Annotated in this window: 75 protein-coding genes and 1 CRISPR repeat array (1 of these 76 only partly in view); of the genes, 7 read left to right on the top strand and 68 right to left on the bottom strand. The window is 49.4% G+C overall.

The window, feature by feature from the left end:
• Positions 1-388 precede the first annotated feature (388 nt).
• On the bottom strand, positions 389-1735 hold the full coding sequence (locus tag BMW41_RS01905) for an N-acetylmuramoyl-L-alanine amidase family protein (protein ID WP_074648363.1): 1347 nt from the start codon (positions 1733-1735) through the stop codon (positions 389-391).
• A gap of 94 nt (positions 1736-1829) precedes the next feature.
• Between BMW41_RS01905 and BMW41_RS14495 the strand changes: the two genes are divergently transcribed.
• Positions 1830-2144: a hypothetical protein gene (locus BMW41_RS14495; protein WP_074648361.1), complete on the top strand. Its 315-nt coding sequence runs from the start codon at positions 1830-1832 to the stop codon at positions 2142-2144.
• 249 nt (positions 2145-2393) lie between these two features.
• On the opposite strand, the gene BMW41_RS01890 is transcribed toward BMW41_RS14495, so the two are convergent.
• The 7 genes from BMW41_RS01890 to BMW41_RS01860 form a co-directional block, all read right to left on the bottom strand.
• The gene (locus BMW41_RS01890) at positions 2394-3674 is read right to left on the bottom strand and encodes an adenylosuccinate synthase (RefSeq protein ID WP_074648357.1); all 1281 of its coding nucleotides are present in this window, start codon (positions 3672-3674) and stop codon (positions 2394-2396) included.
• Between the two features lie 99 nt (positions 3675-3773).
• Positions 3774-5210 (bottom strand): adenylosuccinate lyase, encoded by a 1437-nt coding sequence (purB, locus tag BMW41_RS01885; RefSeq protein WP_074648381.1) that lies wholly within the window; start codon positions 5208-5210, stop codon positions 3774-3776.
• 152 nt (positions 5211-5362) lie between these two features.
• Positions 5363-6118 (bottom strand): 4-hydroxy-tetrahydrodipicolinate reductase, encoded by a 756-nt coding sequence (dapB, locus tag BMW41_RS01880; RefSeq protein WP_074648355.1) that lies wholly within the window; start codon positions 6116-6118, stop codon positions 5363-5365.
• Positions 6119-6239: 121 nt separating this feature from the next.
• Entirely contained in the window at positions 6240-7124 is an 885-nt protein-coding gene (dapA, locus tag BMW41_RS01875; RefSeq protein WP_074648353.1) for a 4-hydroxy-tetrahydrodipicolinate synthase, read from the bottom strand.
• A gap of 60 nt (positions 7125-7184) precedes the next feature.
• Positions 7185-7682 carry a cob(I)yrinic acid a,c-diamide adenosyltransferase gene (locus BMW41_RS01870; protein ID WP_074648351.1) on the bottom strand — a complete coding sequence of 166 codons (498 nt, stop codon included), beginning with the start codon at positions 7680-7682 and terminating at the stop codon, positions 7185-7187.
• Between the two features lie 30 nt (positions 7683-7712).
• Positions 7713-9566 carry a translational GTPase TypA gene (typA, locus tag BMW41_RS01865; RefSeq protein ID WP_074648349.1) on the bottom strand — a complete coding sequence of 618 codons (1854 nt, stop codon included), beginning with the start codon at positions 9564-9566 and terminating at the stop codon, positions 7713-7715.
• A gap of 159 nt (positions 9567-9725) precedes the next feature.
• Positions 9726-10388, bottom strand: a complete 663-nt coding sequence (locus BMW41_RS01860) for a YigZ family protein (protein ID WP_074648347.1) — start codon at positions 10386-10388, stop codon at positions 9726-9728.
• Positions 10389-10591: 203 nt separating this feature from the next.
• On the opposite strand from BMW41_RS01860, the gene BMW41_RS01855 reads away from it, so the two are divergent.
• Complete coding sequence (locus tag BMW41_RS01855) at positions 10592-13144, top strand: transglycosylase domain-containing protein (RefSeq protein WP_074648345.1); 2553 nt, start codon at positions 10592-10594, stop codon at positions 13142-13144.
• A 195-nt stretch (positions 13145-13339) separates the two neighbouring features.
• On the opposite strand, the gene BMW41_RS01850 is transcribed toward BMW41_RS01855, so the two are convergent.
• The 6 genes from BMW41_RS01850 to BMW41_RS01830 form a co-directional block, all read right to left on the bottom strand.
• On the bottom strand, positions 13340-14761 hold the full coding sequence (locus tag BMW41_RS01850; RefSeq protein ID WP_074648343.1) for a tetratricopeptide repeat protein: 1422 nt from the start codon (positions 14759-14761) through the stop codon (positions 13340-13342).
• 9 nt (positions 14762-14770) lie between these two features.
• Positions 14771-14932: a hypothetical protein gene (locus tag BMW41_RS14490; RefSeq protein ID WP_169738155.1), complete on the bottom strand. Its 162-nt coding sequence runs from the start codon at positions 14930-14932 to the stop codon at positions 14771-14773.
• A gap of 11 nt (positions 14933-14943) precedes the next feature.
• Positions 14944-16263 (bottom strand): bifunctional folylpolyglutamate synthase/dihydrofolate synthase, encoded by a 1320-nt coding sequence (locus tag BMW41_RS01845; protein WP_083378726.1) that lies wholly within the window; start codon positions 16261-16263, stop codon positions 14944-14946.
• A 450-nt stretch (positions 16264-16713) separates the two neighbouring features.
• Positions 16714-18912, bottom strand: a complete 2199-nt coding sequence (locus BMW41_RS01840) for an efflux RND transporter permease subunit (RefSeq protein WP_083378725.1) — start codon at positions 18910-18912, stop codon at positions 16714-16716.
• 48 nt (positions 18913-18960) lie between these two features.
• Positions 18961-21264, bottom strand: coding sequence for a hypothetical protein (locus BMW41_RS01835; RefSeq protein ID WP_074648342.1), 2304 nt, complete (start codon positions 21262-21264; stop codon positions 18961-18963).
• A gap of 192 nt (positions 21265-21456) precedes the next feature.
• Positions 21457-22287 carry an N-acetylmuramoyl-L-alanine amidase family protein gene (locus BMW41_RS01830; protein WP_074648340.1) on the bottom strand — a complete coding sequence of 277 codons (831 nt, stop codon included), beginning with the start codon at positions 22285-22287 and terminating at the stop codon, positions 21457-21459.
• Between the two features lie 302 nt (positions 22288-22589).
• Here BMW41_RS01830 and BMW41_RS01825 point away from each other — a divergent pair, with 302 nt between their 5' ends.
• On the top strand, positions 22590-23189 hold the full coding sequence (locus tag BMW41_RS01825; RefSeq protein ID WP_074648338.1) for a TetR/AcrR family transcriptional regulator: 600 nt from the start codon (positions 22590-22592) through the stop codon (positions 23187-23189).
• Positions 23190-23280: 91 nt separating this feature from the next.
• Here the strand turns inward: BMW41_RS01825 and BMW41_RS01820 are convergent, their stop codons facing one another.
• The 3 genes from BMW41_RS01820 to BMW41_RS01810 all read right to left on the bottom strand — a co-directional run bounded on the left by BMW41_RS01820 (position 23281) and on the right by BMW41_RS01810 (position 29104).
• Positions 23281-25920 carry a valine--tRNA ligase gene (locus BMW41_RS01820; protein ID WP_074648337.1) on the bottom strand — a complete coding sequence of 880 codons (2640 nt, stop codon included), beginning with the start codon at positions 25918-25920 and terminating at the stop codon, positions 23281-23283.
• 192 nt (positions 25921-26112) lie between these two features.
• On the bottom strand, positions 26113-27621 hold the full coding sequence (locus BMW41_RS01815) for a D-alanyl-D-alanine carboxypeptidase family protein (RefSeq protein ID WP_143050786.1): 1509 nt from the start codon (positions 27619-27621) through the stop codon (positions 26113-26115).
• Between the two features lie 115 nt (positions 27622-27736).
• Positions 27737-29104, bottom strand: coding sequence for a VanZ family protein (locus BMW41_RS01810; protein ID WP_074648334.1), 1368 nt, complete (start codon positions 29102-29104; stop codon positions 27737-27739).
• Positions 29105-29373: 269 nt separating this feature from the next.
• Here BMW41_RS01810 and gmd point away from each other — a divergent pair, with 269 nt between their 5' ends.
• From gmd to BMW41_RS01795, 3 genes are all read left to right on the top strand, one after another.
• Positions 29374-30462, top strand: coding sequence for a GDP-mannose 4,6-dehydratase (gmd, locus tag BMW41_RS01805; protein WP_074648332.1), 1089 nt, complete (start codon positions 29374-29376; stop codon positions 30460-30462).
• A gap of 4 nt (positions 30463-30466) precedes the next feature.
• Complete coding sequence (locus BMW41_RS01800; protein WP_334292491.1) at positions 30467-31408, top strand: GDP-L-fucose synthase family protein; 942 nt, start codon at positions 30467-30469, stop codon at positions 31406-31408.
• 94 nt (positions 31409-31502) lie between these two features.
• A complete protein-coding gene (locus BMW41_RS01795) occupies positions 31503-32852 on the top strand; it encodes a sugar phosphate nucleotidyltransferase (protein WP_074648328.1) in 1350 nt (449 codons plus the stop codon).
• Positions 32853-32892: 40 nt separating this feature from the next.
• Here the strand turns inward: BMW41_RS01795 and BMW41_RS15280 are convergent, their stop codons facing one another.
• From BMW41_RS15280 to BMW41_RS01625, 35 genes are all read right to left on the bottom strand, one after another.
• The gene (locus BMW41_RS15280) at positions 32893-33000 is read right to left on the bottom strand and encodes a helix-turn-helix domain-containing protein (RefSeq protein ID WP_242870274.1); all 108 of its coding nucleotides are present in this window, start codon (positions 32998-33000) and stop codon (positions 32893-32895) included.
• The gene (locus BMW41_RS01790) at positions 32988-33761 is read right to left on the bottom strand and encodes an AraC family ligand binding domain-containing protein (protein ID WP_242870273.1); all 774 of its coding nucleotides are present in this window, start codon (positions 33759-33761) and stop codon (positions 32988-32990) included. Before BMW41_RS01790 ends, BMW41_RS15280 begins: the two co-directional genes overlap by 13 nt.
• A 79-nt stretch (positions 33762-33840) precedes the next feature.
• Positions 33841-35235: a flippase gene (locus BMW41_RS01785; RefSeq protein WP_074648326.1), complete on the bottom strand. Its 1395-nt coding sequence runs from the start codon at positions 35233-35235 to the stop codon at positions 33841-33843.
• Between the two features lie 8 nt (positions 35236-35243).
• Entirely contained in the window at positions 35244-36224 is a 981-nt protein-coding gene (locus tag BMW41_RS01780) for a nitroreductase family protein (RefSeq protein ID WP_074648324.1), read from the bottom strand.
• Positions 36217-37281, bottom strand: a complete 1065-nt coding sequence (locus tag BMW41_RS01775; protein WP_074648322.1) for a polysaccharide pyruvyl transferase family protein — start codon at positions 37279-37281, stop codon at positions 36217-36219. Before BMW41_RS01775 ends, BMW41_RS01780 begins: the two co-directional genes overlap by 8 nt.
• A 1-nt stretch (position 37282) precedes the next feature.
• Complete coding sequence (locus tag BMW41_RS01770; RefSeq protein WP_074648320.1) at positions 37283-38452, bottom strand: hypothetical protein; 1170 nt, start codon at positions 38450-38452, stop codon at positions 37283-37285.
• Between the two features lie 17 nt (positions 38453-38469).
• Positions 38470-39567, bottom strand: coding sequence for a polysaccharide pyruvyl transferase family protein (locus BMW41_RS01765; RefSeq protein WP_074648318.1), 1098 nt, complete (start codon positions 39565-39567; stop codon positions 38470-38472).
• Positions 39568-39569: 2 nt separating this feature from the next.
• Complete coding sequence (locus BMW41_RS01760; protein WP_074648316.1) at positions 39570-40634, bottom strand: glycosyltransferase family 4 protein; 1065 nt, start codon at positions 40632-40634, stop codon at positions 39570-39572.
• On the bottom strand, positions 40634-41407 hold the full coding sequence (locus tag BMW41_RS01755) for a WecB/TagA/CpsF family glycosyltransferase (protein WP_074648314.1): 774 nt from the start codon (positions 41405-41407) through the stop codon (positions 40634-40636). Before BMW41_RS01755 ends, BMW41_RS01760 begins: the two co-directional genes overlap by 1 nt.
• A 310-nt stretch (positions 41408-41717) precedes the next feature.
• Positions 41718-42467 (bottom strand): CpsD/CapB family tyrosine-protein kinase, encoded by a 750-nt coding sequence (locus tag BMW41_RS01750; protein ID WP_074648376.1) that lies wholly within the window; start codon positions 42465-42467, stop codon positions 41718-41720.
• Positions 42468-42480: 13 nt separating this feature from the next.
• A complete protein-coding gene (locus BMW41_RS01745) occupies positions 42481-43278 on the bottom strand; it encodes a YveK family protein (RefSeq protein ID WP_083378723.1) in 798 nt (265 codons plus the stop codon).
• Positions 43279-43322: 44 nt separating this feature from the next.
• Positions 43323-44048, bottom strand: coding sequence for a CpsB/CapC family capsule biosynthesis tyrosine phosphatase (locus BMW41_RS01740; protein WP_074648312.1), 726 nt, complete (start codon positions 44046-44048; stop codon positions 43323-43325).
• Positions 44049-44353: 305 nt separating this feature from the next.
• Entirely contained in the window at positions 44354-44953 is a 600-nt protein-coding gene (locus BMW41_RS01735) for a hypothetical protein (protein ID WP_074648310.1), read from the bottom strand.
• Positions 44954-45133: 180 nt separating this feature from the next.
• On the bottom strand, positions 45134-46423 hold the full coding sequence (locus tag BMW41_RS01730) for an LCP family protein (protein WP_074648308.1): 1290 nt from the start codon (positions 46421-46423) through the stop codon (positions 45134-45136).
• Between the two features lie 117 nt (positions 46424-46540).
• Positions 46541-48094, bottom strand: coding sequence for a sugar transferase (locus BMW41_RS01725; protein ID WP_242870272.1), 1554 nt, complete (start codon positions 48092-48094; stop codon positions 46541-46543).
• A gap of 334 nt (positions 48095-48428) precedes the next feature.
• Positions 48429-49736: a type III-A CRISPR-associated CARF protein Csm6 gene (csm6, locus tag BMW41_RS01720; RefSeq protein WP_074648305.1), complete on the bottom strand. Its 1308-nt coding sequence runs from the start codon at positions 49734-49736 to the stop codon at positions 48429-48431.
• Positions 49737-49746: 10 nt separating this feature from the next.
• Positions 49747-50067, bottom strand: coding sequence for a CRISPR-associated endonuclease Cas2 (gene cas2 / locus BMW41_RS01715; protein WP_074648303.1), 321 nt, complete (start codon positions 50065-50067; stop codon positions 49747-49749).
• A 4-nt stretch (positions 50068-50071) separates the two neighbouring features.
• Complete coding sequence (gene cas1 / locus BMW41_RS01710) at positions 50072-51073, bottom strand: CRISPR-associated endonuclease Cas1 (protein ID WP_074648301.1); 1002 nt, start codon at positions 51071-51073, stop codon at positions 50072-50074.
• Between the two features lie 48 nt (positions 51074-51121).
• Positions 51122-52004: a CRISPR direct-repeat array (repeat unit 35 nt; unit sequence GTTTCCATCTCCTTTCGGAGAATCTATTCCTAAAT).
• A 140-nt stretch (positions 52005-52144) separates the two neighbouring features.
• Positions 52145-53245 (bottom strand): type III-A CRISPR-associated RAMP protein Csm5, encoded by a 1101-nt coding sequence (csm5, locus tag BMW41_RS01705; protein WP_074648299.1) that lies wholly within the window; start codon positions 53243-53245, stop codon positions 52145-52147.
• Between the two features lie 92 nt (positions 53246-53337).
• Positions 53338-54165 (bottom strand): type III-A CRISPR-associated RAMP protein Csm4, encoded by an 828-nt coding sequence (gene csm4 / locus BMW41_RS01700; RefSeq protein WP_083378720.1) that lies wholly within the window; start codon positions 54163-54165, stop codon positions 53338-53340.
• A gap of 15 nt (positions 54166-54180) precedes the next feature.
• On the bottom strand, positions 54181-54846 hold the full coding sequence (gene csm3 / locus BMW41_RS01695; protein ID WP_074648298.1) for a type III-A CRISPR-associated RAMP protein Csm3: 666 nt from the start codon (positions 54844-54846) through the stop codon (positions 54181-54183).
• Between the two features lie 11 nt (positions 54847-54857).
• Entirely contained in the window at positions 54858-55253 is a 396-nt protein-coding gene (csm2, locus tag BMW41_RS01690; protein WP_074648296.1) for a type III-A CRISPR-associated protein Csm2, read from the bottom strand.
• Entirely contained in the window at positions 55250-57604 is a 2355-nt protein-coding gene (gene cas10, locus BMW41_RS01685) for a type III-A CRISPR-associated protein Cas10/Csm1 (RefSeq protein ID WP_074648293.1), read from the bottom strand. The genes csm2 and cas10 overlap by 4 nt, the downstream gene beginning before the upstream one ends.
• A 1-nt stretch (position 57605) precedes the next feature.
• Positions 57606-58355, bottom strand: a complete 750-nt coding sequence (gene cas6 / locus BMW41_RS01680; protein ID WP_074648291.1) for a CRISPR-associated endoribonuclease Cas6 — start codon at positions 58353-58355, stop codon at positions 57606-57608.
• 252 nt (positions 58356-58607) lie between these two features.
• On the bottom strand, positions 58608-59462 hold the full coding sequence (locus tag BMW41_RS01675; RefSeq protein ID WP_143050783.1) for a PHP domain-containing protein: 855 nt from the start codon (positions 59460-59462) through the stop codon (positions 58608-58610).
• Positions 59463-59602: 140 nt separating this feature from the next.
• Entirely contained in the window at positions 59603-61471 is a 1869-nt protein-coding gene (locus tag BMW41_RS01670) for an ABC transporter ATP-binding protein (RefSeq protein ID WP_074648287.1), read from the bottom strand.
• Positions 61468-63207: an ABC transporter ATP-binding protein gene (locus BMW41_RS01665; RefSeq protein ID WP_074648285.1), complete on the bottom strand. Its 1740-nt coding sequence runs from the start codon at positions 63205-63207 to the stop codon at positions 61468-61470. The genes BMW41_RS01670 and BMW41_RS01665 overlap by 4 nt, the downstream gene beginning before the upstream one ends.
• A gap of 85 nt (positions 63208-63292) precedes the next feature.
• Positions 63293-65065: an arginine--tRNA ligase gene (gene argS, locus BMW41_RS01660; protein WP_074648283.1), complete on the bottom strand. Its 1773-nt coding sequence runs from the start codon at positions 65063-65065 to the stop codon at positions 63293-63295.
• Between the two features lie 125 nt (positions 65066-65190).
• Positions 65191-65811, bottom strand: a complete 621-nt coding sequence (locus BMW41_RS01655; RefSeq protein ID WP_330386901.1) for a peptidoglycan recognition protein family protein — start codon at positions 65809-65811, stop codon at positions 65191-65193.
• 217 nt (positions 65812-66028) lie between these two features.
• A complete protein-coding gene (gene efp / locus BMW41_RS01650) occupies positions 66029-66586 on the bottom strand; it encodes an elongation factor P (protein ID WP_074648279.1) in 558 nt (185 codons plus the stop codon).
• A 109-nt stretch (positions 66587-66695) separates the two neighbouring features.
• On the bottom strand, positions 66696-67226 hold the full coding sequence (locus tag BMW41_RS01645; RefSeq protein ID WP_074648277.1) for a YqeG family HAD IIIA-type phosphatase: 531 nt from the start codon (positions 67224-67226) through the stop codon (positions 66696-66698).
• A gap of 21 nt (positions 67227-67247) precedes the next feature.
• Entirely contained in the window at positions 67248-67715 is a 468-nt protein-coding gene (nrdR, locus tag BMW41_RS01640) for a transcriptional regulator NrdR (RefSeq protein ID WP_031472712.1), read from the bottom strand.
• A 75-nt stretch (positions 67716-67790) separates the two neighbouring features.
• A complete protein-coding gene (locus BMW41_RS01635) occupies positions 67791-68399 on the bottom strand; it encodes a zinc ribbon domain-containing protein (protein ID WP_074648275.1) in 609 nt (202 codons plus the stop codon).
• 81 nt (positions 68400-68480) lie between these two features.
• The gene (locus BMW41_RS01630; protein ID WP_074648273.1) at positions 68481-69896 is read right to left on the bottom strand and encodes a Sapep family Mn(2+)-dependent dipeptidase; all 1416 of its coding nucleotides are present in this window, start codon (positions 69894-69896) and stop codon (positions 68481-68483) included.
• A 195-nt stretch (positions 69897-70091) separates the two neighbouring features.
• Positions 70092-71678, bottom strand: coding sequence for a peptide chain release factor 3 (locus BMW41_RS01625; protein WP_330386902.1), 1587 nt, complete (start codon positions 71676-71678; stop codon positions 70092-70094).
• Between the two features lie 169 nt (positions 71679-71847).
• Here BMW41_RS01625 and BMW41_RS01620 point away from each other — a divergent pair, with 169 nt between their 5' ends.
• Entirely contained in the window at positions 71848-72621 is a 774-nt protein-coding gene (locus BMW41_RS01620; RefSeq protein ID WP_074648269.1) for a type III pantothenate kinase, read from the top strand.
• 145 nt (positions 72622-72766) lie between these two features.
• On the opposite strand, the gene BMW41_RS01615 is transcribed toward BMW41_RS01620, so the two are convergent.
• From BMW41_RS01615 to BMW41_RS01530, 16 genes are all read right to left on the bottom strand, one after another.
• Positions 72767-73561, bottom strand: coding sequence for an SseB family protein (locus BMW41_RS01615; RefSeq protein ID WP_074648267.1), 795 nt, complete (start codon positions 73559-73561; stop codon positions 72767-72769).
• 34 nt (positions 73562-73595) lie between these two features.
• Entirely contained in the window at positions 73596-74816 is a 1221-nt protein-coding gene (gene ftsZ, locus BMW41_RS01610; protein ID WP_074648266.1) for a cell division protein FtsZ, read from the bottom strand.
• A 124-nt stretch (positions 74817-74940) separates the two neighbouring features.
• Positions 74941-75726 (bottom strand): cell division protein FtsQ/DivIB, encoded by a 786-nt coding sequence (locus tag BMW41_RS01605; protein ID WP_242870271.1) that lies wholly within the window; start codon positions 75724-75726, stop codon positions 74941-74943.
• The gene (locus tag BMW41_RS01600) at positions 75719-76921 is read right to left on the bottom strand and encodes an FtsW/RodA/SpoVE family cell cycle protein (protein WP_074648265.1); all 1203 of its coding nucleotides are present in this window, start codon (positions 76919-76921) and stop codon (positions 75719-75721) included. The genes BMW41_RS01605 and BMW41_RS01600 overlap by 8 nt, the downstream gene beginning before the upstream one ends.
• Positions 76922-76957: 36 nt before the next feature.
• Positions 76958-78310 carry a UDP-N-acetylmuramoyl-L-alanine--D-glutamate ligase gene (murD, locus tag BMW41_RS01595; protein ID WP_177171132.1) on the bottom strand — a complete coding sequence of 451 codons (1353 nt, stop codon included), beginning with the start codon at positions 78308-78310 and terminating at the stop codon, positions 76958-76960.
• Between the two features lie 30 nt (positions 78311-78340).
• The gene (mraY, locus tag BMW41_RS01590) at positions 78341-79300 is read right to left on the bottom strand and encodes a phospho-N-acetylmuramoyl-pentapeptide-transferase (RefSeq protein WP_074648262.1); all 960 of its coding nucleotides are present in this window, start codon (positions 79298-79300) and stop codon (positions 78341-78343) included.
• 64 nt (positions 79301-79364) lie between these two features.
• Complete coding sequence (locus BMW41_RS01585) at positions 79365-80492, bottom strand: transglutaminase domain-containing protein (RefSeq protein WP_074648260.1); 1128 nt, start codon at positions 80490-80492, stop codon at positions 79365-79367.
• Between the two features lie 19 nt (positions 80493-80511).
• Entirely contained in the window at positions 80512-81996 is a 1485-nt protein-coding gene (locus BMW41_RS01580) for a DUF1846 domain-containing protein (RefSeq protein WP_074648258.1), read from the bottom strand.
• Positions 81989-82225 (bottom strand): hypothetical protein, encoded by a 237-nt coding sequence (locus BMW41_RS01575; RefSeq protein ID WP_074648256.1) that lies wholly within the window; start codon positions 82223-82225, stop codon positions 81989-81991. Before BMW41_RS01575 ends, BMW41_RS01580 begins: the two co-directional genes overlap by 8 nt.
• Positions 82226-82320: 95 nt before the next feature.
• Entirely contained in the window at positions 82321-83955 is a 1635-nt protein-coding gene (locus BMW41_RS01570) for a C40 family peptidase (RefSeq protein WP_074648254.1), read from the bottom strand.
• Positions 83956-84251: 296 nt separating this feature from the next.
• Positions 84252-85847 (bottom strand): C40 family peptidase, encoded by a 1596-nt coding sequence (locus BMW41_RS01565; RefSeq protein ID WP_074648252.1) that lies wholly within the window; start codon positions 85845-85847, stop codon positions 84252-84254.
• 13 nt (positions 85848-85860) lie between these two features.
• Complete coding sequence (locus BMW41_RS01560) at positions 85861-86658, bottom strand: ABC transporter ATP-binding protein (RefSeq protein ID WP_074648250.1); 798 nt, start codon at positions 86656-86658, stop codon at positions 85861-85863.
• The gene (locus tag BMW41_RS01555; RefSeq protein WP_074648248.1) at positions 86658-87575 is read right to left on the bottom strand and encodes an ABC transporter permease; all 918 of its coding nucleotides are present in this window, start codon (positions 87573-87575) and stop codon (positions 86658-86660) included. Before BMW41_RS01555 ends, BMW41_RS01560 begins: the two co-directional genes overlap by 1 nt.
• 37 nt (positions 87576-87612) lie before the next feature.
• Positions 87613-88653 (bottom strand): ABC transporter substrate binding protein, encoded by a 1041-nt coding sequence (locus BMW41_RS01550; protein ID WP_074648370.1) that lies wholly within the window; start codon positions 88651-88653, stop codon positions 87613-87615.
• Positions 88654-88907: 254 nt separating this feature from the next.
• Positions 88908-90566 (bottom strand): phospholipase D-like domain-containing protein, encoded by a 1659-nt coding sequence (locus BMW41_RS14100; protein ID WP_177171129.1) that lies wholly within the window; start codon positions 90564-90566, stop codon positions 88908-88910.
• Between the two features lie 224 nt (positions 90567-90790).
• On the bottom strand, positions 90791-92120 hold the 3' end of the coding sequence (locus tag BMW41_RS01530) for a PolC-type DNA polymerase III (protein WP_074648246.1). It continues 3311 nt past the right edge of the window; 1330 of the gene's 4641 nt are visible here — the last part of the coding sequence; its start codon lies off the right edge, out of view; the stop codon is at positions 90791-90793.

The raw sequence follows: 92120 nt of genomic DNA, 5'->3' as shown, positions 1-92120 counted from the left end.
AAAAGAATGATTTCTTTATAATCGGGAGCAACTTGAATTTCACCAAAAACACGGTCTTCTGTTCCAATCGTGGGTTCCATTGCACATAAAGTATAGTTTGTACTATGGACATCCATGCCGATTTTGATTATTCTATTCATTGGTGACCTCCTTTTGTATGCGGTAATCCCTGTTACCATTGATCTTTTCAATCATCAGTATACAGGTAAATCCACGGTGCTACAAATGTGGGGTCACTTCATATTATCTAAGCTCGAAAAGACCTCGCTAAGTGCTTCGCCAAGGAAGCTGTCACCTAATGGTGACCAGCGGCGGCGCGCAAAGTCCGCGGGGCTCCCCTCAGGACTGAGGGGATGGGGGAGCCGAAGTCCGCTTGCGGACTTTGTTCTCATGATGTCGAAGCAGAGGACGACTCTGCCCCGGTTTCGGCCTGCGCCCGGTCACCGGATTCACCCTCGGCAGCCGGACCCGTGGCCTTCGAGTCAACGCGTTCCGATGCGGGGCCGAAACCGCCGAATCCCATTCCGCCGTTTTCCGAAAGCTCATACTCTTCCGGCTTCCGGTCCGGCGTCACACGGAGAAGTTCCTCGATCGTTTCCGCGAGTTCCGGGGAATTCTCCCGCATTTCCTCACGGACCGCCGGATCAAAATATCCACAGAACATAACGGCAGCCATGGCGTTCTCATCGTCCGCAAAATATGACGGAAGCGAGGGGGCAATGGAAGAACCGGAGGCAAACTCATCGTATCCGACGACAGCCTCTTCCATCTTGTCCCGCTCTTTCACCGTCCGTCTGAGAACAGATGCAATGTATTCGCCGAACCCCATCCGGACAGCTTCCGGATCGGTAAACTTGATCTTTTTGTAATCGGTATCGGTCGTGTATTTCACATACCAGATCCCCCGGTCTGTCAGCGGAGCGGACAGGTAGATCTTATCGGTGTACCACATAAACTGCCATCCGTCCTCGCGGAAGCGGTTCACCCAATACGGCGGAATCTCGGAAAACTGCTCCGTCAGCTTGTCTTCCTCGGTCTTCGGCGGTTTCCGCTTTCCGTAGAGGATCATATCTCCCTCCGGATCGTGGATCCCGTCCAGATTATAGAACCTGGTACGGATAAAACTTCCCGCCGCCAGCCTTCCGTTTTCATGAAAGGTGTAGAGATGTCCGTCCGCCATATGACGGCCTCCCATATAGAGACGGCCCTTCGGGTCAAAGAGATACCAGTATCCGCCGGCATTGATCCAGCCGGTCGTCATACTCCCGTCCTCCCGGATCCGGTACCATCGGCCGTCCTCGCTGTCCAGAAGCCAACCGGTAATCATCGCTCCGTCCTCATCGAAATAATAGGGATGTCCGGCAAGTTTTACCCTGCCGTCGGTTTTAAGATAGCCGTCTGCATCCGCATAATACCATTTATCCTGATAATACAGCCACTGAGACGAGACATAGGTACCGTCCTTTTTGCGGTAACGCCATTCTTTTCCGACATATTCCCAGTTACCCGGTACCTCCCGGTTCTTTCCGTCCAGGCACACGACATCCGGTCCGGTAAAATCTCTTGACGCCGCGTAGGCCGGAGCGGTAAACAGAGAAATGTTTCCGGGGAAGATACCGGAAAAGGTCATTCCGAACGCCAGCATCGCCGCCGCGATCCGGCGAAATCTCCCGCCGGATGTGTGCGTTTTTTTCTGAGTCCGCGCTTCCGCAGGACTGTTCCGCCGCTGTTTCATCTCCGCCTCCGCCTCCTTTCTCGGGATTTTATGGAAAAATGGTTAAGAATCATATATAATATCGTCTGACAAACCTGTAAGGAAAGGAATCCCCATGAAGCTGAAAAGAATCCTGGCTGTTTCAGCCGTTATCCTCATTTTGGCACTCTATGCCGGCTCGGTGGTCTGCGCGCTTATCGGCAGTCCCCTCGCCCAGAGTCTTCTGATGACAAGTCTGTTTCTGACGGTCGTTGTGCCGGCGCTGCTCTACCTCTATACCATGTTTCTCCGCCTTTCCATAAAGAACAAACGGGAAGCAAACCGGGACGTCTTCGAAACGGCATCCGGAGCACCGGAAGGCGATGACAGTACTTTTTCCGCAAACGCAGCTTCCCCGGATTCAACACCGGAATCACATAACTGTCTTTGATTATAGCACAGATTCCCATGAAACTTTATTAACGTTTCTTTACTCCGGATCCGGGTTCTCCGTCTTCGGAATGGAGAGAAAAGGAACCGAAAAAAGAAACGAAGAAAAAATGCGCAGAGAAAAGACGCGCAGAGAAAAGACGCGCAGAGAAAACGCCGGCAGAACAGTCTGCCGGCGTTTTCTCTGCGTGATGGACATATTATCAGGTCCCGGCGGCACAAAAACCACGCCGCCGGTCTGCGTTCGATATTACTTGCGGAAAATAATCTCGTTTCTGCCCGGTCCGTTGGAAACCATCTTAATCGGGCACTCGATCTGACGCTCGATCTCCTCGATGTAATCACGGCACTCCTTCGGAAGCTTGTCGTACTCCTTGATTCCGCGAATGTCGCACTTCCAGCCCGGCATGGTCTTGTAAACCGGCTTTGCCTTTTCCAGTTTCCAGGTAACCGGGAAATCTTTGACGATCTCTCCGTCAATCTCGTATCCGACACAGAGATGAAGCTCATCCAGATATCCGAGAACATCCAGAACGGTCAGCGCAACCTGTGTTGCACCCTGTCTCTGGACACCGTAACGGGTTGCAACCGCATCGAACCAGCCGACTCTTCTCGGTCTTCCGGTGGTTGCGCCGTACTCGCCCTTATCACCGCCGCGCTTTCTCAGTTCCTCAGCCTCGTCGCCGAAGATCTCACTGACAAACGCACCGGCACCGACCGCGCTGGAATATGCCTTTACAACGGTGATGATGTCCTTGATCTCATACGGCGGGATGCCAGCACCGACCGCACCGTATGCTGCCAGGGTCGAGGAAGAGGTAACCATCGGATATATGCCGTGATCCGGATCCTTCAGTGTTCCGAGCTGGCCCTCAAGAAGGATGGTCTTGCCTGCCTTGATGGCGTCGTTCAGGAACTTGGCGGTATCCGCTACATACGGAGCAATCATCTCCTTGTACTTCATGAGCTGGCCGAAAACCTCGTCCACGCTGAGTTCCGGCTTGTTGTAGAGATACTTCAGTTCAATGTTCTTTTTCTCGACAACATTTGCCACGCGCGCGCGAAGTTCCTCTTCCGGCATGAACAGCTCATTGACCTGGAAGCCGACCTTTGCAAACTTGTCGGAGAAGAACGGAGCGATTCCGCTCTTAGTGGAACCGAAGGATCTGCCGGCCAGTCTCTCTTCCTCATAGGTATCAAAGAGAACATGGTACGGCATCAGAATCTGTGCCCGGTCGGAAACCAGGATCTTCGGTGTCGGAATGCCCTGTGCGAGAACGGACTCCAGCTCCTCGATGAATTTACCGATATCGAGGGCCACACCATTGCCCAGAATACAGGTGGTATTGTCGTTAAAAATACCCGACGGAAGAAGGTGCAGTGAAAAACGTCCGTAATCATTGATGATTGTGTGTCCGGCGTTATGCCCACCCTGGAAACGTACAACTACATCGGAGGTCTGAGCAAGCATATCTGTGATCTTGCCCTTACCTTCATCGCCCCAGTTAGCGCCTACAATTGCTCTTACCATTTTGTGTCCTCCTGAATTTTCTCAGCTGCTCAAATTTATTATCGCCCTGTCCGTACTGCCGTCTGACGGTCACGGCAGGGCACGCATCGGAATGTTTCCTTAAACGTTAATCTCTGCCTTGACGCCGAGATCCTCTTTATTCTCGTCCAGAATCGGGCGGATGACTTCCTCAAGGAACTCCTCCACCTGCTTCGGGGCACGGCCCACATACTTCTTCGGGTCCATGTTGCTCTTCAGCTGATCCAGCGTGACATGGAATGCCGGATCGGCGGCAATCAGTTCCAGAAGGTTGTTGTCGAGACCCTTCTCCTTGACATTTTTGCCGGCTTCCATGGAAAGCTCACGGATTCTCTCGTGAAGTTCCTGACGGTCTCCTCCGAGTTTCACACAGTCCATCATGATATTCTCGGTCGCCATAAACGGAAGCTCCGCCATCATGTGTTTTTCGATGACCTTCGGATATACCACCAGTCCGTCCACGACATTGAGATAGAGATCGAGGATGCCGTCGATTGCGAGAAAACCTTCCGGTACGGAGAGACGCTTGTTGGCAGAGTCGTCCAGTGTTCTCTCAAACCACTGTGTGGAGGCAACCAGCATCGGATTCATGAGATCCGACATCACATAATTCGCCAGAGAGGCCATTCTCTCGCTGCGCATCGGATTTCTCTTATACGCCATGGCGGAAGATCCGATCTGATTCTTCTCGAATGGCTCCTCCACTTCCTTCAGATGCTGCAGCAGGCGGATATCATTGGAGAATTTATGGGCACTCTGGGCAATGCCGGCCAGCACGGAAAGAACACGGCTGTCGTTCTTTCTGGAGTAAGTCTGTCCGGATACCGGATAACACCCCGGGAATCCCATCTTTTCCGCGATCATCTGATCAATCTTTCTGCACTTCTCGTGATCTCCGTTAAAGAGCTCCAGAAAACTTGCCTGTGTACCGGTAGTTCCCTTGGAGCCGAGAAGACGAAGGCTGCCGAGCACGTAATCCAGATCGTCGAGGTCCAGTTTCAGTTCCATCATCCAGAGCGTTGCCCTCTTTCCGACAGTGGTCGGCTGAGCCGGCTGGAAGTGGGTAAATGCAAGCGTCGGCTGATCTTTGTATCGGTCGGCAAATTTTGCAAGTTCATCGAGAACGCAGATCAGTTTTTTCCGGACAAGCTGAAGCGCTTCCGTCATAATGATGATGTCGGTGTTGTCTCCGACGTAGCAGCTGGTCGCGCCCAGATGAATGATTCCCTTCGCCTTCGGGCACTGAAGACCGTAGGCATATACATGGGACATGACATCATGTCTTACCACTTTTTCCCGCGCCCTGGCTTCCTCAAAATTGATGTCGTCTTTGTGCTCTTTCAGCTCATCGATCTGTTCCTGCGTGATCCCGAGTCCCAGTTCATGCTCTGCCTCCGCCAGCGCGATCCAGAGTCTTCTCCAGGTCCGGAATTTCTTCTCCGGAGAAAAAATGTACTGCATCTCTTTGCTTGCGTACCGCTCTGAAAGCGGGCTAACATATCTGTCGTAACTTGCCACTGTCTGTTCCCTCCATGCGGATGGCCTCCGCCCGTCTGCCGGGCAGCGGTCTCTTCGTGTTTCGCAAGCGGCAGTCCGAAATGCATACCGGATGATTCCCTGAACTGCCGCGGATAACGGTATTCCCGTTTCCATCAGTTTCTGCGGTGCCGTCAGCCGATGACATCCTCCATCGAGTACATGCCCGGCTTGCGGCCGGCCAGGAACTTCGCTGCCGCGATCGCCCCTTTGCCGAAAATTGCCCTGGAATAGGCGGTATGCTGAAGTGTGATGACCTCATCCTCACCGCAGAAAAGAACGTCATGCTCTCCGACGATGGTGCCGCCGCGGATCGCCTGAAGTCCGATCTCCTTCGGATCTCTCTTTTCCCGGAAGGAATGACGGTCATATTTGTAATGATATTCGCCGTTCATCTCATCGTTGATGGAATCCGCAATCGCAAGAGCCGTGCCGCTGGGCGCGTCCAGCTTGCGGTTGTGGTGCTTCTCAAGAATTTCAATGTCAAAGCCGTTGGGCGCAAGGCTTCTGGCTGCGTCCTTCACCAGCTTTAAGAGGAGATTGATTCCGAGAGACATGTTGGCGGAACGAAGTACCGCAGCGCTCTCCGACACCTTTTTCGTCTTCTGAAGCTGCTCCTCGCTCAGACCGGTTGTGCAGAAAACCACCGGCATATGATGCGCTTCGCACCAGTCCAGAAGTTCATCCGCGGCAGCCGCAACGGAAAAGTCAATCACAACATCCGCATCGACATTGCAGTCCGAACATCTGGTAAATACCGGATATCCCAGAGAATCGTCCGCATGAATGTCCATGCCGGCAACAATCTCGATCTCCGGATCATTTTTGCAGAGTTCCGAAACCACCCTGCCCATATGTCCGCCGCATCCGTGCATAATCGCTCGAATCATAGTTCCTCCTTCATAAAAACATTGAACCGTGTTCGTGTATTGCGTTTTTTACGCGCTTAGGATGCAGATCCGCCGGCGGCAAAGAAAAGCCGTCCGAATCTGCATCCCGCAAGTAACAATATCAGAGAAGTCCTGCGCCCTGCATTGCCTTCTTCAGCCGCTCAAGATTCTCCGGCTCCATATCCACAAGCGGTCTGCGGAACGGACCCACGTTTTTACCCATCAGGTTCATGGCCGTCTTGACCGGAATCGGATTGGTTTCACAGAAGAGCGCGTTCAAAAGCGGAATCGCCTCGATCTGTGTCTTCATTGCCCTGGCTGTATCTCCGTCAAAGAACGCACGGCACATATCGTGCACCGCAGTCGGAGCGACATTCGACCAGACGGAGATAACGCCCTTTGCGCCCAGCGCCATCATCGGAACTGTCTGGTCATCATTTCCGGACCAGATGTCAACGGTTCCGTCCGAAAGGTTGGCGATCTGTGCGATGGCGGAAAAATCACCGCTGGCTTCTTTTACGCCGACGATGTTCTCGACATTTCCGCAGAGCCAGGCGATGGTCTCCGGCTTGATGTTGACGCCGGTACGGCTCGGAACATTGTAAAGAATCGCCGGAATATGGATCTCGTCGGCAATGGCCTGATAGTGCTCCTTCAGACCCTTCTGGGTGGTCTTGTTGTAATACGGTGAAACAAGAAGAACGGCATCCGCGCCGTCTGCCTCGGCCTCTCTGGAAAGCTGGATCGCGGTTTCCGTACAGTTGGATCCGGTACCGGCTACCACCGGAATGCGCCCCTTGATGCGCTCACACGCAAAACGGATCACTTCGCTGTGTTCCTCTTCGGTGAGGGTGGCGGACTCGCCTGTGGTGCCGCAGATGACGATGGCATCCGTACCGCCCTTTACCTGCTCTTCCAGCAGCTCATCAAGCTTATCATAGTTGACGGTGCCATCGGCATGAAACGGGGTGACGAGTGCAACTCCGGCTCCGGTAAAAACTGACATGTCAAAACTCCTTTCCTGTCCCAACGGGCAGAAGACGCTGTTGTTCGTGTATTCGATGGATTAACGGTTGAGATCCATTTTTTCAATATCAATGATGCTGTCCGCATATTTTCTGAGTTTCTCCGAACAGTTCCGTCCGGTCAGAATCAGTGTGGCCGACGGATCCCTCGCTTCGATCAGAGACCTGAGCATTTCATCGCTCACGATCTTCTGATCAACCAGACCGAGGAACTCATCGAGGATCAGCATATCACACTCTCCGGTTGTGAGAACCTTTTTGGCAAAATGCAGTCCGTTCTGGATGTTCTGCACCTCTTCCGCTTTTTTCTGCTCATCCAGATCTTCAAAATATTCCCCGTTCTTCTCAAAGCGGAACAGGCGAAGACCCGGCTCCAGTTTCTTGTACCACTGTTCCGCCTCTCGGGGCATGGAACCCTTCAAATACTGAATCACGATAACCCTGCGGCCCCGGCTCACCTCGCGGATCGCCCGTCCCAGCGCGAGTTCGGATTTGCCGGTCCCATTGCCGCAGATGATCTGTATCGTACCTGCTTCCATAACGCACCTCCGATGCCGGTCAAATGCTCCTTACTCCTGAGCCGCTTTTTCCTTATCCTTTCGGCTGATTGCAGCTCTCTTTCTCAGAAGTGGATCCAGAATCTTTTTGCGGATACGAAGGCTGTTCGGAGTAACCTCCAGAAGTTCATCCGTATCGATAAAGTCAAGGCACTGCTCCAGACTCATGATCTTCGGCGGAACAAGACGAAGTGCCTCATCCGCGCTGGAAGAACGGGTGTTGGTAAGTTTCTTTGTCTTGCAGACATTGATCTCGATATCTTCGCTCTTTCCACTCTGTCCGACGATCATACCGGAATATACGTCCACACCGGCACCGATGAACAGAGTACCGCGGCTCTGTGCGTTGAACAGGCCGTAGGTGATGGAAGTTCCCTGCTCGAAAGCGATCAGCGATCCCTGCTTGCGGTAAGCAAGATCGCCCTTGTACGGAGCGTATCCGTCAAATGCGGTGTTCAGAATTCCGTTGCCCTTGGTGTCGGTCATGAACTCACCGCGGTATCCGATCAGTCCTCTGGACGGAATGGAGAACTGAAGTCTTGTGAAGTTTCCGCCGATCGGGCTCATACCCTGAAGTTCGCCCTTGCGTGCGGTCAGTTTCTGAATAACCGCTCCCGTAAACTCATCCGGAACATCGACGTACGCGATCTCCATCGGCTCGGTTCTCTTTCCGTTCTCATCCTTCTTATAGAGAACTTCTGCCTTGGAAACAGCAAACTCAAATCCCTCGCGGCGCATCTGCTCAATCAGAACCGACAGGTGAAGCTCGCCTCGGCCGGATACCTTGAAGTTATCCGGGGTGATCTCCTCCACGCGAAGGGAAACATCGGTGTTCAGCTCGCGGAACAGTCTGTCTCTCAGATGACGGGAAGTGACGAATTTACCTTCTTTTCCGGCAAACGGTGAATCATTTACCAGGAAGTTCATAGCGATGGTCGGCTCGGAAATCTTCTGGAACGGAATTGCCTCCGGTGCCTCCGGCGCACAGACAGTATCACCGATGTGAAGATCCTCGATACCGGACAGCGCAACGATGTCACCGACGGTTGCGGACTCCACTTCCACTCTTGACAGACCGTTATAAGTGTAGAGCTTACCGATCTTCACCTTCTTCTGCTTGTCCGGCTCGTGATGGTTTACGATCACGCACTCCTGGTTGACGCGGATGGTTCCGTTGCTGATCTTGCCGACACCGATACGTCCTACATACTCGTTGTAGTCAATGGTGGAGATCAGCATCTGGGCATTCGCCTCCTGATCGCCTTCCGGAGCCGGAATGTGCTCGATGATTGCGTCAAAGAGCGGCTTCATATCCTCGGAGTCGTCGTCCAGATCCTTCTTTGCAAATCCGGCCTTGGCGGACGCGAAGATGAACGGAGCATCCAGCTGCTCGTCGGATGCGTCCAGATCCATAAAAAGTTCCAGAACTTCATCCACAACTTCCTGCGGTCTTCCGTCCGGACGGTCAACCTTGTTGATGCAGACAACTGCCGGCAGATCCAGATCCAGCGCACGGCGCAAAACGAACTTGGTCTGCGGCATCGGTCCCTCGTAGGCGTCAACGACGAGAACAACACCGTCAACCATCTTCAGAACTCGCTCTACTTCGCCGCCGAAATCCGCATGTCCCGGGGTATCGACGATATTGATCTTGACGCCGTTGTACATAACTGCGGTATTCTTGGACAGAATCGTGATTCCTCTCTCTCGCTCGATATCACCGGAGTCCATGACACGATCCTCAACTTCCTGATTCTGACGGAATACACCGCTCTGCTTCAGGAGCTGATCGACAAGACTCGTCTTGCCGTGATCGACATGGGCGATAATGGCAACGTTTCTTACATCTTCACGTTTCGTCTTCATAAATTATCAATCTCTCTTTCCATGATGCGACTGGGCATCGACCAATAAAATATTTATCTATGTCATGTGCAGCTTATGGGCACACACAATCAGCGACTATATATTCTAACATCAAAGGCCGCAATGTTCAACAAAATTTAAGATTTGCTCCGGGATCGGTCAGCACAGGCCTCCTTCAAAGATGACCGGCTGTCCGCCGTCCATGCCGAAGCGGACCTCTCCACCGTCGGTCACGGAGATTCTGGCACTGGTGGCATTGACCAGCTTTTTGATCTCCCGCTCTGCCGTATCCGTCGGAAGAAGCACCGTGAGATCCACGCCCTCGGCATATTCGGTCTGTTCCGTGACAATACCGTCCTCCGAGAGAATATACTGAACTTTTCCGAGATCCGTGTAATCCATGTGAAGCCGAGTACGGGATGCCGGAATCACTTCCATCACCGTGCTGTTGGCGATTCCCTCTTTCGCCGCGGCGGTGTAAGCCCGGACAAGACCGCCGGTTCCCAGAAGCGTTCCGCCGAAATACCGGGTCACGATGATCAGGCAGTTGTGAAGACCGGAACCCGTCAGCACATCCAGAATCGGTCTTCCGGCCGTCCCGGACGGCTCCCCGTCATCGGAAAACCGCATCAGTTCATCCTTCGGTCCCGCGACATACGCAAAGCAATGATGGCGGGCATCCCAGTATTTCTTCCGCACTCCCTCGATAAATGCCAGTGCCTCTTCCTCCGAGGCAATCGGCGTTACATCCGCAATAAACCGCGATTTTTTCTCGACGATCTCTCCGGTCCCCCCGCGGTACAGAAGTCTGTAATCTCCCATGCTGTTTCTCCTTCACTGCTTTCTAACACATTTCTCTTATTGTATCCCATCCCTCTGCTGAATGGCAAACGGTTTGTGAATGTGATCGCGGATCGCCGGCAGCTTATCATAAAGCGGCGGTGAGGCTCCGCAGGATACGCACAAGTGCTCGCCCGGCCTGTGCTTTTCGTGGTATAATACGTTAGATTGAAAGGAGTCACTCCATGAATTTCAGCAAAAATTCCATCAACCGACGGATTTCCGAACTGAAATCCCCGAAGAAACGTCTCGGTCACCGGGCCGGCAGCATCACCCTCGGGACCATCGCCGGCATCACGGTATTCATTGCCGTCACCGGACTTTCCTTCGGTTACGGCGCCATCCGCGGCATCCTTGCGGAATCTCCCGTATACGATCCGTCGATGATGAAACCGACAGAATATTTTTCTTCTATATATAACAGTCACGGTGAGGTTGTCCAGCAGCTGATCGGGCCCGAGTCAAACCGGATCCGTGTCACATACGATGAACTCCCCGCCGATCTGGTCAACGCCTTCGTCGCCATCGAGGATTCCCGGTTCTGGCAGCACCGCGGCATCGACATCCGCTCGATTCTCCGTGCCGTCACCGGTGTTCTCAGCGACAACTACTCCGGCGGCGGCTCCACGATCACGCAGCAGCTGATCAAAAACACCGTTTTTAACGGTGGTGCGGAGAAAAATGCCGGCTCCCGCTTTGAGCGGAAAGTGCAGGAACAATACCTCGCGCTGAAACTGACCCATGACGTGGATCGAAAAACCATCCTCACCAACTATCTGAACACGATCAATCTCGGAAACGACACCCTTGGAGTTGAGGCGGCCTCCAGACGGTATTTCGGAAAAGACGTTTCCCAGCTCAACCTCTCCGAATGTGCGGTCATCGCCGGCATCACACAGAATCCTGCCAGGTACAATCCGATCACACATCCGCAGGATAACGCTTCCCGCCGCGAGATTGTCCTCTCGGAAATGTACCGTCAGGGTTACATCACGGCGCAGCAGCGCGACGAAGCGCTGGAGGATGATGTCTATGTCCGGATTCAGACCAATGACATCGCCTCCCGCTCGGAATCCCATCCCTATTCCTGGTACACCGACGAGCTGATTGAGCAGGTTACCGGCGACCTGAAGAAAAACTACGGATATACCGACACCCAGGCGTGGAATCTTCTCTACACCGGCGGTCTTCAGATTTATACGCCGCAGGATCCCGACATTCAGAAGATTGTCGACGAAGAGGTCAACGATCCGTCCAACTACAGCGCAGCCAAAATCTCGCTGGACTACCGGCTCTCTGTGTCGGAAACCGACGGCACCATAAAAAACTATACCCAGGATGATATCCGCACCTACATCCGGACCCAGAAGGAAAAGCCGGATTTTGACGGGCTGTTTGCCACGGAAGCGGAGGCCAATACCGCCCGGGACGAATTCCGCGCCCGGGCTCTGAGCGACGGCGGCACGATCCTGTCCGAGACCAGCGACACCGTCATCCAGCCCCAGGTATCCTTTGTCCTGATGGATCAGAATACCGGCGAGGTCAAAGCGCTTTCCGGCGGCCGCGGCGAAAAAAAAGCCAGCCGTATCCTGAACCGGGCGGCAGATTCCCTCCGTCAGCCCGGTTCGACCTTCAAAGTGCTCTCCGTATTCGCCCCGGCTCTGGATTCCGGTCAGGCGACACTGGCGACTACCTATTACGACGCGCCGCTTTCCAGTGACGGAAAGATTTTCCACAACTGGTGGGGAGACGACTACAAAGGCTATCACACCATCCGGGAAGCGATCACCTACTCCATGAACATCCCGGCGGTCCTTTGTCTGCGGGATACGGTAAAACCGCAGAACGGCGTGGAATTTGCACGAAACCTCGGCATCAGCACCCTGACGGCCACGGATAACAATCTCGCCACCGCGCTGGGAGGCATCACCAACGGCGTCTCCAACCTCGAGCTGACCAATGCGTTCGCATCCATCGCCGACGGCGGTGTCTACCGGAAACCGGTATTCTACACGAAGGTGACGGACCAGAACGGAAAAATTCTTCTGGACGGAACCCCGGAAGCCACCCGGGTCATGAAGGATTCCACCGCCTTCCTTCTCACGAATGCGATGACGGATGTCATGAAATCCAACACCCTTTATGACGGCGGAGGTTATCCGGTTCACTCTACCGGCACCACCGCAGCCTTCGACGGAATGACCATCGCAGGAAAGAGCGGAACCACCACCCGGAACAATGATGTCTGGTTTGTCGGATACACTCCGTATTACACCGCCGGCATCTGGGGCGGCTGTGACGGAAACCAGTCCCTCAGCAATTCAGAAACCGGGGTCAACAACGGCGGAACCTCCTTCCACAAGATCATCTGGCGCAAAATTATGCAGCGCGTTCATCAGGGAATGACGGATCCGGGGTTTGCGGTCCCCTCCGATATCGAGACGGCGGATGTATGCCGGAAATCCGGAAAACTGCCGATTACCGGCGTCTGTGAGAATGATCCCCGCGGCTCCTCGGTGTACACCGAATACTTTGCCGCCGGCACCGTTCCCACCGAGGTCTGCGATCATCATGTACGCATCACGGTCTGCGGCGCATCCGGCATGCGGCCCACATCGAGGTGCCCGGAATCCGGTCTGACGCAGAAAGTCATCATGACGGTTCCGGACGGCGGCGATGTCACCGACGATTCCGCCTTCGCCATGCCGGATTACTGCAGTATTCACAGTCCCGACTGAGCGAATGCACTCTCATTTATTACATCGCGGCGAAACAGACTTTGAGGGTATCCATCGTTCTCTCATAAGTCTCCAAAGTCATGGACAGGCACGGGCTTTGGAGATTTCACCGCACAAAACCAAAAGAAGGATCCCGGGATCTCAAAATCCCGGAATCCTTCTTTTTTATACTTATCTCCTGGTTTTTCCGTCGTCTTATTCATTGCCTTCCGCCGGCTGCGCTGCGGATTCAGAAGCCGCCTGTGCCTCTGCCGCTGCGGCCTTGCGGTTGGCATCCGCCTGGTTCGCCGCTGCCTGCGCCGCCTCCGGAGAGAGTTCCGCAAGCTGAGTTCTGGCGGTGGAGGCCTGCTCGGAATCCGTGAAGTTCGCAATGATCTGCGAATAATACTTGATGGCGTCCTCCTTGTTGTTCATCGCCTTGCTGATCGATGCCATGTAAAGGATTACCTTCGGGTTCGCCGGACGGATCTGAAGACAGGTGTTATAAAGATCCAGCGCGCTTGCAAAACGTCCCGCCGCCCACTCGGAATACGCGGTATCTTCCAGCGTCTGATAGCCGTTTGTCTCGATCTCATTTTTCAGTGCCGTGCCGATGCCCTTCACCGTCTCATCGGTAAAAGCGTCCGGCCGGAATTTCGGATAGAGGGCCGCCGCCGCGGACATATTGCCCTGACGGAGAAAATTCTCAATCTGAATCATGGTCGAATACTGCGCCAGTACGCTGTCGCTGTTGTTCATCAGATCATTGAGCTGATCGTCGCTGCTTTTTTTCGCGGTCTCCGCCTCAGAGAGACTGGTCTTCAGGCTCGCAATCTCCTCATTTTTCTGATTCAGCTGCTCGTTGAAACCGAAAATCTCCTGGGCGTGGTGGTTGTTCAGATACCGGGTTCTCGCCGGCATAATCAGGAAAAACACGGCCGCCGCTCCGAGAAGAAGTCCGGCACCGATGTTCAGAATCGACTGCCAGCCCGTATTTTCCTTGTAGCTGGTCGGGATAATGACGTCGTCGTCCGTCATTCTCCGGTGGGAAAGCGTGCTGCGGAACCGCTTGTGCTCCAGCTCCGCCTTTCCCGTCCTGGATTTTACGATCGCCATGTAGCGGTTGGCTTTCGGGTTCTCCCGATCGATTTTCAGAACCTTCAGCAGCGGTCTTCCCGCTTTCACGTAACTGCCCGTCTCAATACAGAGAAGGGCCAGGAGAAGCTGTGCCTTCACGAATCGGGGATAGTTCTCCACAACGCCGGAAAGCTGAAGAATCGCCAGGTCGGCGTTGCCGGACTGGGCCTGCATGAGTGCGGAATTGTATGCCCGAATCTGTTCTCCCGCCTCTTCCAGTTCTCTCTGATGCTCCTGAATCGTCTCAATATACGACGCCGCGCGGGTGTCCTTCGCATCCAGATTCGCTGCGATGACCCACTGGACCAGAGCCTCCGAAATCTCCCCCATCTCATAATAGATCAGCCCCAGAAGATCCCGGGCGTCGGAGTGGTTTTTGCAGATATTAAGACAATGCTTCAGGCAGTATGCCGCTCCCGTCAGATCGCGGCGTTTGGCACGGCGAAGTCCCTCATTGTACAGGCTGTTTGCCGCAGCCCGGATTTGTTTTGAATGGATCATGCTGCCCTCTCAATCCTTCGCCTGTTTCATCAGTTCCATCAGAATATCCGTCATGTCGGTCAGATCCTGCTTTACGATGGCGTCACCGACACCGCTGACATCCAGACTTGGCTGAAAGCTGCTCAGCTCCTCTTCAAAATCGATGAGTTTTTCGTCTCTGTTTCCTGCCATAGATTTACCTCTTATTTCAAAATTCCTTTAATTTCTCCCGCCAGATACAGGGATCCGCAGATGAAGAGCAGATCTCCCGGTTTCTTCTCACCGGCTGCGTGCCGGAGCGCCTCCGGAACCGACGGAAAGACTTCGTACGAAGAGAGCGTGTCCTCCGCAGCCTTTCGCAGCTCCTCTTCCGAGAGTGTGCGCATCGACTGCATCACGGTCAGATAAACCTTGTCCGGATGAAGCCGGTCACGGATGATTCCGAGCATCTTCCCGTATTCCTTGTCGGATGCAACCGCAAAGAGAACCCGAACCGCTCCGTTCCCGTTCTCCGTACCGTCCGGTCTGGACCGGGCAATCTCTTTTGCCGCACCGGCAAATGCGCGGATTCCGCCTTCATTGTGACCGCCGTCCAGATAAATCTCCGGGGCAATGCGCTCCATTCTGGCCGGCCACTTCATTCCGGCGATTCCCGCCGCAGCCGTCTCCGGACGGATTCCGTCCAGCTCCGCAATTCTCATCGCGATCATGGCATTCACTGCCTGATAGGGCGCCGCAAACGGCACCTTCAGATTCTGCCCGCCGCCGTCGATGAGTTTTGCCGTAATCCGGAGCATTCCCTCTTCGAAGTGTAGATCCCGGAAGGATCCGGTTCCCACCGGATATGCATCTGCATGACGCTCTCTGGCTGTCTTCGCCATCACCGCGGACGCTTCCGGATCCGTGTCGTCATAGACCACCGGAACTCCGTCGCAGATAATGCCGGCTTTCTCTCCCGCAATTTTTGCCACCGTATCACCGAGAAACTGCATGTGATCCAGACTGATGGACGTGATGGCGGTCAAATGCGGCTTTTCGAGACAGTTCGTCGCGTCCAGTCTTCCGCCGAGACCTGTCTCCAGAATGATGCGGTCGGTCGGGATCTCCCGGCACATCACACAAAACATCAAAAACAGATATTCAAAATAACTCGGAATCGTGCGGTATCTCTGACGGATCGGCTCCTCCGCCGCAAACACCTCCGCATAAGCGCGGAGAAACACGTCATCCGAGACCATTTTTCCGTTAAAGGAAAAGCGCTCGTTGATCTTTACCAGATGCGGTGATGTAAACACCGCTGTGCCAAGGCCCGCTTCCCGATAGATCGAGCCCAAAAACGCGCAGACCGATCCCTTTCCGTTGGTTCCGGCCACATGGATGACTTTTTCACCCTCCGGCTCTGCGTGGAGCATCAAAAGCATGCCCCGCAGTTCTTCCATGCTGTGTTTTTCTTTTGTAAAACGCGGAATGGAATTGATATGTTCCTCTGCTTCTGCCATAGTTACCTGATGATAATCGAACATAATCTGCCTCCCCGAACAAAGTCCGCAAGCGGACTTCGGCTCCCCATCCCCTCGGTCCTGAGGGGAGCCCTGCGTCTGCCGTTAAACGCCCGATACCCGCGGAGCGTGTTTCACATCATTGGTGGAGCACTCAGCGACACATATTTCACTTAGCGGCTTTGCCACTTAGTGAAATAGCGTGCTGCGGCTGGTCTTTTCGGGCCCGGTGCAGACCATGGAAATCCATCTGACAGCGCATATTTTCCCGGCGGCTGTGCCTTCTCGGGGAAATGCAGGCTGAGTCCGTTGCGATCGGACCAGGTGGATTTGTCCGCACACAGAGCCTATTATATATGATTTGCGCAAAGATGGGTACCGGTATTTTTACAGGCGCAGAATCGGCAGACCCCGGATTGCCTCCGAAATCTGCCGATTCTGATATATTTTCATTTTATCCGGATTCCTTTTCTCTTACCCCTGTTTTTTTCCACGGAACCGCTCGCCGAAACGCACCACCTTTTCTTTCAGAATCCGGTGCCTTGTCACCGCGTCCGTGGTGAGGAACATATCAAAGAGTTTCAGAAGAACCGGCATCGCACAGGTAACCGCAATCACCGCAAAAAACGCCCCTCTTCCGACCAGATGGCCTACTTCGCTGATGACCGGGATGGAGGACAGCTGATTGATGGAGTAACCGCATAGGGAAAGAATCATGCCCGACGTCAGAATGGACGGGAAACTCATCTGCGTCATTTTCTGCGCCGCTATCTTCTTGTCCGGCTCCGTCTTACGGATCAGCTCATAGTTTTCCATGGACGAGATCGCATAGTCAATACAGGATCCGAGCTGAATACAACTGACGACGGCGTATGCGATATAGATCATTTCCTCCCCCGCAATATACGGGAAGGACATATTCATATAGATTGCGATCATGATCGGAATCATCGTCACAATCGGGATCACCAGCGACTTATAGGTAATGGCCACAACCATGAAAATGCAGAAGATCGCCAGATTGTTTGCATTGGTATAATCCTCCGACAGAATCTGCTTCAGGTCAATGTTGGTCGGCGTCATGCCGGCGACAAAGCCCTCCTCCGGATAATATTTCCGTATGACCGCCTGCACCTCACTGCTGTCCTTAAACGCCAGCTCGCTCTCTTCCTTCGTCTTCAGATAGACCAGAATTCTCGTCCATCCGTCCTTGTGGAACAGCTCCGTGATTCTGACCGGCAGAATCTGCTCCGGCACACCGTCCGGAAGATAGGACGCCATGCCCATGACCTTTTTGCAGTCCGGCATCGCCTCAATCTCATCGATGATGGCCTTCTCCGCGGCGGGTGAATCGTTCGGAAAAATGCAGACGAACAGGTTCGATTTTCCGAACTTCTCCTCAATCTCCCTGGTTTCCTGATAGATCGCCGTCCGTTTTCCGGAGGCCAGCGCAGATACGCCGAACCGGAAGTCGTTCATGCTCTGGGCAAAATACGCCGGAAGCGCGAAGATCAGGAGCGCCGCAAGAATATACGGGCTAAACCGGTTCACGCGGATCGAAAACTTATGGAAATCCGGCAGAAACGGCCTGTGCTCCGTCCGGTCCAGACGGTCATTCCACTTCAGAAGAAGGGCAGGCATCAGGAAGATGACCATCAGCAGCGAACAGATGATACTCTTCGCGAGGACGATACCGAGATCGAATCCCATGTGGAACTTCATGGTAACCAGCGCGAGAAAGCCAAAAAAGGTGGTCATCGAGCTGGCGAGAACCGTGTTGATCGTGTTGCCGAGACCGATCTTGAGGGCAGTCTCATTGTCCAGGCCTTTTGCGCGCTCCCGCTCGTAGGCATTCAGCAGAAATACCGAATAGTCCATGGAGGTCGCCAGCTGCATGACATCCTGGATGTTGTTGGTGACAAAGGAGATCTCTCCCAGAATAATGTTGCTTCCCTTGTTCAGGATGATCGCACACAGCATGACCGTGAGAAACAGGAACGGCTGAAACCAGGAAGTGGTGGTGAACAGAAGAATCAGGAAAATGACGGCTCCCGCAAACAGAAGAATGAATTTCATCTGCTGCTGGACATTTTCCGATATCAGTTTCTGTGTGGGTGACGGACCGGTCACATAACCGCGGTCTCCCAGAATCTCCGTCAGACGGTTGATCGCCTGCTTGGTGGATTCGTCATTGTCACCCTTTTTAAAGGTGAGATCCATCACCGCGTTTCCGTCCTTATAGTATTCATCGATCTTGGTGTAGTCGATGAAGTCCGGTGATGAGTAGACCGGTGTGGTTATGTCGCACCACACGATCTGATCGACACCATCCACCTTCTCCATGAGGCTCTTGTACTGTTTTGCCTCATACAGAGTGACATCTTTAATCATGATGCGCGCGGTGCCGGGATATCCAAACGTTGCCTCCATCTTGTCGATCGCCTGCTTGGACTCGCTGGATTCCGGAAGGTACGACGTCAGATCATAGTTGATGCCGACAAACGGAATGCAGATCAGAAAGAAGATCACAAAGACGGCCACAATTCTGGAGATGACGTGGTTGTGGTCGACGATGAAATACGCCAGTGCGTTTTTCTTCGGCGCCTCCCCGCCGTCTGTTCCTTCCCCCGCCGCATCATGCTTTTTCAGATGCAGTTTTTCTAAAATACTCATGAAGCACTCTCTTCCGCAAAATACTGTAATGATCCGGGGCTTTTTCCGTTACTTTGAAAAGAAATCGCGGATCGCCTCAAAGATCTTTATGAAAATGTTGACGATACGGGTCCAGGCATTGCCCTTGTCCACGTCCGCATCGTTGTCGGTGATATCGGTCGGGACCGTTGTGTCATCAATCTCGTCCGTTCTCAGGATGATCTGCAGACTGTGAGGCGCCGGATTCTGCTCGGAGGTGAAGGATACCTTCTCCGCATCCGGATCGATGTTCAGGAAATTATTCTCATCTTCCAGCTTGTCCAGCTCCTGGTCCACCGTCTGCTTCATGAGGTCGGCCGCCTCCCGCACACCTTTCAGGTGATCGATGACATTCAGCGTCTGCGTGAGGGTGCCGCGAAGCGCCTTCAGTTCCTTCTGTGCTCCTGCATCCAGATTCGGTCCGGCGGATTTTGCCGTCTCATTGACCAGATTCAGGAGATTGTAAGATGCGCTCATCTCATCTGTCAGATCGTTCATGAGAGTCTCAGAATCCGAAAGTCCGTTCTGAAGTGACGGAACATAGGAATCCATGGTGTCAATCAGCGTCTCCACATTGCCGCAGAGATCGTTCAGCTCATCCATCACCCCTCGGAGATCCGTCACGCTGTCCGCGCTCTTATCCGCAATGCTGTCCATATCCGACAGCAGCTTATCCATGTTATTCAGAAGCTGGATGACAGAATCGTCCACACCGTCGGCCACGTCCAGCACATCCTCGGCATCCTGGAAGATCCTGCTGGCGGTGTTCGAGTAACCGTTCTTTGCGGTGCTGTCCGACGTTCTCCTGAGAATCTTCTCATACTCCTCCAGCTGTTTTCCGAGAACTTCGGCCTGATGCTCCGCCTCGGATTTCACCGCGGCATTCAGTGCCGGCGGGAGCTGGCCCGGGGAAGCCTCCGTGATCTGGTCTGCCGCATCACCGATCCGTGTCAGAGCTTCTCCCGCATATTTATTCTTCGCGGCGAGGTTCACGCTGTCCTCCAGCGACTTTTTGACTGCCGCCGCCAGATTCGGATTCTGCGCTGCGATCTGCGCCTGACGTTTTGCCTCGGCGTCGTTGATCTTGTCAATGTTGGTCAGACTGTCACCGATATTCGCCCTTGCCTGATCCAGATTCTGACGCTGTCTCGCATGAAGCTCAGAGAGTTTTTTCTTGATCTCCAGCGCTTTTTCCTTCGCTTTATCGCGCTCCGACGCGCTGCCGGAACCGGAGGCCGTGCGGAGTGCGCTTCTCAGAGACCGGAGAGAACCGTCCAGATCGTCAAGTTCTCCCTGCATTCCCTTGAGTGTCACATACATGGTGTCCACATCCTGATTGATGTCCGTGACTGCCTGCTGGGTGATTTGAATATAGGGGATCATCGCTGCAGTCTGATCGGTCAGCGTGCGAAGGCCGTTCACCGCCTCCGTGCTGAGATTTTCAATCTGCACGCGGTTCCCGCTGAAGCTGTTCTGCGCAGCCTGAAGATTGCCGATGCCGTCCCGGGAAAGCGCCACATCGCCTTTCATCGCCTCCATGGACTGAATCAGCTTTGTCATGCTGTCGTACATACGGTTACCGTTTTCCCGCCACGTGTTCTTCGCCTCATTCAGATCCTTGATTTTTCCGAGGTCGGACAGAGTTCCGGGAACCATGGCCATAATAATGCCGGTGTTGGTAAAGTTATCCGTTCCGAGACGGACGGTGAAATCACCTTCTTCGCCGGGGAGCGCCATAAACATGATGCCGGTGTAACTGCCGACGCTCTGGTTCTGGGAACCCGGTGCATCGACGCTGTAGCATTTATCCATATCCACCGGAACCGCAACGGTCAGAAGCATATTGTTCCGGTAATAGACATTTGCCCGGTCGTTCGGCGTCGCCTTGATGTGGATCTCGACGAGGCCCGATGCACCGTTCAGCTTCTCCGCCGCGGTGTCCACACCGTTCAGCTTGTAACTGATATCAAAATTCCAGGGAAGTTCCACCGTATTGGTGTCCATTTTCCCCTCATAGTAGAAACGGCTCGTGCCCTCCGGAACGGTCCAGCTGAGTTTTCCGTCCTCCTTCTCCGGCTCCGCCGTGTTGGTCATATTGATGACATCCGTATAATTTCCGTAATCGGTAAAGGTCGTCAGACCGTTCATTCCAACGCTTTTAACCACATTGGTCGACGTCGCTCTTCCGTAAAAGTCCGCATTGACATAGAGCGTCTCATCGACCTGGACCTGCGGTTCTGCGGCAAACGTCGGAAGAACCGTATTCCCGGCGATCATCAGCGCAGCGATCCCTGCGGCCAGCGTTCTTGTCACGATAGTCCGATTCCTGTTCATAGTTTTTGTCCTCCAGGCTCAGACAGACAAGCTTGCTTGTCTATTTGAGCCGTCAATCAAAGTTTGAAAGTTTACTTTCAAACTTGTCCTCCAGACCCAGACACTTCTTTCTCCGTCTGTCTGAGCCGCCAATCCATGTCTGAACACGGCCCTTCAGCGCAGCATTCAAACCTTGCTTTCTCCCCCGCATTCTTACCGGGACAGTTCAATCATAAAGTAGAGTCTGCCTTTTTTCTCGGCCACAGCGATGCCCGCTCTGGAATAATAGACAGCCCGGTCGACCCGTTTTTTCTTCGTCTCGCTGTGACGCGCCATCAGGCGGTCAAATGCCGTCGAGGCGTCATAGGTATTGCTGATGTATATTTCCATATGACGTTTGCTCTTCCATTTCGGAAGGTTCGCCGCATAATAGTCGTCAATGGTTCCCTCCCCGGTGACCGCACTGTTGAGATAACCGTTCGCAAGAGCCGCCTCCAGACGGTGCTCTGCCGTTCTCTGCAGAACCGCGTCGATCACAAAAGCCTTATCCTTATCATAGTCAAAAGGGGAATCATCGTCCCGGTCCGACGTCTTGTCCCGGTCTTCCCCGTCATCCTGTTTGGATTCATTTAAACTGTCGGCAAATTCCTGCTGTATCTCTGTGTAAAAGCCGATGGGAAAGCTCCCGCCGCCTTCATTTTTCTTCTTTGCAGCGCTGGTCAGGTCTCCGGCGTCGGAAAACTGATATTCTGTTTCCTCATCTTCCACGGTTCCGGTCATCATCGCGCCGGAACTGTCTAACAGATACCATTTGCCGTCATCCCGGATCCATCCGGTCTTCATCAGGCCGTTTTCATCCAGGTAATACCACTGACCGCCGTCCTGCTGCCAGCCGGTCAGGCGCTCTCCCGCCTCATTGACATACACCCAGCCGTTTCCGGTGTCTTCCCAAGCCGCCGCATAAGCGGAGGCAAACGGGAATGCCATACTGATCATCGATGCCATCAGCACCGTTCGAACCATGTTTTCAAGACCTGTTTTCATAATCTCCCCTCCGTTTCTCAGACTTCCATTTCATATTGTATCGGCACTGCGTCACAAAACATGCACAAAAATCCGTTCTATTTAACAATCGTACCATACCGGCCGGATCATAAAATCTCAACACGATTATTTTTTACCATCATTCAGCACGTTAATTGACATCTGTCAATTTATGAACTATAATGCATTATACAGATGATACCAGAGAATTGCAATAGACACTATCCATCATTAGTACGTTTACTCAACACATTGTTATTTATATGTCTATTGTTTATAAATTGTTTCGAAAGAGGACCAATATGGACGACAAAAATTTAGACCGAAGAATCCGCAAAACACGAAAGGCACTGCGGGAATGTCTCATTCAGCTGATGCGCACCAAAAGACTGCAGGACATCACCGTCCGCGAGATCTCCGAGATGGCGGATATCAACCGGGGCACCTTCTATCTTCATTATAAGGATGTCTACGATCTGGCAGAAAAAATCGAGGATGATTTTGCCGAAGAATTCGACCGAATTCTGGAACAGCACAGTGCACTGGAGCTGTCGGAAAAACCGTCCCTTCTCTTCAATGAGCTGTACCCGTTTATCAAACGCAACAGCGATCTCATCTCCGTCATGATCGGAAATAACGGCAACATCAATTTCGAGAACCGCATGAAGGACATCATCCGGGACCGGGCGCTCCGAAAATGGCTTTCCGACCGTTATTCCGCGGATTACACGGCAAACGGCATTCTGAAAGCATTTTCCTCCTACATTGTATCCGGCTGCATCGGTCTCGTCGAATACTGGATCAAGAACGGAATGCAGGAGACCCCGTCCGAGATGAGCAGTCTCACAGAGGAATTCATCACCAAGGGAATCCGGGTGCTTCAGAACCCCGGTGATCGCTGAATCCGGAGGAACAAAGAAACAGGCAGAACGGATTGTCCGTCTGCCTGTTTTTTTATGCCCCGGAAACGCAGCCGCGTTTTCGGGGACGGTGTTATTTCTTCAGCGATGCAAGACGCTCTTCTACCTGCGCCATCATCTGCTCATAGTTCGCAAGTTTTGCCCTTTCTTCGGCAACCTTCTCTTCCGGCGCCTTCGCCAGGAACTTCTCGTTGGAAAGCATCTTGGTCGAACGTGTCAGCTCTCCCTGAAGCTTCTTCTTTTCCGTCTCCAGACGCTCAATCTCTTTCTCGATATCCACCAGTTCCGCAAACGGAATGTACATCGTCGCCTGCGGTGTAACAGCGGACACGGCATCACTCTCGATTCCGTTCTTGTCCTTCTGGGTCACAACCTCCGATGCATATCCCAGAGAAGCGAAGAACGCACGGCTCCGGTCGAACACCTCCAGAACCTTCTCATCCTGCGACACAACGTAAACCTTTGCCTTGCGGCTCGGCGCTACATTCATGGATGTGCGGACGTTGCGGATGCTGCGGACCGCTTCCTTGATCATCTCGGTCGCATTTTCCTCTTCCTCGAAATGCCACTCCTCCTGATAAACCGGCCAGCTGGAAACCATGATGGTCTCCTCTTCTTCCTGAAGATTGTCGAAGATCTCCTCGGTGATGAACGGCATAAACGGATGAAGAAGTTTTAAGCCGTTGATCAGGACCGTCTTCAGCGTCCAGATTGCCGCCGCTTTGGTCTCGTCGCTGTCATCATAGAGACGCGGCTTCACCATCTCGATATACCAGTCGCAGAACTCTTCCCAGATGAAATCCTGAACCTTCTGCAGCGCGATGCCAAGCTCATACTTGTCCAGATTCTCGGTAACGTCCTTTGTCAGCGTGTTCATCTTGGAGAGGATCCAGCGGTCTGCCATTGTCAGGTCCGCCAGCGAAACTTCCTTCTCGCCGGCCTTCTCGATGTTCATCATGATGAAGCGGGACGCATTCCATACCTTGTTGGCAAAGTTGCGGCTCGCCTCCACTCTCTCCCAGTAGAAACGCATATCGTTGCCCGGCGCATTTCCGGTCATCAGCGTCATACGAAGCGCATCCGCGCCGTATTTCTCGATGACATCCAGCGGATCAATACCGTTGCCAAGAGATTTACTCATCTTCCGACCCTGACTGTCGCGGACGAGGCCGTGGATCAGAACGGTGTGGAACGGAACCTTTCCGGTCTGCTCGATGCCGGAGAATACCATTCGGATAACCCAGAAGAAAATAATATCGTAACCGGTTACCAGAACATCCGTCGGATAGAAGTATTCCAGTTCCTCGGTCTTCTGCGGCCAGCCCAGTGTGGAGAACGGCCAGAGCGCGGAGGAGAACCAGGTGTCCAGCGTATCCTCGTCCTGACGGAAATGGTTCTTTCCGCACTTCGGGCATACGGCCGGCATCTCTCTCGCCACAACCATCTCACCGCAGTCCTCGCAGTAATAAGCCGGAATCCGGTGTCCCCACCAGAGCTGACGGGAAATGCACCAGTCCTTGATGTTCTCCAGCCAATGGAGATAGGTCTTTCCATAACTCTCCGGAACAAAACGGAGCTTTCCGGTCTTGATCGCCTCGATCGCCGGCTTTGCCATCTCGTCCATCTTGACGAACCACTGCGGCTTTACCATCGGCTCTACGGTCGTATGGCAGCGGTCATGGGTTCCGACGTTGTGTGCGTGCGGAACAACCTTCACCAGAAGACCCATTTCCTTCAGGTCCTCGACCATGGCCTTTCTCGCCTCATAGCGGTCCATGCCGAAATATTTGCCCGGAACAGAGATCTTCGCGTCATCGGTCAGGATGCAGATCTCTGCGAGATTGTGGCGCTTTCCGACTTCGAAGTCGTTCGGATCGTGTGCCGGTGTGATCTTTACGCAGCCGGTACCGAATTCTTTGTCTACATAGCTGTCCGCAATCACCGGAATCTCACGGTCGGTCAGCGGAAGCTTCAGCATTTTGCCGATGATATCCTGATATCTCTCGTCCTCCGGGTTTACGGCAACCGCGGTATCGCCGAGAAGCGTCTCCGGACGGGTTGTCGCGATCTCAACGAATCTGCCTTCCTCGCCCACGATCGGATAATTGATGTGCCAGAAGAAGCCGTCCTGATCCTCGTGCTCTACCTCGGCATCGGAGATGGATGTCTGGCACACCGGGCACCAGTTGATGATGCGGGAGCCCTTGTAAATATATCCCTTCTCATAGAGGCGCAGGAATACTTCCTTTACCGCCTCGCTACAGCCCTCATCCATGGTGAAGCGCTCTCTGTCCCAGTCAGCGGAAGATCCGAGCTTGTGAAGCTGGGAAATGATGGTGGTACCGTACTCTTTTCTCCAGTCCCAGCATTTCTCCAGAAAGCCCTCGCGGCCCAGCGCCTGCTTGTCGATTCCCTCATCCTTAAGCTTGTTGGTAACCTTAACCTCGGTCGCGATGGCCGCGTGATCGGTTCCCGGCTGCCAGAGTGCGGAGTAACCCTGCATTCTCTTGTAACGGATCAGGATGTCCTGCATGGTGTTGTCCAGCGCATGGCCCATGTGAAGCTTGCCGGTGATGTTCGGCGGCGGCATCACGATGGAAAACGGTTTCTTTCTCTTGTCCACTTCCGCGTGGAAATATTTTCCTCTGAGCCATTTCTCGTAAAGGCGTTCCTCAATGTCCGCCGGATTATAGGTCTTCTCAAGCTCTTTCATTGCTTACTTTCTCCTTATGTTTGGTTCATCGGTCCGTACGCCCTCACCTAAGGGTTCCGGACCGGATTTTCTTACTATCTCGCGTTTGTTGTTTCACCGGGGCCGCTTCGGGCCATGCCGACAGACGGTCACGGCGCAGACCGATGCAAATCCCTGTAGGATACTTTGTCGGCTCCCATGATCATTTCCCGGTTACGGGACCCAGACGCCCTCCTCGTTCACAGTGTAGCCGTCCGGTGTCACAGTATTCGTCAGCATCACGCCGGTCTCCCCGACATAATACCATAAACCGCCCGACTGAATCCACACATTTGTGCGCATGGAGCCTTCCGACCGGTAATATCTCCAATATCCGTCCCCGTTCTGCCATCCGGTCACCATCCGGCCGTCAGCGGAGAAAGTGTAATAGTGATCTTTGATCCGAAGGGTCTCTGACGCGGCATAGGTTCCGTCCTTTTTCAGGAACTTCCATACCCCTGCCGTCTCCTCAACCCAGCGGCTTCCGATCACACTTCCGGCATTCGCGTCGGAGGATCCGCTTGCCCCCGGACCGGAGACCTGACCCGCGCCCGGCCCCTGTGAACCGCTCTCTCCCGACTGTGACGAATTCGCAGCGTTCTGTGCAGAACTCTGAACCGCCGCAAAGCCGTAGTCAAAGAGCTTTCTCGTGTCCGGGTAATGGGTACCGCTGCTCTTCAGAACGACGGCAACCAGACGGACTCCGTTCTGTTCTGCAACGGAAGTCAGCGTGTTGCCGGCTTTCGATGTATAGCCGGTCTTTCCGCCGATAAAGTTCTCATAGTAATACGCGCTGGCCGGATTCAGCATCTTGTGTCCCATGGTCAGATACTGGGATCCCTGAGTTCCCGTCGCCGGGAAGGTGTAATGCAGGGACGACGCCACCTTCTGAACCGTGGAATTCCGAAAGGCCTCGGCGGTGATCAGCGCATAGTCATGCGCCGTGGTGTAATGGTTTGAATCATTTAATCCGTTCGTGTTGGCAAAATGGGTTCCCGTGGCACCGATCTGCGCCGCCCTCGCGTTCATCTTCCCGACAAAGGAAGAGACGCTGCCGGAAACCGCCTCCGCCAGCACATTGGCCAGTTCATTCGCGCTCTTCAGCCACATGCCGTAGAGCACATCCCCCGCCCTGAAGGTGTCTCCCGCCTTGACATCCAGCGTCACCGCACCGGATTCGAGGTTGGAAACCGCAGCCTCGGAAACCGTGACGGTCTGATCGGGATTCAGGTTCTCCGCCGCCAACAGCGCGGTCATCACCTTGGTGATGGATGCCGGATAAAACCGTGTCCCGGAATTCTTTTCAAAGAGAAACTGCCCGTGGGTCACGTCATAGAGCGCAGCCGCCTCGGACGAGATCTCGGGCTTTGCGATCTCCGACGATACTGCTGCCGACGAAGCAGCCGTTCCTGTTCCGGTTCCTCCGCCCACGGTCGGTACCGCCTCTCCCGCATGAACGGTGCTCTCGATGGTCGGATAATCCTCCGTGACCGTCGGAAGCGGACCCTGACCGCTCTCCGCTCCCGGTCCGGCGATCCCCACCGAAACGGCAGACGCGGAGGACGAACTTCCTCCCGGACCGTCTGCAAGAGCGGAGAGCGGCGTGACGGCAGACATGGTCAAAACCGTCCACACCGCGGCAATACGCCAAAACGCCCGGGATCGATATTCCTTTTTTACCAATTTCTTTTCCTCGCAGTTCGTTCATTCTTTACTCTGCAAATTCTATTTCAGAATATTTGCATATACAAGGAAAAATTATATCACTCAAACCATTATTCGGTCAAAGGATTTACAATCATATCGTCCTCATATCGTCCTCTTTTATCGTGCTCTTATTTTTGCCAAATCTAAACCGACGAAAACTCCTCGCCAGCCCATATCCGATCACCGCGCCGATGCTGTTGCTCAGAATATCGTCGAACTCAAACAGGCCGATCCCGATTCCCAGCTGCACCAGCTCGATGGCCACGCTCAGCGCCACAGCCCAGATCCATAACCCCTTCCGTTCGAATCTGCCCAGTATCGCCCCGAACGGCACGAACAGCCATATATTGTTTAATATGTTCTGACGGGTCATGGCGGATGAGAAGAATGCTTTATATGACCGGAACAGTTCAAATTCCCCATGACTATCACCGGTTTCACGATATGCCATCGTCATGTAGAGGATGAAAAAAATGTAGATGATCAGAAAGACCGCTCTTCCCTTCCCCTTAACCGCCAAAGTCACAAACGTCAGCAGAATGCCAAAGATCAGAACCAGGTAGGGTTTTGTGTTCAGCACATTATCAAGACGCATCATCTGTTCCCCGTCTTCATTCAGGTAAACACTCTGACCATTCACCTGTTCGACCCCGAATTGATTCCGGCCAATGGTGACCGGTTTTTCATCGGCATCGTAATACTGTGTCTTCGCACCTTCCTTTTTCACAATCGCGTATCCGCGGTTCGTGTTATGAGTCTCCCCCTTCTCATCCAGGTACGTCGTAATCTGGACATTGTCCAAGGTTTCCGTCCGTTTTCCGTACTGGCCGAGATCCGAAGCAACCGGGTTAAGATTCTCGTCAAAATACATGTCGATGGTTGCCTCTCCGTCATAAGAACGATGTACGACGGCATAACCGGATGTGTTCCGGATCAAATTGCCAGCCTGGTCCAGATATCGAAGCTCACAGATATGATTGGATTCGTCATAGACACGCTGATACTGCCAGTATCCCTGCGTTCTTTTTGTCTGGGCGTTATCCGCCCAATAGGTATCTGTATCGGCTCTTCCTTTTTTATCATAGGTTCTTCGAATCGTATCATACCCGTTATTCATCACAACCGGCCGGTCGTTTTCGTCCAGATAAAAAATTTCCGTATTCTTCCCTCGATCGTCATATACTCTTTTTATCTGTGCGTATCCGGCAGGGAGAATGACAGGTTCTCCCTTCTCGTCCAAATATTGTTCCAGAACTAACTTCCCATCCTCATATTTCTTAACGACCGACGCATATCCCTTATCTGCCGCCAATCTGATTTTTCCGTTATCATCCACAAAGGAAGTGACATCACCCTCCGTTACCTGTTTCAGTTCTGAAGAGGAAACGGAGGGCGCGGAAGAATAGAGGGAAAGAAAAACAAGGATAAATAGTATCGGAATACAGAGGTATTTCTTCACTTTTGTTGTCTCCGGAATAGAAAATATAAAGTGAACGGGATCCTATCATTCATAGCTGTAGTATAGCAGATTTATCATCATATATTCGAAAATGCTTCTTTAATCGCGGAATCATTATAATCAAAAACCAATATGATGAATCAACTTTCTCCCTTCATCTCGCTAAACTACTTTTGTAGTTGCATGATTTATGGGGGAATAACTGTGTTGCAGCTGCCATCATTTAAAAGACGATTACCTGCAAAATAAATACGGAGGAATGTTTTTACATGAAGAAAGCATTGATTACCGGCGTCACCGGACAGGACGGTTCTTACTTATCTGAGTTTCTGTTAGAAAAAGGCTATGATGTGCATGGCATCATCCGCCGATCTTCTGTCGATTATCGTGAGCGTATCGCTCATTTGGAAGGAAACCCGAATTTCCATCTCCATTATGGGGATCTTTCAGATACCAGTTCTCTTGTGAAGGCCATTGCTACCGTTCGGCCAGATGAGATTTATAATCTCGCAGCGCAGAGCCATGTGCAGGTAAGTTTTGACTCGCCGGAGTTCACGGCTGATATTGATGCGACTGGTGTGTTGAGAGTATTAGAAGCGGTAAGAATCACTGGCTTAGCCAATCATACTCGCATCTATCAGGCATCAACCTCTGAACTATATGGCAAAGTTGAGGAAGTTCCGCAATCTGAAACTACCCCTTTTCACCCTTACTCCCCCTATGCAGTAGCCAAACTGTATGGTTTTTGGATCACAAAAGAGTATCGCGAAGCCTACAAGATGTTCTGCTGTTCCGGTATCCTGTTTAACCATGAATCCGAGCGACGTGGAGAGACCTTCGTTACCAGAAAAATCACTCTGGCGGCAGCCCGTATTTCCCAGGGCAAACAGGATAAGCTGCTCCTCGGCAACCTTGACTCGCTTCGTGACTGGGGATATGCCAAAGATTACGTTGAATGCATGTGGCTGATCCTACAACACAATACACCCGAAGACTTTGTGATTGCAACAGGCACGCAGCATTCTGTCCGTGATTTTGCGACACTCGCGTTCCACCACGCCGGAATCGAACTGGAGTGGAAAGGCACTGGCCTTGATGAAGTCGGCATCGACAAAGCAACCGGGAAAGAAGTTGTCGCCGTATCACCGGACTTTTACCGTCCTACTGATGTGATCAATCTATGTGGCGATCCGAGCAAGGCGAAACGTGAACTTGGCTGGAACCCGACAAAAACATCTTTTGAAGAGCTTGTGGCTCTCATGACAAAGCATGATATGGAAAAAGTCGCCGTCGAATGTGCCGAAGAACATGTAAAGATTAATCTCGCTGAATATCTTGAGAAAGGTGTCGTGAAATAAAATGATGGAAAAAAGCGCAAAAATATATGTGGCAGGCCATCGCGGAATGGTTGGTTCTGCTATCTGCCGTGAACTTGAGCGGCAAGGCTATTACAATATCATCACCCGAACACACAAAGAGTTGGATCTGAAGCGGCAGGACGCCGTAGAAGAATTTTTCAATACCGAAAAACCGGAATATGTCTTTCTGGCAGCAGCAAAGGTCGGCGGGATCGTAGCCAACGAGTCCGCCCTCGCCGATTTCATGTTTGACAACATGATGCTTGAGATGAACGTAATTCATTCTGCTTGGAAGAACGGCTGTAAGAAGCTGGAATTCCTTGGTTCTTCCTGTATCTATCCCCGCATGGCTCCTCAGCCGATGACGGAGAGTTGCCTGCTGACCGGCGAACTGGAGAAAACAAACGAAGCCTATGCTTTGGCGAAAATCAGCGGTCTAAAATACTGCGAATTCCTGAACCGGCAGTATGGTACGGACTATATCTCCGTGATGCCGACAAATCTGTACGGTCCAAATGATAACTATCATCCTACCCACAGCCACGTTCTCCCCGCTCTGATCCGGCGCTTTCATGAGGCGAAAATCGAAGAAAAGGCAAGCGTCACCTGCTGGGGCGATGGTTCTCCACTCCGCGAGTTTCTGTACGTGGACGATCTCGCCAATCTCTGCGTGTTCCTAATGAACAACTACAGCGGCAACGAGACCGTGAACGCGGGAACAGGAAAAGAACTGACAATCAAAGATCTGACGAAGCTCGTGGCAAAGGTTATCGGATATAACGGAAAAATCGAGTGGGATACCTCCAAGCCGAACGGAACTCCGAGAAAGCTTCTAGATGTATCGAAAGCCACTGCTCTCGGTTGGACTTTTAAAACCGAACTGGAAGACGGTATTCGCCTGTCCTACCAGGACTTCCTGAACAACCCGATGCGGGCCGAACGATAAAATAATCTGCATCTGTCACAAACTCCACGCTCTCCCAAAAAATCAATAGGTTGGCAAAACGAAAGGCAGATGCATATTTTAAGGAGATTCCCCAATGAACATAATCCTATTATCCGGCGGATCCGGCAAGCGTCTCTGGCCGCTGAGTAACGATATACGCTCCAAGCAGTTTATTGATATCTTCAAGAAACCCGGTCACACCGTCCCTATGGGAACCAAGTACACCGGCGAGTATGAATCTATGGTGCAGCGAATTTATCGCCAGATCAAGACTGTGGATCCGGATGCGACTGTAACAATTGCCACGAGCAAATCTCAAGTCTCCGCAATTCATAACAGACTTGGTACTGACGTCGGCATTTCCGTTGAGCCGTGCCGTCGCGACACCTTCGCCGCGATTGCTCTTGCAACCGCTTACCTCCACGATGTCAAAGGCGTTCCCAAAAACGAAGCTGTAGTAGTCTGCCCTGTTGATCCTTATGTGGAAGAATCCTATTTCAAGACGATCCAAGATATGTGCGCGGCTGCGCAGAATGTGAATAAGAATCTTGTGCTTATGGGCATCCAACCAACTTATCCGAGTGAGAAATATGGGTATATCAAGCCTGAACAGAATGCCGACGGTTCTTTTGGATTCTCTTTTACCGAGAAACCGACTGCCAAAAAAGCTCAGGAATACATAGACGCCGGAGCCCTTTGGAATGGCGGCGTGTTCGCCTACAAGCTTTCCTATGTCCTTGATAAAGCTAAGGAACTGCTCGGAACCTCCGACTATAACACAATTTACTCAAACTATAGTTCTTTAAAGAAAATCAGCTTTGACTATGCTGTAGTAGAAACCGAACCGAGTATCGAAGTCCTCCGCTACTCCGGAACCTGGAAGGATCTGGGCACCTGGAATACACTCACCGAAGCCATGGAAGAAACAGCTGTTGGTAACGTAATGATGAACGAGACATGTTCCAATGTCCACGCCATCAACGAGATGGGCGTTCCTATTCTGATTATGGGCGGTCACGATCTTGTTGTTGCCGCAAGCCCCGAAGGAATCCTGGTTTCTGATAAAGAGCAGAGTTCCTATATCAAACCGTTTGTGGACGCTATTGATCAACAGATCATGTTCGCCGAAAAGTCTTGGGGCAGTTACAGAGTGTTGGACGTAGAGAAGGAATCCCTGACCGTAAAAGTCACTCTGAATCCTACCCATCACATGAACTACCACAGCCATGCGAAACGTGATGAAATCTGGACCGTCCTGCGCGGATCGGGAAAAGCCATTATCGATGGCGTGGAACGACCTGTGAAGTCCGGCGATGTGATCACCATGGCTGCAGGATGCAAACACACGGTTATTGCGGGAGATAACGGTCTGCAGCTCATGGAGGTTCAGCTTGGTTCCGAGATCAGTGTATCGGACAAGAAGAAATATGAGATGCCGTTTTAAGGGCTTACACAGGATCTTCCAAAGCTTTCATGTAGAGAGTTTACCACTGCTCTCTATAAGTTTTTGGACTGACCCCTTCGACTTTTTTGAACACACGGCTAAAATACGCCGGATTGTCCAATCCAACTTCATATCCTATTTCTTCCACGGTTTTCTCTGAAAATCTGAGAAGTTGTTTGCTTTTGTTATCCTTCTACTCTGGATATAAGTTGATATTGAAAGGCCGAATTGGCTTTTAAAGGTCTTCGCCAGATAATATTTATCAATGAAAAACCTGCTGCTCAACTCATCAAGAACTATTTTCTCAGCATAATGCTGATCCAGATATTCTTTTACCTCGAACACACTTGTTCTCTTCGGCGCCGCTTTCTTATCTTCCGGATGCCAACTGTAGGTCATAATATGACGGATTAAAGACGAAAGTTGCTCGTTGATCAGCATATCTCGCATATAGTCGGAAGAGCGGGCTGTTGATAATAAGTCTGCGAGTGTAGAAATGAATGGATCTGTAGAATCAGGAATAAACGTGGGCCGTCCCCCTCGCTCGACATACTTGTCGTATACTCTCCCCATCGCCGGTCCATTGAAATGGCACCAGGAAATTGTCCATAAGTGTTTTTCTGTGCTATGAGAATAAGGATTTCTACAGTCGATGAATACACAGAATCCAGGCTTCAACTTATATTCCCTCCCACCGTAAGCCAGACTTCCTTCCCCGGAAACAACCGTAAAAAAGAGGTATGACGAAAGTTTTTCACGCGAACTTGTATGTGGTTTCAGGGCGGTCAGGGAACCACATTCCTGCAGATGAAGGAGACTGGATCGGGCGAAGGATGATGGTGTGTATAGAACTCGGTTGGAAGAAACTATGGAAGTTTTGCTGGTTAAGTAGTTATCATATTCTTTCATGCCCTGCTTTCACCTACCTTTTGCTATAAAGAGAACTGCGCAAAACGGATTCTATCGCAATAATCCCAAAGAGACTACGTCATTTTAAGACTTTCTTCATGTGGAAAATCGATATTCCTACATAAAAAACAACTCCAGTAATTATCTGAACTATCATTGTTAGGATGCCTGTAGAAAAGACTAATTCAACAAGTTTGCACATTGTACACATTATTATTCCAATTACAAAGAACAATACTATATTGGAGAGATATCTTCTATAGGGCAAATCGTTACAAAGCTTAATAAATTGATAAATTGGAACCAGTAGTTCAGCAACAATAGTTCCAATACATGCACCAACTGCTCCTAATTTGGGGATCAGCATCGCATTAATTAGTAAATTGCAAATAGCACCTATTGTAATCGATCCTATATAAATATTGTCCTTCTTATTTGGAATAACGTATTGAGTTCGAATTACATTCCCCCAAGCGATAAAGATAAGAGTTACAGAAAGTAAATTTAACAACGGAATGCTGCCAAGGAAACTATCTCCATATAGAATGGGTATTAAGCTATTTGAAACAGACAACAAACCAAAACACATTCCTGCTGAAAGAAACATTATGAATTCGATTGAACGTTCCATATACTTTTCGCTGGTATATTTATCTTTTTTTGCTGCCAGATTTGACATTCTTGGCATCATTACAGTCCCAAAAGACGAAATAAACGAGCACAAAGCATAAATCAATTTTTCAGCATATTCATATAAACCAGTTTCACTCATCGTACTCATGGACCCAAGCATAACTTTATCCATGGTTCTATATATGCTTAAAGCAATTACCGGAATCATCAGCAAAAGACACGGTTTAATATGTTTGATTACGTTTTCCCACTGGATTTCTTTCAAAGACAAATATCTACGGCATTTTAACCATAGATACAAATATCCTCCGGCATAACTAAACGCTGAAATCAAAGTATATTTCCAGATATCTCCCTTTGATTGGACAATCAAGAAAACAGAAACCGTTGAAATCAACTTTACAATACAACTTCTTACCGCTGCGGACCTGAAATCCTCTAATCCAAATAACAGCCAGTCAACATCAAAAGAAACACTAATTACCCAAATTCCGAACAACGCAGCAAGAAGCTTGTCTTTCGCAAAATTGCAGACAAAAACTAAATAGAAAATTGTTACAAAGATCGTCATGCAGATCTGCAAAACATATATCTCTGAAAAATCTTTCATCAGCTTCCTGCTATCATCACGAACACTCGCCAAATGTCTTGTTCCATAGTTTGTTAACCCCAATTTGGCAAAAAGAGCAAACCATTGCGCAATTGCAAAATAAAATGCATATGTCCCTACACCATCGGTACCGAGTATTCTGGCAAGGTATGGAGCAGTAATCAATGGCAGAATTACATTTAAAACGTTATATGCAGTATTGTATATATAATTCTTTGATACGCTCTTCATACCTTTCTTCACTCCACAATTTTATATACTTCCTTAATATCACGCCTGTCTGAGCACGGAATGAATGATTTTTCTTTATAGTAACCTGCGCCAAGCACTATGGCGATTCTTTCGCTTTTTCCCAGTTTCATCGCATTTCTTACAATTTCATCTTCGGAACGTTTATTCGCCCATTGCAAAAAACACGACCCGATCCCTCTCGAATGCAGACCATTCGCGAAGTTCATCGCAGCAAGTCCTGCATTGAGATATCCCTGATTCCTTTCTCCGAAAAAATCAAAAGCGGCAATATCGTACGTTATAATAAAGTAATGCATGGTACTCTTGTTAAACCCGGCCACACCAAGAACCGTATTATTCAAAAGATTAATGACAGATTGATTTTTAACCAAATAGACTTTGCACATCTGCCTATTACATGCTGTTGGTGCTTCTACAAACAGCTTAAGTGCATATTCAATGTCTTCTTCTGCAAGTTCACTATCTTCAAAATCCCTTACGGAATGCCTTGAAAGCATGATATCAGTAAAACTTCCATGTTCAAGTTCAGTGCGTGGGAATACATATTCTTTTCTTCCTGCTTTATAGACTATCGGTTTATCAGAAAGAAATTTTTCTACCACGGAAACACTATTATCTTTATCCCAGTTGTTGCTATCAAAAAAAACAACCCAGGCCGAAAGAGCAGATATGCCTAAATCGTATTCAAATTCCATCCCATTTTTTCGTCCATACTTTTCAAGGATATTTTTTAGTTGAAATGCTTTCTGCTGCCCATATGGTCTCAAACAAGGCATACACATTCCTTTTTCAAGACTGTGAACGAGCAGCATGATTCTATACTGAGGATTTCCTTCGTTTTCAGCCATTTCCAGATAATACTTGGAGTAGTCTTTTGCATCATGAAAGAACTCCTTGTATATCTTCAAACGTTTTACAAAGCGACGAAAAACATCATTAGCCTTAAAAAACTCCTTAATACTATTCATTAGCAAGCCCCTTATTAATATTAAGTAGCAAGTATTTTTTTGATCGCTGCCTTATCTCTGAGATTTTGCGATTTACATTAGTATAATCGATACGATCATTCATAATAGAAGTAATATCTTCCGCTTTTGTTGGCACTCTATGATCAAGATCCAGCTCTCCAAGCAATTCAGTGACTTTTTTCTTGTTATATCCGAGGAAAAGAAAGCTTTTTTCATAAAGGATAGAGAAAATTATTCCATGGAAGGTATTAGTTATAACATATTTCGAATTAGCTATATACGAAATAAAATTCTCGATAGATGGATCAACTGAAATATCACACCATGGTAGTACTTTTCCTATCGATATCAGTATTAGATCGTTCCTCTTTGCAAAGTCCTGTATTTTGAGCTTCTCTTCCTCTCCAATTTTCTCAAAAAGATAAACAGCGACATATTTCTCGTAATCAATACTTTTCATAAAGCATTGAAAACCATTTGAGCCCAATAAAATCGTCGGGTCGCAGACAAATTCTATAGGCTTATTCGTCATGTGGCGCATCACTGAAAATGTATAAGAATCTCGAGCACTTAATGCAAATATCTTATCCAAAGTCTGTCGGGGAAATGAAAGAGAGTTCATCTTTTGGACCGTCGAGTTGGCTACAGAAGGAGCGTAGGCTATTATTTTATCTCCTGGCAAATCTGTGGCCCAAAAAATATTGCTTGATTTCCGAAAATACTTCGAGTCAACATCCCATACAGTATCTGAACCAACGATAAACAGATCTATATTATTTAATACCTCTGGATTGAGTTGAACATGAGGAAAACACTTTAAAACTTTATCAAAGTATCTATACCTTTGTATGGCATATAGTGCATTTTTACACTGGCCGTGGAGTATTTGATTTCCAAAGCTGAATATCATCTTTTTAAATGAATGTGACGAATACTTATTACGCGTAGAAATGAAAACATTATCATACCCATTTTCATTCAAAAAGTGATGGAGAGCATAAGCCTGCAACACGCTACCAAAATTTTCACTGTAAAAAACTGTTATAATACCGATCATTTCAACCACCTTTTCTTCCGGGGCTGCTTATCTGACTAAAGTGTGTTTTATCTTGCATTGCACAAAACATATATAGAATCATCCATGCCGCCAAAACATCCACAAAGTGTGAGAATACCATTTCAATTGCAAAATAAAGCACAATAATATATCGTGTATAATCAATTCTGGAAATTCTAAACAGATTATAGAAATATATGGCAACTCCGAGTATTGTAGTCTCGAGAAAAATTTGAAGAACATCACAATGCATTTGCGTAATTCTAATAAAAAATCCATATGGATACTGATCTAAGTAGGCAGAAATTGACCCATAGCCATTATATTGGTCAATGTTGTTCATAACATAATTTATGATTGAAAATCTTCCAGACGAAAAAAGGTCCAAATCTATACCTAATGCGCTCGAAATTGAAATTAAATTTTGTGTAAGATAGTATACAACTAAAGGCGATATGATAAAAACAACGGTACTTACATCAATCAGAGTTTTATTTACTTCTTTTCTGGGGATCCATTTATAACATATTAAAATTATTGGAGTAAGGATAAAACACAATCTCTTAAAACAAAGCATACATAAAAGGCCGCAAATTATTGATAGTGTTTTTCTCTCATAATACAGAAAAATGATCATCAAAATGAAGAAACAGTGCGCATCAGAAGATTCAAAAGCAGATGATAACGAATCCCGGATCGTAATGGCACTAATTGCATTAATAGAAATATTCCCCGCATTATTAAGCAGAAAGTTCAAAATAAATCTGGCAAGAAAAACGTAAAAATATAAAAAGAGTTTTTCCTTTTTTACATTATTAACCCATACAAATGCAGCAATTAATGGTGTAACCAAATATAAGTAATATGTTATTAGAGATAATTCAATGCGAAAATGAATTATTTGAATGATAAAACTTATTATCGCAAAAGCCAGGAAACTGGTCATCATCAGTTTGGTTTCTTTCCAGAAACACATCTTTTTGCCGATTTTTCCTTTACTTTTTTTCAGAACCTCTCCACCATTAACGATGATAAAAATAGCAAGCAGCATCAGATTAACATATCTTGGAATATATCCTGCCATGTATAAAACAAATGCGAGGTTGTACAAAAAAAACAATATAAGTTTACTATCTATTACGTTTCTATGTAATCCTCGTTTTATCGCCATCGTTATCTACTTCCTGTCTAAAATGCTGTAATTATAAATTCTTGTAGTTTTTCTTTTTCAATTTCTATCAATCTTGACGCCTCTGAAAACTCAATCTTCTTTGAAGAGATATTTACAGCCTCTTCAACAGACCCAACACTTCGATCTGATAATTTTGTTTTTCTCAGAATTGTTTGGATCCTGTCATTAAACATTTTCCATTCTATTGATACAAATTGTTTTTTTAAGATAATAGAGAATGCTGTAGCATGAAATGAATCTGTAACGATAAGATCCGCATTAAATATATACGAAACAAATTCTTCCACTTTAGGGAAGAACACTGTCTTTCCGCCTCTAATTCTTTTTAATCTATCAGTACTGATTCGGATCACCTGCTTATTTAATCTTTTCCCAATTGCAATAGCAGCTTCTGATGCAATACTATCTTCATGAAGCTGGTAAACAAGTATATAACCTGTTTCAGGGATAGGTACGGCAAATTTGGTCCAGTCATCAAAAGATAGAAGAAATGTCGGATCTAACACACATTCTTTTATTGGGATTTGTACATCCTTTAGTATCTCCACCCCAGACTCCTCGCGAACTGATATGGCAGAATATCTATTCAATAATTTTTTTACAGGGAGCAGTTCATCTTGTGAAATATCATCCCTCCCAAAACTGGCAGCCAACGCAACTCTTTTACTTCCCTCAGGAGCAAAATTTAAAAAAAATGCCAAATCAAACTCCCCTTCTAAATAATCATTCCACACCTGATCACTACCTGTACAGTAGCAATCTGCGATTGGAACATTTGTTGTGAGTTCAGTATTTGTCTCATATTTCCTTGTCATATTAAAATGTGTAGAAGAAAAAGGAACGAACACTTTTTTTAGTTCTCTCATTGAAGGATATTTTGCAAAAGCAATTACCAAACATTTCCACTTTGAATGGAAGGGCAAGGCATCTCTGTATATTTGTTTAATAGTTCCATATTGACGCATTCTTTTGGGAAAATAGTTTATAACTTCAACTTCATGGCCCATCCTTTGTAAAGCTGTAATAGTAGCGTAAGTCTGTAAAGCGGAGCCATAGTTATATACTGCATGCATTGTAATCAACGATATTTTCATTATTACGAATCTCCACACAATAGTTGATACATCTTTTCCAGAGCAATAACATTAGCTCTCAAGTCAAACTTCACTCTTATTCTCTCTCTCCCGGCTTTTCCCAGAGCCATCCGCTTATCTTTATCCTTCAACACATCGATCAGCGCAGAACTAATCGCATCAATATCTCCAGCTTCAACCCTGATGCCGCTAACCCCCTGCTCGATAATCTGCGGAATGCCTCCAGCGTTTGTGCTGATCGTGGTGAGACCGTAGCTCATAGCTTCCAATACAGCCATCGGCATACCTTCGTGATATGAGGGAAGGATAAAGGTGTTGCAAGTTTTGAGGTATTTCTCTTTCACCTCATCTCGTACCCAGCCGAGGAACTTTACATGATCCGCCAACCCATTCTCTGCCACGATCTTCTTGCACTGCTCTACATCACCGTCCCCGCCAAAATAGAAGGTTGCATCTCCTATCTGTTCCAGTACCTTCGGTATAGCTTTCAGCAGATCATATGTGCCCTTCCGCTCGCCGAGCCTTCCCAGCATCAAAACATTATGGTCGCTATAGTCTTTCTTCTCATACTCCGGCATAACAACACCGTTGTAGAGAACCTCTATCTTTCCCTGGTCACACACATTCTTTCCGAAAAACTCAGCCCATTCCTCCGAAAGGACGATGACCTTATCTGCTAATCCGAATATTTCCTTAATCCTCGTGCGCTTCTTATCATCCACCTGTTCAAAGAAATATTTATCAAAATCTGCAGCGTGCTGGTGAATGATGATCTTCTTTCCAATCTTTTTCGCTCTTTTCACGAAAAGAGACTTTCGGTCAAAACTCGCCTGCGCCGCCATGTGGATATGAACAATGTCGTATTTTTTTACCAACCTCCCAAAGGCCATATACGCCTTCGCAGCAACTACCAATTTTTTAACCTTGCTGCCGTCCTCCATCGTGGGAAGGTAGTATAAGTCCACATCATTATCCAGACCGATAGCATAATAGTTATTGATCACAGTGGATACCCCCCCCATAACATCCCGTCCAGGGCCGATCATTATCACTTTAGGTTTGATCATCACTTATCCGTACCTTTTACCTTCGCTTCTGCTCTATAGTAAAGCCACTTAAATCCGCCCAGCACATACCGCTTCCAGAGGCGTTTCGGTTCTTTCGTCAATCTGTATAACCATTCCAACCCGGCTTCCTCCATCCACTCAGGCGACTTGTCCAGCGTCCCTGCGAAGAAGTTAAAAGCTGCCCCAACACCGAGCATAACCGTGCCATGAATCTTCTCTCTGTGGTTCCACATCCACATCTCCTGCTTGGGAGCGCCAATGCCGACCCAGAGGAAATCGGGGTGGAGAAAGTTAATCTCGGAGCATATCTTCTCATCTTCTTCATCTGTCAAAGGACGGAAGGGTGGTGAATACATCCCAACTATCTGAATCCCAGGGTAATCCCTTTCCAGATTAGTCCGGAGGCGGATTAGCACCTCATCGTCTTTTCCACCGTATAAATAATGCGTTTTCCCTTGCCTCACGCTCTCCTCAAACATCATGCCCATAATGTCAGGTCCCGAGCATCTCTCACAATTGAATCCCTTTTTTCTGGCAATCTTGACGATAGGCATACCGTCAATAGCCGCAAAAGAACTGGAGGCGTACATCTCCGCCACCTTTGGATCTGCCTTGGCACTGTTCACCCCTGGTACACCTATCAAATCTATCGTCCCACTCACAGGAGAAGTAGGCATGGAAAAAGCCTCCCTGACAAATTCAACTCTCGTTGTCGGGCAGAACCCCACACCACATATAGTAATATCACGTTTTCTCTGGTAGATGTTCTCCATGTCCGTCTCTCCATTTCTGTTTCGACTTCTCCACTTTTTCCTACGTGGCATTACTCACACCGTTGCTTTTCTTTTTGAGTTGAGCGGCGTGCGCATCCTCTCGGAGCGTTAGGGTGGAACATAGGAAAAATCGGATATCTATCCCATGAAATAAAAACACACTATCCCACTTTCAGGACAGTGTGTTTCAGATACGATTTTCAAGATGTTTGACGTCTTAGCTCCACGGAGCAAACAACGATGTCATATCCCCCAAAAACCAAGCGCCCCCTGCTTCAAGGCTTCTACCGGAATAATTCTGTCCCAAAAGTTATGCCTTCGGCTTGCTGTACTCCCCATAACCATATCCGTACTTTGAGTATTTCTTTCCGTACTTATGATAGCTGTAGTAACTGTTGTAATAACCGCTCTTTGTCATATTGACCTTGTTAAGAATAACTCCCAGAAATCGGACGCCCGTACGGTCAAGCTGTTCCTTCGATTTCCGGAAAAGACGTCTTGTGGTTACATCCGCTTCTACCACAAGCGCCGCTCCGTCCGCATAACGTGTAAGGATCGCTGCATCGATAACGGTTCCGATGGGGGCGGTATCCATGATCACAATGTCGTAGTTCAGTTCTTTAATGAACCGGAACAGTTTTTCGCACATCTCATCTTCAAAAAGCTCTGTGGGATTCGGTGAATAGGGGCCTGCAAAGATCATATCAAGATTCGGCATCTTGGGATCGTTATAAAACCCGTCTTCCAGCGCCACCTGTCCCGTAAGCATCTGGGATAGTCCCACAATCTCTCCCCTGACCCGGTGCACAGCAGCAAACTCTGATTTTCTGATATCGCAGTCAAGATACAGCGTATGTTTTCCCGACTCTGCGAAAACTCTGGCAAGCTCAAAGGATGTTGTGGATTTTCCTTCGTTTGGTGAAGTGGATGTAATAAGAATATTCTTAACCTTCGATCCGGAGAACAACAGGTTGGTTCTTAAAGTTCTCATGGCTTCACTGAATCGGAAATCGTCATCCGGAGCCAGTTTCAAATTTACCGTTTTTTTATTGATGGTCATTAACGAAAGATCCTTACTTTTGTTTTTTTCTGTAAGCATAATTATATTGTTCCGCCTTCCTGGCCGCCTCCGGGTCCCTTTCCGGGATTGCCGCAAGAACCGGAAGCTTGAAGTAATTCTCGATATCATCCTCCGTTCTTATGGTGTCATTTGTCATGGTTGAAATGACGATGAATCCGGCCGTGATCATGAAGAATACCGCCGCCATGATCACGGCATTTCTCCCATTCTGAGGGCCTGTCTTCTGGTGCGGAATCTCACCATATTCGATAATCTTCGGCGGATCCTGTTCCATGATGTCCGCGATATAGTCGGAAGCACATTCCGAAACCGCATCCGTAAGCTGCTTCGCTCTGGTTGGATCCGTATCCAGCACCGAGATATTTAAAACACGGGTATTCTGTGGATTTTCAAGAGTGATCTTACGCCTCAGATCAAGATAATCCATGTCCTCGATATTTAATTTCTTAATGGCATTTTCCATGACGGTTCTGGAGGTGACCAGAACCTTATAATCAGCGGTAAGCTGGGAACCGATCTGAAGGTCCGTCAGGGACGTAATGGTGGTTTCCTTGCTCATAACGTAGATAATGGAAGTGCTGGTATAAGTGGGCGTCAGCACGAACCTGGAAATCGAATATCCGATTCCGCCTCCCAGCGCCAGCGCCAGGATAAGAATCAGAACCCTTTTCTTCAGTTCAAAAAATATCTGACCGAAATCAATCTCATCATCTTGATCGTCGTCCAGAGTATTGATGGTAAATAAGTTGTCTGGTGGAAATAAATTGTTATTGTTATTAGTATCTGGCATAGGTTCCTCACAATTGTCAGGGTGTAAGGGGCATGAAAGATTGTCTATCGATCGATCTCGTTATCTTCCGTCATCTTCATGGCATTCCCGAAAAGGATCGCATTCGCATAATCCCTGTCAAGGTTATCGGAAATCCATTTCAGAGCATCCGTTATCACCGGAGGTCTCGTGTCCGCACGGTGCATATCCGTACCCAAAAAATGAACTTCTTTTCGTTTCAGGGCCTTCCGCACAAACCTGGTTTCTCCGTCAAAGACTGCGGAAAGTCCTTTTCTGCCGATGGGTTCGGTGGAAAGCTGTATGTATGCCCCGAGACCGATGATCTCGTCAAGACCGTTTTCTCTCAGCCCCCTGAATCTTTCTGCATGCGCTATGACGGGAAGGTATCCTGCGTTTCTTATGTTGCGAACACATTTCAGAATGGTTTTATAGCTTTCCATGGGATAAAACTCGATAAGGGTATATCTGCTGCCCGCAAGAGTAAGTATCTCCCCGTTTTTCAGGCGTTCCGCCATACTGTCAAAATACAGGACTTCATTACCGGCATATAATCTGACTGAAATCCCGGCCTTCTTTACTGCTTTCTCAATACTGGAAAGCTTTTCCTTTATTCGAACAGGATCGCCTGGACATTCAGGATAATAGTGGGGTGTCGCTATGATATCGGTCGCCCCCTGCCGGACGTCAGAACGGATAAGTTCTACCGATTCCTCCATATCCCGGGAGCCGTCATCGATATGGTAGATGATGTGGGAGTGTATGTCGAACATCTCGATTCTCCTTTTCTGTGATCCCGGCCCTGTATCTGACCAAAAGCAAAGATGCAGGTGTCTTCCGGATTATGTTTGGATACAGGTCTGCAGGCTCCGAAAACTGCATCAAAACATAATTTTGCAAGGGTTCCACCGGCGGCGGCGTTTCCTGATGCCTTACGCCGGAAAATCCCTTGCGCACATTATACTATTATGAAAGTACGAAAGGCAGTAGACCCGGTCTGCTGCCTTTCCGATCCATGATCTTGATAAAATTTGCGCGGTTATATGTAACCTCTTGAGCAGACGGTATTATGGAATTCTCAACCTACAATCACACCCTCGCTGTTGAATGTGACTGTCTTTCCGTCGATGACATGAGTTCCTGTGTAGAAGTAACCCTGTGCATTTACGTAGTGAAGAACAAGATTACCGTTTGCGTCGAAAGCCCAATAGGTTGCATCTGCACCTGTCGCTAACGGACCCTCTGTTTCCGGATTGACGAAGAATCCCTGAGAAACACCGTTCTCCGTGATAACGCAGATCGAATTCTTGCAGATAACTTCTCCGTTCGGTCCAACATTGGCTCCGCCCGTTGTGGTTCGAAGCATAACATGCTGTGTGCCGTTGCGGATGGACTCCGACTGATTAAGGGTTGTCCCGTCATTACCAATGACAGTTACTGTCACCTCTACGCCATTCTCTATGTACTTATTCTGTGTGACATTCTCCGAAAGTTTAAATGGTGTAGCTGTAATTACTTCTGTGTTTGTGGCGCTGGCAGGTGGATTGCCGGCGTCGTCGTCCGACGAGTTGTCCTCATAACCTCTGTTGTTTGTGCTAGATCCCGCAGCAAATGCAGCTGTGGAACTGCAGAGTGCGAGTCCTGCGATAAGTGCCATTACCATAAGTTTTTTTCTCATAGGTATATGCCTCCTTAAAATCATGCACCAAGGTACTTCCGCAGTACATATCCCTACTCACAGTACCCTTTATATTTAGTAATTTTACATCTTATCGCGTATTTTTACAATAATTATTGTGAAAATAACATTCTACTACACTATTTTTATATATTCGATGCCAAAAAATTGTCTTTCATGTCACATTTGTCTGAAGAAAGTATCCAATACCAGCTGATCCACCTGCTCATAATCCGGCCAGAATTCATCTTTTTCTTCTTCATGATTTACCAGATTCTCACCTTCCAAGGTGGAAAAATCCTTATCGCTTAAAGGTTCTCCGCTCAGCACGGCATCCATGGCGATCTTAAGATAGGTGCCTTTTTTCATGTTTGTCACGATATTGTCTTCTATGAGCGAAAACATTCCCGGGATTACATCGGAGTCTCTTTTCGCAAGCTTCGTAATCTTGTGATCAAAGGCCATGACATACTGACGATGTCTTGACATACGGGTCATGGCCGTAAAATCCACCGTGATATCTCTTCTTCTCACAAACTTTTCCGCCTGATCGCCCTTCAGAAGCACAGTGGCTCCCTTTACAAACGCGGGATCCGCAGCCTCCAGATCATCATCCTCGATGGTAACTTCCACGCCGCCCACGTAATTGTTAAGCTTATTGATGATATCAATGGACCCTGCCATGTAGCCATCGATCTTTAAGCCGCCCAGAACTCCGGAAACCGCATCCATAGCGTATTTTCCTGATTTTTCGTGGTTGTCCCCATACATCCATGCCCTGGTCAGATGGTCAACCGCCGTGCCAACGGGATCTGAATTTTTATCCGTCACGGTAATGGCGGTCATGGTATCACGGGGAATCTGGATGATATGTACCCGATTCTTCGCCGTATTCTCTGCCACCAGGAAGATTCCGTCAGAGAGACCGATTTCACTGATGTCTCTGTCGATCTGTAAGGAGCCCTTGTTATCTACGCCGAGGAACAGCCAGGCTTTCACCGCTGTATTTCTCTTGTAGTGCACTCCGTTATAAAAGAGTTCCTTCTCCCCGAAAAGCTTCGGTCTTTCCGAGGTCTCCTGTCCGTTCACCGTATAGATGAGGGCTCCATCCTCTGCCTTTTTACACTTTATATCCGGGACTCCTCCCCCGGTCAGCACTCCATCGGATCGCACCGTATTGATCAAGCGATCCATGTCAACGCCTTCAAGGCCTACATTTCCGTTTTCATCCACGGTCATCCCTGCCGCCTTCAGCCGATCGTTCATTTCCTCTGCCGGGATGTTCTCCGGGGTCCCGGCTGTGTACGCCGCATTCTTTTCATTCGCCGCTTCCACTGCTTTTCTCAGCTTGTATTCGTTATAAAACCATACGGAAGAAACCACCGCCGCAAGCACTATGATTCCCGCAAATATGGTTACGGGCTTACCGGGCCTGTGTTTTTTTCTGCCTTTACCGTGATCGTACTCCATTTCCTTACCTTTCCTTATCCTTTATTTGCCTATAACGCAAAAAAGCAGACACCCTGAACTCATTCCGGCGACGGAATGAAAAATCACAGGTGCCTGCTTTCACGGCGAGTCAGGAACTTACATTGCTCCCTTTCGTTCGATCACCACCCATATCGTCTTAAACAGTATTTTTATATCCAATCCCTGGCGCCAGTTCTCGATATACTGTTTGTCGAGAGCCACCACCTGATCAAAATCGGTTATCTTGGATCTGCCGCTTACCTGCCACAAGCCGGTTATGCCCGGTTTCGTAGACATTCTGGCGCGATGTTCGGGTTTATAACGTTTCCACTCATCAAGAGTCGGCGGTCTGGTTCCCACCAGTGACATTTCACCCTTTAATACATTGAAGAACTGAGGAAATTCATCGATCGACATGTCACGGATGAAATTCCCGATCCCCTTATGGATCCTGCCGTTTTCGTCCTTATAGCACCCTATGATTCGCGGGTCGTAATCAAGTTTGAACATATAACCATCCTTGATACGGTTCTGTGCCATAAGTTCCTTTTTCCGTTCCTCCGCATCCGGGTACATGGACCTGAATTTATACATATAGAACATTCGGCCATTCTTTCCTACGCGTTTTTGCTTGAAAAATATCGGACCGGGAGAATGGATGTATATGATGGGACCAACAATGACCGCAAGAAAAACGGTTATAACCGAACCCACAATTCCTCCGAAGATATCCATCACCCTTTTAAACATCAGTGCATACGCGGACGCGTCACCGATGCTGTTGGTGATAACATTATACTCTCCGATCCTCTCGATGGTCTGATGACGCCCTTTGATTTTAGTCATCTCGGGAACGCACACATGAACGGTGATGCCCATATCAATGATGGCATCCACGATATCCTCCTGCCTTTCAAGGGATTCCGGAATGTCCAGCAATATCTCATCCACCCAGTTTGTAAGCAGATATTCAATGAGCGAATCCTTATCTGCCACAACCTGAAGTCCTATTGCAAAACTTTTGCTCTCCGGCAGTACACTGCCGCCATTTTCTGTTATGGCATCGTAGACAGACTGTGTTTTGCCGGTTCCGTCAAATACCACAACGGCTGAAACAAAGCGGTTTCCATATTCGTTTCTGGCAACACGGTTAATGATCTCACTTACATTTTCAAGACCCGTAAGGATGACAAGGGAGCTGCTTCTTTGGGAAACCGGTTTATTTTTCAGTTTTTCTTTCCACAATAAGCGCACGCTGTATGCCAAAACAATATCGATCAGAATCATATAGAGAATGTTCAATCGGGAAATGATCGCTGCATGGTGTACCGCAAAAAGGTAAAATACCGTAACACCAAGAACAATACTGAGATGCTGCAGCATCTTGACAAATTCAGCATAGATACCTCTCTTTAACACATGATGAAATGAATTGAAAGAGGATGCTACGACAAGGTCTACCAATACCAGCACCAAACACATATTAATGTAGACTCTGTCCGATATTGTAAAGAATCTGCCGTGTCGGATGTAGTATCCCAATATAAAGGATAGATCCAGACATAGGATGTCAAGCACGATAAAATCCAGATGCTTAAGCCAGCCATTTACTTTTCGTCTATACATTATTTCCCACCCCCTTATATGGTCAGGTCTTAAAACTCCCCACACCGAAAAAGACGTGCAGAGTGTAAAAACCCAACCACCAAATGTTCTTTCCCATGATCATTCTATGCGTTTATTTTTCAAATAGCAACAGAAATAAATCATATCTTTGTTTTCTTCTGATAATTTTCGATCATTTTGAGAAAGAATACTGGCTATTTAGGGGGGGGGCAATGAATAATTCCGTCTCAATAACAGAGGCGATTACTATTCCAGAATATTTTGCATATACATAAAAAAGAATTATCGATCAAAGGCTTTACAAGCACATCATTTATGTGAATTCCTTACCGCTAAACATTCCCGAATATGCAGTTCTTTTATGTCATGCATTTTTTCTTTAAATTTTACTAATAATAAAATCATTCATATCATCATATGCATCCCAATATTCGGAACGAATATTCAAATTTGTATACTTGAACACTTCTTTCACAAGATTCATAACCTGTTGCGAGGAATATCCAGTCGTATCTTTAATCATTTTCTCTGTAACAGATACAACCTCATGTGCCGCTATATTTCTTACTTCCTGCTCAACTTGTCGAAGCGATTCTACAATATTTATTACTTTTTCATTATGACATTTGTTTTCAATAATCTTAAGAATATGAATGGATGACACTGCCTTATAATCAAAACTGCTAAACGAGCTGATCAGAATGCTTTCAACCTCCGTCCCACACAGCAGACTGGGGCTCCATCTTGGAACTCTGTTCTTTACTTCAACATATTTTCGGATATTTATCCCACATTCCTTATACAAAACCATTTCAAATAGATCTGCTAAAATAGGCGAAAGTGCTCGAACAAAATCCCCATATTCACCACGACGCCGCTTAATATCCAAAGCCAGTGCATATTCAAAATATTTTCTTGCATCATCGCCCTTAACAGGGAATCCACTCATTTGGTATTGATTTACCTGCGCATTCAAATCTCGATTATCCAATTGCAGTCTTGCACAAGCAATCTTTAACAATGCTAAGTAAGACTTTGTAGCTTCTTCCGGCAAAAGTTCCGCTGCGGACAAAGCAGCTTTATAATCATATTCACGGACTAATTGTTTAATTATTTCTGTTTGCTTTATATTTGAAAGGCTTGGGCAATAGACAATCTTACATCGATTCTCTGAATCGGGAAGATTATCCTCGTTCAATTCCCATAACATTTCTACATCATATTCTTTATGACTATGTTCGTTTAGACTCTTGGTCGGAGTTATAACCTGAACTGTCTTACAGTATAATTCTCCAAGTGTAATTAGAACCAAAAGTCCGCTCTTTATCGCAGGAGTCCCGGATGAAATATTTACCAATATCTCAGCATCCCCTGCATTTCTAATTATTTCTGACAAACACCCTTTAAAATCATCATAGAAATAATTAAAATCCTGGACATTAACCAATTCAGGGCGTTCGATTTCATGAATTATTATTTCTCTGTTTTGACTCTCTGCCAATTTATTAATACAATATCGATATCGATCATCCTGGTTTTGGAATTCCAGCATCTCCTTTGACATATAAAGATACACTTCATCCGGCTTATACCATCTGCAAATATGTAAAAGCGATCCATCATGCAAATTATTCAATGAAATCGGATCTGTACCGCCTACCGCCGAAAACAAGATTGTCTTTCCCATTCTCATTCTCCTATAATATGATTAAATCATCTTGGGTCTTGTTATCATCTTTTCCCCACTTATAAACGAGGTTCTGCCCTGAAATTCTATATACTCTTATTGTGTCCATTGAACCACAAAATTTTGGAATTTCATTCAAAAGATTTTCAAATTTTCGAGTCGATATTTTTACTTCAAATCCAGATTTTTGGATTCTGTTTCCATACCCCTCCAAAATTTTTGCAAACTTTGTTCTCTTTCGATTGTCTACAATATCGTAAATCACCAAAGCATAAATTTTTTTGGAATCTGATGTTTGTCCCTCTCCAAAGAAATAATCTTCTCGTTCCATTATTTCACCTGATTTGAATTGGATTATACAAGGAAGCGTCCACGCATTCGATTGAGCGAACAAGCGAAGAAATCTGATATGCGATTGCATTCCTAAAATTTACGGGGAAATCAACCTGATTAAGATATCTCGTTTTCGTTTTCATCTTTTCATCCAGTTTTCTAATATATTTTATCAAGCATTGTTTTGTCAAAAAACATCCCGCATTATCGTCCTCAAATATGAAATCGTCTTTGTGCAGTTCATGTCCGTTAATCAGACTCATCGCAAGAGAGTCAATCAAAACCGCCCGCCATTCTTCCATTAAATCACTCGCCAATGTTGGGTGATGCTCTGCATCACGATGTAAAAATCCAAAAAATGGGTTCAATCCATGGTTTTCAATCTCCGCATATAAATCATTCATCAAAATAGAATATCCTAAACTGATTAGAGAATTAAATTCATCCCTTGGCGGTCGCTTTGAACGTCCTTTAAATCTGAATTCTGATTCAATACAATAACTTAACCTCTCAAAATAGGATCTTGCCGCACTTCCTTCATATCCCATCATTTCAGATATTGTACTTACCTGCAAAACTTTTTTTCTACTATTTTGCATATTAAAGATTTCTTCGTCCACACAAATTGACCTACTCTTTGCATATCTTCTCAAAACAGTAATCTGATTTGCTATTTTTACATTAATAATTTTTCGACTCAAGTCTATGGCAAATTGTGATTCATATAATGCTGCCTGCTTCCGTTGCAATTCAGCTTTTACATGACCCGTAGACATTAGTCTTCCAAAATATCGTCCTCCCTTAGAGAAAAAGGATACATGTATTCCCTTTGTCATGCATGTTTCCATACACTGTGTAGATAGTTGCCCCTTTCCCAACAAGATAATGCACTCTACAGTTTCTACGGGCAACGATTCCAGCAAACCATTCTTATATTTTATATTGATACGATTATTCTCAGCAGTTAACATTGCACCATTTTCTGTAATATATACCTCACTCATATTATAACCTCAAATTATATGGGTCTACCATGATTTGCAATTTAAACAACGTCCATCTCCTCTCGGAGAATCTATTCCTAAATGAAGAACGGGCAGAGGTTGAGTTCTACTGCAAACACGTTTCCATCTCCTTTCGGAGAATCTATTCCTAAATTGGTGGGATGTCTACATGTATCTGAACGGAGCATTGTTTCCATCTCCTTTCGGAGAATCTATTCCTAAATTGTAACTACAGTAGCAACCGTGCTTTGCATGAATCTCGTTTCCATCTCCCTTCGGAGAATCTATTCCTAAATGCGCAGACAGCTTGCGGAGTGGCTGAAAGAATTAAAGTTTCCATCTCCTTTCGGAGAATCTATTCCTAAATCTGATGTGAAATCTGCAAAAGATAATAAGATCACAGCTGTTTCCATCTCCTTTCGGAGAATCTATTCCTAAATAGGAAATGAAAGAGTTCATGAGCACAAGCATCCCGCAGTTTCCATCTCCTTTCGGAGAATCTATTCCTAAATTGTGTTCGACTAAAAACGACTATAAACCGTGATGAAGTTTCCATCTCCTTTCGGAGAATCTATTCCTAAATAAATACTCGTAATGCTCATTAAGTTTTACAATATGCAGTTTCCATCTCCTTTCGGAGAATCTATTCCTAAATTCAGATAGAGAAAAGGGCAACAATGACAGTTAAAGTTTCCATCTCCTTTCGGAGAATCTATTCCTAAATCATTTTGGTTGTTGTGTTTATTTTTTATGCACTGGTTTCCATCTCCTTTCGGAGAATCTATTCCTAAATTAAAAAAAGTTGTTTCAATGGGTTGACAATATAGCGTTTCCATCTCCTTTCGGAGAATCTATTCCTAAATTCAGCACTTGAGTATGACTGTTTGGGCGAAAGTGTTTCCATCTCCTTTCGGAGAATCTATTCCTAAATCCCATCCTCTGATCCCCTGATAAAATCGTGGTTCAGATATCGATTTGCGTGGCAAAACTGCAAACAGCCTATAGAGATAAACGCCGGATGCCCAAAAATCGTTGTAAAGCCCGTATTTTTAGGCATCGCGGCAAAATCCATCAACAAAACCGCCATCTGCATTCGCCCATATGAAACATTTTTCCATAATAATATGTCATTTTAAGTATATGTGGTGAAACCCCGATCTGCCTATCCAAATTATGCTTATGGTTTCTTGGCACTTTTGTCGCACCGAAAACATTCACTGTCACATCAATCCCATTTTGCTTCCCAAACAACGGATATATCACTGTTTTTGATACAAAACCTGTTCCGCCTCCCAAATAAACAGAATCCGGTTTTCCTGGCGTGAACTTCGGAAAGACATTGCGAAACATCTCATTATAATTCTTGTTAAAAAACCTTATTGCGTTGATAATATCTTCTTTACCATACGGGCAAAGCAAAGAATCAATGGTCATTTTGAAATGAATTTTCGTGCCCGGTTTGATGCATTCTCTTAAAAGATTCAAATGTTTCTCTTCTCCATCCACATGATACTCCACCCGCTGACAAAGAACCAGGTCGTCAAGATTAAGCGGCTGCGAATCACTTATAACTAATCCAGACAGCACATCGTTGACAGAATCGTCTTTTTTTTCCTTATTTCTTCCTAGCTTATGAAACGCTGTCGCTTCAATATCTTTTGCTTCTTTCCTCAATAATGTGTTCCGATTGCCTCCTCGATAAAGAGAATCTCGAATTTTCTCTTTGTTGGTCACATATTGATTGTCATGTAAGGCAATCTCTGATGCCAAGAGAATCGTTCTGAGCATACCCTTTATGGAACTTCCGGGGATATAAGGAAGTCCATATGGATCCTTTACAAATTCCATTACTGCTGCCGGTTTTCCACGCTCCAGCGAAGTATCTGACTGCCTTATCCTATATTTTATACAATCAGACACATCATCTATACGAATGCTGTTTTCTCTTAAAAATCGAAAAAGATCTTTCCTAACATCATCCAAAAAGAACGATTCAAACCGGTTCCGAAGACCTTTTTTTTCAAAAAAAGAAAAAAGACGCGGGATGTCCATTATCTTAATTTCATCATTTCCAAACAAGTATTCTTTTTTATTCAGTTCGTATCCTGAGCCGATGAACAATGGTCCGATCGTTTCCAATTCTACATCATATTCTCTCAAGTACTCTTTCATGAACTATACTCCTATAAAGACCGGTTTCCCGTATTTATATACCGGATGCTTTCCTCCTGATGATACATCGAATACATCACCACAGAATTTTTTTAAAAAACCGACCCCGCAGCAAACATATACAAATCTCTTTTCCTCATATATTGATCGGAATAATCTGCAGAATCTACAAATCCGCTTCTCTTTTCCAATATATACGATGCATTCTCAATGCAGGAGTCCAATTCTGCATCCTTCGGCAAACCTATAGATAATGATACATATCTATCCGTTTTTCTTTCAAGTAACGTTCTTATGTCCTCAGGTATTTTGCCAAAAAAAATCTCAAATCTTCCCAAACCGGCCGACCGCTTTCCGCCCAACCCCGAGAATGATAATCGATCAAGTAATTTATAGAATAAATCTCTAATCTCTTTTTTTTCATAGCCAAAAAGAATATATAATCCTGCTTTATCCGAAAACCGGTAGGATCCTACTCTATAAGGCATTGCTTCTTCCAATCCCCGAATAGCCACGTGAGTATTCGACTCGTGATGCCCGATTTTCTTTTCAAGATTTAGTTCTTTTTCCGGATCGAGGTTTCCCCGAATAAAATCATCCCACATAGACATAGCTACATATTGTATTCTTTTGAACTGTTTCTTTTTCACCGAAGAACCGTCGTCATCCACGCGAAATTGAAGCATAGGTTTCGGAAGAAAAAACTCATTACTCACAAACGGAAACCCATCCGACATAAGAAGCTGACCATTTTTTACATACTCAAAAAATTCATCAAACAAATGGGCCGATTTCAGGGCCTCAATACACAGTGCTGAAAAAAGAGTGTCGGCGGAAAATGTCACATTTGACTTTTCCAATGACTTATCTCCAAAATGCACTCCATACGGAAACCTCAATTTAAAAATCTCATATTCCATATCGTCATCCTATCCTTAGGTAAGATTCTGAGTGAGAATCTCATTACATTTGGACATCAATGAATCTTCGACATTACCTACCACCACTTCAGCCGCAATGTCTGTAAATTTCACTTTTCCATATCCTCTGGATCCATTTCCGCCCAGATAATCATATTGAAGAAGTTTAAATCCTTCTGCAAGAGTCTCCATGTCTTCGATAAAATCATCTTCCTTTTCGTATTCGTACATAATATCCAATTCAAACTCAGAACCTCGTACAGCCCTTTCAATCTGCCGTGGATTAGCAACTGCAGTGGCACGATTGATTGTATTCTCAAATTTTACTTCGGTCATGCTCTGTAGTCCAAGCTTACGAAGTTCGGATTCATTCGCTAAAACCATATCAGAAAACAAAAGCCTGCTCTTTCTAACGTCACCTTTTTTTGCAGATCCAAAAAGCCTGGTGATTCTTTCATGATCGTCATCCGGTCTCACTGCAAACATTTCATTATATTCCTTGGCAAGAAGCGTCCTCATTTTTCCTTTAAGTGACGATCCCGGAATCATTGGCAATTTGGTCTGAACGTCCCTAAAAATAGGAGAATCTACCGCGCCGATAGCAGCAAAGGCAGAAGAACCGCCAATATGCATACCTGTCTCAACTCGCAAGCAACCTGTGATTTGAATTTTACTGTACATCTACTCGCCTCCTAATCGTTTCCGCCATAAAACTTATGAAATGCAACCAACGCTTCCATATAGTGATTAAACAAAATGTAATTCGACTTATTCCCGTCGATTTCCTTTAATACATCAAGTATTTTCGCTTCTAAAACAAAATTTTTAACGGTAGGCTCTCTGCCACATTCATATACAAATCTCATTCGTAGATATTCAATTCTTCCAGCCAGCTCTGAATTCAGCTTTTCGCTGTTAAGAATTAAAACATTATTATAAATATCAGCAGACATGGATAACAGATTTCGTATCTTCGATGTCTTCACCATAGGATCAGGACGTCCTGTTTTTGGATTGATCTTGTTTTTTAGTCTCTTTATCGCATTTTCCGCTTCATCGACATAATTTGTATCATTGATGATCTTCAATTTTCTTCCTCCCCTCTGTGCAGATAAACATATAACTCAATAGCTGTTTTTAACTCCCTTCGATCCATCTCATTGTTGATCCACTGCAACATATTCTTTGAAAACCGCGTGAACATTTCTTTCTGTTCATCATCAGTTTTGTCTCCATTTTTCTCCGGTTCAAGTCTGGTCAGCGTATAAACAAAACGGGCGAAATTAATCGGCTCGTCCTGTTTTCTCACAAGCTCAAGTATTCTGTAAAGCAGCGCATTTCCATGCTGGTTTTCTACAGAAGCAAGATACGTCGTTATCTCAGTCAGTTTTTCACCAATTACTTTTTCCTTGAACTCATTCCATTTATACGTTCCGTCACTGATCTTGTCGTGGAAACAGCCATCTTCTAAAAGAGTTACCGCATTCTTATTTGGAAGTTCTTTCGAATGATCAACCATATCTTCTACTTCAATCGCACTGACGCTGATCGGATACGTATCGTCATACAAACCGATGCCGGCAGAAAGACTTAACGTTCCTTCTGAGAACTTTTCAAATCCATCTCGCAAATCAATCGCAAACTCAATGATTTCATTCCACGCACCCACCACAAAAACGTCATCGCCACCTGAATAAACAATCGTGATATTTCGGTGATCTTTTTGGTTTCCTTCAAAAGAAAAGGAAGGATTTTGCAAAATTTTATTGATATGCAGTTTAAAAAACAATGATAGTTGCCTTGACAGTGTCGCCGTCCTTGAAATGGTCATATACTTATCATTATTTTCCGTATTTTTAAATCCCGAGACAAATGCATGACCAAGATTATCGACATCCGCTCTGAGAATTCCTACTCTCTTAATCCCCTTCGATGACTCCGCAAACTCTTCAAAAGTAGCTTTGGCCGTATAATTCCCAATCCATAGTTTTGTTGCCACGTGCTTACCGGTAAACGATTTATTTTTACTGTAAGTTCTGACATAATTGGGATCGTTCTGCATTCTTTTTTTCAAAGAATCCTCTGTATCGACTATCAAAGAATATCCCCCCGGCAAAGGAAGGCCACTCTCCATTTCACCGTATTCAACTGTATAGAAATCAGAATACAGAACTTTTGCTGAGAACTTTTGAAGAGCATTGCAAGTCGAACAGAGACCATCTTGATCAGTATGTGCTACCTTTTTGCATACTGAACATTCTCTTGTGTAATCATCATGTATCTGAGAATTAAGCATCCGGATTGTCTTAGCATCATATCGGTTCATTTTTCGATTTGAAATACTCTTCGACACATTACGAAATATCTGCTCATAGCTTCCGTGCGGATGATTCTTCAAATTGAAGGCAGAACATGCGCTAAACCCTCCCGCCATATATAAATCGGTCTGAAAGTTCTCAAGGAACCATTTATTTGTTTCCTCTAAATATTTTTCAAAAATATTTTTGCACTCATCTGTATTTGGAAGAATGAGATAACAATGACCGCCTCCAGCATAGAGCAAATTACATCTGGAAAGCCCCAATTCGATTAAAAGCTCATCGATAATATGTTCCATCGTAATTTCCAAATAGAACGATCTTGCACGAAGAGTTCTCAATGCATTTTTACTCTGTATAGTATAAATAAATTTCTGAATCCCTGAAATATCCAGACTTGCAATCAGAAAAGCATTTTTCTCCATAAATGCCTTCTCATTTTTTAAACAGGCTTCTTTAAATGAACTATTCTCTTCCAAATCCAGATATTTTACAATTGCATTCGCAATCGCCGCCGTTAGCTTTAAATGGTCAAAAAGAGAGATATCCGGCACTTCAGCAGCGGAGGTAGAAGAAGGCACGAACGATAGGTTGGCCTCCATAACCTCCAAAAGCGAATTCACATATTCAACTGATAACTCAATGCCCTTTAGGTTATCGGACAAATTATAAACAATATTCCGATACTGCTCTTTTGTGAAGCACTTCTTTTCATCAGTAGGATAGTTAATGTCTTTTTCTACATTGATGTGTGATGGGGAATAATACGCCTTACCATTGTTTTTGTTTAACAGATTAAAAACAGGCTGTAGCGGCGTGTGTAACTCAAATCCTTTCCCCTCCTCCATCTTTTCCCTTCGATCAACGGAAGAAGCAATGTTATCGGCAATATAAACCACATATGCCAAGGAGTTATCGTCAATTCTTGCTCCACTGAGTGCTCTGCCATGATGAAAGCGAACACAATTCAAGATTTCCATATCTTTAATCTTGATTTCATTTTTCAAAAAATCATATCCACTTTCGCTGTGAGTTCGTCCATCTGTCCCGTCTCGATAGATGACCTTTCCGATATCATGAAGAAGAGCACCGATTACCACTTGTAAATCCCTGTCTGTCACCTTAATCCTCCCCAATTATCTTTATTGCACCCATTCCAATCGCTGTTTTAATGCCAATTCCAGAATATTCGCCAAATTGAAGCAGCAAACGAACATAACGCATCATTGTATCAGAACCAAAAACTTTAATTCCCATCGTCCCCATGAATCCGGGAATTGTCCTTCCCTCGACTGGAAAAACTCCTGTTTTTAATCGATATCGGGAAATCACTGAATCCAATGTCAACTGCTCTAATGTTTCCTCGTCAGCCATTATTTCATTTCCTGAGACTGCACTATACTTCATCATTAAACTTTGAAAGAAAAGTCTTAAATCCGGTGTGATATTGTACCGTCCCCTTTGTTTAAATGAAGTATATGTTCTTACTTCCACTTCATAATCCCGATTAACCGGCTTATCGTAGAACTCCTCCATGAGATTCGAATACTTTTTCACAGTAAGGGTCTTATCTGTAACCGAAACACCAATGTTCCCATTGTGGATCTGAAACTGATTAAACTCATCCTTTAGCAATGGTTCTATTATATGAATGTATGCCTCCGAATTTAAAGCATGAATATACCAATAGCATCCTCCATTTTTAAAATATATATACTGACTATATGGATGAAGCTGTTGCCTATGAAGAAATTCTGCATACTCGTGATCAATCAGTGAAAACAATACCCCGTGAAAGTCTGATGCTTTTTTGTAATTAAGCCCCTCTGCATCTAATTTGAGTATTAATCTTGACAAAGTATTTTCGTTCATATCGGTAATTTGATTCTCTTATTATATGAATGTTTCAGTGCGCAATACAAATTATATCATATTTACCATAAAATACTTTCCTTTTTTATATTTTTTAGTATTTCTGACGTTTTTAGGAAATGGTGCACATAATAAACATCTCCAAATCAACCTTTAACTCAAAAAAACTGATGGTATATAGAGATATATCACCCAACCATTGTTTCTCAATTTGAAAGCGAAATCTCATAACCATCAGTTATTTTACAGTATTTATAGTTTTTCCAAAATCGTGAGAAGTGCCGGATCTGCCGGCATTTTGTCGGCCCGCTCCTCGCCGGGCGCGATATTTTTGTTCGTTCCGTGGCAATCACTTCCGCCGCTGACATAAAGTCCCCGCTCCTGTGCATTTTCAAGAAGGAAACGCTCCTCCGCCTCGGTATAACGGGAATAGAAACACTCCAGGCCTTTCAGCCCGAAGCGGCAAAGGGTTTCCAGCTGCTCATGGAACTCATCCTCCGCAAGGTGCCTTTCCCCTTCTCCTCCTAAGGGATGCGCCCACACAGGGATACCTCCGGCGGCAATAATTGCGGAAATCGCTGTTTCTGCCGATATTCTGGCATCTCCGCTGTCTTTGCCGCCATGATCGTCGATGAATTGTTCTATTGCCTCTTTGACCGAACCGGCAAGTCCTCTTTCCATCAGGATTCGAGCCAGATGGGGCTTCCCGACGGTGGTCAGTTCCGACAGTTTCCGCAGTTCTTCCTCGCTCAGCTCAATGTCATGCCACTCTTTCAGATGATTCAGCCGCTTTCGGAATTTTTCTTCGCGGAGATGTCTCCCCTCCTCGATAGCCGCAAGAAATTCCGGCGAGAAAGGATCATATCCATATCCTAAAATATGACATTTCCCTGCCGGTGAAACCGCGGAAAACTCGATTCCACGGATAAACCGCATGTCCTGCGGCACGATTTCTTCCATTCTGGCAATTCCGGCAATCGTGTCGTGGTCCGTCAGCGAGAACACGGTAATCCCGCGCTTTCGAAGTTCGGCCAGTAACTCCTCCTCTGTCCAGCTTCCGTCGGACCGGATGCTGTGCAGATGAAGATCCGCAATCCTTTTCTTCATATCTCTTCTCCAGCCCCGGATGTAAAACGGATTTTCCGTTTTGTATATCCGGGGTGCCAATACCATTTGAACGTATCCCGGTCAAACGTTTCCTTTATGTGCTGCCCTCGTCTGCCCGTTCCCCGTTTGCTTTCCAGTGTTTACTCGAGTTCCGTCGCACCGGTGTAGAGTTCATAGTAGCGTCCCTTCGCCGCCAGAAGATCCTCGTGGTCGCCGCGCTCGATAATTCTGCCGTGTTCCAGAACCATGATGGCGTTGGCGTTGCGGACCGTCGAGAGCCGGTGGGCAATCACAAGCGTTGTGCGGTCCGCCATCAGGCGGTCCATGCCCTCCTCGATATGGCGCTCCGTCATGGTATCCACCGAACTCGTCGCCTCATCGAGAATCAGGATCGGCGCCTTGGAGATCGCCGCGCGGGCAATGTTCAGAAGCTGCCGCTGACCCTGGGAGAGATTCGAGCCGTCCCCCTCAAGAAGAGTATCGTAACCGTTCGGGAGATGCCTAATAAAGGAGTGGGCGCTGGCCGTCTTTGCCGCCTCTTCCACTTCCTCATCCGTCGCGTCCGGACGGCCGTACCGAATGTTCTCACGCACCGTTCCGGTGAAGAGATGCGTGTCCTGAAGAACCATGGCAATATTTTTCCGAAGAACCGCTCGCGGAATCTTCCGGATGTCCACCCCGTCGATGGAAATGGTTCCGGACTGGATGTCATAAAACCGGTTGATCAGATTCGTGATCGTCGTTTTTCCCGCACCGGTGGAACCGACAAAAGCAATTTTCTGCCCCGGCTTCGCGTAAAGACTGATGTCATGAAGCACCGGCTTCTCCGGGTTATACCCGAATACCACATGATCTACCACCACATCGCCGCGGATCGGCTCCGGAATAAACGCATCCTCCGCATCCGGCTCCTCGGCCAGCTCATCCATCAGCTGGAACACGCGCTCCGCGCCGGCAAGCGCCGAGAATACATTGCTGATCTGCATGGAGAGCTCGTTGATCGGACGGGCAAACTGTCTGGAAAAATTCAGAAACACCGTCAGTCCGCCCACATCGAATCCCCGCAGAAGGCATAACAGACCGCCCACACAGGCGGTGAGTCCGTAGTTCATCTGGCTAAGATTTCCCATGACCGGTCCCATGATACCGCCGAAGAACTGGGCATAGATCTGCTTGTCCTTCAGGTCATCGTTCAGATATCCGAACTCCTCTTTGGCGATTTCTTCGTGCACAAACACTTTTACGACCTTCTGACCGTGAACCGTCTCCTCGATATAACCGTTCAGCGCGCCGAGGGCTGACTGCTGGGCCGAGAAATATTTCCGGCTCCTTGACGCAACCATCGCTCCGGCCTTCATCATGACCGGGATCATGACCAGTGTCACAACGCTGAGGGTAATGCTGGTGTACAGCATCAGGGCCAGTGTTCCCACAAGGCTCAGTACACCCGAAAACAGCTGCACCAGCGTGCTGGAAAGCATCATTCCGATTGTGTCCACGTCATTGGTAAACCGGCTCATCAGATCGCCCTTCGTGTGGGTGTCATGAAAGCGGAGCGGAAGCTCCAGCGTCTTTCCGAACAGGTCGTTGCGGATATTCCGCAGCGCCTTCTGCGCGATGTTCAGCATGATTTTGGCCTGCGCAAAATTCGCCAGAACACTGACAAGATAAACCGCTCCCATGAGGCACAGTGCCCGGGCAAGCCCCGCCGGGTCACCCTTGCCGCCGGCGATGGGGACAATATAGGTGTTGATGATGGGCCGGAGCATATAGGCGCCGCCGAGGTTCGTCACCGTACCGACAATGACGCACAAAAACGCGATGAGCATACCGGCCCGGTCGGCCTCAAGATATCCGAAGAGACGGCGGATTACTTCCCGCGTATCGCCGGGCCTTTTTGTTTTTTCCCGCACGGCTCCCGGCCCGTGCCGCCGGAATCCGGACGGGGCGGCCGCCTTCCTCTTTCCGTATCGGCGGCGCAGACTTTCCACTCTCTTTTCACTGATCATGCCTGCACCTCCTTTGCCTGTTTTCCGCTCTGTGTCTGCCAGATCTCCCGGTATTTTTCACAGCCGCGGATCAGCTCGTCATGGGTTCCCTCACCGATGATTTTTCCCTCATCCAGTACAAGAATCCGGTCTGCGTCCTCGATGGAGGACAGTCTCTGGGAGATGATGATCTTCGTGGTATCTTTCAGGGATGTATAGAAAGCCGCCCGGATCTTCTGCTCCGTCGCGGTATCCACCGCGCTTGTGGAATCGTCGAGAATCAGGATCTTGGGTTTGACCAGAAGAGCTCTGGCGATGCAGAGACGCTGCTTCTGTCCGCCGGAGACATTGACGCCGCCCTGGCCCATATCCGTGTCATATCCGTCCTCAAAACCGCGGACAAAGCCATCCGCCTGAGCCTGATCGGCCGCACGGACGATCTCCTCCTCCGTCGCCTCATCATCCCCCCACCGGAGATTTTCCGCGATGGTTCCCGAAAAGAGTTCATTTTTCTGAAGCACCATGCTGACACTTTTCCGGAGGTGATCCAGCGAATAATCGCGGACATCGATCCCGTCAATGCGGATCTCGCCGGCGGTCACGTCATAGAGCCGCGGAATCAGCTGGACAAGACTTGTCTTTCCGCTTCCCGTTGCTCCGGTAATCCCGATGGTCTCACCGGGACGGGCCGTAAAACTAATATCCGAAAGAACCGGCTCCGTGTCCATGGAGTAGGCGAAGGAGACATTCCGGAATTCAATTTCACCGCGGGTCACTTCCGCATCTTTTCTTGCCGCCGCATTGTCCGTCAGATCCACCTCCGTGTTCATGATCTCATTGATTCTCCGGAGGGAGGCCAGAGCCCTCGCCATCTGAATCAGAATCATGGACATGAACATAAGGGACATCAGAATCTGAACGATGTAAGTGGTAAATGCCGTCAGATCGCCCACCGGCATTTCACCGCCGATGATCATGTTGCCTCCGTACCAGACCACGGCGATGGTCGTCGCGTTCATCATAAACATCATCATCGGCATCATGGCAATGACAAGTTTCATGGCGTTCAGCGAACACTTCATCAGATCGGTACTGGCCTCAGAAAACCGCTCCGTCTCATGTTCTTCCCTCACAAACGACTTGATCACGCGGATGTTGGTCAGATTTTCCTGAACCAGATTGTTCAGTCCGTCCATCTTCTTCTGCATCAGCGTAAACCGCGGAAAAGACAGCCGGATGATCACAAAGATCAGCCCCCCAAGAACCGGGATGACGGACAGAACTACCAGCGCAAGGCGCGCATTCATCATAAATGCCATGATGAGGGCGCCGATCAGCATTCCCGGAGCCCGCAGAAGCATGCGCAGGCTCATCATCAGAACCTGCTGAAGCTGCTGTACGTCATTGGTCAGTCTGGTAACCAGAGATCCGGTGCTGAACTCGTCAATGTTGTGAAACGAGAACTGCTGAATCTTCGCAAAAAGATCGCGCCTGAGATCCGCGGTGAATCCGATGGATGCTTTCGCCGCAAACCAGGCGGCGAAAACACCGCTGGCTGCCATGACCACCGCAGTCAGAAACATCACGGCGCCCATCTTCAGGATGTAACCCGTATCATGGTCAGCCACGCCGACATTGATGATCATCGACATAAATTTCGGCATAAGGACGTCGCCGAGGACCTCAACGATCATCATCAGCGGGGCGAGTATAAATGCCCCGAGATACGGGGAAATGTATTTCCAGTATTTTTTCATCAGTTTCTCCGTAATAATGCGTAAAGGGCAGGAGTCTGCATTTTCTGCTTTCCCCTGCCAAAATTACTGCTTTATAAATTTCCGGTTACATGTGATCCGGCGCCTTCACTCCGATCAGATCCATACAGGTTTCCAGAACGCGGCTGGTCAGACGGATCAGCGCGATAAAGCCCTTCTGGCGGTTCTCATCGGTCTCGCCAAGAATATTGTTGTCCAGATAGAATGCGCTGAATGCATCGGACACTTCCGACATATACGCGCAGATTTTGTGCGGCGCAATCTCATTCCATGCGCTCTCCACAGCCTCGCCGAACTTCGCGAGAACCATCTGGAGCTTCTTTTCGGAATCGCTCTCCGCCGGGCGGATCACTGCGGCCTGTGCGGCAGCTGCACCCTTTTCTTCCGCATACCGGGTGAGAATGGACTTGATGCGTACATCCATATACTGAATGTGCGGGCCGGTATTTCCTTCAAAGGAAGTGAAGCGGTCCACGTCAAAGATGTAATCCTTTGTCGCCTGATTGCTCAGATCGCCGTACTTCAGCGCCGCAAGGCCGACTCTGCGGACGGTCTCCGCGATCTCATCCTCCGGAACTCTTCCCTTCTCACGGATCTTCTTCTCCACTTCCTCATTGATGTCATGGATCAGATACTCTAGCCGCATGACGCCGCCGTCTCTGGTCTTAAACGGACCGCCGTCCTTTCCGTTCATCGTGCCGAAGCCGAGAAAAGTGAGTTCCGTTTCCGGCTTGACATATCCCGCCTTCCGGGATACACGGAAAACCTGCGTGAAATGCAGTTCCTGACGCTTATCCACCACATAGATGTAACGGTCCGGATGGAAATCCTGCTCTCGCTGAATGATGGTGGCGAGATCACTGGTGGCGTAAAGCGCGGCACCGTCGGATTTACGGACAATGCACGGCGGATATTCCCGGGTGTCGCTCTCCTCGGCAATGTCCACCACCAGAGCCCCCTGGCTCTCCACCGCAAGTCCCTTCTTCACGAGATCATCGATCAGGCCCGGGATATACGGCTCCGCATCGCTCTCACCCTTCCAGAGATCAAAATGAACGTCCAGATTGTCATAATTTCTCTTCAGATCCTTTTTGGACACGTTCATGATGTGATTCCAGATCGCGGTGTACGGCGCAAATCCTTCCTGCAGGCGAAGGGTCGCCTGATGTGCTTTCTCGGCAAAGACCTCATCCACTTTGGATTTTTTGCTGGCTGCCGGATAGATTTCTTCCAATTCCGCGATGGTAAACGGCGCCTCAGCCGGGTATTCCCCCTTGAAATCCGGATCAAAATACGGAAGCTCCGGCTTTCTCTCCTGAAGTTCGGTGATAATCAGTCCCATCTGGAGGCCCCAGTCGCCCAGATGCACATCACTGATGACATGATTGCCCATGTACCGCGCCATTCTCTGAATGCTCTCGCCGATGACAGCCGAGCGGAGATGTCCGACATGAAGCGGTTTTGCGGCATTGGCTCCGCCGAAGTCAATGACAACGGTCTTCGGCTCGCTCTCCTCGTTGAGTCCGAGTTTTTCCTGCTGCGCCATCTTCTCCATGTGATCGGCAAGCCACTCATTGGAAATGCGAAGGTTGATAAATCCCGGCATCACCGCGTTTACTTCCGAAAACATACTGCAGTCCCTTGCCGCTTCCGCCACTTCCGTCGCAATATCGATGGGCTTTTTCTTATACTGTTTTGCTGCAGCCATGGCCCCGTTGCACTGATATTCGCAGAGGTCCGGACGGTTGCTGACCTTTACCATGGCAAATTTCTCGTCATATCCCCGCGCGGAAAAGAGCGGGCGAAGTTCATCCGCCATTATCTCTAAAATCGATTTCATTTTTTTCTCTCCTCGTATAATACTTCTCGTATCATATCCATGATGTGTTTAAAATCTCAAAGCCCGGATCGCTGAATATGTAACACGTCTGCTTCTCAGCCGTTTACATATTTATGGTTCCTCTTTTATCTTGCCTTCCGGACATCCTGAAGGAAACCGGTCCACGCGTCCTCGTGCTCGACATAATATTTCGGACAGAGTTTCCCGTTGACATCATAATGCCGGATGACATCGTTCTCCGTCAGATCCAGTTCGCCGCAAAGCCATGCGGTGAGTCTGATCAGACTCTGATAGGTCGCCTCACTGAACTTTCCGTCCTTATCCGGATGACAGCACTCGATGGCAATGGTGTCGGAGTTTCGGTTGTTGGAAGCGTACGCCTTCTCATCGATCGGAATGATCTGAATAATTTCCCCGTCCAGTCCGATGATGAAATGACAGCTTGCGGAAACGGTTCCGCTCCCCTTCTGATCCTTGAGTCCCTGGAAATAACTGCGGTTCTGTTCCGCGTCCGTTCCGGGGTTTGCGACATAGTGAACGACAATATCATTGATCCGGTTCAGTTTTGTTCCCGGTCTGGAATACCGGTTGACCGTGATAAAGTCCTGCCGGATCCAGTCCGGTGCCTTGATCGCGCTGAGATCCACATATCGTCTCATAAAGGGAAGTTCGTCGGTGTCCAGTTTTCCGGACCATCTTCCGGCTCCGAACCCTGCAAAAAATACCGCCGCCAGAAGCAGAATCAAAAAAAGTCTTCTGCCGGGCTGGGTGCGTTTTCTGGATGTCCTCTGGTTACGCGGCGCCTGCGTGCGCCGTTCACGACCGTCCCTGGAAGCACTGTTTCTGCTTCTCCTGCGGTCTGTTGAATTCTCGTGTTCCATTTGACCTCACGTAAAACAATACGGGGAACACCGGAACAATCTACCGGCATCCCCCGTAATCACAGCGGTTTCTTAAAACCGATTATGCTCTGGAAAGATATTCACCTGTACGTGTATCGATCTTCAGCTTGTCGCCGATGTTAACGAAAATCGGAACCATGATGGTTGCACCGGTCTCAAGAGTAGCCGGCTTGTTGGCTCCGGTCTGAGTGTTGCCCTTTACGCCCGGCTCAGTCTCGGTAACAACGAGCTCAACGAACAGCGGCGGCTCGATGGAGAATACCTTGCCCTTGTAGGAAAGGACCTTGCACATCTCCTCTTCCTTGACGAACTTCATAGCATCTGCGCACAGATCCTCGGAAAGAGCGACGTCCTCGTATGTCTCGGTATCCATGAAGTGATACATATCGCCGTCATTGTAGGTGTACTGCATCTCCTTGCGGTCAATGATCGCTGCCGGGAACTTCTCGGTCGGACGGAATGTCTTCTCGACTACACCGCCGTTGATAACGTCTCTGATCTTTGTTCTAACGAATGCAGCACCCTTTCCCGGCTTTACATGCTGGAACTCCATGATCTGATAGACAACGCCATCAATCTCCAATGTAATACCGTTTCTGAAATCGCCTGCTGATACCATAAGTGAAAATCCTCCTTGAAATGGTGCTGCAGCTTTGCACTGCATAACACATAGATTATCTGTTTTAGACTTATAACCTGTAATATTTTAAACGCAATTGATGCGTTTTTCAACTGTTTTTTTGTTTTTCCGTCGTTTCCTTCTCTTTTCGGAGCCGTTTCAGAATCCATTTTTCGGGAATCCGTTTCAAAACAATCTGTATCTCTTCCTTCGGATCGATCGGTGAGACCAGAATCGACCGGATTCCCGAAAACCGGGCGCAGAGAATATCCGTAAACAGCTGATCCCCGATCAGAACCGTACTGCGGGGTGCGGTTCCCATGGCGGTCATGGCCTCCCGGCAGGCTTTCGGCATCGGCTTGTGCGCAAGAAACCGGAAATCGGATCCGATTCGCTCGGCAAACGGCTCGACCCGGTGCCGTTTATTGTTTGACAGAAGGCAGGTGTGAAATCCCATCCGGTGCAAACGCTCGAAAAGCAGGACGGTCCGTTCCTCTGCCGGCGCACCGTGGGGGACCAGCGTGTTGTCCACATCATAGATCAGACCGCGGATTCCCTGCCGGTAAAGCGCCTCGTAGTCAATCGAATAGCTCGATACCGCATAGTCTGACGGGCGGAACAGTTCCAGAATTTTTCCCATATATCAATCCCCGGTTCCGCGTCAGCCTTTTTTCGCTTCGCTGCTCTCCAGAATCTTGCCGAGTTCCTCCATAAACGTGTGTACATCTTTGAACTGTCGGTAGACGGAGGCAAAACGGACGTATGCGACCTCATCCACTTCCTTCAGTCTGCTCATGACCAGTTCTCCGATCACCGGGCTTGGGATCTCTCTCTCCTCGCGGTTGAAGATATCGCTCTCGATCGCGTCCACCATCTGATCGATCTGCTTCGGAGACACCGGACGTTTGTGGCAGGAACGCACGATGCCGGCCTCAATCTTGGAGCGGTCATAGAGTTCCCTCGTGTTGTCCTTCTTGATCACCATCAGAGGGATTGTCTCGAGTTTCTCGTAGGTCGTGAAGCGTCTTCCGCATTTTTCACAGCTTCTTCTGCGCCGGATGCTGTTATCCTCCGCCGGTCTGGAATCGATTACTTTCGTGTCGTCTGCACCGCAAAACGGACATTTCATAACAATACTCTCCTCGTCTTATGCCATTACATTTCCATTCATTTGTTCTGCGCGTTCCCGCCTATGCCTTCCGGCTTACTCCTCGTCCTCTTCGGACAGGTCTGTTCCGCACCGGCGGCAGAATTTCGCCTCCATCGCGATGGTTTCTCCGCACTCCGGACAGCGCCTTTTGTTCACCCTGCCGATACCGGTCATGCGCTCATATTCTCTGCGGAGCCGTTCGCTCCGGTCATTATCCGCCGAACCGGAGATCAGATAGACAAACTTGATCAGCGCGTGTACCAGCCAGACGGGAACCAGAACCATTCCGATAAAGGTGGTCATCATCCCGAACAGGCTCTCCGCGAGTTTGGCGCCGCCAAAGAGGTTCGACGAAGCATACCGCAGAACGAACATGCAGATCAGCAGCACCGGCTCCAGGCCGAACACAAAGTTAAAACACGGAAGTGCCATAACAGCCATCAGAAGCGGAAGGATCAGAAACATCAGCAAAAGAATCTTGACCTCATCGCTGATCAGCGACAGAGCGGAAAAACAGGACACCGTTCCCCCGAACATGTCTCCCGCATTGCCGTTCAGTGCCGCAAAAGCGGACTTATCCGCAAGCGGAACAAAAAACAAAAGGGCCTGCGCAAGACAGAGAAACAGAAACAGCAGTTTAAAAAATGTCAGAGCTCTTTTCATGAATCCTTTTCCTCCCGGTCTCCGCCATGGCGGAACCTGAACTATCTATTATTTTAACATAGGTCAAACGGATTTCAATGCTCAGGCTCCGCAGATCTTTGCAATGGCAACCGCATAAATCTTCGCCGCGGCGATGAGTTCCTCGATGACAGCAAATTCATCCGCGCCGTGCATATGGTTGTCCGTGCCCGGCATCGTCGCGCCGAAGGCAACACCGTTTTTCAGATCGTGCACATATGTACCGCCGCCGATGGCGATGGGCTCTCCTTTCTTGCCGGTGATTTCCTCATAGGAGGCAAGAAGCGTCTTCACGAAATCCGAATCCGCATCGACCACATGAGCCGGAAGAAGTTCCGCTTTTTCCAGCGCAAAACCCTTCGCCTCCAGTTCCTTCCGGATCGGTTCGACCACATTGTCCACTGTTCCGCTGACCGGAACACGGGCATCAAACACGGCGTGAAGATCCTCTTTCGTCAGGGTGAGCATGGAAAATGCCAGCGTCAGTTTTCCGGATTCGTCACTCTGGGCAGCTCCGACGGATGCGCCCTCGGTATCCTCAAACGGGAAGAGCTGATGAAGCGCACGGACGGATTCGGTAACCGGATCCTGCTCAAAGGGCAGGCAGGAAAGAAGAGCGAGTAGCGCCGTCAGCGCATTCTTTCCCTCTTCCGGCGTGGAAGCATGGGCTGTCTCGCCGAAAGCGCAGACCCGCAGCCCTTCCGGTGCGCCGGCAATCTCAAAGCGGACACCGGTCTCTTTGGTAATGCGCTCCCCCGTCTCCCGGACCAGATCGTCATCCAGACCGCAGACGGATGCCTTCGCTGTGGACGGCACCACATTCGGACGGATCCCGCACTCGATGGAGAGAATCCGTGCCACGGTGTTTTCACGCTCCCCGAAATGCCGGACAATATGGCCCTGAAGCTGTCCTTTTTCGATGTTGATCACCGGAAAATCCGCGTCCGGTGAAAACGTCATCGGCGCTTCCTTCTCAATGCTGTAATAGTGGTCAATATCGCTGCCGCCCAGTTCCTCGTCGGTGCCGAGCAGAAGGCGGACGCTGCCCTTCAGCGGAATCCCCAGATCTTTTACGGCGCGCATCGCGTAGAGGGCGGCAACCGCCGGTCCCTTGTCATCCGCCGTGCCGCGGCCGTAGAGTCTTCCGTCCCGGATCACCGGATCAAACGGTTTGGTCACCGTCCATCCGTCGCCGGCGGGAACCACGTCCAGATGTGCCAGAATATCGAGGAGACGCGGGCCGCTTTCCAGATCCACCGCAGCGACATAGTTGTCGTAGTTCCGGATTGCGAAACCGTAGGACTCCGCCATGCTCATCGCCTGCTGAAGTGCTCTTGCGGCTCCGGCACCGAAGGGTTTTCCCTGCTCATAGGAAGCTTTCTCACTGTTGATCCGGCACAGGTCCATGATGTCATGAAGCATCTCATCCCTGTGAAGCTCAATATACGATTCGATCTCTTTTTTGTAGTCTGCAGCCATATTACTCCTTCCTGCTCCCGCTTCCCATCTCTTTTGCCTGCGCTCTCCGGGAACGGCTGACGGTTTCATCGGGTCATCCCTGCAGCGGCCTTCGCATCCTCGCGGATCGCTTTTGTTATGGAAAAACCGGAGAACCTTTCGTTTGATGCATCAAAGGCAGGTTCTGCCAAAGCAGAGCCTGCCTGTTTATCCGGATCAGGTATTGCGTCCGAACTCGGACAGTTTCAGGCCCTTGTTGCGGTCAAGAACCATGCCGACACTCCACTCGTGTGCAAACAGGAGAAGCGGACGGTCTTTCATATCGTGAATGGTCTTCATATCTGAAGTTCCTTCGATATTCTCCACATCGATCTCTTCCGGATTCTCGATCCAGCGGATATACTCGTACGGAAGCTGGTCCAGACCGACTTCAACATTGTATTCGCTCTTCAGGCGGAAGATCAGAACGTCAAACTGAAGGGTTCCGACCGCGCCGACGATGATCTCCTCCATGCCGGCATTCACCTCGCGGAAGATCTGAATTGCGCCTTCCTGAGCGATCTGGGTGATACCCTTGACAAACTGCTTGCGCTTCATGGTATCGATCTGACGCACTCTTGCAAAATGCTCCGGTGCGAAGGTCGGAATGCCTTCGAACTGCAGCGATGCGTCCTTTTCGCTGAGCGTGTCTCCGATGGAAAATACGCCCGGATCAAAGATACCGATGATATCGCCGGCATATGCCTCCTCGACGTTCTTTCTCTCATCCGCCATCATCTGCTGCGGCTGGGTCAGGCGCATCTTTCGTCCGCCCTGCACATGATTGACTTCCATTCCGGCGGTGAACTTTCCGGAGACAATGCGCATAAATGCAACACGGTCACGGTGCGCCGGATTCATGTTTGCCTGAATCTTAAAGACAAACGCGGAGAAGTTGTCTTCGAAGGGATCCACCATCTTCTCTCCCGCTTTTCTCGGCAGCGGGGAGGTTGTCATCTGAAGGAAATGCTCCAGGAATGTCTGAACACCGAAGTTCGTCAGCGCGGATCCGAAGAATACCGGTGTCAGCTCACCGGCACTGACCTTCGCCTGGTCGAACTCGGCACCCGCACCGTCGAGAAGTTCCAGATCGTCGTGAAGATGACTGAAGTTCGTGATTCCGATGGTCTCCTCAAGTTCCGGATCATCCAGTGAATAATCCTTCTCTTCTACGGCCTTCTGTCCTGCCATATTTGCCTTAAATGTCTCAATCTTCTGAGTCTGGCGGTTATATACGCCCTTGAAGTTCTTTCCGCTTCCGATGGGCCAGTTGATCGGGCAGGTGGAGATGCCGAGGATATCCTCGATCTCATCCATCAGCTCAAACGGATCTCTTGCCTCCCGGTCAAACTTATTGATAAAGGTGAAGATCGGAATATGTCTCATGACACAGACCTTAAAGAGCTTAATGGTCTGCGCCTCGACACCCTTCGAGCCGTCGATGACCATGACGGCGGAGTCAGCCGCCATCAGCGTGCGGTATGTATCCTCCGAGAAATCCTGATGTCCCGGCGTGTCGAGGATGTTAATGCAGAATCCGTCATAATTGAACTGGAGAACGGAGCTGGTTACCGAGATTCCTCTCTTCTTCTCGATCTCCATCCAGTCGGATACCGCATGCTTGGTCGCTTTTCTTCCTTTGACCGTTCCGGCCAGGTTGATCGCGCCTCCGTACAGAAGAAACTTCTCGGTCAACGTCGTCTTACCGGCATCCGGATGCGAGATGATCGCAAACGTGCGTCTTTTCTTGATTTCGTCGTTCATATTTCCCACGGGATAAACCTCCGATATATGGTATTGCTGTTATCTTCTCATAAACTTCTATATTGTATCTTGTGTATACCCGCAAGTCAACTGCTTTGCTTGTCTTCCGGCGGAAATCAGATTATACTGTAAACCAGAAAAAACACAAACGGATAAGGAGGGATTTCATTTGATCCTCGCTGTCGATATTGCGAACACAACGATCTCCATCGGATGCATTGACCACAAAAAAACCTATTTTTGGGAACGTCTCACAACCGTCATCGGCAAACCGAATCTGGAATACGCCATCGCGCTGAAGTCCATCCTGGAAATCTATCACATCAATCCGTCCGACATTCAGGGAGCGATGATCTGTTCCGTCGTGCCGCCGCTGAACCGAACCATCGCGGAGGCAATCCGGAAAATCACCGGCGTCCGTTCCCATTTTGTCGGAGCAGGAATCAAGACCGGGCTCAATATCCGGATGGACAATCCGAGAGCCGTCGGAAGCGATATGATCGTGAACACCGTGGGTTCGCTGGAGGAACATAAACCGCCCATCGTCATCGTCGACATGGGTACCGCCACCACCATCTCGGTGGTCGATAAAAACAGCAACTTTATCGGCGGCTGCATTCTGCCGGGTCTGCGGCTCTCACTCGACGCCCTGACCAACGGGACGGCACAGCTTCCGAAAATCAGTCTGGAGACGCCGCGCCGCGCCATCGGCCGCAATACTGTCGAGAGTATGCAGAGCGGCATCATTTACGGGCACGCATCCATGATCGACGGAATGCTGAGCCGCGTCATGGCGGAACTGGATTTCTCCGACGAAGCCAGCATCGTCGCGACCGGAGGCCTCGTAAAACTCCTTCTGCCGCACATGAAGCACCGCATCATCTATGATCCGACGCTGATGCTGAAGGGGCTTCTGGCGCTCTACGAAAAAAACGCACAATGAGCATGCAGTCGCAAGCCGGCCTTTTGCTACAAAAAGCTGTGGAACCTCAAAAAAGGTTTCACAGCTTTTTTCGGGTTTTGTTTCGTAAAAACCCGTTGCATTATTCCATTAATCCAAGAACACACGTTAAACAACGTATTCTTTATTACTTGATCACCTTCAGACCGGAACCGAAATTCACGATTCTGCCGATCTTCTCATTGTCGCAGATCAGCTCCACGCCAACCGGGTTAATCACGATGCCGTCATATGCCTTCGCGAGATCACGAAGTTCACGCATGGTTGCCGGCTTCACCTGGAACTTATGCTTGTTGTCAAAGCGGATCATCTCCATCGGGTCGGTGAAGACAACGAGATACTTCTCACCCTTGTCATTGGAGATCAGCGGGTGATTCTTCTCATCGTTCTCCGCGCACGGAAGGATCAGCTTTGCGGTGGACAGAAGATCTACCGCAATATTCTGCATATCCTCGCTTGCAGTGTGCTCGGAAATAGCCTGCTCAAACTGGTTCAGGCTTCTCACCAGATGCGGATTCATGATGACGCCCTCTACCTCTTCCGGTTTCTTTACAACAGCAAACAGCGGAATGGTCAGCGCCTCGTGGCCGCTGTTGATGGTAACGGCCGTGAATCCGGAGCGTGCCAGATCACCGAAGAATCCGAGTCTCTCCGCCGGAGTAATCTCACGGATGCGGAAATTTCTTCCCGGTGCAATCGCGGCTACCTCCTTCGCCATCTCTACCGCCCAGTCACGGTCGGTAAAAATGTATGCGCTCGGATGACCGGCCTCAGCGCCGAGATAATAGTTTCTCGTCTCGCTGATCAGGAAGGAAAACATCCCCTCTTCCGTCTTGAGAAGCTCGATGATGTGATCCATATCCGGTCTCTTTCTGCCGTTGGAGTTAACCACTTCGGTGATGATATTCTGAAGTTCTTTCATGTTTCAATCGATTCCTTTCAGGATTTTTATCCCATTAATTCTTCTTTCTGTTCAGGAAATCCGGGATATTCAGCGTCTGCTCTCTGCGCTGCGGACGAACCGGCGCGCTCAGATCGCTCTGTACCGGGGTAACCGGCTGAATCGGAACAGACGGAGCGGTATACACCGGCGTGCTGTCGTAATTCGGATTAGACGGAGCAACACGTACCGGCTGCGGAGCCGGAGCGGCCTCCTCACGCGGGGCAGTCTCCTTCGGGCGGAAGGAAGCAACATCCTCCATGTGCTTTACAGCTCCTGCGGACTGCTGCTCGTCCAGACCGGTTGCAATAACCGTAATCGTGCAGTCATCCTGCGCATTCTCATCATACATTGCACCGAAGATGATGTTCGCATCCTCGCCGGCAAGTTCCTGAACATAGGTGGCTGCCTCATTCGCCTCGATGAGGGAAATGTCGCCGGTGATATTGATGATGACATCGGTTGCGCCGTCGATGGAGGTCTCCAGCAGCGGGCTGGATACTGCCTGCTTCACTGCCTCGGTTGCCTTATCATCGCCCTTTGCGTGACCGATACCGATGTGGGCAACACCCTTATCCTTCATAACCGTCTGAACATCCGCAAAGTCGAGGTTGATCAGACCTGCGCTGCTGATCAGATCGGTGATTCCCTGAACGGCCTGCTGGAGAACCGCATCCGCCTTCTTCAGTGCCTCCGGAATGGAGGTATGACGGTCCACGATCTCCAGAAGCTTGTCATTCGGGATCACAATCAGAGTATCTACATTGCTCTTCAGCTTTTCGATGCCGCCGAGCGCATTGTTCATTCTCTTCTTACCCTCAAAGCGGAACGGCTTTGTCACAACGCCGACCGTAAGGATGCCCATATCCTTTGCAATCTTCGCGATAACCGGAGCCGCACCGGTACCGGTACCGCCGCCCATACCGCAGGTGACAAAGACCATGTCCGCCCCCTTAAGGCTGGACTGAATCTCGTCCTGACTCTCTTCCGCAGCCTTCTCGCCGATCTCCGGTTTTGCGCCTGCGCCGAGACCCTTGGTCAGTTTTTCACCGATCTGCATCGGTGTGGAAGCCTTACAGCCCTGAAGTGCCTGTTTATCTGTGTTTACTCCGATAAACTCCACTCCTGCCGTGTTCTCGTCGATCATACGGTTGACCGCATTGTTGCCGGCACCGCCGACACCCACTACAATAATTCTGGCGGAGTTCTCTGACTCACTCATCTTAACCTCTAACAAGATGCTTCCTCCTCTTCGCTTTTCCGTTTTTTATCCATGATTAACTGAAATTTCTCCCAGTTTCGTTCATATGCATAGACATTAACTAATATATTTTATTTCCGGTCAAAAATCAACAAAATTTTCATTTCTTCTCAAACCGGTACATCGGATTCGAATTCGAGCTGTCAAAGCTGTCAAGATACAGCGTTCCGGACAGATCCGGATAATCCGAAACGATATCCGCGAGCTCTGTCAGCTTCCCGTCCATCGACTCACTTCCTCCGAGTTTCACCACCAGATCTCGGATAAAGAGCGTTGCATTCATCTTGTCGTCATAGCTGATCTTGTCCGGAACAATATTGCTGGTGGCCAGTTCCTGCGTCAGATTCAGAATCTGGCGGAAAATCTCCGGATTGTCCACCGGAAGTGCCTTTCCCAAAACGATATGTCCGAAGTGCAGACCCGTCACCTGCGGCGCTCCCTCATAGATATCCGATGTGCTCTCCACCACCACCCCGTCTTTGTCGAAATAGAGGTTGCTGGACATATAGGATACATAACCGACGATGCTCTTTTCGTAGACGATGATCTCACAGGAAACCGGTGACCGAAAAGCAATCCGGTAGTCTTCGATAAACGGGATCTTCTCGTGCGGTCGGAACCGGTTGCGTAAAAAGGTCAGCAGACTGCTCCTCGCAAAGGGCTCCCGAAAAACTTTTTCCTCAATCTCTTCCTGAGAATAATGCCGGTTGCCGCTCACCTTTACCTCACGGATCTGAACGCAGAGCAGAAGAACAACCAGGACCAGCCCACCGACTGCCGCAGCAATCCAAACCGTATATTTCTTTTTCCGTTTCAGCGCCTGCTGAAATCTGATGATCTTCGGTTCTTCCGTGCGGAAAGCCTGAAAGCGTTTCTTCTCATCCATTGTTCTCATCCTGTCTGATCCGGTTGGACACGCTGAGTGCCAGCCCCATCTCAACCATCAAAAGCATGACGGAGGTTCCTCCGTAACTGATGAACGGCAGCGTAACACCGGTATTCGGTATGACATTCGTGACAACCGCAATATTCAGAATAACCTGAATTGCGATGTGAGCCATAATCCCGACAACCAGCATGGATCCGAGAAGATCCGGTGCATTCTCGGCGATCACGGCGAAACGGTAGATCATGAACACAAACATGGCGATGAGACAGATCGCGCCGAAGAGACCCAGTTCCTCGCAGATGATGGTGAAAATCATATCATTCTGCGCCTCCGGCACAAAGCCGAGTTTCTGAAGGCTCTGCCCCAGCCCCTTTCCCAGGATTCCGCCGGAGCCGATCGCATAGAGGCCCTGAAGCACCTGATATCCGCCGGATTGGGAATATTTCACCGGATTCTTCCAGACATGAATTCGCGAAAGCTGATAGTCCTGCAATACATGAATCGACTCCAAGAAATCGCCGATGTAGGGTGAAACGAAAAGAATCGCCACAAGACCGCCCAGCAGGACGATAAACCCCCATTTCTTCTTCATCGCCACAAAGAGCATCACATAGACGATCCCGGCAATGATGATACCGGAACTCAGATTGTTTTTTGTGACCAGAAGAGTCAGCGGAGCGCTCAGAAGCACCAGCTTCCACCATTTGCTCTCCCAGGTCCAGAATCGCCATCCGTTTCGCACGCGCAGCTCTTCGTTAATCCTCAGACCGTAATAAGTGATCAGTGAGGCCAGCAGCATGATCAGCGCAATCTTGACAAACTCCGTCGGCTGGAACTGGATCGGCCCCAGCTTCAGCCACCGCTTTTTTCCGTGCGATGCGACACCGAAAGGAGTGAACATCGTCAGAATCAGCATCACATAGGATGCGATATAGGACGGCCAGGCAAAGATCATCAGCTTGTGATAGTCCATCTTCGAGACGGCGATCATAATTACAAATCCGACGGCCTCAAACATGGCCTGTTTCCATACATAACTGTAGGATTTTCCCGACTCCAGCTGTGCCTTGTACGAGCTTGCGCTGAAGATCATCACAAGCCCGAACACACACAGGAAAATAATGGAGATCAGCAATTCATAGTCGTAAAACCGTTTTACTCGTCGTTTTCCCGGCTTTCCTGCAGCGGCCATTTTTCACTCTCCCCTGTATTACAATTTTATGTCCGGTCAAAGACTGCGAACGTACTCTTTAAACTTTTCTCCGCGCTCTTCGAAGCTCTTGAACTGACCCCAGCTTGCACAGGCAGGAGAAAGAAGGACATAATCGCCCGGATTCGCATAACTTGCGCAGACCTGAACCGCTTCCTGAAGATCCTCGGCATACATAATGTCGTTGAAGCCGTGTGCCTTCGCGCACTCCGCAATCTTGTCACGGGTCTGTCCGATCAGAACAAGATAACGGACCTTTCCGTCAAAACTCTCAATCCACTCGTCAAACTCGCTGTGTTTGTCGTAACCTCCGCCGATCAGAAGTGTCGGTCCCGGCATCGCCTTGATGGCCTGAATCGCCGCATCCGGATTGGTGCCCTTGGAATCATTGTAGTACTTCACGCCAAACCGCTCGGTGACAAACTCGATGCGGTGTTCCACAGCCTTGAATACCTTGACTGCACCAAGAATCTTCTCCATCGGAACGCCCAGCGCGCGGGTGATGGCAATGGCAGCCATCACATTCTCGTGGTTGTGGCGGCCCAGAAGCGTCATCTCATGCACATTCATCAGAGTCTCGACCTTCTCGCCATCGTTATATACGATATTCTCACCGTCGAGGTAATAGCCCTTTTCAAGGGTATGACGGCTGGAGAACCATACTACCTGCGGCTTGATATTCTGACCGAATGCGCGCAGAACCTCGTCGTCGTAATTCAGAACACAGGTATCCTCTTCCGTCTGGTTGGCGGTAATGGACTCTTTCACCTCCGCATAGCGCTCCATGGTGTGATGGCGGTCCAGATGATCCGGCGTGATGTTCAGGATCGCGCTGACCACCGGATGGAAATCGGTTGTTGTCTCAAGCATAAAGGAAGATACTTCACATGCCGTCACCGTCTCCGGCGTCATCTCCAGCGCATGATCCGCATACGGCTCGCCGATGTTTCCGACCACATAGACTCTGTCAAAATTCGTCTTCAGGATTTCCCCCACCAGTGATGTGGTGGTTGTCTTTCCATTGGTGCCGGTGATGGCCGCAACTCTGCCCGCACCGCAGTGATAAGCCAGCTGCAGTTCTCCCCAGATCGGAATGCCGACCTCATCGATCAGCTGAACGAAGGGTACTTCCAGGGAAATGCCCGGGCTGATCACCGCAAGTTCTACGCCGAGAAGATCGGTTCTGGTCAGTTCCCCGAGAACAACCGTCACCTTGTCCTCCTCTGAAAACTGTTTCCGAAGCGCCTCCGCATCCAGCTTTGTGTTGCCGTCATAGAGAACAACCTCTCCTCCCTTCGCAAGAAGAAGACGTGCTGCTGCGATTCCGCTCTTTCCGGTTCCGCAGACAATTACTTTCTGACCCATTGTTATATCCTCCTAAATGTTTATATCAATACCATATTACATACCGGCTAAGGCCGCAAGACAAAGCAGAAATGTCACAATCGAAAAGGCGTTGACAATCTGTGTCTCGGAGGCACCACCGAGTTCGAAATGATGATGGATCGGCGCCATGCGGAAAAAACGCTTTCCGTGCGTCTTTTTGAAATACCCGACCTGAATGATAACCGAAATCACTTCCATCATGTAAATGAATCCGAAAATCGCAATAAAAATCGGAATTCTCATCATGAAGGCGCTGCCGGCCACAAAACCGCCGATGGCGAGAGATCCGGTATCCCCCATGAAGACCTTTGCAGGATGGGCGTTAAAGAGAAGGAATCCCATCAGTGCGCCCATCATCGCGCCGGCTGCGGGACCGATTCCCCAGTTTCCTGCGGCAGAGATCAGCGCCAGAAGTCCGGCGATGGGAAGCGTCACGGACGAGAGAAGTCCGTCCAGACCGTCGGTAAAATTGGTCCCGTTATCGGTTCCGAGAACAATGAAGAAGAGAGCCGGAACAAAGACTGCCGTCGGCAGAACCAGCTTTTCCCTCCAGAACGGGATCAGCATCGCGCAGCCTGCCTCGGATTTTGCGACGATGTACCATGCAAAAACAGCGGTCACCGCAAACTGCATGGCCAGCTTCTGCTTCGGGTTCAGTCCCTCGGACTGATGCCTGCGGATTTTCAGGAAATCATCCGCGAATCCGATGAGACCGAATCCGATGGTGAGAAAGGCCACCGGGATCATTTCCGGATAAGACGGAGAAAAGATGAGAACCGGCACAAGAAAACCGGCCAGAATCATCACGCCGCCCATGGTCGGCGTTCCCTGCTTTTTCAGATGTGACTGCGGGCCGTCATCGCGAACCTCCTGTCCGAACTTGAACCGGTGAAGAATCGGAATAATATACGGACACAGCGCCGCGGTAACCGCAAACGCAGCCAACAGTGCAATGATTGTATCTCTTACTGCCATAACAGGCTTACCTCTTATTTTTATTATTTATCGTTTTCCCGTTTTTTCAGGAAGACCTCTCCGCTCAGCGCGTCAGAATGCTGATCATCGTTCCGGTCTCCGCCACCGTGTAGGACTCATCATCCTCCTGATAGACGAACCAGGACTGGGGAAGATACTGGAGCGACTGACGCAGACGGTCGCGGACGCCGAGCATGATTGTGGTGATCTGCTCCCGGTGAATCCCGTATCCCAGGCCGTCGATATAGATGCGCGTGATATGTCTGCCCGCATCCCTGCTTCTTCTCACAGCGTGAACGATCCGGTCTCGGACCTCTGTCATCCTTGTGGATCCGTCCGGCGCAAGCTTGATGACCAGAGGATCCGGAGTCGCCTCGGTTTTGCCGCTCTGCAGATAATACTGCACGGTCATGGGCCCGTATGCCTCTCCGTCCGCTGACGGAACTGCCGGCGTTCCGGTGTCTTCCCGGTCCCAGTGATGATAACCGGTGGACTCAATCTCGTCGTCGCTCAGATTGATATATCGGTTGACAAGATCTCCGGTACTGTCGTCATCTTCCCACGTGGCATCGACATGATACCAGTGACGTCCTAAACGGATCAGATTCCATGCATGAAGATCGCTGTGTATATAGCGGACTTCCGTATCCGGCATGACGGCGCGCACAATCTGCAGAAATGCATCCGAATATCCGGCACACTGGGCCCGGTGTCCCACGAGACAGCTGTACGCGGTATAGTTTTCAAGACTTCCTTGTTTCACCTCATAGGTGCACTCTTTCACCAGTCCCCGGATGATGGCGATTTCTTTTTCAAAATCCGTGGATTTCCGGTTGACATCGTACTTTTCCACAAACTCGGCAATGGCATTCTGAAGCACATCCCAATCGGTTTTTTCCGAATCCGGCCCCGCGCTCTTTGTCATGCGCATGCAGCCCTCATTGCCGTGCACGGGATCATTGATGATCTGAAAGGTCTCCCCGTTCACGGTAATGGTGCCGTCATTGCGCTCTTCGTATGAATTCCGGTCTTCCGGGACGCTGTCCCGGACAATCTCCTCCGCCGACGGATTCTGCGCCGTCTCCTCGGGATCGGCGTATGCCGGCGTCGCAAGGAGAAATGCGGCTAACAGCGAGATCAGCAGCGTCCGCCCGCATTTCCTCCCGGATTGTTTTCTACATCGTATGGTCACTCTTTCTCACATTCTTTCATCAGCCGTGGAACAGCTTCTTGGTCTGGTACTTCGGCTCGCAGGTCAGATTGACGCCGAGCTTCTGGAAGGTGTGCTCGTCCACTGCCGCAAGCATAACAGAGGAATGTGCCTCGCAGTTCTTGAGGTTTCCGAGCTGTTCCATGCACTTCTCCGCCGCCGGATTCGTCGACGCGCAGATGGTCAGCGCGATCAGGATCTCATTGATATGCAGTCTCGGATTGTGGTTTCCGAGATGGGATACCTTCAGATGCTGAATCGGCTCGATGACATCCGGAGCGATAACCTTCACGGAATCGTCGATTCCCGCCAGAACCTTCAGCGCATTTAAGAGCATTGCACTGGACGCGCCCAGAAGCGTCGTTGTCTTGCCGGTGATTACCTGGCCGTCCGGAAGCTCGATGGCCGCCGCCGGCTCGCCGGTCACCTCTGCCTTGAGATTTGCCGCCGCGACAACCGGGCGGTCTCCGATACCGGTCTCCGCCTTGTCCATCAGCAGTTCCAGCTTTGCGGACGCGGACGCGGAGCCGCCGCCCTTTCTCTGCTCACACATTTCCTTGTAATACCGGCGCACAATCTCCTGACGGGATGCCTCGCGGCATGCCTCATCGTCGATGATGCATTTTCCGGCCATGTTGACACCCATATCCGTCGGAGACTTATATGGGGACTCGCCGTAGATTTTCTTGAAGATGGCGTTCAGTACCGGGAACACCTCCACGTCACGGTTGTAGTTGACGGTGGAAACGCCGTAGGCCTCCAGATGATACGGGTCAATCATGTTCACATCGTTCAGATCCGCCGTCGCCGCCTCATACGCGAGGTTCACCGGGTGAGAAAGCGGAAGGTTCCAGATCGGGAAGGTCTCGAACTTTGCGTATCCTGCCTTCACGCCGCGCTTGTTCTCATGGTAGAGCTGGGAAAGCGCCACAGCCATCTTGCCGCTTCCTGGTCCCGGAGCCGTGACAACCACCAGCGGGCGCTTTGTCTCAATATAGTCGTTCTTTCCGAAGCCTTCCTCGCTGATGATCAGCGGAATGTTGCCCGGATAACCGGCAATGGTGTAATGTCGGTAAACCCTGACGCCGAGGGCTTTCAGCTTTTTCTCATAAGCGATGGCACTCTCCTGACCCTCATACCGGGTCATGACCACGCTGCCGACATAGAGACCGTAGCCGCGGAATGCGTCGATCAGGCGGAGAACATCCATATCATAGGTGATTCCCAGATCGCCGCGCACTTTATTCTTCTCGATGTCATTGGCATTGATGACAAGAACGACTTCCACGTCATCCCGAAGCTCCGCCAGCATTTTGATCTTACTGTCCGGCATGAATCCCGGAAGAACACGGGACGCATGGTAATCGTCGAAAAGCTTGCCGCCGAATTCCAGATAGAGTTTGCCGCCGAATTTGGAGATTCGCTCGCGAATGTGCTCCGACTGCATTTTCAGATACTGTTCGTTGTCAAAACCAATCTTAAACATCTTCTTTTTCCTTTCGTGTTTCCCCGCATTTGGAGGCTTTTATCTTTTCCAGTTCTTTTTTGTAGTATTCTTTCTGCTCTTCCGGAGAAAGTTTCTTGGAAGGACAGTCGGCAGTACATGTCCTGCACGGACTGCTCTGCATCGGCTTATCCTTATACAGGAAAGCCAGAGAGGCAGCAAGTCCCGCGATGAACAGAGAACCGATAACGATTGCAATAATCTGTTCCATATATTCACACCTTTCCTGCCGCAGCGCGGCCAGACGCTCCGCACCGGGAGCGTTCCGTCTCCGCCGGGAACCGGTCCCGGCAGAGGTATAACATCTTACAGATACCGGCGGATGGTTGTCGGGGTTCTGTAATTCCAGGTTGAAATCTTGATTCCGCTCTTTTTGTTGGACGCGTGAACCACCTTACCGTTTCCGATGTAGAGAGCCACGTGATTGATGCCGCCTCCGTTGGAGTAGAATACCAGATCTCCGGCGCGAAGATCGCCGCTGGAAACTTTGGTTCCCATCTGCGCCTGCGAAGCCGCATGATGAGGCAGGCTGACGCCGTAATGCGCCATAACCGACATGGTGAAACCGGAGCAGTCGGTTCCGTGTGTCAGGCTGGATCCGCCCCATACATACGGATTGCCCAGGAACTGGGTCGCATAGGACGCGATGGAACTTCCGGTGCTGCTCTTGGAAGAAGAAGAACTCTTCTTGGACGAATCCTTCTTTTTCTCCTCCTTCGGCGGTTCCGGTGCCGGCGGCGTGTAGGCAACCGCCTCGTTGAGACCGTAGATTACATCCACGTAATCATTGGCCACGTAAGCGGTATCATCATCCAGCTGAATGTGAATCCAGCCGTCGGTGTCCTGATCCACAACATCATATTTCTCCGAATTCGCGATCTGAGTCCAGATCTTGGAATTCGTGTTCGGCTCCGTTCTCGCGTTGGCCACGTCTGTGTTGACGACAGCCATAAGCTTTGCATTATCCAGAGCGGACGCCTTTGCGGCATCTCCGGTCATGATAAACTCCGCCTTGACATAACCGGTCACCGGTCCGGACTGAATCCGGTACCATTGTCCGTCCTCACTGGTCTCCAGAATGTTGCCGGCGGCTTTTCCCGGCATCTTTCCGATGATATTGCCGTCCTCGCCAGCCTTGTCGCGGATGTTCAGATATGTGTCGACATTGGAGATACCCATATTGTCATACATATTCAGCACCGCCGTGTGCAGATCCAGCTGTCTTGCCTCATTCAGCGCATACTCAATCTTGACATAGTCGGCCGAAATATAGCCGTTCTCAATGCCGATCCAGCCGTTCTCATTGCTGAGAATGTCATATCGCTCATTTCTCAGTGCGCTTCCCATAATCTGGCTTGTTCCGTCTGCTGCTTCCCGGATGTTGAGTTTGTCCGTCGCGACAACCGCTCTCTCCTTGACGAGGGCCTGTGCCTTCTGCTTTGCCTCTTCGCCGGTGAGGATGAACTGGGTAGCGACATATCCCTCGATTCCGCCGGATTTGATTCGGTACCATCCCTCCGTGGATGTATCCTCGATCTCGCAGGCCGCTCCGCCGTTTAATTTTCCGAGAATCTTTGCGTTCGCGCCGGCCGACTCACGGATGTTGACAAAACCTTCCACATTGGCAATGCCGAGATTCTGATAAGAATCCACCACCGCCTTTTTCAGCTGTTCCGGAGAAAGCGTCTCCGCAACCGTCTGCTCTTCCGCAAGAAGCGCGTCCGCAGAAGTTTCCTGCGCGGTGCTTTCCGCCGCAGTCTCTGCTTCCTTCGCCGGAAATCCGATCGACAGTTTTCCGCCCTGGGCGATTCTTGCAACCAGGACAACCGCCAAAACGATGATCACGCCGGTGGCAAGATTCATGAACCGATGCATCGGATCACGGCCTTCACGCTTCCTCTTCGCCTTCTTCAGGCGCTCCAGATAATTATTCTCATCCATATGTTGTGTGACTCCTCTGTTTCCAAAACTCGTCCGCATATCCTGAACACCGGATTCGTGCCTGAGCATCGTCCCCAATCCGTATGCATCCCTGCGGAGTGTTTTTCCTCAGCCCGGGATTTTTCCGGCTGAGCCGGGAGGCCCCTCTGCCCCGCACCCGGATTCCCCGAAAATGCGCAGACTGACCCCTCCGTTGTAAAATCAAACCTTACTATAGCACAAGTCTCATAAAAAATCGAGTAGGAAGCATATCCGCTTCCTACCCGATTCGCTCTGTATCCTGTGTCTGTTTTGGATCAGTCGCCCAACATATTGGAAAAACTGGAGGGCGTCATATAAGGATAACTGGAAATGATAATGCCCCTGCGCCGGTTTGCCGCGTGAACGATCTGACCGTTTCCGATATACATGGAAACATGCCCGACCACGCCGTTCCGGTGTTTGTAGAAGATCAAATCACCCGGTTTGAGCTGGGATTCCGAAATCTTCTTTCCCTGTGTCGCCTGAACGCGGGACGTTCTCTCCAGCGTGATTCCGGCCACATGCTGATAGACGTATTTGACAAAGCCGGAGCAGTCCGCGCCGGTGTGCGGATCATTTCCGCCCCAGACATACTTGTTTCCGACGAACTGCAGGGCATAATTGACCAGTTTTGCGCGGAGTTCATCCTCCACGGAAACCGGCGAGAACTCAATGGCCTCCGGGATCGCATACCGGACATCCACATAGTCATTCTTGACATAGGCGGTCTCATCGTCGCCGATCTCGATCGCAACCCAGCCGTCCTCCTGCTTCAAAACATCGTAGCGCTCGGAATTGGTCAGCTGCGTCCAGATGGTGGCGTCGGTGTTGGGTTCTGTCCGCGCGTTTACCACATCATCGGAGATGATCGCCATCAGTTTTGCATTGTCCATGGCAAGCTGCTTCGCCTCATCGCCGGTGGCAATGTAGTCTTTCTTGACATAGCCGGTCACCGGGCCGGACTGAATCCGGTACCAGTCGCCTTCCTCCCCGAGAATCTCCGCACCGCACTTGCTGGTCATCTTTCCGATGATCTTTCCGTCCGGACTCGCCGAATCACGGATGTTCAGATAGTTGTCCACCTTGGACACGCCGGGATTGGTATAGAAATTCAGCACCATGGATTTCAGATCCAGTTTCCGCGCCTCGTTGAGGGCCAGCTTCCGCTCGGCAAAATCGGCAGAAATGAATCCCGCAGTCACCGGAATCCAGCCGTCCTGCATCTCTCCCCTGACCTCATACCGCTCGTTGCGAAGTGCCTGTGCGACAACCTCCGACTCGGTGTTCGGTTCTTTTCGGATGTTGACGGAGTCCGCGGTGATGACCGCTCTCTCGCACACATTGGCAAGCGCTTCCTTTTTGGCCTCATCCCCGGTCAGAATAAACTCCGTGGTGACAAAGCCCTCGATTCCGCCGGAAGAAATCTGATACCATCCCTCCGTCGGGTTTCCGGTGATCTCACACACGGCGCCGCCCTGAAGCTTTCCGATGATCTCTGCTGAGGTGGACGGCTCTTTTCGGATATTCAGATAACCTTCCACTTTGGTATACCCGAGATTCGTGTATGAATCGACCACTGCCTGTTTCGCCGCCTCACCAAACTGCACAGCCGGCGCCGAAGTGCCGGTCTCCGCGGCAGCCGGCATACTGCCGGAACTGCCCTCTACGCCGCCCGTTCTTGCGCAGCTTCGAAGGGCAAAGGAAAGCAGGACCAGAAGCAGAATCAGAATCACCACCGTGAGACACGCATTCAGGATGCGTATTCCACGGGATGGACTTTTTCCGCCGGCCCCGCTGAAAAATCCCTTTCCGGAGATGTGCTCTCCGGAAAGGATCTTATTGGTTTTTTTGTGTCTTTTCTTGTCCTGCATCAGGCAAACCTCGTTAGTCTGTGAGCATCATGCGGTCGTTTGCGAACTCTTCTCCGCTTACTGTCTCAAACTTCTTCAGAAGGTCTTCCACCGTAAGGTGTTTTTTCTCTTCGCCGGCCACATCATAGATGATCCTTCCGTCATGCATCATGATCAGTCGGTTGCCGATATTGATTGCGTCGCGCATATTGTGCGTGACCATCAGAGTGGTGAGCTGCTGCTCTGCCACTATCTTCTGCGTCAGATCAAGAACTTTCTTTGCCGTTTTCGGATCCAGGGCTGCCGTGTGTTCATCCAGAAGCAGGAGTTTCGGTTTCTGCAGTGTTGCCATCAGAAGCGTCAGCGCCTGTCTCTGTCCGCCGGACAGCAGACCGACTTTGCTGGTCATTCTCGTCTGAAGACCGAGATCCAGCTGCGCAAGCTGATCGCGGTAGAAATCTTTCTCTCTCTTACGGATGCCCCAACCGAGTCCGCGGCTCTTCCCTCTCCTAAGAGCCAGAGCGAGGTTCTCCTCGATCTCCATATTCGCGCAGGTGCCCTTCATCGGATCCTGAAACACACGCCCGATGCAGCGCGCTCTGCGATGCTCTTTCTCCCGGGAAACATTATCCCCGTCAATGATGATCCGTCCCGAATCGATCGGATATACGCCGGCAATCATGTTCAGCATGGTCGATTTGCCGGCTCCGTTTCCGCCGATCACGGTCACAAAATCACCCGGATTCAGGTGAAGATTGATGCCGTTCAGTGCTTTCTTCTCGTTTACGGTTCCTTTATTGAACGTCTTTCGAACATTTTCCAATACAAGCACTATTCCTCACCTCCCTCACGATAGCTGTGACTGATCCGGTATTTTGCCATGGCAACCGGGATACTGAGAGCCAGTGCAACGATGACGGCACTCAGAAGTTTCATGTCATTCGCGTTTAATCCGAGGCGAAGAACGATTGCTCGTATCATAAAATATACCACAGATCCCACAACTGTCGCAATGAGTTTCCAATAGAACGGGATGAGGCGCCCCATCAGCACTTCTCCGATGACAATAGCGGCAAGGCCAATGACGATCGCACCGGTTCCGCTGCCGATATCGGCGTACTTCTGGCTCTGGCAGACCAGCGCCCCCGACAGGGCCACAAGGCCGTTGGAGACCATCAGCGCAACCAGCTTGGTGAAGCGTGTGTCCACACCCTGCGCCCGGATCATATCTTCATTGTTTCCGGTTGCGCGGAGTGCGCTTCCGAGTTCGGTCCCGAAAAACCAGTAGGTAATCACAATCACCGCTGTCACCACGACAAAACCGACAATCAGCGATGCCGCCGACTGTGTCATGCCCGAGGAATCCGCCAGGGAACTGATGACGGTCGGTGTCTTCAGAAGCGGAATGTTGGATTTGCCGCCCATGATCCGGAGATTGATCGACCAAAGAGAGATCTGTGTGAGGATTCCGGCAAGGATCGCCGGAATCTCAAACATCGTATGCAAAATACCGGTCACCGCACCTGCTGCCACGCCGGCCAGCATCGCCAGCGCAATCGCGAGTACCGGATCAACGCCCATTGACACCACGAGAACCGCACAGATGCATCCGCCGAGAGCAAAACTGCCGTCGCAGGTCATATCCGCAATGTTCATCAGCCGGAATGTAATATACACTCCGATCACCATTACTCCCCAGAGCACACCCTGTGCGGCCGCGCCCTGAAGCGATACCAAAAGTCCGTCCATGCTTACCTCTGTTTCATATATAACCGATATCGTCTGATTATTTGACAGCTGCCGGATCAAGGCCGAGAGACTTCGCGGTCTCTTCATTGACCTTCAGCGCACATTTCTCCTGATCCAGATATCCGATCGGCATCTCGGAAACGTTCTTTCCGTCCCTGAGAATCTCGACCGCCTGTTTTCCGGTCATGTAACCGAGCTGATAGTAATCGATTCCGTATGTCGCAAGACCGCCGGCATCCACCATGCCCTCTTCTCCGCAGATCACCGGAATCCTGTTCTCATTGGCAACCATGCTGACCGTCGCCATACCTGCCGCAATCATGTTGTCAGTCGGACAATAGATGGCATCCACTTTTCCGACCAGCGAGTTGACCACATCAGAGATTTCATTGGAGTTTGATACGGTCACATCCAGATAGGTGAGTCCGTTCGCCTCACAGGCCTCCTTGGCAAGCGCCGCCTGAAGCACGGAGTTGGACTCGGCACTGGAGTACATGACGCCGACGGTCTTCGCCTCCGGCAGAACTCTCCGGAGAAGATCGATCTGCTCCTTTACCGGTGTCAGGTCGGAGGTTCCGGACACATTGGTTCCCGGCTTTTTGTTGTCTTCCACAAGACCTGCATCCTCCGGATCGGTCACCGCCGTCACAAGAATCGGAATATCGGAGGTCTGACCGGCAACGGCCTGTGCCGCCGGGGTCGCAATTGCCAGAATCAGATCATTCTGATTTGCAACCAGACCGGAAGCGATGGTCTGGCATGCAGACTGATCGCCGGAGGCATTCTGCTGATCGATCTCATAGGAAAGACCTGCATCATCCAGCGCTTTCACAAATCCCTCGTTTGCCTTATCCAGAGCCGGATGCTGAACGAGCTGGAGAACGCCGATCTTAAACTTCGCGCCGTCTTCCTTCTTTGCCTCGGTTGCCTCAGCCTTCCCGGTCTCTGCCGCGGAAGAAGCCGCTGCTTCCGTCGTCTGTGCCGTCTCTGCCGGTTTGGAAGAGGAACCGCAGGCCGCCATGGAGAGTACCATTGCACCTGCTGTCATCAGTGCCGCCGCTGTCTTAAATCTCTTCATCATTTGTGCCTCCCTTTTCTCTGCATACCAGATATGACTTATTCTGATACATGGATACTACTACCATTTCCTTAATGTGTCAACACTTTTAAGTATAACATCTTTAAATCATTAAAGTGTTTCATAAATCCATTCGTTTCCTTCAACAGAAGTATCCAGCGGATGGGCCTGGTTTTCCCCACGGACAAAGTCCGCGAGCGGACTTCGGCTCCGCCTCCCTTTCTCCGGATTCGGAAACGCGCCGGAAATACCGTTTACATCAGCGGTGCAAAGAGGCGCAGGGCACTTCCGGCAACCCTCTTCCAGAGCGGAAAGTTTTCACAGTCATCCAACGTGATCGGAATGCATTTTTCCAGGGTCTCGGAGAAATCCCGCTCCACATCCCGCACCGCCGGGCACCGGCTGAGATAAACCGCGTCTTCAAAATGAAGATACAGACTCCGGAAATCCAGATTGATCGTCCCAACCACCGCTTTCTCATCGTCGGCGACAAAGGTCTTCGAGTGAATAAATCCCGGTTCGTATTCGTAGATCCGCACGCCGGCGGAAATCAGCTCCCGGTAAAAGCTTCTCGCCAGAAGATAGGCATATATTTTGTCAGGGATATGCGGCATCATGATCACGGTGCTGACACCCCTGCGCGCAGCATACTTGAGCGCCACCAGAACCGGATCGTCGAGGATCAGATACGGTGTCATGATGTGAACATAATTTTTTGCCCCGTTGATGATGTCGAGATAGACCTGCTCGCCGACTTGCACATTGTCCAGCGGACTGTCGGCATAAGGCATGACAAATCCCGGAAATTCCGGATCGTCTGCCGTGCCGGGGCTTTTTTCTTCGGGCGGCTCCGGAGCGCATTCCCCGCCGGCGCCGTCATCCCCGGTATGGTCTTTTCCCGCTTGGAAATCCACGCCGCTGATTTCCCCGGCGAGGACATTTTCCGTCCGGATAAACCGCCGGTAGTCATCCTCTTCGGTCTCCGTGATATTCCACATCTGCAGAAACATCATGGTAAAACTCTGGGCCGCCTTTCCCCGCACCCGGACGGCGCTGTCCTTCCAGTGTCCGAATCGTTTCTTCCGGTTGATATATTCGTCGGCCAGATTGACACCGCCCGTGAATGCCGTCTCCCCGTCAATGACGCAGATTTTCCGGTGGTCCCGGTTGTTCTGCATACTGGACAGCACCGGACGGATCGGCGCAAACATCTTGCAGCGGATTCCCTCCCTGCGCAGTTTTTTCGGAAAATGATACGGCAGATGGGTGAGCCAATTCATGCCGTCATACATGAACCGCACTTCCACGCCTGCTTTTGCCTTCCGGCGCAGAATCTCCAGCACGGAATCCAGCATTTCGCCCTGATCCACGATGAAATATTCCATGAAAATGAATTTTTCGGCCCGCTCCAGTTCAGACAGCAGCGCCGGGAAGAAATCGTCGCCGAGGGGATAATACGTCACCTCGGTTTCGTCATAGATCGGAAACCGGCCAAACCGGTTCATATAGACGGCAATGTTTCCGCCGGTCCCCTCGGATCTGCCGTAGGCATACAGCACGTCCCGGTCCTGCCGGAGAAATCTGTCGGTTTTCCGGGTAAGCTCCTGAAGCCGCCGGTTGACTTTGTGGGTCCCCGGCTGCAGTTTAAAGAACAGGTAGAGAAGTGTTCCGAAGATCGGGAGAAGCAGAATCGGCACGACCCAGGCCGTCTTCATGCTCATACTGCCCTCTTTGGAGAGAATGCGGATCAGGGTGACGGCCCCCACAAAAACAGAAAAACCGTACAGATATGCGGAATACTGGGTCAGCCTCATCAGGATGATCCCCAGCAATGCAACCTGCAGAAATAAGGACGTGATCACAAACGTGGTACGTCCGAAGATAATTCTCAGGAGTTTTTTTGCTCTCCGCATTTGATACGCCTTCCTTGCCATCGCTTCCCAAAGGGAAATTTGTCTCTGTAATCACATCTATTTTAACACAGCGTATATACAACACAACAGAGGAGTTTCCGGTTTTCCGAAAACTCCTCTGTTTTAACATCTTTTCCGATATATTTACACCGGCAGCGAGCCAAATCCGCTGAATGTGCCGAACTGCATTCCCGGCAGCAGATCCGGTTCAGACTCATGAGAAATCACAGCATATCAAAGAGCGACAGCTGGTTGCTCTCCGGAAGTCCCTCAAGAAGGCCGAGATTCTGCATCTTATCGGCAACCGTCTTGGAGACTTTTGTCCGGCGGATGAAGTCCTCTTTTGAGAGGAACGGTCCCTCTTCCGCGGCAAACATGATGGCATCGGCCGCTTTTTCTCCGAGACCCTCGATACTGCCGAGGGACGGCATCAGCTTTCCGTCAATGATCTGGAAATGCCGGGAATCCGCCCGGTAGATGTCGATTGGCATAAATTCAAAGCCCCTGGCGTACATTTCCTCCACCAGACGCATATCATGAAGCTCGCCTTCCTCCTTGTTAGAGAGGGAATCCGCTCTCTTGCGGTAATCGTCCAGATGATATTTCAGCTTATCCGGTCCCATGCACATCAGCTCGTAGGAAAATGCCTGCGCACGGATCGAGAACCATGCCGCATAGAACGCCAGCGGGTAGTAGACTTTGCAGTATGCGATGCGCCAGGCCATCATAACGTAGGCCGCCGCATGGGCTTTCGGGAACATGTACTTGATCTTCTTACAGGACCAGATGTACCAGTCCGGAACACCGTGCTCCTTCATCTCGTCGACCCAGCCCTGCCATTCCTTGACTTTTCCGGCCGCCACTTTTCCTTTGCGGACATTTTCCATAATCTTGAAGGCGTGGGCCGGCTCAACGCCCTGCTGCATCAGATAGACCATGATATCGTCTCGGCAACAGATGGCGGTACCGATGGTGCAGGTGCCCTGCTTGATCAGTGTCTCCGCATTGCCGAGCCATACATCCGTTCCGTGCGCAAGGCCGGCGATCCGGACAAGATCGGAAAAATACTGCGGTTTCGTATCGATCAGCATCTGCATCGCAAAGTCCGTACCGAACTCCGGAAGTCCCAGACAGCCAAGCTGCGTTCCCCCGATGTCGTCCGGCGTGATGCCGAGAGCCGACGTGTCCTGGAACAGGGACATGACCTTGCGGGAATCCAGCGGAAATGTCGTCGGATCCTCCCCGGTCAGATCCTGCAGGAACCGGATCATTGTCGGGTCATCGTGTCCGAGAATGTCGAGTTTCAGCAGGTTATGATCGATCGAGTGATAATCGAAATGTGTGGTGATCGTGCGCGATGTCATATCCTCGGCCGGATGCTGTACCGGCGTGAAGGAATAGATCTGCTCTCCCACCGGGAGAACGATGATTCCGCCCGGATGCTGTCCGGTGGTCCGGCGGACGCCGACCATGCCGGAGGCAATCCGCTCTTCCTCGCAGCGGCGGTGATGAATCCCCTTCTCCTCGCAGTAGTGAAGGACCATTCCGAACGCC

The organism is [Clostridium] aminophilum (genome assembly GCF_900101295.1).
In the GTDB taxonomy this organism is placed as follows: domain Bacteria; phylum Bacillota; class Clostridia; order Lachnospirales; family Lachnospiraceae; genus Clostridium_R; species Clostridium_R aminophilum_A.
This window is presented reverse-complemented; position numbering and strand designations above follow the sequence as displayed.

What these genes read in the sequence shown, in the direction of transcription:
- BMW41_RS01905 (WP_074648363.1), bottom strand. Translation starts at nt 1,735, where the DNA reads ATGAAACAGCGGCGGAACAGTCCTGCGGAAGCGCGGACTCAGAAAAAA.
- BMW41_RS14495 (WP_074648361.1), top strand. Translation starts at nt 1,830, where the DNA reads ATGAAGCTGAAAAGAATCCTGGCTGTTTCAGCCGTTATCCTCATTTTG.
- BMW41_RS01890 (WP_074648357.1), bottom strand. Translation starts at nt 3,674, where the DNA reads ATGGTAAGAGCAATTGTAGGCGCTAACTGGGGCGATGAAGGTAAGGGC.
- dapB (WP_074648355.1), bottom strand. Translation starts at nt 6,118, where the DNA reads ATGATTCGAGCGATTATGCACGGATGCGGCGGACATATGGGCAGGGTG.
- dapA (WP_074648353.1), bottom strand. Translation starts at nt 7,124, where the DNA reads ATGTCAGTTTTTACCGGAGCCGGAGTTGCACTCGTCACCCCGTTTCAT.
- BMW41_RS01870 (WP_074648351.1), bottom strand. Translation starts at nt 7,682, where the DNA reads ATGGAAGCAGGTACGATACAGATCATCTGCGGCAATGGGACCGGCAAA.
- typA (WP_074648349.1), bottom strand. Translation starts at nt 9,566, where the DNA reads ATGAAGACGAAACGTGAAGATGTAAGAAACGTTGCCATTATCGCCCAT.
- BMW41_RS01860 (WP_074648347.1), bottom strand. Translation starts at nt 10,388, where the DNA reads ATGGGAGATTACAGACTTCTGTACCGCGGGGGGACCGGAGAGATCGTC.
- BMW41_RS01855 (WP_074648345.1), top strand. Translation starts at nt 10,592, where the DNA reads ATGAATTTCAGCAAAAATTCCATCAACCGACGGATTTCCGAACTGAAA.
- BMW41_RS01850 (WP_074648343.1), bottom strand. Translation starts at nt 14,761, where the DNA reads ATGATCCATTCAAAACAAATCCGGGCTGCGGCAAACAGCCTGTACAAT.
- BMW41_RS14490 (WP_169738155.1), bottom strand. Translation starts at nt 14,932, where the DNA reads ATGGCAGGAAACAGAGACGAAAAACTCATCGATTTTGAAGAGGAGCTG.
- BMW41_RS01845 (WP_083378726.1), bottom strand. Translation starts at nt 16,263, where the DNA reads ATGTTCGATTATCATCAGGTAACTATGGCAGAAGCAGAGGAACATATC.
- BMW41_RS01840 (WP_083378725.1), bottom strand. Translation starts at nt 18,912, where the DNA reads ATGAGTATTTTAGAAAAACTGCATCTGAAAAAGCATGATGCGGCGGGG.
- BMW41_RS01835 (WP_074648342.1), bottom strand. Translation starts at nt 21,264, where the DNA reads ATGAACAGGAATCGGACTATCGTGACAAGAACGCTGGCCGCAGGGATC.
- BMW41_RS01830 (WP_074648340.1), bottom strand. Translation starts at nt 22,287, where the DNA reads ATGAAAACAGGTCTTGAAAACATGGTTCGAACGGTGCTGATGGCATCG.
- BMW41_RS01825 (WP_074648338.1), top strand. Translation starts at nt 22,590, where the DNA reads ATGGACGACAAAAATTTAGACCGAAGAATCCGCAAAACACGAAAGGCA.
- BMW41_RS01820 (WP_074648337.1), bottom strand. Translation starts at nt 25,920, where the DNA reads ATGAAAGAGCTTGAGAAGACCTATAATCCGGCGGACATTGAGGAACGC.
- gmd (WP_074648332.1), top strand. Translation starts at nt 29,374, where the DNA reads ATGAAGAAAGCATTGATTACCGGCGTCACCGGACAGGACGGTTCTTAC.
- BMW41_RS01800 (WP_334292491.1), top strand. Translation starts at nt 30,467, where the DNA reads ATGGAAAAAAGCGCAAAAATATATGTGGCAGGCCATCGCGGAATGGTT.
- BMW41_RS01795 (WP_074648328.1), top strand. Translation starts at nt 31,503, where the DNA reads ATGAACATAATCCTATTATCCGGCGGATCCGGCAAGCGTCTCTGGCCG.
- BMW41_RS01790 (WP_242870273.1), bottom strand. Translation starts at nt 33,761, where the DNA reads ATGAAAGAATATGATAACTACTTAACCAGCAAAACTTCCATAGTTTCT.
- BMW41_RS01785 (WP_074648326.1), bottom strand. Translation starts at nt 35,235, where the DNA reads ATGAAGAGCGTATCAAAGAATTATATATACAATACTGCATATAACGTT.
- BMW41_RS01780 (WP_074648324.1), bottom strand. Translation starts at nt 36,224, where the DNA reads ATGAATAGTATTAAGGAGTTTTTTAAGGCTAATGATGTTTTTCGTCGC.
- BMW41_RS01775 (WP_074648322.1), bottom strand. Translation starts at nt 37,281, where the DNA reads ATGATCGGTATTATAACAGTTTTTTACAGTGAAAATTTTGGTAGCGTG.
- BMW41_RS01770 (WP_074648320.1), bottom strand. Translation starts at nt 38,452, where the DNA reads ATGGCGATAAAACGAGGATTACATAGAAACGTAATAGATAGTAAACTT.
- BMW41_RS01765 (WP_074648318.1), bottom strand. Translation starts at nt 39,567, where the DNA reads ATGAAAATATCGTTGATTACAATGCATGCAGTATATAACTATGGCTCC.
- BMW41_RS01760 (WP_074648316.1), bottom strand. Translation starts at nt 40,634, where the DNA reads ATGATCAAACCTAAAGTGATAATGATCGGCCCTGGACGGGATGTTATG.
- BMW41_RS01755 (WP_074648314.1), bottom strand. Translation starts at nt 41,407, where the DNA reads ATGGAGAACATCTACCAGAGAAAACGTGATATTACTATATGTGGTGTG.
- BMW41_RS01750 (WP_074648376.1), bottom strand. Translation starts at nt 42,467, where the DNA reads ATGACCATCAATAAAAAAACGGTAAATTTGAAACTGGCTCCGGATGAC.
- BMW41_RS01745 (WP_083378723.1), bottom strand. Translation starts at nt 43,278, where the DNA reads ATGCCAGATACTAATAACAATAACAATTTATTTCCACCAGACAACTTA.
- BMW41_RS01740 (WP_074648312.1), bottom strand. Translation starts at nt 44,048, where the DNA reads ATGTTCGACATACACTCCCACATCATCTACCATATCGATGACGGCTCC.
- BMW41_RS01735 (WP_074648310.1), bottom strand. Translation starts at nt 44,953, where the DNA reads ATGAGAAAAAAACTTATGGTAATGGCACTTATCGCAGGACTCGCACTC.
- BMW41_RS01730 (WP_074648308.1), bottom strand. Translation starts at nt 46,423, where the DNA reads ATGGAGTACGATCACGGTAAAGGCAGAAAAAAACACAGGCCCGGTAAG.
- csm6 (WP_074648305.1), bottom strand. Translation starts at nt 49,736, where the DNA reads ATGGGAAAGACAATCTTGTTTTCGGCGGTAGGCGGTACAGATCCGATT.
- cas2 (WP_074648303.1), bottom strand. Translation starts at nt 50,067, where the DNA reads ATGGAACGAGAAGATTATTTCTTTGGAGAGGGACAAACATCAGATTCC.
- cas1 (WP_074648301.1), bottom strand. Translation starts at nt 51,073, where the DNA reads ATGAGTGAGGTATATATTACAGAAAATGGTGCAATGTTAACTGCTGAG.
- csm5 (WP_074648299.1), bottom strand. Translation starts at nt 53,245, where the DNA reads ATGAAAGAGTACTTGAGAGAATATGATGTAGAATTGGAAACGATCGGA.
- csm4 (WP_083378720.1), bottom strand. Translation starts at nt 54,165, where the DNA reads ATGGAATATGAGATTTTTAAATTGAGGTTTCCGTATGGAGTGCATTTT.
- csm3 (WP_074648298.1), bottom strand. Translation starts at nt 54,846, where the DNA reads ATGTACAGTAAAATTCAAATCACAGGTTGCTTGCGAGTTGAGACAGGT.
- cas6 (WP_074648291.1), bottom strand. Translation starts at nt 58,355, where the DNA reads ATGAACGAAAATACTTTGTCAAGATTAATACTCAAATTAGATGCAGAG.
- BMW41_RS01675 (WP_143050783.1), bottom strand. Translation starts at nt 59,462, where the DNA reads ATGAAGAAAAGGATTGCGGATCTTCATCTGCACAGCATCCGGTCCGAC.
- BMW41_RS01670 (WP_074648287.1), bottom strand. Translation starts at nt 61,471, where the DNA reads ATGATCAGTGAAAAGAGAGTGGAAAGTCTGCGCCGCCGATACGGAAAG.
- BMW41_RS01665 (WP_074648285.1), bottom strand. Translation starts at nt 63,207, where the DNA reads ATGAAAAAATACTGGAAATACATTTCCCCGTATCTCGGGGCATTTATA.
- argS (WP_074648283.1), bottom strand. Translation starts at nt 65,065, where the DNA reads ATGAAATCGATTTTAGAGATAATGGCGGATGAACTTCGCCCGCTCTTT.
- efp (WP_074648279.1), bottom strand. Translation starts at nt 66,586, where the DNA reads ATGGTATCAGCAGGCGATTTCAGAAACGGTATTACATTGGAGATTGAT.
- BMW41_RS01645 (WP_074648277.1), bottom strand. Translation starts at nt 67,226, where the DNA reads ATGGGAAAAATTCTGGAACTGTTCCGCCCGTCAGACTATGCGGTATCG.
- nrdR (WP_031472712.1), bottom strand. Translation starts at nt 67,715, where the DNA reads ATGAAATGTCCGTTTTGCGGTGCAGACGACACGAAAGTAATCGATTCC.
- BMW41_RS01635 (WP_074648275.1), bottom strand. Translation starts at nt 68,399, where the DNA reads ATGAAAAGAGCTCTGACATTTTTTAAACTGCTGTTTCTGTTTCTCTGT.
- BMW41_RS01630 (WP_074648273.1), bottom strand. Translation starts at nt 69,896, where the DNA reads ATGGCTGCAGACTACAAAAAAGAGATCGAATCGTATATTGAGCTTCAC.
- BMW41_RS01625 (WP_330386902.1), bottom strand. Translation starts at nt 71,678, where the DNA reads ATGAACGACGAAATCAAGAAAAGACGCACGTTTGCGATCATCTCGCAT.
- BMW41_RS01615 (WP_074648267.1), bottom strand. Translation starts at nt 73,561, where the DNA reads ATGAAAGAACTTCAGAATATCATCACCGAAGTGGTTAACTCCAACGGC.
- BMW41_RS01605 (WP_242870271.1), bottom strand. Translation starts at nt 75,726, where the DNA reads ATGGATGAGAAGAAACGCTTTCAGGCTTTCCGCACGGAAGAACCGAAG.
- BMW41_RS01600 (WP_074648265.1), bottom strand. Translation starts at nt 76,921, where the DNA reads ATGGCCGCTGCAGGAAAGCCGGGAAAACGACGAGTAAAACGGTTTTAC.
- mraY (WP_074648262.1), bottom strand. Translation starts at nt 79,300, where the DNA reads ATGGCAGTAAGAGATACAATCATTGCACTGTTGGCTGCGTTTGCGGTT.
- BMW41_RS01580 (WP_074648258.1), bottom strand. Translation starts at nt 81,996, where the DNA reads ATGTTTAAGATTGGTTTTGACAACGAACAGTATCTGAAAATGCAGTCG.
- BMW41_RS01575 (WP_074648256.1), bottom strand. Translation starts at nt 82,225, where the DNA reads ATGGAACAGATTATTGCAATCGTTATCGGTTCTCTGTTCATCGCGGGA.
- BMW41_RS01570 (WP_074648254.1), bottom strand. Translation starts at nt 83,955, where the DNA reads ATGGATGAGAATAATTATCTGGAGCGCCTGAAGAAGGCGAAGAGGAAG.
- BMW41_RS01565 (WP_074648252.1), bottom strand. Translation starts at nt 85,847, where the DNA reads ATGCAGGACAAGAAAAGACACAAAAAAACCAATAAGATCCTTTCCGGA.
- BMW41_RS01555 (WP_074648248.1), bottom strand. Translation starts at nt 87,575, where the DNA reads ATGGACGGACTTTTGGTATCGCTTCAGGGCGCGGCCGCACAGGGTGTG.
- BMW41_RS01550 (WP_074648370.1), bottom strand. Translation starts at nt 88,653, where the DNA reads ATGAAGAGATTTAAGACAGCGGCGGCACTGATGACAGCAGGTGCAATG.
- BMW41_RS14100 (WP_177171129.1), bottom strand. Translation starts at nt 90,566, where the DNA reads ATGCGGAGAGCAAAAAAACTCCTGAGAATTATCTTCGGACGTACCACG.